We start from the raw sequence: 115,343 nt of genomic DNA on the forward strand, positions 1-115,343 counted from the left end.
TCAAGTACGAATAAATCATTATCCAACCTTTTAATTTTCAGTGATATTAATAAAATAAATAAGTACTAACAATTGTAAAACTAAACTTATTGTTTAATTTTCTCGAATTTATCTTCACTGTCTGGTTTATCATCAGGCGAGTCAATCGTATATATTGCCTTTTTACCCACTTTTAAATATCCTGTTTCTCCGCCTAAATTTGCTTTAGCTAAATTTTTATGGTCTTTATCATCTTTAATAGACCCTTCAAGTGACATACCGTCAATAGTGACTTTGAGTGATTCACCTTTAATCGTAATGATATCTCCATCACTATTTTGCCATTTTCCTTCAGCTTGTTTAGTAGGGCTACTAGAACATGCTACTAATAATATACTTAAAATTGAAATTAAAACTAAAAACTTTTTCACGTTGCACCATCCTCCTTAAATATTGACTTTATTTTATCAAACAAACAAAATGTTGTGTATAATACATTTTGTATAATTTATTTTAAATGAATTAATATAAAGTTAAATATTAAGCTATTTATAGATGTATTTAATATCTTTTTTTCGAATTAAAAAGAAAGATTTCAAAAAATAACTAATTAAATATCTTGAAAAGTTCATAATTAGAGCGTATTAGCAATTTTAATTATCTTCTTATTCTGATACAATATTTAAGGATAATAATTGATGTGACGGCATTTAAGAACGCTTTCATTAAATATTAACTATAAATAACGTTGAATTATATAGTTTTGGATATCAAATACATAATTGTTGTAATTCAATCGAAAAGGGGAGAATTGAATGTATAAATTTTTTCAGAACTTAGGTCGTTCATTAATGCTTCCTGTTGCTGTCTTACCTGCTGCAGCGATTATAGTAGGGATTGGTAACGCACTTAATGCATTACATGTTTTACCTCAAGTAGCTCTATTTTTTGTAGCAGTGGGTACAACTATTTTAGGGCAATTGGGAATACTATTTGCCATTGGTGTAGCAATTGGTATGGCTAAGAAAAATGATGGTGCCGTTGCACTTGCCGCAGCATTAGGTTTCTTTGTTGTTACACAAGTACTATCACCTAAAAATTTAGCACCTATTTTACATATGAAACAAAGTTCCATAGATTTATCATTTGAAAAAATGGATAATGCTAATGTTTTTGTAGGTATTATTATTGGTTTAATTGCAGCATATACCTATAATAAATTTAGTGACACTGAATTACCAGTTGCATTATCGTTCTTTAGTGGGAAACGTTTAGTTCCAATACTAACAGCCTTTTTCTGTACTTTCTTAGCAATTATATTATTATTTGTTTGGCCAGTTGTATATGGTGCAATCATGACATTTGGAACATGGATTGTAGGTATGGGGCCATTTGGAGCCTTTATATATGGTGTAGCGAATCGACTATTAATTCCAACTGGTCTACATCATGCATTAAACACTGTATTTTGGTTTGATACAATTGGCATTAATGATATCGGTAAATTCCAAACTGGTAAAGATGCTGTTCATGGTATAACAGGTCGATATCAAGCTGGTTTCTTCCCAATTATGATGTTTGGTATGCCAGCAGCGGCATTAGCGATGTATCATACTGCTAAAACTTCACAACAAAAGCAAGTTTATGGCTGGTTTTTAGGAAGTGCTATTGCTGCATTCTTCGTTGGTGTCACTGAACCTATTGAATTTGCGTTTATGTTTGTAGCACCTGTATTATATGTTATTCATGCTTTCTTAACAGGTCTATCACTATTTATTGCAGCACTTTTCCATTGGACAGCAGGATTCTCATTTAGCGCTGGTCTTATAGATTATCTATTATCATTAATTAATCCAGTATCTAATCATCCACTCATGTTACTAGTACAAGGTGTTGTATTCTTTATCTTATACTACGTCATCTTTAGATTTGTTATTCAAGTATTTAACTTAAATACTATTGGTCGTGGAGATAATGAATTAGCTGATCCAACAGACGAAGATGCTATTGAAAAAGAAAATGATAATGGTAAACCAACTAAAACAAGTAAATATACTAAGTCAGCTTCACAAATACTGGAAGGTTTAGGTGGTAGCCAAAATATTACTACCTTAACTAATTGCGCAACAAGACTAAGACTCGAACTTAAAGACAATTCAAACATTGATGAACAAAAAATCAAGAACGCTGGAGCTGTTGGTGTAACTAAAAGTGGTCAACATTCTACGCAAGTGATTATAGGTACACATGTTCAACAAGTAGCAGATGAAATTGAAAAACAAATGGAACAATAATATTAAAGTAGAGCAAATTCATTTTTGAATTTGCTCTATTTATTTTCACCATGTATATTATATAGTATCAGAATTTTCTGAAAGGGAGTAAGATAGATGAAGTCAGTTTTATTTGATGTTGATGGTGTATTTTTAAGTGAAGAAAGATGTTTTGATGTTTCGGCATTAACAGTATATGAATTGCTAATGGATAATAATTATTTAGGTTTGGATAATAACAATAATTTAAACCATCTTGATGATGACATAATTTCAAATGTAAGGTCTAACATCTTTGTGAATGATAAAGTATTGCATCAATTAAAATCATTAGGTCTTAATTCTAATTGGGATATGCTCTATATTGTATTTTGTCTACATTTTATTAAAATCTTAAAGCTACTGCCATTAGACAAGATTGAAAATGTATTACAAACAAAGTCTATAAAACCATCGCAATTACAATTAATAGGTCAGTCTATAACCAAAGATTATCAAATTGATTATAATTTACCACTTACTTTTTTAAATTCGGTTGATAGTGGGAAAGAGAATATTTTTGCATCTTTAAAGGAATTTGCTAAAAGTGAGCTTAGTGTGAGTAATGTATCACTATTTGAATTTAAAAGTTCATTATGGTATTTAACGCAATCTATATATCAAGAATGGTATTTAGGATCAACCCTATTCGAGACTGTTGAAGGTCAATTAGCATATAAAAGTGATAAGAATGGCTTTATACATCAAGAAATTGTCATTCGTCCAGTTGAAGAATTGCAAAGTTTGTTTAATGATTTGAAAAATGAAGGCTATCTTATTGCAATAGCAACAGGTCGACCTAGAACTGAAACGCTTGTGCCTTTTGAATCATTAGAATTGTTACCGTACTTCGACAATAATAATATTGTGACAGCAAGTGAAGTGATGAAGGCAGAGAATTTATATCCTAATTATAAGCCATTAGGTAAACCTAATCCTTTTAGTTATATTGCTACATTAAATGGTAATAAAGAAGAAGAATATTATAAATATGCTTCGGTACAGAATGATATTGTAAATAAAGAAGATGTTTTTATAGTAGGGGATTCTTTAGCAGATTTATTAAGTGCTAAGAAAATTGGTGCTACTTTTATAGGAACATTAACAGGATTAAAAGGTAAGCAAGCTAAATCAGAATTAGAGTCATATGAAGCGGATTATATTATTAATCATGTTGGTGAATTAAGACAAATTTTATTATAAAAATAAGCTACAGAATACATGAGTGATGTACTGGATACAACATTCATATATTTCTGTAGCTTTAATTATTTTAAGGTTTAAATCGTTAGCTTGGTACTTATAATTTTATTAAATGGTACGACTTGATTTAACTCTTCAATAATTTGTTGAGGTGCTTGTTGATCAATAGAGAGAATCATTAATGCCTGTCCACCTTCATCAGTTCTTCCTAAAGTCATTGACGCAATATTTATACCTTTAGAACCTAATAAGTTTCCAGTTTTACCTACAATACCAGGCTGGTCATTATGACATGTAACAATTTGATATTGATTAGGTTTAAAATCTAATGAGAAGTTATTAATTCTAACAATTCTAGGACCGAAACCGGCTAATACTGTACCACCGATTTTAATTGAATCTTTATCATTAGATAATGATAATTCAATATAATTACTGAAACCAGAATCATTTTTATTCTTTTCAATATTGTATGATACATCTTGTTTATTTAATAAAGCAAGGGCATTTATAATATTAACTTCATCTGCAAAATCTTCTTTTAATATATGAGTAACTATAGTTCTTGTAATTAGACTAGTATCTGCTTTTGCAACATCACCGTCATAAGTCATTGTAATTTTACTTGGTGCACCACTTAATAATTGTATTCCAAATTCTCCAAGTGTTGTAGCTAAAGATAAATAATCTTTAACGTTTTGATCTACGTTATTCAAATCCATCTTAGGTGCATTAACGGCATTTTTGACAGTACCATTTGTAAGAATATCTTTCATTTCATTAGAAACTGATATAGCTACTTTTTCTTGAGCTTCTACCGTTGAAGCTCCTAAATGAGGTGTCACTATAATATTATCGTGTTCAATTAGTGGTGAATCTGTAGGCGGTTCATGTTCAAAAACATCAATTGCTGCCCAAGAAATAAGTGACTGATCTAATGCATTTACAAGTGCTTGTTCATCAATAATACCGCCTCTTGCAACATTTATAATTTGTAAGTTTGGCTTAGCTTTTTTGAAAAATGCCTCTCCTACAATACCTTTCGTTTTAGGTGTAAGTGGCGTATGGACTGTGACAAAGTCGGCATTTTCAGCAATTTCGTCAACTGTTGCTAATTTAATGTCTAATGTTTTTGCTTTATCTTCGGTTAAATAAGGGTCAAAAGCTAAGATATTCATACCAAAACTTTGCGCACGTTTGGCTACACCTAAACCAATACGACCTGCACCAATAACACCTAATGTTTTGTTATATAATTCAGTACCACGAAAAGCTTTACGGTTCCATTCACCTGATTTTAAAGATTGATGCGCTTGAGGAATATTTCGAGCCATAGCTAAAATCATTGCGATTGAATGTTCGGTTGCAGATATTGTATTACCGTCTGGTGCATTGATTACTAAAATCCCTTTTAAAGTAGCTGAGTCGATGTCGATATTATCTACGCCCACGCCAGCTCTTGCAATTACTTTTAAGTTTGAAGCGGCTAGAATGATTTTATTCGTAACTTGTGTTTGACTGCGTACAATTAATCCTTCATATTCGGGAATAATATTGATTAAGTCATCTTCTGATAAATCGGTTTTTATATCAACTTCAAATTGTTCATCTTCCAATAAACTCTTTATACCCTCATTTGAAATAGGGTCGGACACTAAAATTTTATGACTCATGATGAATCACCTCCATGAATTTAGATATACCTGTTCCGATATAATTAGTTTTTCTTGCTTCAGTAAGGATTAGTTCTAAAGCTGATACGACGGATAATATATCAAATGGAGAAATCTTACCCATATGTCCTATTCTTAGGATTTTCCCTTTTAAATGTCCTTGTCCTCCGGCAATTGTAATATTAAATCGGGATTTAAGTTGGTTTTTAATTAATGATAGTTCATCTTTTGTATTAGGAATGAAAGCTGTGACAGTAGGGGAAGCTACATCATCATCATCAACTAATAATTTAAGGTTTAAGGCTGTTAAAGCAGCACGGAGAGCATCTCTTATAAGATAGTGTCTTTCAATAACATGGTTGAAGCCCTCATGTTTAACCAAATCAACATATGCATTAACGCCTCTAAATAGCGCAACATTAGGTGTAAAAGGCGTTGAGTGATTATTTGCTGAATCAATATATTTATTTAAATCAAGATAGAATCTAGGTGTAGTTACTTCGTTAAATCTTTGCTTTGCTCTATCATTATAAGCTACAAATGCCAATCCAGGAGGTAGCATAATAGCTTTCTGACTACCTGAAACTAAGACATCTATATTGTCTTTGACTAAATCTACTTCAACAGCTCCAATACAGCTAACGCCATCCACTACAAAAAAGATATCTTTATCATATGTTTTAAGTGATTTTCCTAGTTTATGGATAGGGTGTAAAACGCCAGTTGATGTTTCACAAAATTGAGAGAACACAGCTGTTATTTTTACATTTAGTGATTTGATATAGTCTATAAACTGGTCAACATTAACTGATTTTCCCCAAGTAACCTCAAAGACGTGCACATTGCTATAATACGTTTCAGCTATTTGTTTGAACCGATTACCAAATGCACCTGAAACTATAATGACAATATGATCGTCAGGGTTAGCGATATTTAACATACTTGCTTCAAGTACGCTTGTACCACTTGAAGTTAATATTAAAATATCGTTTTGTGCGCCAAATATCGGTTTTAAGCCGCTAAATGCTTCTTCAGCAATCGTCTCAAAATCGGGAGAACGATGACCTACCATAGGTAATTGAATTTGAGCCATAATTTCATCAGGTACAGGGGTTGGTCCAGGTGTAAGTAAAAGGGGTTGATAATAATGCATAAAATATTCCTCCAACTGTAAGATTTAATTATTTTAACAAATATTCTGAAAATTTAAAAGATAAAATTAAAAGCTACCAGTCCGATTATTATTAATCACAAAAGAACTGATAGCTAGAATGTATTATTTAATTGTTGGTTTAATATGTACAGCAACGTTATTGCGAATTGAGTTAGAGATCATACAGTTATTGTCAGCAATTTTTAACAATTTAGGTAATCGATTTTCAAGACTTTCTCTATTATGTGGTGCAACTTCGATTTCAGGATAATGCGTAATGGAATCCATTCTGAATTTAGCATTTTCAAATATAGCAGTGCCTATAGATGATTGTGTTATAGAAATATCATCGTAACCTGCTCTTTCAAGTGTAGCTGCTAATGAAATAATGTAACATGAAGAGGCAGCACTAACTAATAATTCGTCTGGATTCGTACCGACACCATTTCCGCCAAGTGTACTAGGTATAGATATTTGCTCATTAATAATATCTCCTGTAACGTTGCCAACTTCATTTCTACCACCATGCCATTTTGTTTGAACTTTAAAATCATGTTGAACCATTTAAATTGACCTCCTGTGTCATTATGGTAACTTAAGTTTAGAATATATCTAAACAAATTAAAAGAAAGGTGACTCTCATGACAATTGAACGACCAAACCAATCATTCAAGTTAATCGCGCATAGAGGATTACCTAAAGATTATCCAGAAAATACATTGATTGGGTATCAACATGCGTTAGATTTACCGATTGATATGTTAGAAATTGATTTGCATTATACTAAAGATAACAAACTAGTTGTAATTCATGATGATACAATTGATCGTACTTCTAATGGAAAGGGAAAAGTAAAAGATTATACACTAGATGAGTTAAGACAATTTGATTTCGGATCAAATCATGATGGTCAACCGAATCATGTACAGATTCCCACATTTGATGAAGTGCTACAATTACATTCAAATAGTTCTAAAACATTACTTATTGAAATTAAAAAGCCAAGTCAATACCCAGGTATTGAAACAATGATTGTAGACAAACTTAAAGAATATAAAGTTCCAACTAAAAAAGTGATTTTACAATCATTTGATTTTAATAGTGTGAAAAAACTTTCAGATATGAAAATAGAATATGAATTAGGAGTATTAATTAGTAAGAAAAAATATTGGTATAAGTTACCTAACTTTAAAGAAATCGCTCAAGTAGCCAATTATGTAAATCCTAACTTTAGTCTCGTAAATAAACATTTTATGGACAAAGCACATAGCGAATATTTAAAGGTTATGCCTTATACAGTTAATGAGACGAAAGATGCAAATCATCTTATCAACTTAAAAGTGGATGGCATTATAACAGATATACCAGATAAATTGTAAATAGAAGAGGAGAAACAAACGTAACGTTAGTTTCTCCTTTTTTAAAGATTAAAAGATATAAAAAAACACCCAATCTCCAAATGGAAATTGGGTGGAAAATATAAACCAATTATCTTGAGTAGTACTCAACGATTAATTGTTCATTGATTTCAGCTGGTAACTCGCTACGTTCAGGGAAACGAACGAAAGTTCCTTTTAAGTTGTCAGCATCAAAGTTTAAATATTCAGGTACGAAGTTGTTGATTTCAACAGACTCAGTAATGATATCTAATTTTTGTGATTTTTCACGAACGCTGATTTCTTGACCAGGTTTTAATGAATATGATGGGATGTCTACGCGACGGCCATCAACTTCAATGTGACCATGGTTAACTAATTGACGTGCTTGACGACGAGTACGTGCTAAACCTAATGAATAAACTACTGCGTCTAAACGACTTGCAAGTAAAATCATGAAGTTTTCACCGTGTACACCGTATTGTTTAGCAGCGATGTCAAAAGTGTTACGGAATTGACGTTCTGTCATTCCATATGAATAACGTAATTTTTGTTTTTCACGTAATTGTAAACCATATTCTGATAATTTTTTACGTTGGTTTGGACCATGTTGTCCTGGTGCGTAAGGACGTTTTTCTAATTCTTTACCTGTACCGCTTAATGAAATACCTAAGCGACGAGATTTTTTCCAGTTTGAACCTCTGAATCGAGCCATAATAAGACTCCTCCTTTTTCTTTTTTGTTGTTATGAATAAACAAAAAAGAGTGTTATATGCTTATTAAGATATGTTGTTTTATGTGTCTTCACCTTATAGCGACAGTTACACGACACGTCCACATTGGGAACAACATAGCGCTCAATAATATACAACTGCTATTTTCGTTAATTCACACAAATTTCATTGTACCAGTTTATATAGAAGAGTCAATACTTTTATACTAAATTAGTTATATTTGATTTTCTATAATCGAAACGATTTTTTCCAATCCTATTCTATCTTGATCATTAAATCTATTTTTTATTGGCGCATCAATATCTAAAACGCCTATAATTTTACCATCCTTATGAATTGGTACAACAATTTCTGAATTACTATTTGCATCACAAGCAATGTGACCTGGAAATTGATGGACATCTTTCACAACTTGTGTTTCATTAGTAGAGACTGCAGTTCCGCATACACCTTTTCCGATTTGAATGTGGACACAAGCAGGATGACCTTGAAAAGGACCTAAGATAAGTTCGTTTTCCTCTATTAAATAGAAGCCGACCCAATTAATTTTATCCATATTGTCATTAATAAGCGCAGAGGCATTACTTAATATAGCAATTAAATTAGTTTCATCTTCTATTAGACTAGAGAGCTGTTTTTGTAATAAGTCATAATTTGTATTTTTAATGTCTATCATAACCTGTCCCCTTAAATAATATTTTACAATAGTATAAGGTGTTTAAAATATTCTATCAATAAATACATTTTCTGATTTAATGAAACGATAAATTACGTTATAATAATGAATGATAACATAGGAGGAGAAGTACATATGGTGTTATATATCATTTTAGCAATAATTGTTATTATACTGATTGCTGTAGGTATAATGTTTTATTTGCGCTCGAACAAACGACAGCTCATTGAAAAGGCTGAAGAACGTAAAGTTGAAATTGAAACTCTACCTTTTGACCAAAACATTAAAAAATTATCAAGCTTAAACTTGAAAGGTGAAACTAAAACTAAATACGACGCAATGAAAAAAGACAACTTAGAAAATACTAATAATTACTTAGCTCCTGTTGAGGAAAAAATTCACAATGCTGAGGAGTTATTAGATAAGTTTAATTTTTCAGGTGCTCAAGCTGAAATCGATGATGCTCACGAATTAATGGATCAATATGAAGCTAGTTATAATAACCAAGTTTCACAAGTAGATGAGATTTTAGCACTACATAAAGATAATGAATCGTTATATGAAAAGTGCAAAGTTGATCATCGTGAAATGAAAAGGGATATTTTAGCTAATCGTCATCAATATGGTGAAGCTGCAAATCCATTGGAAACAGAAATTGAAAATTTTGAACCTAAATTATCTCAATATGAAGTATTAAAAGCTGATGGCAATTATGTGCAAGCACACAATCATATTTCAGCATTACATGAAGAGATGCAAAGTTTAAAAGAATATATGGAAGAAATTCCAGAATTAATCCGTGAAGCACAAAAAGAATTACCTGGTCAATTCCAAGACTTGAAATATGGTTGCAGAGATCTAAAAGTAGAAGGATACGATTTAGACCATGTCAAAGTTGATGGAACAGTTCAAAGCTTGAAAACAGAATTAAGTTTTGTTGAACCTATGATTAGTAGATTAGAATTAAACGAAGCAAATGATAAACTTGAATATATCAATGATAAATTAGATGAAATGTATGATTTAATTGAACATGAAGTTAAGGCTAAAAATGAAGTAGAAGAAACTAAAGATGTTATCACTGATGATTTATTTAAAGCCAAAGACATGAATTATACATTGAAAACAGAAATTGAATATGTTCGTGAAAATTATTATATTAATGAATCAGATGTTCAAAGCGTAAGACAATTTGAAAATGAAATTCAAAATCTTATCTCTGTATATGATGAAATTCTTAAAGAAATGTCTAAATCTGCAGTTCGCTATAGTGAAGTACAAGATAATTTACAATATCTAGAAGATCACGTGAGCGTTATTAATGAAAAACAAGATAAACTACAAAATCATTTAATTCAATTACGTGAAGATGAAGCAGAAGCTGAAGATAATTTAATTCGCGTACAATCTAAAAAAGAAGAAGTTTATCGCCGATTACTTGCTTCTAACTTGCCAAGTGTTCCGGAAAGATTCATTATTATGAAAAATGAAATAGATTATGAAGTTCGTGAAGTAGATGAACAATTTAGTGATAGACCAATACATGTAAAACAATTAAAAGACAAAGTTGCTAAAATTGTTATTCAGATGAACACATTTGAAGATGAAGCTAATGATGTATTAGTTAATGCAGTTTACGCTGAAAAACTAATCCAATACGGTAATAGATATCGTAAAGATTACCAAAGCATTGATAAAAGCTTAAACGAAGCGGAACGTTTATTTAAAAACAACCGTTACAAACGTTCAATCGAAATTTCAGAACAAGCACTTGAAAGTGTAGAACCAGGAATTACTAAGCATATTGAAGAACAAGTAATTAAAGAATAATTGATATTAATTAATAGAGACATGATTTCCATATAATTGGAAGTCATGTCTTTTATTTTTATAAAAAAATAGTATAATGCTTGAGTATGCTTATTTAGAATATTAAATGGTAAAATACCTCAATAATACATAATAATTATTAATATAAATAAACGAGATAAAACGCTATAAAAAATAGAAATGATTATCCTAAATGTTTAGATTAAACTTAAAAATTTTCAAGAAAGAGAAGTGTTATCAATGATTTATTTAGATAATGCAGCTACTACAAAAGTTGATTCAAGTGTAATGAATTCTTTTGTGAAAGTTAATGAATCACTTTATTTCAATCCCAATAGTCCTCATCAAGCAGGTCTTCAAGCTGAAAAACTATTACAACAAGCAAAAGAGCAAATCAATCAAGCACTTAAATTAAATCATTTATATGATATTATTTTCACAAGTGGTGCAACTGAATCGAACAATATGGCTTTGAAAGGTATAGCTTATCGTAAAAAAGATACTGCTAATGAAATTATCACGTCAGTATTAGAGCATCCTTCTGTATTAGAAGTTGTAAGATATTTAGCTGAAAAAGAAGGATTCATATTAAAATATGTCAATGTTAAACCTAATGGACAAATAGATATTGAACATTTCAAAGCATTGATGAATGATCGTGTAGGGCTTGTAACATGTATGTATGTGAATAATATTATGGGACAAATTCAACCTATTAAACAAATTGTAAACATATTAAAAAAATATCCGAAAGCTCATTTTCACGTTGATGCCGTACAAGCACTAGGAAAAATCCCGTTAAATATAGACGGAATTGATAGTTTAAGTTTAAGTGGGCACAAATTTAACGGACTTAAAGGGCAAGGTTTATTAATTACTAGAACAGCTCATAATCTCGAACCAATTATTCATGGCGGTGGACAAGAATTTGGTGTTCGTAGCGGCACAGTCAATTTACCGATGGCGGTATCAATGGTTAAAGCAATCAATCAAGCTGTTCAACAAACTGAACAATTAAACCAAACATTATCTTCTTATCAACAACAAATAAGAGAAATGGTTGAAACTTATCCTGGTGTGAAAATAAACTCTCCAGAAGATGCAGCGCCACAAATCATTAATATAGGTTTCCCTGGTGTAAAAGGCGAAGTATTAGTTAATGCATTTTCTAAACAAGATATAATGGTTTCTACTACGAGTGCATGTTCCTCTAAAAGAGGAAAACTGAATGAAGTATTATTAGCTATGGGAATACCGGAAAAACAAATCGAAGGCAGTATCCGATTATCAATGGGTCAAACTACCACACAAGCTGATATTGATACATTTAAAGAAAAATTTGAACTAATATATAAAGAAATCAAGGAGTTGTTGAAATAATGAAATACGACCATTTAATCGTAAGATATGGTGAGTTAACGCTTAAAGGTTCTAACCGTAAAAAGTTTGTTAACCAATTAAAAACCAATGTGACTAGAGCGTTAAAACCTCTAGAAGGATTTCATATCAAAGGTAAAAGAGACCGTATGTATATTGAATTATCAGATGAAGCTGATATTGATGAAATCATTGACCGTTTATCAAAAGTATATGGTATCAAATCAATCAGTCCAGTATTAAAAACAGAAAAAAATGATCAAGCAATTGCTGAAGTAGCTGTTCGTTTAGCACAATCATTTGAAAAAGGTTCTACATTTAAAATTGACGTCAAAAGATCTGATAAATCGTACCACAAAGACACTTATGAATTACAACGTGAAATTGGTGGCGAAGTATTAAAAAATGTTGAAGGTTTAACAGTAGATGTTAAACGTCCACAACATGAAATTCGAGTAGAAGTTCGATTAGATGCGATTTATTTATATGTAGATGTTATACAAGGATCAGGTGGTTTACCTGTAGGTACTGGTGGTAAGACGTTATTGATGCTATCAGGAGGTATAGATTCACCTGTTGCTGGTATGGAAGTTATGAAACGTGGCGTAACTATTGAAGCCATTCATTTCCATAGTCCACCATTCACAAGTGAAAAGGCTAAGGAAAAAGTCATTGAATTAACACGTATTTTATCAGAACGTGTGGGTCCAATTAAGTTGCATATTGTACCTTTTACTGAATTACAGAAGCAAATTAATAAATCAGTTCATCCAAGATATACAATGACATCTACAAGACGTTTGATGATGAGAGTGGCTGATCAATTAGTTCATAAAATTGGTGCGTTGGGTATTGTAAACGGTGAAAACTTAGGTCAAGTGGCTAGTCAAACATTAAATAGTATGTATGCCATAAACCATGTTACGTCAACACCGGTGTTACGACCATTGTTAACACTTGATAAAGAAGACATTGTTAAAAAAGCAAAAGACATTGGTACGTTTGAGGTGTCTATACAACCATATGAAGATTGTTGTACGATTTTCACACCTAAAAATCCTGTTACAGAACCTGATTTTGATAAAGTTGTAGAATATGAAAGTGTATTTAATTTCGATGATATGGTTGACGAAGCAGTTGAAAATATTGAAATGATAACTATAGATAAAAATTATAAATCTGAAAAAGATAAAACAACTGATGCTTTAATTGAAGATTTGTTTTAATAGATTAGCGTAAAGGGGTCATGTCATGGGATGGGATGTATACGTTATATTAATCATAGTTTTATTTGGCTTTTTAGCTGCATTTATTGATTCGGTTGTAGGCGGTGGAGGTTTAATTTCAACCCCTGCACTATTAGCAATAGGGCTACCACCTGCAGTTGCATTAGGTACAAATAAATTAGCTAGTTCTTTTGGAACACTAACGAGTACAATAAAATTCGTTAGGTCAGGCAATGTAGATTTAAAGATTGTAGCGAAATTATTTCCTTTTGTACTTGTGGCTTCAGTTGGCGGGGCATATTTAGCAACAATGCTTCCTGCACAATTGCTAAAACCATTAATCATAGTCGCTTTGTCATTGGTATTTATATATACGCTTGTTAAAAAGGACTGGGGATCAGTACGTACCTTTACTTCTTTTACACCTATAAAAGCAACTATGTTTGTTATTGCTTATCTCATCATTGGTTTTTATGATGGATTTATTGGTGGTGGCACAGGCTCTTTTATGTTATTTGTATTACTTATGTTTGGTTTTGATTTTTTAAGTGCTGCAGGTAATGCTAAAGTACTTAATTTTGCATCGAACATAGGTGCACTTATATTATTTATGTCATTAGGACAAGTAAATTATTTTTATGGAATGATTATGGCGATAAGTATGATAGTAGGTTCATATGTTGGAGCCCAATTTGCAATAAGTAAAAGCGTAGGTTACGTAAAAGTGTTATTTATAATCGTTACAGCAGTTTTAATTGTTAAAAATGCATATGATTATATTATACATCTGCTTACAAATTAAATAACTATAATAAAGCAAATCAAGGATGGTATTAATGCACATTGTATTAAAATATCTTTTGATTTGCTTTTTTATTTTCAATAAAATAAGTGGGGATAAGATATTCATGATTAACACACGTAATGACACGGATAAATTTTAAAAATATAAAAGTTTAAAATTGAATTTAGTCTTACTGTTATCGTATGATATAAATGTATGAAAATTATTTATAGGAGGTCATAACAATGACTGAAATTACTTTTAGTAACAATCCAGTAACATTATCAGGACAACAAGTGAATGTAGGTGATATTGCACCTGATTTTACAGTATTAGATAATGATTTAAATCAAAAATCATTAGATGACTATGCTAATAAGAAAAAATTAATTAGTGTTGTACCATCAATTGATACAGGTGTATGTGACCAACAAACTCGTAAATTCAACGAAGAAGCTTCACAAGAAGATGGTGTTGTATTAACAATTTCAGTTGACCTACCATTTGCACAAAAAAGATGGTGCGCTTCTAATGGTTTAGAAAATGTTGTTACATTAAGCGACCATAGAGACTTATCATTTGGTGAGAACTTTGGTGTAGTAATGGAAGGAATGAGATTATTAGCTCGTTCTGTATTCGTACTAGATCAAGATAATAAAGTGGTTTATAAAGAAATTGTGAGTGAAGGAACAAACTTCCCAGATTTTGATAAAGCTTTAGAAGCATATAAAAATTTATAAGAATTAAATTTTAGATACCGATTTGAATAGTAAGTGCCCATCTTTTTAAAAGTGATAAAATGATAAAATATTGATTTTCACTATCGAAATGATGGGCACTTTTTATAGAGAGGGAATTAAAATGACTGAAGAAAATACGATTATGGAAAAGTTATTCCAGCACTTAGATGAAAAAGCTAAAACTTTAAATCAAGAAAATGGGCAAAGTTTTATAGAAAATCTAGGTTTAGCTATGGAAGACGTTTATACAAGCCAACGAGAAATGTTGGAACAAGCAACATTGCAAGATCGAAGAAAAGCTTTCCAATTTGCATATTTAAGTTTAATGCAAGAGGAAAATATTCAAGCGAACCATCAAATCACACCAGATTCTATTGGACTTATTTTAGGATTCTTGGTACAACGATTTACGCAAAATAAAGAAGAGATGCATGTTGTCGATATTGCTAGTGGTGCTGGACATTTAAGTGCGGCTGTTAAAGAAGTATTAACCGATAAAACAATTATGCATCATCTTATAGAAGTGGATCCTGTATTATCAAGAGTTAGTGTGCATTTAGCAAATTATCTTGAAATCCCGTTTGATGTTTACCCACAAGACGCTATTATGCCATTACCACTAGAAGAAGCAGATATCATTATTGGTGACTTACCAATTGGGTATTATCCAGTTGACGAACGTAGTAAAGAAATGAAATTAGGTTTCGAAGAGGGACATAGTTACTCACACTATTTACTTATTGAACAAGCTGTAAATGCATTAAAAGGGGCAGGATATGCATTTTTAGTTGTTCCAAGTGAATTATTTTCAGGAGAACATGTGAAACAGTTAGAAAAATTCATTACTACAGAAACAGAGATGCAAGCATTTCTTAATTTACCATCAACATTATTTAAAAATGAGAAAGCTCGTAAATCTATATTGATTTTACAAAAGAAAGAAACTGGTGTTACAAAACCAGTTGAAGTATTTTTAGCTAATATACCTGATTTCAAAAATCCACAACAATTCCAAGGTTTTATGTCTGAATTAAATCAGTGGATGGACACAAATCATACAAAAAAATAATCTGTAACAGTATAGAATTCAAACTGTGTTAATGATAAAATAAACTATGAAAAATATAATTAAACAAACGATGGAGGACAAAATATTATGTCAAAATTAATTTTGGCGATTAATGCTGGTAGCTCTTCTTTGAAGTTCCAGCTTATTAGAATGCCTGAAGAAAAAACAGTTACCAAAGGCGTTGTTGAAAGAATTGGTATGAAAGATTCAATTTTTACAATCTTAGTTGAAGGGGAAAAACTAACCGAAGTCAAAGATATCAAAGACCATGAAGAAGCGGTAGATATTATGTTGGCGAAATTCAAAGAACATAATATTATTCAAGATATCTATGAAATTCAAGGAACAGGACATCGAGTTGTACACGGTGGCGAAACATTTCCTTCATCAGCTGTAGTAACTGACGAAGTTGAAGAACAAATTGAGGCATTGAGTGAGCTAGCACCATTGCATAACCCAGCTAACTTGATGGGTATTAGAGCATTTAGAAAGCTTTTACCAGAAATACCACATGTAGCGGTTTTCGATACATCATTCCACCAAACTATGCCTGAACAGGCTTATTTATATAGTTTACCTTATCGTTATTATGAAGATTACGGAATTCGTAAATATGGTTTCCATGGTACTAGTCATAAATATGTTTCACGTCGTGCAGCAGAAATCTTAGGTAAACCAATTGAAGATTTACGCATTATTTCATGTCATATTGGTAATGGTGCATCAGTTGCTGCGATAGATGGAGGAGAATCAATTGATACTTCAATGGGATTCACTCCATTAGCAGGAGTAACTATGGGTACACGTTCAGGTAACCTTGACCCAGCGTTAATTCCATATATTATGGAGAAAACTGGTAAAAATGCTGATGAAGTGTTAAATATTCTTAATAAAGAGTCTGGATTATTAGGATTAACAGGTACTTCAAGTGACTTACGTGATTTAACAGAAGAAGCTAAACATGGACGTCATAGATCACGTGTTGCATTAGATTTATTCGCTTCAAAAATCCATAAATATATCGGTTCTTATGCAGCAAGAATGCATGGCGTAGATGTAATTGTGTTTACTGCTGGTATAGGTGAAAACTCACATATCATTCGTGGTAAAGTGTTAGAAGGACTAGAGTTTATGGGCGTTTATTGGGATCCTAAGAAAAATGAAAATCTTCATGGTGAAGAAGGCGAAATCAATTACCCACATTCACCTGTTAAAGTACTCGTTGTACCAACAGATGAAGAAGTTATGATTTCAAGAGACGTAGTTAAATATGGTGGCTTATCTGTAGAAGAAGAATCATCAGAAAATGCTGAGTCAAAATAAAAAATTAAGTGTAACTAAAAATACCACTATCTAAAGTTAGATAGTGGTATTTTTTCTAACTAATGTTCTTTTTCAGCGTATTTAACTATAAAACAAATAAAAAACTCACCTTAATTAAAAGGTGAGTCTATATAACCTAAACTAATATTAATTAGAATATCTTTCACGTAATTGTGGAGTTGCAACTTGTGGTTGGAAGTCATTTGGAATTTCTTCTGTTCTTACAACTAAAACATCACAAGGTGCGTGTCTAACGATAGCTTCAGAAACAGAACCAACGATGAATCGTTCAACTGCATTAAGACCTGAAGTACCACTCATAATTAAGTCAGCACCAACTTCTGGTGCAATTTTTTTAGGGATAATCGCTTTAGGTGAACCAAATTCTAAACGCGTTTCAACGTTTGTAACACCAGCATTTGCTGCAACTTCTTTGTAACCTTTTAATAATTCTTCAGAGAAGTGTTTAGATTTTTCAGTAAATTGAGCATCATATACCTCATAAGAAGAATATGTTCTAGAGTCAATAACATTAACAATTGTAAGTTTTGCGTCGTTACGTTTAGCAACCCCAACTGCTTTGTTAAAGGCCCATTCTGCTTCGTGTGAACCGTCGACTGCGATTAAAATATTTTTGTAAGTAATCATAGTCAGTACCCCTTTCGTCTTTTCTTAATTTTATTTTAACATACTTTTCAGAATTTTTAACTCGAAAAATTAACAATTTTGTGTATTTTTGTAGGCGCTTTCATTTGAGTTTTAGTATTGTTTAGGGTTAATATGATAGTGGAGGTGTGAGGAATGAAAATAGGTATTCCTAAAGAGATAAAAAATAATGAAAACAGAGTGAGTCTATCACCAAGTGGTGTACATGCTTTGGTTGAACAAGGACACACTGTATTAGTTGAAACAAATGCTGGAATGGGCTCTTACTTTGAAGACATAGATTACAAAGAAGCAGGGGCTGACATCGTTTCAGAGGCTTCTCAAGTTTGGGATGTTGATATGGTTGTTAAAGTAAAAGAACCATTAGAAGAAGAATATCAATATTTCAAAGAAGGACTCATTTTATTCACTTATCTACACTTGGCTAATGAAGAAAAATTAACAAAAGCGCTTGTAGATAACAAAGTGATTGGTATTGCGTATGAAACAGTACAATTACCTGATCGCTCATTATCTTTATTAAGTCCAATGAGTGAAGTTGCTGGAAGAATGGCAACTCAAATTGGCGCTGAATTTTTACAAAAATTTAATGGTGGTATGGGAATTTTACTTGGTGGCGTACCAGGTGTTCCTAAAGGAAAAGTAACAATTATCGGTGGCGGTCAAGCTGGCACAAATGCTGCTAAAATAGCATTAGGTTTAGGTGCAGATGTCACTGTTTTAGATGTGAATCCTAAAAGATTACAAGAATTAGACGATCAATTTAATGGTAGAATTCATACTATTATGTCTAATCCTTTAAATATTGAAACATATGTTAAGGAAAGTGATTTAGTGATTGGTGCAGTATTAATTCCAGGAGCTAAAGCACCTAATCTTGTAACTGAAGATATGATTAAAGAAATGAAAAATGGTTCAGTGATCGTTGATATTGCAATCGACCAAGGCGGAATTTTTGAAACAACTGATAAAATCTCAACTCACGATGATCCGACTTATATTAAACATGGTGTTGTTCACTATGCTGTTGCCAATATGCCAGGGGCAGTACCTCGAACATCAACTTTAGCACTTAATAATGCAACATTACCGTTTGCTCAAACATTAGCTAATAAAGGCTATAAAGAAGCATTTAAATCAAATCATGCATTATCATTAGGTTTAAACACATATAAAGGTCATGTTACACATCAAGGTGTAGCAGAAGCGTTTGATATGCCTTATACTTCTGTAGAAGATGCATTAAAATCATAATTTATAATTAAATAAAAATGATATATAAATAATCCCTCAAATGGAGAATCATTTGAGGGATTATTATTGTTATTGTGAACAATAATTATTTTGTGTAATGCGTTAAAATTTCACAACCATTTTCAGTAACTAAAATATCATCTTCGATACGCACACCGGCTACACCCGGAACATAAATACCAGGTTCAATAGTAATCACCATACCCGCTTCTAAAATATTATCATTAGTACTAGAAACATCTTGATATTCATGTTCTTCAAGTCCTAAACCATGTCCAAGACGATGAGGGAAGTACTGTCCATAACCTGCATTATCAATAATATCTCTAGCGATTTTATCTATATCTTTTAATTTAACGCCTGGACGAATTGCAGCTATCGCAGATTCCTCTGCATCTAATACAATGTTGTATATATCTAAAGCTTCTTTAGAAGGTGTTCCAAATTGTACCGTTCTAGTCATATCACTACAATAATGCTCATAAATAACGCCTAAATCGAAAAGAACAAGTTCATTATTTTGCAGTTTACGATTACCAGGTACACCATGAGGAGATGCGGCATGATCACCAAATAAAACCATAGTATCGAAACTCATTTCATTTACGCCATATTTCTTAATTTCGTTTTCAATATGGTTAACGACTTCTCTTTCGCTAATGCCTTCTTTTAAATAAGCAACGCCTATTTCAATACATTTGTCCGCAAGATTAACAGCATGTTTTATTTTCTTAATTTCATCAATAGATTTAATATTTCTTAAATCTTTAATAACTTGATCTATATCGCCATAATGCTCTATTTGAAATGCATTCGTCAATTCACGTTGACGTTTTACTGTTAAATGTTCACTTTCTATAAGTATTTGTTTAAATGATTGTTGGTATAAATCAAACGGATTTTCTGTATCTAAATATCCTATAATTTTTCCTTCATAAGGTGACTGTTTAACTTCTTCAACTTCCATTTTAGGGCAAAATAAAACAGTTTCACCATTTGATTGAATTAACAGTGCAAATAATCTTTCATGTGGTTCACTACGGTAACCAGTAAAGTAATATATATTTAAGGGTGTAGTAATCCATGCAGCATCTACATTTTCTTTTTGTAAATAATTGACGATATCATTAATTTTTGACATGAAATTGACCTCCTATACAAGATTAAGTTAATTTTATTCCAAATAATCATATATTTCAAAGTTTCATATTATTAAATACCAAACGTGTTATAAAAATGGTGAGCTAGGGTATAATAAATACATAATTATTTAGGAGGGCTATAATAATGAAACTATCATTTCATGGTCAATCAACAATTTATTTTGAAGGCAACGGTAAGAAAGTAATCGTAGATCCATTTATATCAGGTAATGATAAATGTGATTTAGATGAACAAAGATTAGCAGTTGATTATATTATTTTAACGCATGGTCACGAAGATCATTTTGGCGATGTTGTAGAATTAGCTAATAGAAATCACGCTACAGTGATAGGTAGTGCAGAAATAGCTGGATATTTATCTACTTATTATGGTGTCGAAAATGTACGTGGAATGAACATTGGCGGTAAAGCTGAATTAGATTTCGGTAGCGTTAAATATGTTCAAGCATTCCATAGTTCTAGTTATACACATGAAAATGGTATTCCAGTATATCTTGGTATGCCAATGGGTATTGTTATTGAAGCAGAAGGTAAAAAAATTTATCATACTGGTGACACAGGATTATTCAGCGATATGGAATTAATAGCTAAACGTCATCCAGTTGATGTATGTTTCGTTCCAATCGGTGACAACTTTACTATGGGTATAGATGATGCAGCATATGCAGTTAATGAATTTATTAAACCAAGTATCTCAGTTCCTGTACACTACAATACTTTCCCATTAATTGAACAAGATCCTCAACAATTTAAAGACGCTGTAAATGTTGGTGAAGTTCAAATATTAGAACCTGGTCAAGAAGTTCAATTTTAATTATAGATATAAAAACATCCTTGGTATGAGTGCCAAGGATGTTTTATAGTATGACGTTATTAATTACGCATTTATATTGAAATAAATATTAGCTAATCAATACATGTTATTTAACGATAAGTACTGGGACAGTTGCACGTTTAGCAACTTTGTGACTTACGCTACCAAGTACAAATTTTTTCTTTTCTTCTGCTTTGCGGTTACTAACGACAACAATGTCATACTTACCACTGTTAGCATGTTTTACTAGTTCTTCTTTTGCATTACCACGTACAATGATTTGATCATAATCAATACCATAATCTTCTAAAATGTGACGTGTTTTTTCTAAACGTTTGCTACGTTCTTCAGTGATTTTATCCAAATGCACACCAGCTTTAATTGACGCTTGAGCATCTTGTTCATTGATGGCATTTAAAATAGTTACAACAGTATCATCACCTGCAAGTTTAGAAACAGCTTCTAAAGCTTTTTCATTTTTAATATGAGTATCTACACCTAATAATATATTTTTATACATAAGTCTATCCCTCCTTATCTCCATTCTAATAAAAATAGGGGAATATTTCCATTTAAATTAAAAGTAATTTTAATAAAATTATCTTTTCACAAAAGATGTTAATTTATAATAGAAGTTTTATAAATTCGAAAGTGCGCTTCAATGATTTTTTCTCGTTAAAAAGTTATAATAAGCATAACATTGTTCTAAGAAGAGGTAACGTTATGACTAAACATGAACAAATTTTAAAACACATTGAATCGCTAGCAATCGGTTCGAAAATCTCAGTAAGAAAAATAGCAAAAGATTTAACTGTTTCAGAGGGTACAGCTTATAGAGCTATTAAAGATGCGGGCCAACTTGGATTAGTAACAACAATAGATAGAGTTGGTACAGTTAGAATTGAAAAGCGAAATCGTGATGAAATTGATAATTTAACTTTTAATGAAATTGCTAATATTATTGAAGGTCAAATTATTGCAGGTAAAAACGGTATTAATAAAACAGTCTCAAATTTTGCAATTGGTGCTATGGAGTTAAAGGACATATTAAGATATATTGGCCCACAAACATTACTCATTATTGGAAACCGTGAACAAGTTCAGCTTGAAGTGATGAAAAGAGGAACAGCAATATTAATTACTGGCGGATTTTATCCAAGTAAAGAAGTGATAAAATATGCTGACGAACATGATTTACCTATTCTTTCTTCTAGCTACGATACATTTTTAGTTGCAAATATTATTAACCGTGCGATGTTTAATCAAAAAATTCGTAAAGAAATCTTAGTAGTTGAAGATATTGTTAAGCCTATTAATGAGCTTTCAGTTTTAATGAACTCTATGACTTTACAAGACTATAAACAAATTGCAAATGAAACAGGACATACACGTTTTCCAGTTGTGAATAATGATTATAAACTAGTTGGTATTGTCACTAGTAGAGAAATAATAAATATGAATGAAAATGATTTAATTGAAGACGTTATGACTAAAAATCCAATTAGTGTTAAGTTATCAAATACTGTGGCTAGTTGTGCACACTTATTAATTTGGGAAGGTATTGAACTCTTACCAGTTACAGATAATAATAAAAAAGCAGTTGGTGTTATAAATAGGCAAGATGTTTTAAAATCTATGCAATTATTAGGACGACAACCTCAAATTGGTGAGACGATTAACGATCAAATTGCGAAACATATTACAATTAACCATGACAGTATTCAGACGGATGTGTCGCCGCTATTAACTAATCATTATGGCACACTAAGTAAAGCCGTATTTGTCGGTATTATAGAAGAAACTTTACGTCATGAAATGAGAAAGTATAAAAAAGGCAATGTCATGATTGAAAGTTTGAATATTATTTATTTAAAAACTGTGCCAATTGAAACTGGTATCGATGTTGAGTACGAAATGCTAGATGTGGGAAGATATTTTGCTAAATTAGAAGTTACAATGTTTTGTCAAAATGAAAAAGTTGCTAATGCATCAGTCATTTGTCAAATGTTTGAAGGATATTAATCAATGATATAAAAGAGGGGTCAATATAAATGGAAATACTAATGAATGATATTATGAAAGAAATAGAATCAACAGACAAAGTTATCATACACAGACATGTGAGACCAGATCCAGACGCATACGGTTCTCAATTAGGTTTGAAATATTATTTAAAACTTAAATTTCCTGATAAAGAAATTTATGCAGTAGGTGAAGCAGAAGAGTCACTTAATTTTATTGGAACATTTGATCAAGTTGAAGATGAAACTTATCAAGATGCATTTGTAATTGTTTGTGATACAGCCAATGCGCCTCGTATTGATGATCAACGATATGCATTAGGTGCGAGAGTGTTAAAAATTGATCATCACCCTGCTGTTGATCAATATGGAGAAATTAATTTAGTAAATACTAATGCGTCTTCTACAAGTGAGATTATTTATGATATGATCCTGCACTTTAATGACGAAAGCATCATCAATGCGGACGTTGCACGTGTGCTTTATTTAGGTATTGTAGGGGATACAGGAAGATTCTTATTTAATAATACGACACAACACACAATGGAAATTGCTGGAAGACTAATTGGATTCCCATTTGATCATAATGCTGAGCTTAATAAAATGTCTGAAAAAGACCCTAGATTAATGCCATTCCAAGGTTATGTTTTACAAAACTTTGAGTTATTTGAAGATGGCTATTGTCAAGTGCGTATAACTAAAGATGTTTTAGAACAGTTTAATATTAAATCTAATGAAGCGTCACAGTTCGTCAATACCATTGCTGATATCCGTGGTCTTAAAATCTGGATGTTCGGTGTAGATGAAGGAGATCAAATTCGTTGTCGTCTACGTTCTAAAGGACAATTTGTCATAAATGATGTTGCCAGTGATTTTGGCGGTGGAGGCCATCCTAATGCTTCTGGCGTTTCTGTTTATAGTTGGGAAGAATTTGATTTGCTAGCCAAAGCTTTACGTCAAAAATTATAAGTACAATCACTTAAAGAAAGGAGTCATACAAACATGGTTGCATATTTAAATATTCATACGGCCTATGATTTATTAAACTCCAGTTTGAAAATTACAGACGCAGTTGAAAAGGCCAAAAGAGAAGGTGTAGATACACTTGCAATTACAGATACAAATGTTTTGTATGGCTATCCTAAGTTTTATGATGCTTGTATCGAAGCGGGTATTCATCCTGTATTTGGGATGACTGTATTATTAACTGATGGTTTATATCAAATAGAAACAGTATTATTAGCTCAAAATAATGATGGTTTAAAAGATTTATATCAATTATCTTCAGCGATAAAAATGAAAGAGAAAGTAGATATTTCAATTGATTGGTTAAAACGATACGAAGCAAATTTAATTATTATTTTTAAAAATGCAGAAGAACAACATCAACAATTAATTGAGTCTTTTGATTTTAAGCAACATGTTTACATAAATCAAAATTCAGTCCAAATAAACAATAGAGAGTGTGTATGGTTAAATACTGCACGTTATTTAAATAAAGAAGATGCAGATACAATAACTGCATTACAAGCAATTAAAGATAATAGTAAGCTTGATTTAGTAGGGGAACAGGAAGATTTTGACGAGCATTTTTACACTTCGGAAGAAATACATAATCTTGGTTTAGATACATCCATTTTTAGAAAAACTGATGAAATAGCTCAATTATGTACTGCAGAACTCAATTATCACCAATCACTACTACCGCAATTTGAAACACCTAATGGTGAAACTTCAAAAAAATATCTATGGATGAAGTTAGAAGAACAACTAAAAAATTGGAATCTTAATCATCCTCATTATATAGACAGATTAAAACACGAATATGCCATTATTACGAATATGGGATTTGAAGATTACTTCCTTATTGTAAGTGACTTAATTCATTATGCTAAAACACATAATGTAATGGTTGGACCTGGTCGTGGTTCATCTGCTGGTTCACTAGTAAGTTATTTATTAGGAATTACTACAATTGACCCAATAAAATTCAATTTACTTTTTGAAAGATTTTTAAATCCTGAACGTGTAACAATGCCTGATATTGATATTGACTTTGAAGATACAAGACGTGAAAAAGTTATTCAATACGTCCAAGAAAAATATGGTCAACTTCATGTTTCTGGAATAGTGACATTTGGACATTTATTAGCTAGAGCTGTGGCTAGAGATGTAGGCCGTATTATGGGATTTGATGAAATAACATTAAATGAAATTTCTAAACTCATTCCACATAAATTAGGGATAACTTTAGATGAAGCATATCAAAATGACGATTTTAAACAATTCGTTCATAGAAATTATCGACATGAACGTTGGTTTGATTTGTGTAAAAAATTAGAAGGACTCCCACGTCATACCTCAACTCATGCAGCAGGTATTATTATTAATGATCACGCACTTTATGAATATGCGCCATTGACATTAGGGGATACTGGATTGCTTACACAATGGACAATGACTGAGGCAGAACGTATTGGTCTATTGAAAATCGACTTTTTAGGACTTAGAAATCTATCAATTATACATCAAATTGTGAACCAAGTGAAAAAAGATTTGAACATTGATATAGATATTGAACAAATTCCATTTAATGATAATAAAGTGTTTGAATTATTATCCCAAGGTGATACGACAGGTATTTTCCAATTAGAATCTGATGGTGTTAGAAGTGTATTGAAAAAATTGAAGCCCGAACATTTCGAAGACATTGTTGCCGTCACATCATTATATAGACCTGGGCCGATGGAAGAGATCCCTACATACATTACACGCAGACATGATCCTTCTAAAGTTCAGTATCTACATGAAGATTTAGCACCCATTTTAAAAAATACTTATGGCGTAATCATTTATCAAGAACAAATAATGCAAATAGCAAGTAAGTTCGCAAACTTCAGTTATGGCGAAGCAGATATTTTAAGACGTGCTATGAGTAAGAAAAATAGAGCAGTGCTAGAAAGTGAAAGACAACACTTTGTTGACGGTGCGTTACAAAATGGGTATGACGAATATATGAGTAAACAAATATTCGATTTAATATTGAAATTTGCTGACTATGGTTTTCCAAGAGCACATGCCGTTAGTTACTCTAAAATTGCATATATTATGAGTTATCTAAAAGTTCATTATCCAAATTACTTTTACGCTAATATATTGAGTAATGTTATTGGTAGTGAGAAAAAAACGTCAGCAATGATTGATGAAGCGAAGCATCAAAATATTAAGATATTGCCTCCTAATATCAATGAAAGTCATTGGTTCTATAAAGCAACATCTGACGGAATTTATTTATCGTTAGGTGCTATTAAAGGTGTTGGATATCAAAGCGTTAAACTTATTGTTGACGAACGATATCAAAACGGTGAATTTAAAGATTTCTTTGATTTTGCCAGAAGATTACCTAAACGAGTCAAAACTAGGAAATTATTAGAGTCATTGATTTTAGTAGGTGCGTTTGACACATTTGGTAAAAACCGTGCTACGTTATTACAGTCCATTGACCAAGTTATTGATCAAGTTACTGATATTGAACAAGATGATATGTTATTTGATTTCTTCACGCCTAAACAAGATTATGAAGAAAAAGATGAATTACCAGACAAACTAATCAGCGAATATGAGAAAGAATATTTAGGTTTTTATATTTCGAAACATCCAGTAGAAAAAGAATTTAATAAAAAGCAATATTTAACTATTTACAGATTGAATAACGCTCAAAATTACCATCCTATATTAGTGCAATTTGATCAAATTAAGCGTATCAGAACAAAAAATGGGCAAAATATGGCTTTTGTGACATTAAATGATGGTCTACATTTGATGGATGGAGTTATCTTCCCAGATCAATTTAAAAAATATGAACTTGAGTTGTCAGAAGAACACATTTATGTCATACAAGGGAAATTTGATAAAAGAAATGGTAAGAATCAGCTTATTATTAATGACATATACAGTGAAGAAGCGTTTGAGACACATAAACTCACACATTCAAATCAAATTATCGTAAGACATATTGAACAAGCAAAAGGATTTGAACAATATATTGACCAAGAAAAGACAAAACAAACTATTGAAGTACAAGCATATGATGATGAATCTAAGCGAATGTCACGTATAGGATTTATTAATAAAAATTCTGAAAATATGAGGGAACTAATACAGTTATTCAAACCTAGTGATATCCGATTTATATAACTTTTAACTACTATTAAATTATGATATAGTAAACTGATGATTTATATTTTAATCATCAGTTTATTTTGTAATTGTTTTTTGTACTATTTGTTTGTAATTGTCATTATCTTATACATAAAATAATGATAAAATATGAATGATCAGCAGAAAAAATAATTATAAAAGTAACGAAGAAATGTTGATTCAAAGTTTAGCTAGTTGCTAAATTTTTGACATTTTTAAATACATTTTAAAAGTACATTGTTAATGCAATCTGTTTACAGTTAAAAATGATTGATAATTGTTTACTCAGTTAATTCTAAAAAAATAAATAGGGGTTGAATAGCATGTCTTTAAGAGATGAAGCATTAGAAATGCATAAAAAGAATCAAGGTAAATTAGAAGTAACACCTAATGTCAAAGTTACAAACAAAGATGAATTAAGTTTAGCTTATTCACCTGGTGTAGCCGAACCTTGTAAAGAAATACATGAAGATAAAAGAAAAGTTTATGACTATACTATAAAAGGTAATACAGTTGCTGTAGTAACAGATGGTACTGCTGTTTTAGGATTAGGGAATATCGGTCCGGAAGCAAGTATTCCAGTTATGGAAGGTAAAGCAGTATTATTCAAAAGTTTTGCTGGTGTTAATGGTGTTCCAATTGCGCTTAATACAACAGATACTGATGAGATTATTAATACTGTAAAATTACTTCAACCTAACTATGGAGGAATCAATTTAGAGGATATTTCAGCGCCGCGTTGTTTTGAAATTGAGGAAAGATTAAAAAAAGAAACTAATATTCCTGTTTTTCACGACGATCAACACGGTACAGCTATTGTAACTACAGCAGGCTTAATTAATGCCTTAAGAATTGTAGATAAAGATTTAGCCGACATTAAAGTTGTCCTCAACGGAGCTGGTGCAGCAGGTATTGCAATTGTAAAACTGTTATATTCATACGGTGTGAGAAATATGGTTATGTGTGATTCTAGAGGTGCCATATTTGAAGGCAGAAGTTATGGTATGAATGATACTAAAGAATATGTAGCTAAGTGGACTAATAAAGACAAAATAGAAGGCGAATTGAGTGAAGTTATTCAAGATGCAGATGTCTTCATTGGTGTTTCTATTGCAGATTTATTATCTAAAGAAATGGTAGAAAGTATGGCTAAAGATCCAATAATCTTTGCAATGGCTAACCCTAACCCAGAAATCAATCCTAATGATGCTAAAGAAGCTGGAGCTAAAGTAGTTGGAACAGGTCGCTCAGATTATCCTAACCAAATCAATAACGTATTAGCATTCCCTGGTATTTTTAGAGGTGCTTTAGATACTGAGGCAACACATATTAATGAAGAAATGAAAAAAGCTGCCGTAGAAGCTATTGCAGACTTAATTCAAAGTGATGAATTAGAGCCAAATTATTGTATTCCTGGTCCATTTGATAAACGTGTAGCGCCATCTGTAGCTAGAGAAGTTGCTAAAGCGGCTATGGAATCAGGTGTTGCTAGAATTGAAGTTGACCCACAAGATGTGTATGATAAAACAATGAAATTAACAGACTTAAAATAATTATAGTTGTAATGAGAGTGGGAGATTAATAAACATGTCATACTAAAAAAATAGTTGTATATGTTTTAAGAAAAATGTAAAACGGTATCGTTTTAACTAGGTTAAAGATGATAATATACCTAATCATATTCAAAAGTAGTTTTATATTTTTCTCTCTCACTTTTGTTATAATTTATTCATTTTATACATAACAATATAATCTACATGAAAAAATTAAGCCTAATAAGGGTCAAAGGTTTTTGGAGGTTTCCCTATGTTTAAAGATTTTTTTAATCGAACAAAGAAAAAGAAATATTTAACGGTTCAAGACTCAAAACAAAATGACGTACCAGCAGGAATCATGACTAAATGTCCAAAATGTAAAAAAATTATGTATACCAAAGAATTAGATGAAAACCTAAATGTATGCTTTAATTGTGACCATCATATTTCTTTATCTGCATATAAACGCATTGAAGCGATTTCTGATGAAGGTACATTTAATGAATTTGATAAAGGGATGACTTCTGCAAATCCATTAGATTTCCCTGGATACATTGAAAAAATTGAAAAAGATCAGAAAAAAACTGACTTAAATGAAGCTGTAGTAACAGGTACTGCCGAATTAGATGGTGTTAAGTATGGTGTGGCAGTTATGGATGCTCGTTTTAGAATGGGAAGTATGGGGTCAGTTGTTGGTGAGAAGATTTGTCGAATTATTGATTATTGCACAGAACAATGTTTACCATTTATTTTATTCTCTGCCAGTGGCGGTGCCCGTATGCAAGAGGGTATTATTTCTTTAATGCAAATGGGTAAAACAAGTGTTTCACTAAAGAAACATTCAGATGCAGGTTTACTTTATATTTCTTATATCACTAATCCTACTACAGGTGGTGTATCTGCTAGTTTTGCATCAGTTGGTGATATCAATCTAAGTGAACCAAAAGCACTAATAGGCTTTGCAGGACGTCGAGTAATTGAACAAACAATTAATGAAAAATTACCTGAAGATTTCCAAACAGCAGAATTTTTATTAGAGCATGGTCAACTAGATAAAGTGATACATCGAAAAGATATGAGAACTACACTTGCTAATATTTTAAATCTACATCAAGAGGTGAGAAGCTAATGCTTGATTTTGAAAAGCCACTTTTTGAAATAAGAAAGAAAATTGATTCATTAAAAGAATCTCAAGAAAAAAACGATGTTGATTTGCAAGAAGAAATCGATATGTTAGAAGCTTCTTTAGAACGCGAAACTAAAAAAGTGTATACAAATTTGAAACCGTGGGATAGAGTTCAAATTGCAAGATTGCAAGAAAGACCTACGTCATTAGATTATATACCAAAGATTTTTGATTCATTTATAGAATTACATGGCGATCGTAATTTTAGAGATGACCCAGCAATGATTGGTGGTATTGGTTATTTAAATGGTAAAGCTGTTACTGTAGTTGGACAGCAAAGAGGTAAAGATACCAAAGATAATATTTATCGTAATTTTGGTATGGCACATCCAGAAGGCTATCGAAAAGCATTACGCTTGATAAAACAAGCAGAAAAATTCAACAGACCTATTTTTACATTTATTGATACTAAAGGAGCGTATCCTGGTAAAGCAGCAGAAGAAAGAGGACAAAGTGAATCAATTGCTACCAATTTGATTGAGATGGCCTCACTCAAAGTGCCTGTCATTGCAATAGTCATCGGTGAAGGTGGTAGTGGTGGTGCGCTAGGTATCGGTATTGCTAATAGAGTATTAATGCTTGAAAATAGTACATACTCTGTTATATCTCCTGAAGGAGCTGCTGCATTATTATGGAAAGATAGCAATTTAGCCAAAATAGCTGCAGAAACAATGAAAATTACGGCGAATGATTTACACCAACTTAATGTTATAGATGACGTAATTAAAGAACCTTTAGGCGGTGCGCACAAAGAAGTTGAAGCACAAGCTCAAACTATTAAAAAGGCTTTTGTGGCACATTTAGATGAATTAGAAAAACTTAATAAAGATGAATTAGCAGAAGATCGTTTTAATAAATTTAGAAATATTGGATCTTATGTAGAATAAATATTAGATAGAGTGATAGTTAAAATGAAGACTATTGCTCTATTTTTATTATTGTTAATATAAAATTCATAATTAAAAACGTTTACATCTACATAAGTACTTTCTTTTGATGGAAGAAGTAAAAAATTTATGGTAATTTAGAGTTGAAGATAAAACTAGATATAGGAAGGTATGTCGTCATGAAGAAAATTGCAGTTTTGACTAGCGGTGGAGATTCACCGGGGATGAATGCTGCTGTTAGAGCAGTTGTACGTACAGCAATTTACAATAATATTGAAGTTTATGGTGTATATCATGGTTATCAAGGTTTAGTTGAAGACGATATTCATAAACTTGAATTAGGCTCAGTTGGAGATACAATTCAACGTGGTGGGACATTCTTATTCTCAGCAAGATGTCCAGAATTCAAAGAAGAAGATGTACGTAAAGTAGCAATCGAGAATCTACGTAAAAGAGAAATTGAAGGTTTAGTAGTAATCGGTGGAGACGGAAGTTACCGTGGTGCTCAACGCATTAGCGAAGAGTGTAAAGAAATACAAACAATCGGTATTCCTGGAACGATTGATAATGATATTAACGGTACTGACTTTACTATTGGATTTGATACTGCGCTTAATACAATTATTGATTCAGTCGATAAAATTAGAGATACAGCTTCAAGTCATGCTAGAACATTTATCGTTGAAGTAATGGGACGTGATTGTGGTGACTTAGCACTTTGGGCTGGCTTATCTGTTGGTGCAGAAACAATTGTTGTACCAGAAGTTAATACAGAAATTAAAGAAGTGGCTGAGAAGATTGAACAAGGAATTAAACGAGGTAAAAAACATTCAATCGTTATGGTTGCTGAAGGTTGTATGAGCGGACAAGAATGTGCTGAAGAATTAAGTAAATATATAAATATTGATACTAGAGTGTCAGTATTGGGTCACATTCAACGTGGCGGTAGCCCATCTGGTGCTGATCGTGTATTAGCATCACGATTAGGTGGACATGCGGTTGAATTATTAATGAGTGGTGAAACAGCTAAAGGTGTTGGTATTAAACATAACCAATTAACTGCGACACCATTTGATGAAATCTTTGGTCATTCTGATCATAAATTTGATAAACAAATTTACCAACTAGCTAAAGAGTTATCTATATAAATTTCAGGAGGATTATAAAATGAGAAAAACTAAAATTGTATGTACTATTGGACCAGCATCTGAATCAGAAGAAATGATTGAAAAATTAATTAACGCTGGTATGAACGTGGCACGTTTAAACTTTTCACATGGTAGTCATGAAGAACATAAAGGTAGAATTGATACAATTCGTAAAGTTGCTAAACGTTTAAATAAAACTGTAGCTATTCTTTTAGATACTAAAGGACCAGAAATTCGTACTCATAACATGAAAGATGGCGTTATCGAATTAGAAAAAGGTAAAGAAGTTATTGTAAGTATGAGTGAAGTAGAAGGTACACCTGAAAAGTTCTCTGTAACTTACGACAACTTAATTAATGATGTACAAGTAGGATCATACATTTTATTAGACGATGGTTTAGTAGAATTACAAGTTAAAGATATTGATCATGATAATGGTGAAGTAAAATGCGACATTTTAAACACTGGTGAACTAAAAAATAAAAAAGGTGTTAACTTACCAGGTGTTAAAGTAAATTTACCAGGTATCACTGATAAAGATGCTGATGATATTAGATTCGGTATTAAAGAAGATGTAGACTTTATCGCAGCAAGCTTTGTTCGTCGTCCAAGTGACGTATTAGATATCCGTGAAATCTTAGAACAAGAAAAAGCTAATATTACAATCTTTCCTAAAATTGAAAACCAAGAAGGTATTGACAATATTGAAGAAATTCTTGAAGTATCTGATGGTTTAATGGTTGCTCGTGGTGACATGGGTGTTGAAATTCCACCTGAAAAAGTACCTATGGTTCAAAAAGATTTAATTAGAAAATGTAACAAATTAGGTAAACCAGTTATTACTGCAACACAAATGTTAGATTCAATGCAACGTAACCCACGTGCAACACGTGCAGAAGCTAGTGACGTTGCAAATGCTATTTATGATGGTACAGACGCAGTAATGTTATCTGGTGAAACAGCTGCAGGTTTATATCCTGAAGAAGCAGTTAAAACTATGAGAAACATTGCAGTATCTGCAGAAGCAGCACAAGATTATAAAAAATTATTATCTGATAGAACTAAATTAGTTGAAACTTCACTAGTAAATGCTATTGGTATTTCAGTAGCTCATACAGCTCTAAACTTAAATGTTAAAGCAATTGTAGCTGCAACAGAAAGTGGTTCAACTGCACGTACTATTTCTAAATATCGTCCACATTCAGATATTATTGCTGTTACTCCTAGTGAAAAAACAGCTCGTCAATGTGCGATTGTATGGGGTGTTTATCCTGTAGTTAAAGAAGGACGTAAGAACACAGATGCATTATTAAATAATGCAGTAGCAACTGCTGTTGAAACAGAAAGAGTACAAAATGGTGACTTAATCATTATTACTGCAGGTGTTCCAACAGGTGAAAAAGGTACAACAAATATGATGAAAATCCATTTAGTTGGTGACGAAATTGCTAAAGGGCAAGGTGTTGGCCGTGGATCAGTTGTAGGTACTGCTATTGTTGCTGATTCAGCAAGTGATTTAAAAGATGTTGATTTAAGCGACAAAATCATCGTTACAAACTCTGTTGATGAAACATTAGTACCATATGTAGACCAAGCTATCGGTTTAATTACAGAAGAAAATGGTATTACATCACCTAGTGCAATCGTTGGTCTTGAAAAAGGTATTCCAACAGTTGTAGGTGTTGAAAATGCTACTAAAGAAATTAAAAATGATATGTTAGTTACTGTAGATGCTGCAAACGGTAAAGTATTCGAAGGTTATGCTAACGTACTATAATATATAAAATTATCGTCTAGATAATTGAAAATGCAAAAGGGATTGTAACAACTAAGTATTTTAACTTGGTAGTTACGATCCTTTTTAATATTTATAAGTAAATTAAAATAAAATAATTATACAAAAAAGTCAGTAAATGAATTTATAAAACTCATTTACTGACTCTTTTAAGTTTAAAACTCAACTCAATGATAAATTAATCATTCAGTTTTTGAGATTCTTTTTTATATCTCCAATACATGAAACCTAACAATATGAACCATAACGGCGTTAAGTAAATTGCACGTCTAGTAGTTTCATTAACAAATAATAACCCAAATACTAAGATGAAGAATATTAAAATCACATAGCCCATATATTTACCACCAGGTAATTTATATATAGACTCTTTATGTAATTTTGGATTCTTTCTACTGTAATTAATATAAGCGACAATAATTAATGCCCATACGATTAAGAATAATACAGTCGATAAAGTAGTAACATAAGTAAATACTAATGTTGCATCTGGGAAGATATAATTTAATAATGCTGCAATTAGTAATAATGCTGATGAGCCAATGATTGCTACGTGAGGCACACCATTTTTATTAGTTTTACTAAAAGCAGGTGGCGCTTGCTTTTTATCTGATAAACCAAATAACATTCTACTATTTGAGAATATACCACTATTACAAGATGACGCTGCTGCAGTTAATACTACAAAGTTGATTAATCCAGCTGCAAATGGAATACCAATTAAAGTAAATAACTTAACGAATGGACTGTTATCAGGATCAACCTTATCCCAAGGAATAATTGACATGATAACAGCTAGGGCACCTACATAAAATACTAGAATACGAATAGGTACACTATTTATTGCCTTAGGAATTGTTGATTCAGGATCTTTTGTTTCACCAGCAGTTACACCTATCATTTCTATACCAACGAAAGAGAATACTGCCATTTGGAATGACATAAAGAAGCCTGATGCACCTTTAGGGAATATTCCATGACTATATAAATTAGTTAAACTTGCATGACCAAACTGAGTTTTGTATGCAAATAAAATCATGACGGCACCTACAACAATTAAACCTAAAATAGTGACGATTTTAATGATAGAGAACCAAAATTCTAATTCTCCAAATAATTTAGCACTAAGCAAGTTAAATGACATTAGAACTAAAACGCAAAATAATGCGCTTATCCAATTGGGAACTGCAGGGAACCAAAAACTAACATATTTAGCTACAGCAGTTACTTCTGCCATACCTGTTATAATCCAACATAGCCAATAAGTCCAACCTGTAACAAATCCAGCAAATGGTCCAATGTATTTGTTAGTTACGTCTGCAAAAGATTTAAAATTAGTATTTTGAATTATAATTTCGCCTAACCCACGCATAAACATGAAAAGCATGAATCCAATAAAGATATACGTGAGTAATATTGAGGGACCCGTCATAGCAATCGTTTGTCCAGCACCCAGGAATAATCCTGTCCCAATAGCGCCACCGATGGCAATTAATTGCACATGACGATTGCTCAATTCTCTTTGTAGATTTTCAGCCATAAGACCTCTCCCTTACTTTTTATATAATTATATTATGCACTTATATTGGTTTTTATACAATTCATTTAATAAAAAAGTGTCGAAATACACTGCCTTATAATTAGAAATTTGTAATCATACACGATAACCAAATAAAAACTTTCTTATCTATTTAGAATCTCATACAAATTTATGTTTTGAAATACTGATATAAAGCCATTTCAAGAGCTATTCGACCATAGTGAAACCATTGGGCAATAGTAATTATTCATGATTTAAGAGATTTATTTGTTTCACAAAATCTTAATAATTAGCTATAATACTATTTGAAAGCCATTTCATAAAGAAATAGTAAAGGGGAAATTTATCATGGCAGAATTACAAAGAGGTTTGGAAGGGGTAATTGCAGCTGAAACTAAAATCAGTTCAATTATAGATAGCCAATTAACTTATGCAGGATATGATATTGATGATCTTGCTGAAAATGCCCAATTCGAAGAAATTATTTTTTTATTATGGAATTATAGACTTCCAAATAAAGAAGAACTACAAGAACTTAAGTCTAAATTATATGAGTATATGACTCTAAATCCAAGAGTATACAAACACTTTGAAGAATATGTAACTGATAAAGTACATCCAATGACAGCTTTACGTACTTCAGTTTCATACATTGCTCATTTTGATCCAGATGCTGAAGATGAATCTGATGATAAGAAATATGAAAGAGCTATTCGTATTCAAGCAAAAGTAGCTTCATTAGTAACTGCATTTTCACGAGTACGTGAAGGTAAAGAACCACTTAAACCAAATTCTGATTTAAGTTATGCAGCGAACTTCTTATATATGCTTAAAGGTGAACTACCTACAGATATCGAAGAAGAAGCATTTAATAAAGCATTAATCTTACATGCTGATCATGAGTTAAACGCATCTGCATTTACTGCTCGTTGTGCAGTATCTTCATTATCAGATATGTATTCTGGTATTGTTGCTGCTGTAGGTTCATTAAAAGGACCTTTACATGGTGGTGCTAATGAACGTGTAATGGCAATGTTACAAGAAGTAGGTTCTTTAGATAATGTAGACAAGTATTTAGATGAAAAATTTGCTAACAAAGAAAAAATTATGGGATTTGGTCACCGTGTATATAAAGAAGGAGATCCACGTGCCAAATATTTACGCGAAATGAGTAGAAAAATCACTGAAGAAACTGGTAAAAGTGAATTATATGAAATGTCATTAGCTATTGAAAAACGTATTAAAGAAGAAAAAGGATTAATTCCAAATGTTGACTTCTTTAGTGCTACTGTATATCACAGTATGGATATTCCACATGACTTATTCACACCAATTTTCGCAGTAAGTCGTACATCAGGCTGGATTGCGCATATCTTAGAACAATATAGAGATAATAGAATTATGCGTCCAAGAGCTAACTATATTGGTGAAACTGATCGCAAATATCTACCTATTGAAGAAAGATAATTAATCATTTATATTGTAAAATGAATTTTATTAAAATTACTTGGAGGTCAAATGTATGACAGCAGAAAAAATTACTAAAACTAACGACGGTTTAAATGTACCTAACGAACCAATTATTCCATTTATTATTGGTGACGGAATCGGACCAGATATTTGGAACGCAGCTAGCCGCGTGATTGACGCAGCAGTTGAAAAAGCTTATAACGGTGAAAAACGTATTGAGTGGAAAGAAGTACTAGCTGGACAAAAAGCATATGACAATACTGGAGAATGGTTACCTAAAGAAACTTTAGATACAATTAAAGAATATTTAATTGCTGTTAAAGGTCCTTTAACAACTCCAATCGGCGGAGGTATTCGTTCATTAAACGTTGCTTTAAGACAAGAGTTAGATTTATTTACATGTTTACGTCCTGTACGTTGGTTCCAAGGTGTACCATCACCAGTTAAACGTCCACAAGATGTTGATATGGTTATCTTCCGTGAAAATACAGAAGATATTTATGCTGGTATTGAATTTAAAGAAGGTACTCCAGAAGTTAAAAAAGTAATTGATTTCTTACAAGACGAAATGGGCGCAACAAATATTCGTTTCCCTGAAACTTCAGGTATTGGTATTAAACCAGTTTCAAAAGAAGGTACAGAAAGATTAGTAAGAGCGGCGATTCAATACGCTATCGATAATAATCGTAAAGCAGTAACTTTAGTTCATAAAGGTAATATCATGAAATTCACTGAAGGTTCATTCAAACAATGGGGTTATGATTTAGCTCATAACGAATTTGGTGATCAAGTATTTACTTGGCAACAATATGATGAAATTGTTGAAAAAGAAGGTAAAGACGCTGCTAATGAAGCACAATCAAAAGCGGAACAAGAAGGTAAAATTATTGTTAAAGATTCAATCGCTGATATCTTCTTACAACAAATTTTAACTCGTCCTTCAGAACATGAAGTAGTTGCTACAATGAACTTAAACGGTGACTATATTTCAGATGCATTAGCTGCACAAGTTGGTGGTATTGGTATCGCACCAGGCGCTAACATTAACTATGAAACTGGTCATGCTATTTTCGAAGCAACACATGGTACTGCTCCTAAATATGCTGGATTAAATAAAGTAAATCCATCATCTGAATTATTAAGTTCAGTATTAATGTTAGAACATTTAGGTTGGCAAGAAGCTGCTGATAAGATTACAGAATCTATCGAAGCAACAATTGCTTCTAAAATTGTTACTTATGACTTTGCACGTTTAATGGATGGTGCAAAAGAAGTTTCAACTTCAGAATTTGCTGATGAATTAATTAAAAACTTAAAATAATAAGATACAAGAAAAGACGGATTGGGAAACCAATTCGTCTTTTTATTAAGATTTTGTAAATTATTAGTTTTTAATATCATTTCTTATAAAAAAATGATAGCTTAATTAATGAAAAGACAATATTTTTCATATATTAGCTTAATAAAAGCTTTGTATTAATTTAATTGTTAAGTTTATGTAAATTTGATGTATAGGTATATTATTTCTATTTAAACATCAGTTATAATAAACATGTAATTTAAACGGGGAGGCACACCATGTCACAAAAAGTATTAGTCGTTGACGATGAACAATCAATCGTTACTTTACTCAAATATAATTTAGAAACAGCCGGATACATAGTAGAAGTAGCCTATGACGGTGAAGAAGCATTACAAAAAGTTGAATCATCTCAACCGGATTTAATTGTATTAGATGTTATGTTACCTAAAAAAGATGGTATTGAGGTTTGTAAAACGATTAGATCTGATAAAAATTTAGTACCTATTCTTATGCTAACAGCTAAAGATGATGAATTTGATAGAGTGTTAGGTTTAGAACTTGGTGCTGATGATTATATGACTAAACCTTTCTCACCAAGAGAGGTAGTGGCAAGAGTGAAGGCTATTTTAAGACGCTCTCAATTTGTAAATGAAATAGAACAGAGTGAAGGCGATGAGGAAGATATCATTATCGACTCTATTCGAATTAGACCAGAATTTTTTGAAGTTTATAAAGATGATGAATTATTAGAATTAACGCCTAAAGAATTTGAGTTATTACTTTATCTGATTGAACGACAAGGACGAGTGATCACTAGAGAGCATATGTTAAATTCTGTGTGGAATTATGAGTTTGCTGGCGATTCACGTATCGTTGATGTTCACATTAGTCATTTAAGAGACAAATTAGAAGAAAACCCTAAACAACCCAAATTAATTAAAACTGTACGTGGATTAGGATATAAATTGGAGCGTCCTAAAAGATAATGTTAAAGTTTTATCATCGCATATTACTTTTGATTAGTACTATCACAATCATTAGCTTTATAGGTTTGGGTGCTATTGTCCACAACATGATTTATCAAACATTAACACAAAGTCAGACTAAAGAACTTAAAAAAGAATCACGCAACTATATTAGTATGTATAATAATGGTAAACAGAATGAAATTAAAAATATTGCAAACAATCAAGAAAATTTAATAGTCATTAAGAAAAATGACAAAACTATTTTTACAACTGATAAAAATAGTTCATTAGATGGACGGATAGATAACGAAGCAAATCCTTCCAATTTGATTCATAAAAATACTAAATTAGGGTTAAAGTATACATTTAAAAGTCAAATTGGAGATAAAACAGTATACATAAGTGGTATTAATGATGAAATACTAGATTTACAAAAAGAAATGTGGAAGTATCTATCAATTGTAGGGATTATAGTATTAATCACTGAATATCTAGCAAGTAGAAGTATTCATCGTACATATATAAGACCTATTAATGAAGTAACCTATGCAACTTCTCTTTTAGCTGATGGTCATTATCATGTACGTGTACCAGAAAGTAACGTTAAAGAAACAAAAGCATTATTTGTTACAACAAATGAACTCGCAAGACGTTTACAAAAATTGAATAACAGACAAAAAATACAATCTAATAGACTGAAAACAACTTTAGAAAACATTCCTAGTTCTGTACTTATGATAGATAAACATGGAGATATAGTTGTAGCTAATTCAGCTTATTATGAAGTGTTTACTCCTGAACAAAGTGTTGAAAATAAAAGTTATATTGGTTTTATTAACGATCCAATTGAGAAATTAATACTAGAAAGTTTTAGAACAGAGAAAGTTATTTATGAACAAATTGAAGTAGATATCAATAACGTACATACAAAGTATTTTGATGTTTCTTGTGTACCGATACTCTCAAAATCTAAAAAGAAACTTCAAGGTATGGTAGTTGTATTACATGATATTACTAATATCCAAAAATTGGAGAATTTGCGTCGTGAATTTGTTGCTAATGTGTCACATGAACTTAAAACGCCTATCACTTCAATTAAAGGGTTTGCAGAAACGCTAATAGAAGGCGCTAAAAATGATGAAGAATCATTAAATATGTTCCTAAATATCATTTTAAAAGAATCAAATAGAATTGAGTCACTTGTGATGGATTTACTAGACTTATCACATATTGAGCAACAAACAGATATCGCAACCAGTTATTTAAATCTTTCTGAACTTGCTTATACAACAATTGAACATTTACAAAATCAAGCACAAAGTAAAAATATAGACATCATACCAGAAATAGAAAATGATGTTATTTTTAAAGCGAATGAAGATAAAATAGCTCAAGTTATAACTAATTTATTATCTAATGCAATTAACTATTCAACAAATGATAGTGAAGTAATTGTAAAGGTATATCGTCAAGGCAAGAAAGTAAATTTACAAATTCAAGATTTTGGTATAGGAATTACTCAGGAAGAACAAAAACATATTTTCGAAAGATTTTATAGAGTAGATAAAGCTCGAAGTAGAGATTCTGGAGGCACTGGTTTAGGTTTATCTATAACTAAACACATTGTCGAGGCACATAATGGTAGAATTAGTGTTGATAGTCAATTAAATAAAGGGTCTACATTTAAAGTATCTTTTATTGATGAAGATTAAATCAATTATAATGAAACATCCTAATGTGGGTTAACGCTCATATTAGGATGTTTTTTAATATGTAGAAATAGCAGAAACTGAATAACGGTACTTAATATTTATTGACAGTACCTTGTTTATGATAAAATATATTTAAATATGTGCTGGAGGTTTAGATAGTGAATAAATTAGTATTAATTGATGGTAATAGTTTAAGTTTTAGAGCATTCTATGCTTTGCCATTACTTTCAAATAAGGCAGGCATACATACAAATGCAGTATATGGCTTTGCAATGTTACTAGAGAAAATTCTAAAAGAAGAACAACCCAATCACTTTTTAGTGGCGTTTGACGCAGGAAAGACAACTTTCAGACATTCTAAATATAATGAATATAAAGGTGGAAGACAAAAAACGCCACCAGAACTAAGTGAGCAATTCCCATACATCCGTCAATTATTGGACGCTTACCATATTAAAAGATATGAGTTAGAAAATTATGAAGCCGATGATATTATAGGAACATTGAGCCGCGAAGCTGATGAAGCTGGCTTTGAAACGATAATTATTACCGGCGATCGAGATTTAACTCAACTTGCTACTGATCATGTAACTATTTACTATACAAAAAAAGGTGTTACAGATGTTGATCATTATACTCCAGAGTTTATTGCAGAAAAATATAATGGTTTAACACCTAACCAAATTATTGATATGAAAGGTTTAATGGGTGATACATCTGATAATATACCAGGCGTGGCAGGTGTTGGTGAAAAGACAGCGATTAAGCTACTTAATCAATTTAATACTGTAGAAGGTGTATACGATCATTTAGATGATGTATCAGGTAAAAAATTAAAAGAAAAGCTCGAAAATAGTAAAGAAGACGCTTTAATGAGTAAAGATTTAGCTACAATTAATATTGAAAGTCCAATTGAAGTTAAATTAGCAGATACTAAAATGGATTCTGAAGTAGATGAATCAGATAAAATTGAGCTCTTTAAAAAGCTAGAATTTAAGCAACTACTTGCAGATATTGGAGATGTAGAGGCTACTGAGGAACAGAAAGATAAGGAATTTGATATTGAACCAAATTTTGAACATGTTGATTTTTCAAATTTAGAAGAAGCAACCATTCATTTTGAATTAGAAAATAGTAACTACTTAAGAGATAATATCCTTAAGTTTGGTTTCCATACTGGAGATTTACATGTTGTTATTGATGCAAATGAAATTTCACAATATAAAAATTTAGTACAATGGTTGGAAAATCCTAATACAAAGAAAATAGTATACGATGCTAAGAAAACTTATGTTGTTGCTCATAGATTAAACATTGACATACAAAATATTGAATTTGACGTAATGCTAGCGAGTTATATTATAGATCCATCTAGAACAATTGACGATGTGAACTCAGTAGTTACACATTACGGTCAACATTATGTTCAAGATAATATAACGATTTATGGTAAAGGTAAAAAGCATCATGTTCCGGACAATGCTATTCTTAATAAGCATGTGGCATCGATTACAGAAGCTATTTTTGCCTCTAAAACTGAAATGGAAAGTCAGTTAAAAGAATACAACCAAGTATCTCTTTTAGCAGATATAGAATTACCTTTAGCCCGAATTTTAAGCCAAATGGAAGAAATAGGTATTTATACTGATGCAAAAGATTTACAACAAATGGAAAAAGAAATTCAAGAAAAATTAGATATACTAATTAAAAACATACATGAAGCTGCTGGAGAAGAGTTTAATATCAATTCACCAAAACAGTTAGGTGTAGTATTATTCGAGACACTTCAATTACCAGTAATTAAAAAAACTAAAACAGGCTATTCAACTGCAGTTGATGTTTTAGAACAATTACAAGGGCAACATCCAATAATCGATTATATTTTAGATTATCGCCAGTTATCTAAGTTACAATCGACTTATGTTGAAGGGTTACAAAAAGTAATCAGTGATGATAAACGTATTCATACACGTTTTAATCAAACATTAGCTCAAACTGGAAGATTATCTAGTATTGATCCTAATTTACAAAATATACCAGTCCGTCTGGAAGAAGGTAGAAAAATTAGAAAAGCATTCAAACCTACGTCATCTGATAGTGTTATTTTATCTGCCGACTATTCACAAATTGAATTAAGAGTGCTAGCTCATATTACTCAAGATGAAAGTATGAAAGAAGCATTTATAAATGGACATGATATTCATACAGCGACTGCTATGAAAGTGTTTGATGTAGAAGCGGACGAAGTAGACAGTCTGATGAGAAGACAAGCAAAAGCTGTTAATTTCGGAATCGTTTATGGTATTAGTGATTACGGATTGAGTCAAAGTTTAGGCATAACTCGTAAAAAAGCAAAAATCTTTATCGACGATTATTTAGATAGTTTTCCTGGTGTGAAACAATATATGTCAGATATTGTTAAGGATGCTAAAGCACAAGGCTATGTAGAGACATTATTACATCGCCGTAGATATATTCCAGATATTACAAGCCGTAACTTCAATTTGAGAAGCTTTGCTGAAAGAACTGCTATGAATACGCCAATCCAAGGTAGTGCTGCTGATATTATTAAACTTGCAATGGTTAAATTTGATGAAGAAGTACAGTCAACCAATTATCACGCAAAATTATTATTGCAAGTACACGATGAATTGATATTTGAAGTACCAAAAGAAGAAGTAGATTCATTTAGTCAATTTGTTGAAGATATTATGGAATCAGCACTTGATTTAGATGTGCCTTTAAAGGTAGATTCTAGTTATGGTGAAACTTGGTATGACGCAAAATAAAGGAAGGTATTAATATGCCAGAATTACCTGAGGTAGAACATGTTAAACGAGGTATTGAACCATACGCCATTAATACAATTATTGATAAAGTAAAATTCTCAGAAAGTGTTATTAATGGAAAAAAGAATGGTAGAGAAACCATAATCAAGGGAATCGAACTTGATAGTTTTAAACGTTTAACTGAAGGATATAAAATTATAAAAATCGACAGAAGAAGTAAATACATCGTCTTTTATATTCAACAAAATGATGAGAATCGTATTTTAATTAGTCATTTAGGTATGGCTGGTGGATTCTTCATTGTAAATGATTTAGAACAAATTACTGCACCTAATTATCGAAAACATTGGCAAGTGATATTTGAACTAAACAATGGCAAAAAATTAGTTTATTCAGATATAAGACGTTTTGGAGAGATAAGAAATGTTAGCAGTTTTGAGTCCTATCCATCATTTTTAAAAATAGCTCCAGAACCATTTGATGATGATGCATTACAACATTTTTTAGATTGTACAAATAAAAAAAGTTATATTAAAAAACCGATTAAACAGGTTATTCTAGATCATAAAGTCATTTCTGGTTGTGGAAATATTTATGCTTGTGAGGCTTTATTTAGAGCAGGTATAAAACCACATCGACTAACTCAAAGTTTAACTGACCAAGAAAAAGAAATGGTATTTTATCATGTTCGTTCAGTACTAAATGAGGGTATAAAATACGGTGGTACCAGCATTTCGGATTATCGACATGCTGATGGAAAAACAGGTGAAATGCAGCTACATCTTAATGTATACAAACAAAAATATTGCAAGGTATGTGGGCATCCAATCGAAACTGAAGTCATTGCATCAAGAAATAGTCACTATTGCCCGACTTGTCAGAAATAAAGGAAGCGTGAAAATATGTCAAAAGTAATAGGACTTACTGGTGGTATTGCATCAGGCAAATCTACTGTATCTGAATTATTAACTGCATTTGGATTTAAAGTGATTGATGCAGATACAGCTGCAAGAGAAGCAGTTGCTAAAGGTACAACAGGTTTAGAAAAGGTAAGAGAAACATTCGGAGAAGAAGCTATCGATGAAAATGGTGAAATGGATCGGAAGTATATGGGAGACTTAGTCTTTAATAATCCTGATCAACGATTAGTGCTAAATGAAATTGTACATCCGATTGTTAGAGAAATTATGGATGAAAAGAAACAACAATATATTGAAGAAGGCCATAATGTCATAATGGATATCCCGCTTCTATTTGAAAATGAATTACAAGATACTGTAGACGAAGTATGGCTTGTTTATACTTCTGAAAGTATTCAAATTGATCGTTTAATGGAGCGAAATGACTTAACCCAAGAAGAAGCAAAAGCACGTGTTTATAGTCAAATTTCTATAGATAAAAAAAGTAGAATGGCTGACCATGTCATTGATAATTTAGGAGATAAATTAGAATTAAAGCAAAATCTAGAGAAATTACTTAGCGAACAAGGTTTCATAGAAAAGTAAATTATCATTTTAAACTCAATGTCTTTTAAGGGCATTGAGTTTTTATTTTGATAATGTTTGCTTATTACATATGATTATAAAAATATTTTGTAAAGTTTAAGTAAACGCTTTCAAAATGATGTTATTATGTTATACTAATGCCATAAAGTATAACATATAAATAAATGATCAAGGGGTGCTTTAAATGGCTACAAATATTGCAATTAATGGAATGGGTAGAATTGGTAGAATGGTGTTAAGAATTGCTTTACAAAATGATAACTTAAATGTAAAGGCAATTAATGCTAGTTACCCACCTGAAACAATTGCACATCTTATCAATTATGATACAACACATGGTAAATATAATGAAAAAGTAGAAGCTATTGAGGATGGTATTAGATATAAGGACCAAGACATTAAATTAGTTTCAGATAGAAATCCTGAAAATTTACCATGGAAAGACTTAGATATAGATGTTGTCATCGAAGCGACTGGTAAATTTAATCATGGTGATAAAGCAATCGCACACATTAATGCAGGTGCTAAAAAAGTATTATTAACTGGACCTTCTAAAAGTGGACATGTACAAATGATAGTTAAAGGTGTCAACGACGATAAATTAGACGTAAATGAATTTGACATCTTTAGTAATGCATCTTGTACAACAAATTGTATCGGACCAGTTGCCAAAGTTTTAAATGATGAATTTGGTATAGTAAATGGTCTAATGACTACAGTTCACGCTATTACGAATGATCAAAAAAATATTGATAACCCACATAAAGATTTACGCAGAGCGCGTTCATGTAATGAAAGTATCATTCCGACTTCAACTGGTGCAGCAAAAGCATTAAAAGAAGTGCTACCTGAAGTTGAAGGTAAATTACATGGTATGGCTTTAAGAGTACCAACTAAAAACGTATCACTTGTGGATTTAGTTGTAGATTTAGAAAAAAATGTTACTGTTGATGAAGTAAATCAAGCTTTCAAAAATGCTAATCTAGATGGTGTGTTAGATGTAGAAACTGAACCACTTGTTTCAGTAGATTTCAATACTAATCCAAACTCTGCTGTTATTGATGCACAATCAACAATGGTTATGGGAGATAATAAAGTTAAAGTAATTGCTTGGTATGATAATGAATGGGGTTACTCAAATAGAGTTGTTGAAGTAGCTGAACAAATTGGTAAATTAATTGATTCACAAAGTGCAGTAGAAGCAGTTTAAAATTGGTAAAAATAAATATATTGAAGCTGTCAATCAAATCCAAACATAAGGATTAGGTTGGCAGTTTTAATTTTTTATAGAAAGCTTTAGAATAATAATTTAGATGTTTCTATTTTCATTAGACAAATTGTTAAATGAAGAGAAATTTAAGTATATTTGTTTTCATTTTTAAGTTAATATAGCCACTTTTTAAAAATAGGTTACACATTTTGAACCATTTATCTCAAATGCGCTTTCTTTTTTAACGTATGATTTTATAGTATAATTGAGAATAATTAAAATAGAAAAGGGTGACAATTATGAAATGCCCAAAATGTAATTCAACGCATTCTAGAGTAGTCGATTCTCGTCACGCAGACGACGCAAATGCAATTCGTCGAAGAAGAGAATGCGAAAATTGTGGTACAAGATTCACAACATTTGAACATATAGAGGTAAGTCCTTTAATTGTAGTAAAAAAAGACGGAACAAGAGAACAATTTTTAAGGGAAAAAATATTAAACGGTTTGGTTAGATCATGTGAAAAACGCCCTGTAAGATATCAACAACTTGAAGATATAACTAATAAAGTTGAATGGCAACTTAGAGATGAAGGTCACACAGAAATATCATCAAGAGAAATAGGGGAACATGTTATGAATTTACTTATGCATGTTGATCAAGTATCATATGTTCGATTTGCTTCAGTATATAAAGAATTTAAAGATATAGATCAATTATTAGCTTCAATGCAAGGGATTTTGAATGATAATAAACGGAGTGATTTATAAATGGGATTACAATCCTTTGAATTTGGATTAAGACCACAAGACAGTTTTGAAGTTATACAAAATTTCCATTTAAATTCACAACATCTAGAGATACTTAATCGTCTTTTTACACCGTTAATTGGACAACAAGCCATTGGTTTATATCATTTTATGCACCAATTTTCCAATGATAATGAACAAGCTTTAACTCACTATGTAATTATGAACGAATTAAAAGAAAATTTATTAGAATTTAGAAATCAAATGGATTTACTAGAAGCGATCGGATTAATGAAATCATTTGTTAAGCATGAAGAACAACAAACTCATTTTGTTTATCAACTTGTCCAACCTCCTTCTGCATATCAATTTTTTAATGATCCTATGTTATCAGTATTTCTTTACAGTGAGGTTGATAAAAAAAGATATCAAATTTTAAAAAAGCATTTTGAACAAAAAAATAAAGATTTATCAAATTATCAACAAACGACAAGAAAATTTACAGATGTATTTCATGTTCCTAATAAAATAATAGATGTCGATACTCAAAATATACCTCAATCAGGAGAATATGCTGGTATCGATTTATCGAATGAATCATTTGATTTTGAAATGTTAAAATCCATGTTGCATAATCATTTTATTTCAAGTGAAATAGTGACTAAAGATGCTAAAGCTTTAATCATGCAACTTGCAACACTTTATGGATTAACAGTAGATGCAATGAAACATATTATTTTAAATTCGATTACTAGTGCACAACAATTATCATTTGAAGAAATGCGTAAACAAGCTCGTTCATATTATTTAATAGAACATGATAATCAATTACCTAAATTAGAACTAAATCAGAATATTAAACAAAACAATACGGCAACACAAAATAAAGAAGATAAAGATCCTGAAAATGATACAGATGCTTGGTTAGATTTATTAGAACAAACAAGTCCTATTGATATGTTAGCTTCTTGGTCAGAATCTGAACCAACTTTGTCACAAAAAAATATGATTGAAGAATTAATTCATAGAGAGAAAATGAATTTTGGTGTGATTAATATCTTGCTACAATTCGTAATGCTTAAAGAAGATATGAAATTACCTAAATCGTATATTTTTGAGATTGCTTCTAATTGGAAGAAAAAAGGGATTACTACAGCCAAACAGGCTTATGAATATGCCTTGAAGGTAAACCAACCTAAACCAACATATGAATCAAAATCTAATTCCTATCAAGGATATAATAGAAAAAGTAAATTAGTCTCTAGAGAAAAAACACCTAAATGGTTAGAAGAAAGAGACAATCCAAATGCTGCAGAACATTCAAAAGATGAAACTGATGATCAATTTGAAAAAGATCGACAAGCATTTCTAGAACAATTAAATAAAGATTGGGAGGAGGATTAGATGGAAAGTTTTAAACAAATTGTTGGGTCAAATAAAGATTTCGGAAAAAGAATTGCAAAAATACGTCAACAAGTAGTTAATGATCCTGACGTTAAGACATTTTTAAATGAACATCAATCAGAGATAACAAATGCTATTATTGATGAGGATTTAAATGTTTTACAAGAATATAAAGATCAACAAAAACATTATGACGGTCATAGTTATAACGAATGCCCAAATTTTGTTAAAGGTCATGTACCAGAATTATATGTAGAAAATGAACGTATAAAAATTCGTTATTTACCTTGTCCTTGTAAAATTAAATATGATGAAGAACGTCTTAATTCTAAATTAATTACATCACATCATATGCAACGTGATACATTAAACGCTAAAATAAAAGACATTTATACGACTGGACGTAATCGATTAGACTTAGCAATGCAAGTTAATGATATTTGTAAAAAATTGATTAATAACGAAGATGTTAAAGGTTTATATTTATATGGTCCTTTTGGTACTGGAAAATCATTTATTCTAGGTGCTATAGCTAACCAACTTAAGGCTAAAAAAGTACCATCTACTATTGTCTATCTGCCAGAATATATTAGAACATTAAAAGGTGGTTTCAAAGATGGTAGTTATGAAAGAAAATTACAAAGAATACGTGAAGCTAATATTTTAATGTTAGACGATATCGGAGCAGAAGAAGTTACGCCATGGGTTAGAGATGAAGTGATAGGACCATTGTTACATTATAGAATGGTTCATGAATTACCTACATTTTTCACTTCAAACTTAAGTTATGAAGAATTAGAGCATCATTTATCAATGACACGTGAAGGCGCTGAAAAAACTAAGGCTGCTAGAATTATTGAAAGAATTAAAACATTATCAACACCATATTTCTTAAAGGGAGAAAACTTTAGAAACAATTGATATTTTTAAATAATATTGTATAATGGACTTAAATCTAAATCGTTGAAACTGTTGAAGATAAGATAATTTAATCACTATTACACAGAAAGCCATTACTTGATGAGAATATGGTTAATATATTAAATTATTACTACTTTAATGTATGGCATTTGTAATGAATGCTCGGCTCAAGACCGTTATCTTATGTAGAGAAGACGTTGAATGTAATCTTTTGGTTATATTTTGACGTTCAACTAGGGTGGTACCACGACGATCTCGTCCCTGTATTAGGGGCGGGATTTTTTTATTTTCTCACATTCGTTACAACTTGATATTTATTCAATAAGTCAACGATATGATTTTCATATTTTAGGAGGTTATAGTATGGATCAAATTAATATTCAATTCCCAGATGGCAATTCAAAAGCATTTGATAAAGGCACTACTACAGAAGATATAGCGCAATCAATAAGTCCTGGATTACGTAAAAAAGCAGTAGCAGGAAAATTTAATGGGCAAATGGTAGATTTAACACGTCCATTAGAAACAGATGGTGAGATTGAAATTGTAACACCAGGTAGCGAAGAAGCTTTAGAAGTTTTACGTCATTCAACTGCTCATTTAATGGCACAAGCTTTAAAAAGATTATATGGTGACGTTAAATTTGGCGTAGGTCCAGTTATTGAAGGTGGATTCTACTATGATTTTGATACTGAAGAAAAAATCTCATCTGACGATTTTGAAAAAATTGAAAAAACAATGAAACAAATAGTGGATGAAAATCATAAAATAGAACGTAAAGTTGTATCAAGAGATGAAGCTAAAGATTTCTTCAAAGACGATCCATACAAGTTAGAATTAATTGATGCGATTCCAGAGGATGAAAATGTAACATTATATTCTCAAGGCGAGTTTACTGATTTATGTAGAGGTGTACATGTACCTTCTACTTCAAAAATTAAAGAATTCAAATTACTTTCTACAGCTGGTGCATATTGGCGTGGCGATAGTAACAATAAAATGTTACAACGTATCTACGGTACAGCATTTTTCGATAAAAAAGATCTAAAAGCACATCTTCAAATGTTAGAAGAACGTCGCGAACGTGATCACCGTAAAATTGGTAAAGAATTAGACTTATTCGCAAATAATCAACTTGTAGGTGCGGGTTTACCATTATGGTTACCAAATGGTGCTACAATTCGCCGTGAAATCGAGAGATATATCGTTGATAAAGAAGTAAGTATGGGCTATGACCATGTTTATACACCAGTTATCGCTAACGTAGATTTATATAAAACATCAGGTCACTGGGATCATTATCAAGAGGATATGTTCCCAACAATGAAATTAGATGAGACAGAAGAAATGGTACTACGTCCTATGAACTGCCCACACCATATGATGGTTTATAATAACAAACCACATTCTTATCGTGAATTACCAATTCGTATCGCTGAATTAGGTACTATGCATAGATATGAAGCTAGTGGTGCAGTATCTGGATTACAACGTGTAAGAGGTATGACTTTAAATGACGCTCATATTTTTGTAAGACCTGACCAAATTAAAGAAGAATTTAAACGTGTTGTTAATTTAATTCAAGATGTATACAAAGATTTTGGATTTGAAGATTATACTTTCAGATTAAGTTATCGTGATCCAGAAGATAAAGAAAAATATTTCGATGATGACGAAATGTGGGTAAAAGCTGAAAAAATGATTAAAGAAGCTTCTGATGAGTTAGGACTTACTTATGAAGAAGCAATTGGCGAAGCGGCATTCTATGGTCCTAAATTAGACGTTCAAGTTAAAACAGCTATGGGTAAAGAAGAAACTTTATCAACTGCACAATTAGACTTCTTATTGCCAGAACGCTTTGAATTAACTTATATTGGCCAAGATGGAGAACAACATAGACCAGTGGTTATTCACCGTGGTGTTGTATCTACAATGGAAAGATTTGTAGCATTCTTAACAGAAGAAACAAAAGGGGCGTTCCCAACATGGTTAGCGCCTAAACAAGTAGAAATCATTCCAGTAAATGTTGATTTACATTATGATTATGCTAGATTAATTCAAGACGAATTAAAATCTCAAGGTGTACGTGTAGAAATCGATGACCGTAATGAAAAAATGGGATATAAAATTCGTGAAGCACAAATGCAAAAAATCCCTTACCAAATAGTAGTGGGAGATAAAGAAGTAGAAAATAAAGAAGTAAATGTGCGTCAATATGGTTCACAAGATCAAGAAACTTTAGAAAAAGATGAATTCATTTGGAATTTAGTTGATGAAATTCGTTTGAAAAAACATAGATAAACTTGAAATTAACAGTCAGTTCATGTATATTACAAGGTAGTTAAAATAAAAGTTGAGTTAGAGGTTGCAATATTAAATAGTAGCTTGTCAGAAGTTGTATGGAACGAATGTTGAACAAGTCAAAGGTAATATTGCCGAAACAAACGTTAACCATAATAGACGTTTGTTGGGACAGTTGTCGAAAGAAACTGTACTGTCACTTAATGTGATGTGCTACCTAATATAGATAAAAGCAAAGTGGTTGCATATCTTAAAGGTATGTAGCCACTTTTTTATTTGCAATGATAAAGTTAATTATTGAATGAAACTAACAATTTTAACGAAAGTCATGCATTTAGTTTTGCTTTGAAAAAGTAACATTGAAGCCTCTAAATACAAGGAAAGGATTCTTCTATGAGTAAAAATCAAAATCAGAATGAAGGCGTTCAACGAGGTTTAAAAGATCGACATCTTTCCATGATAGCAATAGGAGGGTGTATCGGTACTGGACTATTTATGACTTCTGGTGGTGCTATTCATAGTGCTGGTGCGTTAGGTGCACTATTAGCATACGCCATTATTGGTGCCATGGTCTTTTTCTTAATGACATCATTAGGAGAAATGGCAACATATTTACCAGTTTCTGGTTCATTTAGTACATATGCAACACGTTTTGTTGATCCATCATTAGGATTCGCATTAGGTTGGAATTACTGGTTTAACTGGGTTATTACAGTAGCTGCAGACGTTACAATTGCAGCACAAGTGATTCAATATTGGTCACCAATGCAAGGTGTACCAGCATGGATTTGGAGTTGTATATTCCTTGTTATTATCTTTGCATTGAATTCACTATCGGTTAGAGTATACGGAGAAAGCGAATACTGGTTTGCATTAATTAAAGTTGTAACTGTTATCATATTTATCATTATAGGTTTATTAACTATTGTCGGAATCATGGGCGGTAAATTTGTAGGCTTTGAAACATTTACAAAAGGCGAAGGCCCAATATTAGGTGGTAATTTAGGCGGTAGTTTATTATCAATTTTAGGTGTATTCTTAGTTGCAGGGTTCTCTTTCCAAGGTACTGAGTTAATAGGAATCACAGCAGGAGAATCTGAAAATCCAGAAAGAGCTGTACCTAAAGCAATTAAACAAGTGTTTTGGAGAATATTACTATTTTACATTCTAGCGATATTTATTATAGGTATGTTAATTCCTTATGATAGCAATGCATTAATGGGAGGAGATAGCAGCGTATCAACGTCTCCATTTACATTAGTATTCCAAAATGCAGGCTTAGCATTTGCAGCATCATTTATGAATGCTGTTATATTAACTTCCGTATTATCCGCAGGTAACTCAGGTATGTACGCTTCTACAAGAATGTTATATTCTATGAGTAAAGATAAATTAGCATATGCATCATTCTCAAAAACTAATAGAAATGGTGTACCTTATATTTCTCTAGCAATCACTGGAATAATTGTAATTATTATCTTTTTATTACAACATTTAAGTGGTGATGCTTATGACTATATTGTAGCTGCTAGTGGTATGACTGGCTTTATCGCGTGGGTAGGTATTGCAGTCAGTCATTATAGATTTAGACGCGCATTTGATAAACAAAATTATGATAAGTCTAAATTGAAATATAAAGCTAAATTATTCCCATTTGGTCCAATATTTGCTGGATTCTTATGTGTTATTGTTATTTTAGGTCAAGATGTTGATTTCATTAAGACTGGTGATTTTGATATCAATAGATTTATCATTACTTATATGGGTATCCCAGTATTTTTAGCATTCTTTATTTATCATAAAGTAAGATATAAAACTAAAAAAATTCCATTAGAAAAAGTGGATTTACGTCAAGATGTGTCTATGGAAGAAATAAGACATCATGATTAAATAAAAAAATAGTTGACGAATACATTAATAGTTGGTATGATTAGTAACGTTGAATACGAAACGAACCAAGTAGAAGCTCCCGCTTCTCACCTGTAGCGACGCTGTAAGCAGTTGGCAGGTTAATCATGTTACACAATTAATGTGTGAAGAAGAGCGGGTAGTGATACTCGCTCTTCTTTTTGCTTGGGACAATTTCGTAAAATACTGGGAGGTGTCAACCATAGCAAAAGATCAAACTCAAATTAATGAGAAAATTCGCGCGAAAGAACTTCGTTTAGTAGGTCAAGATGGTGAACAAATTGGTGTCAAATCAAAACAAGAAGCTTTAGAAATGGCTGAACGTGTTGATTTAGATTTAGTAATCGTAGCACCAAATGCTAAACCACCTGTTGCTAGAATTATGGATTACGGTAAATTCAAATTCGAACAACAGAAAAAAGAAAAAGAAATGAAGAAGAAACAAAAAACAATTAACGTTAAAGAAATTCGTTTAAGTCCAACAATTGAGGAACACGATTTCCAAACAAAATTGAAAAATGGACGTAAATTCCTTTCTAAAGGCGATAAATGTAAAGTTTCAATTCGTTTCAGAGGTCGTGCAATTACGCATAAAGAAATTGGTCAACGCCAATTAGAAAAATTTGCTGAAGAATGTAAAGACCTTGCTACTGTAGAACAGAAGCCTAAAATGGAAGGCCGTCAAATGTTCCTTATGTTAGCACCAATTAATGAAAAATAATTAAATTAATTTCTAGGAGGAAATGAATCATGCCTAAAATGAAAACTCACCGTGGAGCAGCAAAACGTGTTAAAAGAACTGGTTCAGGTCAATTAAAACGTTCAAGAGCTTTCACATCTCACTTATTCGCAAACAAAAACACTAAACAGAAACGTCAATTACGTAAAAGTAGATTAGTTTCTAAAAGTGATATGAAACGCGTAAAACAATTATTATCTTATAAAAAATAATGAAATTAACGATTATCGATTAATAACGTAGATAGAATCTAAGGAGGAATTTAATATGCCACGAGTAAAAGGTGGAACAGTAACAAGAGCACGTCGTAAAAAAACGATTAAATTAGCTAAAGGTTACTTCGGTTCAAAACATACATTATATAAAGTAGCTAAACAACAAGTCATGAAATCAGGTCAATATGCATTCCGTGACCGTCGTCAACGTAAACGTGATTTCCGTAAATTATGGATTACACGTATCAATGCAGCAGCTCGTAAACATGACATGAGCTATTCAAAATTAATGAACGGCTTGAAAAAAGCTGACATCGATATTAACCGTAAAATGTTATCTGAAATTGCTATTTCAGACGACAAAGCTTTCGGTGAATTAGTATCAAAAGCTAAAGACGCTTTAAAATAAATTAATCTTTGATAAGATAGGAAAACCTTTCTAATCTTTATCAAATTATAAAAGCTGAGACATTTTATGATGTCCCAGCTTTTATTTATATTTCTTCGACCAAATATTATATTTAACTATAATTTTATAAAACAATGAAAAGTTATAAATCGCGATTTGAAAATAATTTTGATAGAATGAATTCATAAAAGTAAGTATAAAGGAGAAAAGTATGTCTAAATTTGATGAGCAAATTATTGTAGTACCAAGAACAACTCTTTTTGATAATGAAACAAATGCGTTTAATGGCTTTCTATCGAAAAGTGATGTAAAAGGCGATAATATTTTTAATTCATTAAGTCATTATGAAGTTAAACGTAGAGGAGATATGGAAGAGAACCCAGACTATAAACAACTTATCTCATATTGTCTTTTAGAAAACCAAAATGGCGAAATCCTTGTTTATGAACGCCTATCTGGTGGAGGAGAAGAACGTTTACATGGACAATCATCTATAGGTGTAGGTGGACACATGAATGATGTTGTCGGAGCAGATTCAATCAATGAAGTATTACGAGTCAACGCTCAAAGAGAATTAGAAGAAGAAGTAGGTCTATCTACAGAAGATTCTCAAAATATGGAATATATTGGATTCATAAATGACGATAATAACGATGTTGGTAAAGTTCACATGGGTGTTGTTTTTAAAATCACTGTGAATTCTAACGATGTAGAAGCTAAAGAAACAGACACTTTAAGAATTAAATGGATTGAAAAAGGAAAAATTGAATCTTATGATGACTTTGAGACATGGAGTGCATTAATTCTTCAAGATTTATAATAATTGAGGTGCAAAATGAATGTCAGATATCATTCCGTTTCCATTATCAGAGGGAAAATTAAAAAAAGAAATCAAACAAGCTGAGTTAACGCAAAATTTTGATGAAATGTATAATCTATTTGAACAATATGAAAGTCAATTCGATTTAGATGAAAATTTGGCTATGACAAAATGCAACATGTTATATCAAATGAATGCATTTTTAGAATTGAGAGAAGAAGCAATCATCTTATTAAAAAAAGGTTTAAACAGATATGATGATTTAATGATTTATTACGTTAAAAGTTTAAATGGATTAGAACAATACTATGAAGCTGTTGAAGTCATAAATCAAATTATAGATGAAGTGCGTGATCATAAGACAAGAATGGAGTTATTTCCTTTAAAAGAATATGCACAAGCTCAGTTACAATCTAATAAACAACAACTTTCACAATCTTTAACTGAATTTAATCACTTAAGTACCAGAGAACAAACTCATATCTTACTTCAATTAATAGATAATGGACATTTTGACTTTAAAGAATCGATAAATTATTTATTAAACAATTATTCCTTTGAAAATAATATTATAAGTTTAATGATAGAGTATTTAAGATTCGCTCAATCAGAGGAGCCTATAAGAATTGATAAATACGGTTATACATCAGAAATTAAACCAAAAGATTTAAAAGGTCTTGAACATACAACTATGAAAACTCGAATTATACCTGAAGTGATTAATCAATTAGAAGACGGTGCTTTACATATTGTAGACGAGGCGAACCACATTATGAACAATCATTCTATATTATTATATCCTCTTAATATAGAAGAAATATTTACCATTGATGAATGGACAAAAGCATATGATGTTTATTTTAAAGGAATGATTGGTATAGAAAAGAATGTGGTGAAAGAAGAGGCATTAACTTTTATAAAACAATTAGAAAGTTGAATTCGAATTTAATTTCTTGCAAAAGAGAAATAAATCATTTAACGTGAAATTTAATTGAAATAAGTAGTAAATAATTTCACAAACGTTGCAATTTCAATGTTTGTGTACGTAATTGACCTATGCTATAATAGGGAAGTTGAAAAAATAAAATAGTTATTCATGGAGGTATTTATACATGACAGCAACTTGGGAAAAAAAGGAAGGTAACGAAGGATTATTAACAGTTACTGTTCCAGCAGAAAAAGTAGATAAAGCATTAGATCAAGCATTTAAAAAAGTAGTTAAACAAATTAATGTACCTGGATTCCGTAAAGGTAAAGTGCCTCGTCCAATTTTCGAACAACGTTTTGGCGTTGAAGCGTTATATCAAGACGCAGTAGACATCTTATTACCTGAAGCTTATGGTGAAGCAATTGATGAAACAGATATTAAACCTGTTGCTCAACCTGAAGTTAATGTAACTCAAATTGAAAAAGGTAAAGATTTCATTTTTGAAGCTACTGTAACTGTTGAACCAGAAGTTAAATTAGGTGACTACAAAGGTTTAGAAATTGAAAAACAAGAAACTGAATTAACTGATGAAGAATTAGAAGAATCAATTAACCATAGTTTAAGTCATATGGCTGAAATGGTTGTTAAAGAAGATGGCGCTGTTGAAAATGGCGACACTGTTAATATTGATTTCAGCGGATCAGTTGATGGTGAAGAATTTGAAGGTGGACAAGCTGAAGGTTACGACCTAGAAGTTGGTTCAGGTTCATTTATCCCAGGTTTCGAAGAGCAATTAGAAGGTATGAAAACTGGAGAAGAAAAAGATGTAGTAGTCACTTTCCCAGAAGAATACCATGCTGAAGAATTAGCTGGCAAAGAAGCTACGTTCAAAACAAAAGTAAATGAAATTAAATATAAAGAAGTACCTGAATTAGACGATGAAGTAGCTAATGAATTAGATTCTGAAGCAAATTCAGTTGATGAATACAAAGAAAATTTACGTAAACGTTTAGCTGAACAAAAAGCAACAGAAGCTGAAAACACTGAAAAAGAAGAAGCTATTAACAAAGCAACTGAAAATGCTACTATCGACATTCCTCAAGCAATGATCGATACAGAATTAGATCGTATGGTTCAAGAATTTGGCCAAAGAATTCAACAACAAGGTCTAGACTTACAAACTTACTTCCAAATTTCAGGTCAAAATGAATCTCAATTAAGAGAACAAATGAAAGACGATGCAGAACAACGTGTTAAAACAAACTTAACATTAACTGCAATTGCTGATGCTGAAAATATCGAAGTTACTGACGAAGATATCGATAAAGAATTAGAAAAAATGAGCGAACAATTTAATATCTCTGTAGAAGATATTAAAAACACATTAGGTAATACTGATATCGTGAAAAACGATGTTCGTATTCAAAAAGTAATTGACTTATTAAAAGATAATGCAAAATTAGTTGAAGGTAGTAAAGAAGACTAATTTATAGATATCCTCTACAGCAACAAACATTTAATATTATTATTCTTATATTAATAATTGGAAGGTTTAATAAGATAATCTATCTTGTGGGGTGGGGCCATGAGTTCAATCTATAACAGTTTGAATTCAGTCCCACTCTTTCCTATTTTTTAAGCAAATAAATTGAATGTTATTATGTTGCATTATAGAATGCTATCTAGTATAGTCTTTATGGAATAGGGGTGTAGAAAAGAATGTTCAAATTCAATGAAGATGAAGAAAATTTAAAATGCTCTTTCTGCGGTAAAGATCAAGATCAAGTTAAGAAATTAGTTGCAGGAAGTGGCGTGTATATTTGTAATGAGTGTATTGAACTATGCTCAGAAATCGTTGAAGAAGAATTAGCACAAAATTCTTCAGAAGAATTAACAGAATTACCAACTCCTAAAGAGATTATGGACCATTTAAATGAATATGTAATCGGTCAAGAAAAGGCTAAAAAAGCTTTATCTGTAGCTGTATATAATCACTATAAACGTATTCAACAACTAGGCCCTAATGAAGATGATGTTGAATTACAAAAAAGTAATATCGCATTAATCGGACCAACAGGTAGTGGTAAAACATTATTAGCACAAACATTAGCTAAAACATTAAATGTTCCATTTGCAATTGCAGATGCTACTAGTTTAACTGAAGCTGGCTATGTTGGTGACGACGTTGAAAATATCTTATTACGCTTAATTCAAGCAGCAGACTTTGATATAGACAAAGCTGAAAAAGGTATTATATACGTTGATGAAATTGACAAAATTGCAAGAAAATCTGAAAACACATCAATTACACGAGATGTTTCCGGTGAAGGTGTTCAACAAGCACTATTAAAAATCTTAGAAGGTACGACTGCTAGTGTACCTCCTCAAGGTGGACGTAAGCATCCGAACCAAGAATTGATTCAAATTGATACTACAAATATCTTATTCATCCTTGGTGGTGCATTTGATGGTATCGATGAAGTAATTAAACGTCGTTTAGGTGAAAAAGTAATTGGATTTGCTAGTAATGAAGCAGACAAATATGATGAAGAAGCATTACTAGAACAAATTAGACCAGAAGATTTACAGTCTTATGGTTTAATTCCAGAATTTATCGGTCGTGTTCCAATTGTAGCTAACTTAGAAACGCTAGATGTAGATGCACTTAAAAATATATTAACTCAACCTAAAAATGCATTAGTTAAACAATATACTAAAATGCTTGAATTAGATAACGTTGAATTAGTATTTAGCGATGAATCTTTATCTGCTATTAGTGAAAAAGCTATTGCACGTAAAACAGGGGCACGTGGTCTTCGTTCAATAATTGAAGAAGCACTAATTGATATTATGTACGATGTACCATCATCAGAAGATGTTACTAAAGTCGTCATTACCGAAAAAACAATCAATGATGAAGTTGAACCTGAATTATATGATTCAGAAGGTAATCTAATTAATGATAGTAAAACATCAGCATAAATAACGTTTAAATAGAGTCACATGTTTGTGGCTCTATTTTTTTGTTTAGAAAATGAGTGATTTACTTCTATTTGAAAATGTAGGATGACATTAATATAGGAGTAATGGTAAAGTGTTAATGTGAGAAATAAGTAAAGAGAGGATCACCAATGAAAATTAATCCTAATAATATAGATTTAATTATAAGTGCTGTCAAAGAAGAACAGTACCCAGAAACAGAAGTACCAGAAGTTGCATTAAGCGGACGTTCAAATGTGGGGAAATCATCATTTATTAATAGTATGATAGGTCGTAAAAACATGGCAAGAACTTCACAACAACCTGGTAAAACTCAAACATTAAATTTCTTTAATATCGATGACCAGCTTGTGTTTGTAGATGTGCCCGGTTACGGATATGCGAAAGTAAGTAAAGTACAACGTGAAAAATTCGGCAAAATGATTGAAGAATATTTAACAACACGTCAAAAATTACAACTCGTTATCCAACTTGTTGATTTGAGACATAATCCAACTGAAGATGACGTGCTCATGTATAATTATTTAAAACACTTTGATATACCGACGCTAATTATATGTACTAAAGAAGATAAAATTCCTAAAGGGAAAGTACAAAAGCATTTAATTAATATTAAACATAAATTAGATTTAGAAGATGGCGATACGATTGTAAGTTATTCTTCTGTCAAAAATAATAAACAACAACAAATTTGGGATCTTATCGAGTCTTATTTATAATTACTTTAAATATTCACATAAACATTTCTATATATACAATATTTTTATGAGATTTAAAGAAATTAGTAACAATTTTGACAAAAAATTGAATGTAGATTAGAATCTTTCTAATTTATTTGAGCAATCGACTTAATAAAAGATTCAAATGTGTTATACTTGTGTTATTGTAAGTATATGGAGGGCGTTATAAATGCATTTTATAGCAATAAGCATTAATCATCGAACTGCTGATGTAGCACTAAGAGAGCAGGTTGCTTTTAGAGATGATGCCTTACGATTAGCCCATGAAGATTTATATGAAACTAAATCCATCTTAGAAGATGTTATTTTATCTACATGCAATCGTACTGAAGTATACGCCGTTGTTGATCAAATCCATACAGGTCGTTATTACGTCCAAAGATTTTTAGCACGTAAATTTGGATTTGAAGTAGATGATATTAAAGATATGTCAGAAGTTAAAGTGGGGGACGAAGCAGTAGAACATCTATTGCGAGTTACTTCTGGATTAGATTCTATTGTACTTGGTGAAACACAAATTCTTGGTCAAATGCGAGATGCATTTTTCTTAGCTCAAGAAACAGGTACAACAGGAACAATTTTTAATCATTTATTTAAACAGGCAATTACTTTTGCTAAAAAAGCGCATAGTGAAACTGATATTGCAGATAATGCTGTTAGTGTTTCATATGCAGCTGTTGAATTAGCTAAAAAGGTATTCGGAAAACTAAAACATAAACAAGCTGTCATTGTTGGTGCAGGGGAAATGAGTGAACTATCACTCTTAAATCTTTTAGGATCAGGAATTACAGATATAACTATTGTTAATAGAACTTTGAGTAAAGCTAAAACTTTAGCTGAAAAACATCAAGTTAACTATCAATCTTTAGATGAATTACCAACTTTATTACAACATGCTGATATTGTTATCAGTTCTACAAGCTCAGAATCATATATCATTACCAACGATATGATTGAATCTATTGCTAATCATCGTAAATTAGATTCTTTATTACTCGTTGATATTGCAGTTCCACGAGACATAGAACCAGGTATTGATGCCATTAACAATATTTTCAACTACGACGTAGATGATTTAAAAGGACTCGTAGATGCGAACTTAAGAGAACGTCAGTTAGCTGCACAAACTATTGTTGAGCAAATACCTAGTGAGATTGAAACTCATAATGATTGGGTAAATATGTTAGGTGTGGTACCAGTTATTAGAGCATTACGTGAAAAAGCAATGAATATTCAATCTGAGACTATGGATAGTATTGATAGAAAGTTACCTGATTTATCAGAAAGAGAAAGAAAAATCATTTCTAAACATACGAAAAGTATTATTAACCAAATGTTAAAAGATCCTATTAAGCAGGCTAAAGAATTAAGTAGTGATAAGAAAAGTAACGAAAAATTAGAGCTCTTTCAAAGCATTTTTGACATAGAAGCTGAAAATCCTTATGAACAAGCAAGACAGCACAAAGAAAGTAAGGCTAAAGAAATTTCGGCTCGTCGAATTTTTAGTTTTGAATAAGCATATTAATATGGTGATGATATGCAAGAAAACCTGTTTATTAGATTTCATGAAATAATATTAATTATATATTTGATAAGCATTGTTTGCTATTTTCTAGATTTTGTACGTAAAAGTCATAAGATTAGAGTATTTGGCATGTATACATTAGGGATTGTTTGGGTTTTACAAACAATCTCTTTATCTGTTTTTATTATACAAACAAAACATGTGCCATTAGGTTCTTTATTCGACGTATTTTTCTCGTTGACGTGGATTATTATTTCAATATCACTGATTTTGAATTTAATAAAAACATTAAATTTTTCTGTTTTCTTTTTAAATTTAATTGGTTTTATCCTTATGGCAATGATTACGTTTGAACCTAACAGATATCATAGCCAAGTTCAGCAAATTGCAGTAATCAATGAATTATTACTTGTTCATATAGGTTTAGCTATATTGAGTTATGCCTTTTTTGCACTAGCATTTGTAAATTGTTTACTTTATATCATTCAATATCGTAATTTAAAAGAAAAGAATTTTGATCAAAAATACTTTAGAATCGGAAGTGTAGCCACACTTGAATCTATTGTATTTTTTACAACTTTAACAGGTTGGATTATACTCATAATTAGTATTATTTTAGGCGCTCAATGGGGTGTTTTCTCTGTAGGAGAACGAATCTTTATTGATCCTAAAGTTATCTTTTCAACTATCATTACAATATTGTATGGTATTTATTTAATATTTAGAGTGAGAAAAGTTTTCATTCAAAGATATCTTATATACTTTAATATTATTTTATTCTGTTTATGCATGATTAATTTGTTTTTTACTACTCATTTCTCATAATTAATAGTAGTTAAAATTAATAGCATTGAAATATATAATAAGATTGAGTGATTGTTTAGGAGGCAGCAAAATGCGTAAGTTAGTGGTTGGATCTCGAAGAAGTAAACTAGCCTTAACACAAAGTCAACAATTTATAGATAAGTTGAAACAAGTACGACCTGACTTAGATATAGAAATTAAAGAAATAGTAACTAAAGGTGACCGTATTGTTGATAAACAGTTATCTAAAGTTGGTGGCAAAGGTTTATTTGTTAAAGAAATCCAAAACGAATTATTCAATAAAGAAATAGATATGGCTATACATTCTTTAAAAGACGTTCCAAGTATTATTCCAGAAGGACTGACATTAGGATGTATTCCTGATAGAGAAATTCCATTTGATGCATATATTTCTAAAGATCATACTCCTCTAAGAGAGTTGCCAGAAGGAAGCATCGTTGGAACAAGTTCGTTAAGAAGAGGTGCTCAAATTTTAGCCAAATATCCACATTTAGAAATAAAATGGATTAGAGGTAATATTGATACACGTCTAAAAAAATTAGAAACCGAAGATTATGATGCAATTATACTTGCCGCTGCTGGATTAAAACGTATGGGTTGGTCAGATGATATAGTGACAACTTATTTAGATAAAGATATTTTACTTCCAGCCATTGGTCAAGGTGCATTAGGTATTGAATGTAGAAGCGATGATGCTGAATTGTTAGAGCTTTTAAAAGAAGTTCATAACGAAGATGTAGAAAAATGTGTGACTGCTGAAAGAACATTTTTAGCTGGGATGGATGGTAGTTGCCAAGTTCCTATCGGTGGCTATGCTACGATTAATGGCAGTAAAGAAATAGAATTCACAGGATTAATCATGACACCTGATGGTACTGAACGATATGAACATACTGCTATAGGTACTTCTCCAGTAGAACTTGGTAGAGAAGTTAGTCGTGTTTTAAAAGAACAAGGTGCTTATGAAATTATTAGGAAATTAAATGAAGAACAATAATCTTCGAGGTGACACTTAAAAATGAGACCAGTTGTAGTTATGACACAAACAAGTAAATTTCAAAGTGATTTGGTTGAGATTATTCATAAACCATTTATAGAAATACAATCACTTTATTTTGATGAAAACTTGTTAAAAAATAACTATGACTGGCTTATTTTTTCGTCTAAAAATGCAGTCAAATATTTTTTAAAATATATGAATTTGGTAAATTATCAAAAGGTAGCTGCAATAGGTAAAAAAACTGCTGAATATTGTCAATCATTAGATATATCAGTAGATTTCATTCCAATTGATTATTCACAAGAAGGATTTATAAATCAATTCTCAGAACACAATCAAAAGATACTTTTACCTTCAAGTAAACAAGCTAGACCGTATTTATATGATGAGTTATCAAAAACAAATGATGTAGTTAAAATTGATTTGTATGAACCTATACCTAATTATCAAAATATCAAAGAAGTGAAATCTCTAATCAATAATCACAAAATTGATGCTTTAACATTTTCAAGTTCGTCTTCAGTGCGTTATTATTTTAATGAAGACCCGATACCTAAGTTTGATCATTACTTTGCAATTGGTAAGCAAACGGCTGAAACACTTCATTCTTTTAATCAAACAGTAAAGATTGCAAATAAACAAACATTAGCGTCGATAATAGATAAAATATTAGAAAGTAGGGACAAAAATGAAATTTGATAGACATAGAAGATTACGTTCTTCTCGAACAATGCGAGATATGGTGCGAGAAACACATGTTAGAAAAGAAGATTTAATTTATCCTATATTTGTAGTTGAAAAAGATGACGTGAAAAGTGAAATTAAATCACTACCAGGTATATATCAAATAAGCTTGAATTTATTACACGAAGAAATAAAAGAAGCTTATGATTTAGGTATTAGAGCAATTATGTTCTTCGGTGTACCTAATGAAAAAGATGATGTTGGTTCTGGTGCATATGATCATAATGGTGTTATTCAAGAAGCAACTAGAATAGCTAAAAAAATGTACAGTGATTTATTAATCGTTGCAGACACATGTTTATGTGAATATACAGACCATGGCCATTGTGGCGTCATTGATGATCATACTCATGATGTTGATAATGATAAATCATTACCTTTATTAGTTAAAACAGCTATTTCTCAAGTAGAAGCAGGTGCAGACATCATAGCACCAAGTAATATGATGGATGGCTTTGTAGCAGAAATTAGACAAGGATTAGATGATGCAGGATATCAAAATGTACCAATTATGAGTTATGGTATTAAATATGCATCAAGTTTCTTCGGTCCGTTTAGAGATGCAGCTGATTCTGCTCCTTCATTTGGAGACCGTAAGACATATCAAATGGATCCTGCCAATCGTTTAGAAGCACTTAGAGAATTAGAAAGTGATTTAAAAGAAGGTTGTGACATGATGATTGTTAAACCAGCTTTAAGTTACTTAGATATTGTTCGCGATGTTAGAAATAATACTAATATTCCTGTTGTTGCATATAATGTAAGTGGGGAATATAGTATGACAAAAGCAGCTGCTTTAAATGGTTGGATTGATGAAGAAAAAGTAGTTATGGAACAAATGGTTTCAATGAAACGTGCTGGTGCAGATATGATTATTACTTACTTTGCTAAAGATATTTGCCAGTATTTAGATAAATAACCAAATGATTAATAAAGAGGAGGCAAATACAATGGGATATGAAAAATCAATTAAAGCAATGGAAGTTGCTGAAGACTTAATGCCAGGTGGTGTTAATAGCCCGGTTCGTGCTTTTAAATCAGTAGATACACCAGCTATTTTTATGGATCATGCAGAAGGTTCAAAAATATACGATATAGATGGTAATGAATATATTGACTATGTACTTAGTTGGGGACCACTTATTTTAGGTCATAAAAATAAACAAGTTATTGAAAATCTTCACAAAGCTGTAGATAATGGTACGAGCTTCGGTGCTTCAACATTACAAGAAAATAAATTAGCGCAATTAGTAATTGATCGAGTTCCATCAATTGAAAAAGTTAGAATGGTATCATCAGGAACTGAAGCAACATTAGATACGTTAAGATTAGCACGTGGTTATACAGGACGTAATAAAATAGTTAAATTTGAAGGGTGCTATCATGGTCATAGTGATTCATTATTAATTAAAGCAGGGTCAGGCGTTGCTACATTAGGTTTACCAGATTCACCTGGTGTACCAGAAGGTATCGCTAAAAATACTATCACAGTTCCTTATAATGATCTTGAATCTTTACGTCTTGCTTTTGAAAAATATGGTGATGACATTGCGGGTATCATCGTTGAACCAGTAGCAGGTAATATGGGTGTTGTTCCTCCAGTTGAAGGATTTTTACAAGGTCTAAGAGATATAACTAATGAATATGGTTCTCTGTTGATATTTGATGAAGTTATGACTGGTTTTAGAGTAGGTTATAATTGTGCTCAAGGATATTTTGGTGTAACACCTGATTTAACATGTTTAGGTAAAGTTATTGGTGGAGGTTTACCAGTAGGCGCATTTGGTGGTAAAAAAGAAATAATGGATCAAATAGCTCCTGTAGGAAATATTTATCAAGCGGGTACTTTATCAGGTAATCCTTTAGCAATGACAAGTGGCTACGAAACTTTAAGTCAATTAAGACCAGAATCATATGATTATTTCAATGAATTAGGTGACTTACTTGAAAAAGGACTAAAAGAAGTGTTTGCAAAACATAATGTTCCAATTACTGTTAACCGCGCAGGTTCAATGATTGGATACTTCCTAAATGAAGGTCCAGTTACAAACTTCGAACAAGCAAATAAAAGTGACTTAAAATTATTTAGTGAGATGTATAGAGAAATGGCAAAAGAAGGCGTATTCTTACCACCATCTCAATTTGAAGGTACATTTTTATCAACTGCACATACTAAAGAAGATATTGAAAAAACAATTCAAGCCTTTGATAACTCATTAAGTCGAATTGTAAAATAACTAACTATTTAAACATAGAAATTGAAGTTTTGAATTATTTTAAAAGAGCCATACTTTTTGCTAAGCAAATGAGTATGGCTCGTTTAATATATAGCTAGTATTGGTATAATAAAATAACGTAATTATAATAAATCCTGATACTTTAATAAAGGTAGTGTGTGAATGAAAACAATATATATAAATAACCTGATAATATTGGTATTATCTGTGTTGATAAGTTTGCTTCTAAAAGTATCACATATCTTATTGCCATTTATGTTCGGTCCTATCATAGCCGCCATTTTATGTATTAAAGTATTTAAATTAGATATAAAATGGCCATTTTGGTTAAGCCAAATCGGATTGATTTGTTTAGGTGTACAAATTGGTTCTACTTTTACTAGAACTGTAATAAAAGATATTCAAGCAAGCTGGTTTTCAATTGTAATAGTGTCAGTATTATTATTAGTATTAGCATTATTAATTGCTTATTTCTTTAAAAAAATAGCTAAAGTTAATACTGAAACGGCTATATTGAGTGTGATTCCAGGAGCATTGAGCCAAATGTTAGTCATGGCTGAAGAAGATAAAAAAGCGAACATACTAGTAGTGAGTTTAACGCAAACATCACGTATTATATTTGTAGTCATCTTAGTCCCATTAATTTCATATTTCTTTAAAAACGATCAAAGTAGTGAAGGACATATAGTTAAAGCGCAACCGCTAACTCATGTACTAAATTTTTGGCAAGTTTGTATATTAATTGTCTCCATTATTTTAGTATATTGGCTAATGACAAAAATTAATTTTCCTACAAAACAGTTATTAGCACCAATTGTTGTATTAATTATATGGAATATATCTACTGATATTACTTTTGCATTAGACAACTGGTTGCTCGCTTCTGCACAAGTAATCTATATGATTAGAATAGGCTTACAAATTGCAAGACTACTTTCAGATTTAAAAGGAAGAATTGCGGTTGCTATTGCATTTCAAAATATAATGCTCATTATAGCTGCATTTATAATGGTATGTGTATTACATCTATTCACGCATGATTCTATTAATGAATTATTCCTAGGGGCTGCTCCAGGAGGTATGAGTCAGATAGTATTGGTTGCTATCGAAACTGGTGCAGATGTAGCTATGATTTCAAGTTATCATATATTTAGAATCTTTTTTATATTATTTTTAATAGCGCCTTTAATCAATTATTTCCTAAAATATAGAGCTAGACAGCAATAAATTATAATAAGCGCATATAAATGGTGTGATTGTATACCAATTATATGCGCTTATATATTATATCTAATTAATGCTTAGGTTTTTGAGGACAGTCTTTTAAATGTGCATCATATAGACCTGCAGCTTCTAAAAATGAAAATACTGTGACTGGACCTAGAAATTTAAATCCGTATTTCTTTAAATCTTTAGAAAGTTGAGTTGCACGTTCATCAACGGTAATTCGATCTTCAGGAACTTCATATCCCAAATCTATAGGTTTACCATCAACATATGACCATAAATAGTCACTAAAGCTACCATAATCTTGTTCAATTTTTAAATAACCTTTAGCTTGGCCAATAATAGCTTCTATTTTTTTACGGTTATGAATAATATTAGGAAAATCCATTAATCTATCGACATCATCTTCAGTCATTGATGCAACTTTTTCAGGTTCAAATTGATAAAAAGCTTCCTCATACGATGCTTTCTTTTTTAATATAGTAAGCCAGGACAGTCCAGCATGTTGAGATTCTAAGGCTAATAATTTAAATAAATCTTTGCTATCATACATGGGGTGTCCCCATACTTGATCATGATATTCAATATAAATAGGATCTTTAGTACCAAAGGCACAAGGGTTCATAAAATTCCTCCTAATAGATTGACTTATGTGAATTTCCATTATACTATAATTAAGTAAATGAATATAATGTTTGGGAAGAGTAGGTTTTAATTACTTATTAGAGAGTGTATGGTTGGTGAAAATACATAGATAATTGTTACTGAAGGTAGCCCACTAAGTTCTTTTGCTGAATAGATGTATCGATAGTAGGCAAAAGCGTGTTTGAGCGTTAATCAATTCTAGAGTGCTCGAAAGTATAGGATAAGATAAAATCTTAATCTAAAATACTTTCTTGAATATAGGTGGTACCACGGAACATCCGTCCTATGATAATAGGAAGGGTGTTCTTTTTTATTTTTTGAGGAGGAAACAACAATATGGAAATGAAACCAAAATATAATCCACGCGAAGTAGAAGCGGGAAGATATGATGAATGGGTGAAAAATGGTTACTTTAAACCATCAGAAGATACAAATAAAGAAACTTACACAATAGTAATTCCACCACCTAATGTGACCGGTAAATTACATTTAGGTCATGCTTGGGATACTACATTACAAGATATTATTACACGTATGAAACGTATGCAAGGATATGACACGTTATATTTACCAGGTATGGACCATGCCGGAATTGCTACTCAAGCTAAAGTTGAAGCTAAACTTAATGAACAAGGTATTTCTCGTCATGATATCGGTCGTGAGAAATTTTTAGAACAAGCTTGGGATTGGAAAGAAGAATACGCTTCATTTATTCGCCAACAATGGTCTAAATTAGGACTTGGACTTGATTATAGTAGAGAACGTTTTACTTTAGATGATGGCTTAAGTAAAGCTGTTAAAAAAGTATTCGTAGATCTTTATAATAAAGGTATTATCTATAGAGGAGAACGTATTATTAACTGGGATCCTCAAGCGCGTACTGCATTATCTGATATTGAAGTTATCCATGAAGATGTTCAAGGTGCGTTTTATCATTTTAAATATCCATATGCAGACGGCGATGGATATATTGAAATTGCAACGACTCGACCAGAAACAATGTTAGGTGATACAGCGATTGTTGTTAACCCTAATGATGAAAGATATAAAGATGTTATAGGGAAAAAAGTTATATTACCAATTGTGGGAAGAGAACTACCTATTTTAGCAGATGAATATGTCGATATTGAATTTGGTTCTGGTGCAATGAAAGTAACACCTGCACATGATCCTAATGACTTCGAAATTGGTCAACGTCATGATTTAGAAAACATCATCGTTATGGATGAAAAAGGTCATATGAATGATAAAGCTGGAAAATATGAAGGACTTGAAAGATTCGAATGTCGTAAACAACTAGTTGAAGATTTAAAAGAGCAAGATTTAGTTATTAAAATTGAAGAGCACGAACATTCAGTAGGACATTCTGAAAGATCTGGTGCTGTAGTCGAACCATATTTATCAACACAATGGTTTGTAAAAATGAAGCCATTAGCACAACGTGCGTTAGATAATCAAAAAACTGATGATCGTATCGATTTTTATCCTCCTAGATTTGAAAATACTTTTAATCGTTGGATGGAAGAAATTCGTGATTGGACTATTTCAAGACAATTATGGTGGGGCCACCAAATTCCTGCTTGGTATCATAAAGAAACAGGTGAAATTTTTGTAGGTGAAAGTGCGCCAGAAGATATTGAGAACTGGACTCAAGATGAAGATGTTTTAGATACATGGTTCTCAAGTGCGCTATGGCCGTTTTCAACTTTAGGTTGGCCAGATACTGATGCTGATGATTTTAAACGTTATTTCCCTACCAATGCGCTTGTAACTGGTTATGATATTATTTTCTTCTGGATAGCTCGTATGATTTTCCAAGGTCTTGAATTCACAGATCGTAGACCTTTTAATGATGTTCTATTACATGGTTTAGTTAGAGCAGAAGATGGACGCAAAATGAGTAAGTCTCTTGGTAATGGTGTAGACCCAATGGATGTTATCGATGAATATGGGGCAGACAGTTTAAGATACTTCCTAGCTACTGGTTCAGCACCAGGACAAGATTTGCGTTATTCAACAGAAAAAGTTGAATCTGTATGGAATTTTATTAATAAAATTTGGAATGCAGCACGATTTAGTTTAATGAATATTGGGGAAGAATTTAATGTTGAAGATATCGATTTATCTGGTAACTTATCTTTAGCAGATAAATGGATTTTAACTAGATTAAATGAAACGATTGCGACAGTGACTGATTTAAGTGATAAATATGAATTCGGTGAAGTAGGTCGTGCGTTATATAACTTCATTTGGGATGAGTTCTGTGATTGGTATATTGAAATGAGTAAAATACCAATGAATGGTGAAGATGAAGAACAAAAACAAATAACACGTTCTGTACTAAGTTATGTATTAGATCGTATTATGAGAATGTTGCATCCATTTATGCCATTTGTTACTGAAAAAATTTGGCAAAGCTTGCCTCATGAAGGAGAAACAATTGTTAATGCAGCATGGCCTACAGTAAACCAAGAATTAATGTTTGATGATAGTAAACAAACGATGCAACAACTAGTTGAGATTATTAAATCAGTAAGACAATCACGAGTTGAAGTTAATACACCTTTATCTAAAGCGATACCAATTATGATTCAAGCTAAAGATGAAAATATTAAATCAACACTTACTGAAAATGCTGATTACATTGAACGATTCTGTCATCCTAGTGAATTAAATATAGATGTGAATATCGAAATTCCTGAAAAAGCTATGACTTCTGTAGTATTAGCAGGCAAAGTCATTTTACCTTTAGAAGGATTAATTGATATGGATAAAGAAATTGCTCGTTTAGAAAAAGAATTAGATAAATTGCAAAGTGAACTTGACCGAGTAGATAAGAAATTAGCCAACGAAAACTTTGTAAATAAAGCACCCGAAAAAATTATTAATGAAGAAAAAGAAAAGCAAAAGCATTATAAAGAAAAATATGATGGTGTTAAAGCAAGAATTGAACAATTAAAATCATAGGAGTATGTGTCATGAATTACCTTGAAAGCCTTTATTGGATACATGAAAGAACGAAGTTTGGCATCAAACCAGGCGTGAAACGTATGGAATGGATGTTAGAAAAACTAAATAATCCTCAAGATAATATAAAAGGAATACATGTTGGTGGTACGAATGGCAAAGGTTCAACTGTGGCTTATTTAAGATCAGCATTGGTTGAGAATAATTATGAAGTAGGGACTTTTACTTCTCCTTATATCGAAACATTTAATGAGCGTATAAGTTTAAATGGCCAACCAATTACAAATGACGAGATTGTTGAACTTGTCTCTCGTGTAAAACCTGTAAGTGAAACTTTAGAACTAGAAACTGAGCTTGGTAATGCAACAGAATTTGAAATTATTACAACGATGATGTTTTTATATTTTGGAGAAATACACCCTGTTGATTTTGTTATTATCGAAGCGGGCTTAGGTATAAAAAATGATTCAACGAATGTATTTAATCCAATTATTTCTATTTTAACGAGTATAGGTTTAGATCATACTGATATTTTAGGAAATAGTTATTTAGATATAGCTAAAGATAAAGGTGATATCATTAAACCTAATACACCGATAATATATTCTGTGAAAAACGAAGATGCTTTGAAATATATTCGTGACTATGCAGTTGAACAAAATGCAACACCTATTGAACTGGATAGAGACATTGTTGTAGTTTCTCAAGACGATGAATTTACTTATAGATATAAAGATTATGAATTAGAAACTATCATTTTAAATATGCTAGGTGATCATCAGAAAGAAAATGCTGCATTAGCAATAACTGCACTAATTGAATTAAATGAAGCAGGCATTATTGAATTAGACTTTAACAAAATGATAGATGGCATCGAAAATGTAAACTGGGTAGGCAGAATTGAACAAGTTAAAGATCAACCTTTAATGATTATTGATGGTGCCCATAATAATGAAAGTGTAGAAGCATTAATTGATACTATTAAATATTATTATGGCAGAGATCAAATTGATATATTATTTTCAGCAATTAAAGGTAAACCTATTAGTGACATGTTAGATAAATTGGAAGAAATTGCTTCTAAATTTTACGTGACTGATTTTAATTTTCCTAAAGCTTTAGCAAAAGAAGAAATCATCGAGAATAAAAACATTGAAAATGTTGAATTAGTTGATGATTATACGAAGTTTATTGAAAATTATAATGGACATGGTCTCGTCATTACTGGTAGTTTATATTTTATAAGTGAAGTTAAAGCTAGATTAAATTTTGAATAAATAAGTAAGTTGCAGTATTATCCTTATATTTTAAGAGGCTTTATTAAACTGTCGATACAAATTAAAAATTGTATCGACAGTTTTTTGTATATTAATTTTATAGAGGTTGTTTATGTATTATATAACTATTAAATAATATTTACTTATTTTATTGTTGTGATATAATGTATTTGAAAGGGGTGCTTAATGTTAGTTTATGCTTTTTTCTCTTCGATACTATTTAGTTTTTTATATCAGTTTTCGACGATAGATAAAGTACAATTACAATATTTAATATCAAGATCAACATGTGATTATTGCAAAACAACTATTAAATATATTGATTTAATTCCAATTTTTAGTTTTCTCATACTTAGAGGTACTTCAAGGTGCTGCCATAAACGTTTGAAATATAATTATATAATTGGTGAGATCCTAGCACTGCTTCCCATACCATTGATTTATTACAATGTAATCCATACTAATCCCCAAATATATTTAACAATCTATCTATTTTTATTAATTATGTCTCTCAATGATATAGATTATTTCTCTATTAATATTCATTTTTTGATTACGTTCTTACTTATATTGTTCTTCACAAATCACACTTTTCCACATTCATTCTTTTTAACTTTTATCATTAGTCATATTTGCTATTTTATTATCCATCAATATATTGGATATGGTGACATTCTTCTCTTTAATATACTCTCTTTATTTTTACCTATTGAATATATATTTTACATTGTACTTTTCACTTTCATAATTGGAGGATTCATTTCAATCTTCATTAAAATCTTCTTGAATCCCAATATCACTCGCATTCCGCTTATTCCATTTATATTTTTATCATTTATTTTTGTATCTAGTTACTTTCCACTATTGAATGATTTTTTAGGAGGAATATTTATATGAAAATCAAAGAAATGGCAACATCAGAGAAACCTAGAGAACGTTTACTTACTTATGGTACTGACACTCTATCAAATTCTGAATTGTTAGCTATATTAATTAATACTGGTAGAAAAGGGTTTTCAAGTATTGATATAGCAAATGAATTATTAAGTCATACATCGTCACTTAAAGATTTAAAAAAACTTTCTATTAAAGACTTAATTAAAGTGAAGGGGATAGGTTATTATAAAGCGATTACTTTGAAAGCAGCATTTGAATTAGGTGAAAGAATGAATCGTTTATCTCATCATGAATCCGTAAAAATAACTTGTCCAAGTGATGTAGCAGATTTAATGATGTCTAAATTAAAGGATTTAGAACAGGAACATTTTTATGTTTTATTGTTAAATTCAAAAAACGTGGTTATTAAGCAAAAATGTGTTTTTATAGGAACTTTGAACAGTTCTATCATACATCCTAGAGAAATATTTAATGTTGCAATTAAAGAATCGTGCAATGCTATGATAGTTGTTCATAATCATCCGTCAGGTGATGTGACACCTTCAGAAGAAGATATTAATACTACGTTTAGATTAAGGGAATGTGGTGTGATTTTAGGAATACATTTATTAGACCATATTATTATTGGTGATAACCAGTTCACAAGTTTAGTAGAGTTAGGGTATTTTGAAGAAGAATAAACTGTTTCTAGAATTAATTTTTAATGAATAGTATAATAAGAGAAAAGATAAGCCAGGAGGTCATTTAAATGACTATATTTCTTATAATTGGTGTATTGATTCCAATTATATTTATTATGCGATTAAATGCTAAAAACCAAGCTATGAATTTGAAATTATTTTTACACACAATTGGTTATTCTGTAGTCGGAATAGTAATTACAACAACTATCGGAACAATGGTAACGAAATCCCACAATTCCATTTTACTTGTCATTATTGGATCTATTATAGTTGGTGTAATTTGGGGAGTATTACTTGCATTAAGTTATATTTTCTTTAATTTTTTATCAAATACGTTTAAAAAATAACTTAAAAAAATAAGCTATGAAGATTGAACATCACAATAAAACTGTTCATTTTCATAGCTTTTATATTATTGAATATAAGCGATTAAATTATCATAATTATCCATAAGCCATACAATACCTTGATAAACAAGATACAAACATAAAATGATAATACCAGCTGATATTAAAAATCTTAATATTGATACACCTACTCTAAAGAGTAAGATAACAAGTAATACAATCAGTATGATTGATAATAAACTCATAAAGGAAACCTCCTAACAGCATGAAACTCATATTTATATCATAATAAATTTTAATAAATAAGACATCAGTCTATAGATATATCTATGATACAACCCTAGCCCTATATATTTTTACGTTGTGATTATATATAATAGTTTAAATGGAAAGGGAGGATATATAATGAGATTCATATTTAGCATAATAAAAAACATTATAGCAGTCATTGCCATTTTAATCATTATTTATATCGCATTAAAGTATGCGCCATTTTTAAGAGATCAAGAATGGAACCCTATAAGTAATCCTCCAAATCAAACAGAAAGAAATATGGATAACCCTGTTAATAATTCTAAACAACCACAACATGGTAAGCGTTATTCACTCGAAGATAATGATATTATTAAAAACGTACCGACAAGTCAAATAAAGAATGTATTTAATATGATAGATAAAAAAGAATTTATGTCAGTATCAGGTATAGGTAGAATGGGCTACAATGATGAATATTTAGCAGGCCAAAGAGGAGACGAATTTATTATATATAAATTTGGATCTGATTCTATCAGAGTTTATAATAATGAATTTGAAATGCAACAAGATTTACATGAATTAGGTCAAAATATTGAATTGAAAAATAATCAAGCTTATTAACATTAATTGTAGTGTATGTTTGAAATCATGCTCCAAATGAGTTAGCCTTTATATATAGAGTAATAAAAAGGTTGGTGTGGACAATGGTCGAAAAATCTAAAGAACAACGTGCCAACGAACAAACTAAAGCTCAAAATCTATTTGCTCGTTGGAGAAAAGAAGAAACATTATATAGTGAAGATGAGAAAAAAGAACGTAAAGAACAAGAAAAACAAGCAAAACAACAAAAAAATAATGAGTAATTAATTAGAAATAATTTGCTTTTAAGCTGCTGACTTTAATTAAGTTAGTAGCTTTTTTATTATTTTTAACTAATAATTGGCTTGAAATATTATGTATAGAAGAAAAATGAGTTACATACCGTTTTATATACAAACTAATCAATGTTAACAAACATTAAAAAGACTAAAGCTAGAGCAAAACGCATCTTGAGAGATTTATTTTATTTTTTTAATCTTACGCATTAATAAAATTACTTTTTAATGAGAGTTAGTGCTTTATTTCATTTCAGCAGTAATATAGAATAGTAAAGAAGAATAAATTTTTAAAGTATTATAAGAGGTGTTATGGGTGCTTAAATTTTTCAAAAATAACAAACTCATTGTTGTTTTATGTGCAATAATTGTTTTTATTGCATTAATTGGTTTGTCTATTCGCTCTCAATCTCAATCACCTCCCGAGCAATATGTAGGGGATTCTGTATCTTTCGGGCAACGACTGATAAGTTATCCTGTGAATTTTGTTACTGGAGCTATTGGTAATTTTTTTAATCAGGGTGAATCAAAGGAAACGAAGAATAAAATTAAACAATTAGAAGCCAAAAATCAACAATTAGAGGCTGAAAATAAGAAGTTTAAAAAAGAACTAGATATGAAAGATATATCTAAATATGATCCGATATCTACAACAGTTATTTCTAGAAATCCGGATCAATGGATGAATACGATTGTAATTGATAAAGGATCAAAAGCTGGAATTAAAAATAACATGGCAGTTATGACTTCAGAAGGACTTGTTGGTAGAACAACTAAAGTTAACCAATTTTCTTCACAAGTAGATTTAATATCAACAAATACACGTGCTGGTAAACTATCTGTGAATATTCAACATAAATCTAAAAATGTATTTGGATTAATCGATCACTATGATGCAAAAAACGAAGAGCTAGTTATTAGTGATATCAATAATAAAGATAGTATCTCTAAGGGAGATAAAGTAGTCACTAGTGGTTTAGCCGATCAACTTCCAAGCAGTTTATACATAGGAGAAGTTACAAGTGTTGAAAATGACCAATATGGTTTAGCAAAAGAAGTAAGAGTGAAAACAGGTGCAGATTTATCTGATTTAAATCATGTATATGTTGCAAAACGTGATGCTTCAACAATTCCCGATGACGAAAGCGGGGATAACTAATGCGGGGAATTTATTATTTCTTAATTGGGATTATTTTATTCTATATAGATACAGTGATAGGAATAGTAATCCCAATACATTTCGGTAAAATTGACGTGATATTTGTGCCACACTTAACTTTAATGTATTTATTAATTTTAACGATATACCGAGGTTTTGGTGTAGCTGTTATACTTGCGATATTCTTCGGCCTTATTACTGACTTGTATTTAGGAAGCATTTACGGATTGTATATGTTTGGTTACATTTTAGCAGTAGTAATTATGGATAGACTCTTTAAAATATTTTACAGAGACACAGTGATGTTGTTCATTGTAATTCTATTAAGTACTATATTTTTAGAAATTTATGTTGCCATTATTTATGGTGTAATAGGGTTTATCCAATTTAACCTATTGGAGTTCTTATTATTAAGATTACTACCAACATTCATTCTTAATTTAATATTGTTAATTATTTTGTATCCTATTATGTTAAAGTTTATGAGAAAAATTCAAAACAAGATTGACAGTAGAATATAACTAATGGTAAGATGCAGTAGTTGAGTAGTTTCAAGCTACATACAACCGCTCAAATATAGGTTTAAGTACAAATTGATTTGAAGTGAATTGAACGCTTTACTCAAGTTAAAAGTCATTAGAAAGAAAGCGATTGACAATCGAGGCGTTGAAATAAGTGAGAGATGAGTTTATTTAGATAAATGATTCGAATCACGAATGAAACAACGAAGAGTGCGAACGCTTTACTTAATGACAATGTCACCTATTTATGGCGTGACTTATAATATAGGAGGTGCAAAGTATGTTTGCTATTATTGAAACAGGTGGAAAACAAATCAAAGTAGAAGAAGGACAAGAAATTTACGTTGAAAAATTAGACGTAAACGAAGGTGATTCTTTCACATTTGATAAAGTATTATTTGTAGGTGGAGATTCAGTTAAAGTTGGTGCGCCAACTGTTGAAGGTGCTACTGTTACAGCTACTGTTAATAAAAACGGTCGCGGTAAAAAAATCACTGTATTCACTTACAAACGTCGTAAAGACTCTAAACGTAAAAAAGGCCATCGTCAACCATATACTAAATTAACTATCGATAAAATTAACGCGTAATTATGATTACTGTTGATATTACAGTTAATGATGAAGGCAAAGTAACAGATGTCGTTATGGATGGCCATGCTGATCATGGTGAATATGGTCATGACATCGTCTGTGCTGGAGCTTCAGCAGTATTATTTGGTAGTGTTAATGCTATTATGGGATTGACTACTGAAAAGCCAGATATCGATTATGACGATGATGGTGGTCATTTTCATATAAGAAGTGTTGATACAGATAACGATGAAGCACAATTAATTCTTAAAGCAATGCTTGTATCTTTACAAACAATTGAAGAAGAATATAATGAAAATATCAGATTAAATTATAAGTGAGGTGTATCCCGATGTTAAAATTAAACTTACAGTTCTTCGCATCTAAAAAAGGGGTAAGTTCTACAAAAAACGGACGTGACTCTGAATCAAAACGTTTAGGTGCTAAACGTGCTGACGGTCAATACGTTACAGGTGGTTCAATTCTTTATCGCCAACGTGGTACTAAAATTTACCCTGGTGAAAATGTAGGTCGTGGTGGCGATGATACATTATTCGCTAAAATCGACGGCGTTGTTAAATTTGAACGCAAAGGTCGCGACAAAAAACAAGTTTCTGTATATACAGTAGCTGAATAATTTTGTCTAGATAACACCAGAAGTGAAGACTTCTGGTGTTTTATTTTGTTTAAAAAGTCAATTTTTGGTAGAACTAAAATTTTTCTACAAATACACTTAATGATATAATTAAAAAGATAATGAAAACTAATTTAAGTAAAAGAGGTGAGATATATGTTTGTCGATCAGGTCAAAATATCTCTTAAAGCAGGAGATGGCGGTAATGGTATTACTGCATATAGAAGAGAAAAATACGTACCATTTGGTGGACCAGCAGGTGGAGACGGCGGCAAAGGTGCTTCAGTAATATTTGAAGTAGATGAAGGTTTAAGAACTTTATTAGACTTTAGATATCAAACACACTTTAAAGCAAAAAAAGGTGATAATGGTCAAAGCAGTAATATGCACGGTAGAAATGCTGAAGATTTGGTTTTAAAAGTACCACCTGGCACTATTGTTAAAAGCATAGAAACTGAAGAAGTACTTGCAGACCTTGTAGAAGATGGTCAAAGAGCAATTGTAGCTAAAGGTGGTCGTGGTGGTCGTGGGAATTCGCGATTTGCTACACCTAGAAACCCAGCACCAGACTTCAGTGAAAAAGGTGAACCTGGTGAAGAAATTGATGTAACTTTAGAACTGAAGTTACTAGCAGACGTTGGTCTAGTCGGTTTCCCTAGTGTAGGAAAATCAACATTGCTATCAATTGTATCTAAAGCTAAACCTAAAATTGGCGCGTATCATTTTACAACAATTAAACCTAATTTAGGTGTTGTATCAACACCAGATAACAGAAGTTTCGTTATGGCAGATTTACCTGGTTTAATAGAAGGTGCGTCAGACGGAGTTGGATTAGGTCATCAATTTTTACGTCATGTTGAACGAACTAAAGTTATCGTTCATATGATTGATATGAGTGGTTCGGAAGGCAGAGATCCTGTTGAGGACTATCATGTGATAAACAAAGAATTAGTTGCATATAAACAACGTTTAGAAGATAGACCACAAATTATTGTTGCTAATAAAATGGATATGCCAGATGCTGAAGATAATTTAGAGTTATTTAAAGAAGAAGTAGGTACTGAACACACGATTATCCCACTTTCAGCTGTTTCTAGAAATAACATCGATCAATTACTTTATACAATTGCTGATCAATTAGATAAAGTGAAAGATATTGATTTCTCAGTTGAAGAAGATGACAATGTCGGTGTTAACAGAGTTGTATATAAACATACTCCTTCTCAAGATACATTCACTATTACTAGAGATGATGATGGTGCTTATGTTGTTAGTGGCAATGCTATTGAAAGAACATTCAAGATGACAGACTTTAATAGTGATCCAGCCGTACGTAGATTTGCTAGACAAATGCGTTCTATGGGTATTGATGATGCACTTAGAGCAAGAGGTTGTAGTAATGGAGATATTGTAAGAATTCTTGGTGGAGAATTTGAATTTATAGAATAGGAGTGCGAAAGATGGACAATAAAGAATATAAGAAATTTTATCTTATTCGCGAAGACGTTTTACCAGAATCAGTAATTAAAACGCTGAAAATTAAAGATGCTTTGAAAAATAATTCTGAGTTGTCCATCTATGATGCTGTAAAACAATACGGTTTATCAAGAAGTGCTTTCTATAAGTATAGAGAAACTATATTTCCAGTTGATGAAAAATTATTAGATCATCGAGAATTTACATTAATTTTATATGTTAATGATATTGTTGGAATGTTGGCTCAAGTATTAAATACAATTTCTCAATTAGAATTATCAGTACTTACAATTCACCAAAGTGTACCTATGGAAGATAAAGCGACGATTACTCTATCATTAAATGCGTCTTCATCTGAACTTATGATTGATGATGTAATAAAAGCATTAAGAGAAATCGAACATGTTTCCAAAGTTGAATTGATAAGCATGAGTATGTAAATAAGGAAGTGCTAAAATGTACGCGTATATTAAAGGGCAGTTAACACAGTTGTTCCCAACACATGTTGTTGTTGATGTAAACGGAGTAGGTTATGAGATTCAGACACCTAATTCATACCGTTTTCAAAAATATTTAGATAATGAAGTTCAAATATATACGTCATTAATTGTTAGAGAAGACGCTCAATTACTTTATGGTTTCATTAATGAAGAAGAGAAAGATATGTTCTTAAGTTTAATTAAGGTGACTGGTATTGGTCCTAAGTCAGCATTAGCTATACTTGCTACTAGTACGCCTAATGAAGTAAAACAAGCAATTGAAAACGAAAATGATACGTATTTAACTAAGTTTCCAGGCATTGGTAAAAAAACTGCTCGACAAATCGTGTTAGATTTAAAAGGTAAAGTTCAAATCACTGAAGAAAATAGTGAAACATTATTGAACATTACTTCTAACTCTACAGATAATGAACCTATGATTAAGGAAGCAATGTTGGCTTTAGAAGCATTAGGTTACTCAAAACGTGAATTATCTAAAGTAGAAAAGGTTTTAAAACAATCTAATATCAATTCTGTTGATGAAGCAGTTAAAATCGGTCTACAAACGTTGGTTTCTTAATTACCTAATTTAACAAATGAAAGGGGGAAATGATATGGATGAAAGAATGGTCGATCAATCTGTACATAGTGAAGAATCTGACTTCGAATTATCTTTACGACCTACGAAATTAAAACAATATATTGGTCAATCTTCTATCAAAAGTAATTTAGAGGTATTTATAAAAGCAGCTAAATTAAGAGAAGAACCTTTAGATCATGTTCTATTATATGGTCCCCCAGGATTAGGTAAAACTACGTTATCTAATATTATTGCTAATGAAATGGAAGTTAATATTAGAACGGTTCCTGGACCTTCTTTAGAACGTCCAGGGGATCTGGCTGCTATTCTTTCTGGTTTACAACCAGGAGATGTACTTTTTATAGACGAAATACATCGTTTAAGTAGTGTAGTTGAAGAAGTATTGTATCCGGCCATGGAAGATTTTTTCCTAGATATTATTATAGGAAAAGGTGATGAAGCACGTAGTATACGTATCGATTTACCGCCGTTTACACTCGTAGGTGCGACTACAAGAGCAGGTAGTTTAACAGGTCCGCTAAGAGATCGATTTGGAGTACATTTAAGATTAGAATACTATAATGAAGCAGATTTGAAGGAAATCATTATAAGAACAGCTGAGGTACTAGGAACAGACATTGATAATGAAAGTGCCATTGAATTAGCTAAGCGTTCTAGAGGTACACCTCGTGTAGCAAACCGTTTATTAAAAAGAGTAAGAGATTTCCAACAAGTTAATGAAGATGATCAAATATATATTGAAACTACAAAACGCGCATTAAAATTATTACAAGTAGATGATTATGGCTTAGATTATATTGATCATAAGATGATGAACTGTATTTTAAATCAATATAAAGGTGGACCAGTGGGCTTAGATACGATTGCTGTCTCTATTGGAGAAGAACGTATTACTATAGAAGATGTATATGAACCTTTCTTAATTCAAAAAGGATTTTTAGAACGTACACCACGCGGTAGAAAAGCAACACCTTTAGCGCATGAACATTTTAGTCATAATAATGAAATGAGGGAGTAAGTTGAATATTGAAGATTTCGACTATGATTTACCTGAATCTCTAATTGCGCAAACACCTTTAAAAAATAGAGACCAAAGTAGATTATTAGTTTTAGATAGAAATACAGGTGACATGGAACATCTTCACTTCAGAGATATAATCAATTATTTTGAACCGGGAGATACGTTAGTATTAAACGATACTAGAGTAATGCCAGCTAGACTTTTTGGTTTGAAAGAAGAAACAGGTGCCAAAGTTGAAATGCTTATGTTAACGCAAATTGAAGGCAATGATTGGGAAGTTCTATTAAAACCAGCTAAGCGTATCAAAGTTGGTAATAAACTTAACTTTGGAGAAGGCAAAATTATAGCTGAGTGTATTGAAGAGTTAGAACAAGGTGGCAGAATTATGCGCTTGCATTATGATGGCATTTTACAAGAACGATTGGATGAACTAGGTGAGATGCCTTTACCACCTTATATTAAGGAACGCTTAGATGATCCAAACAGATATCAAACTGTTTATGCTAAAGAAAGCGGTTCTGCTGCAGCGCCAACTGCCGGGTTACACTTTACTGATAGTTTATTAGAAGCTATCAAAGAAAAAGGTGTGAATATAGCATTTATCACTTTGCATGTTGGACTTGGAACATTTAGACCAGTTAGTGTAGATAATATCGATGATCACGAAATGCATAGTGAATATTATCAAATGACACAGCAAACTGCAGATTTATTAAATGAGACAAAAGCAAAAGGTCATCGAATCATTTCTGTTGGAACGACTTCAACCAGAACACTAGAAACAATACGTAGAGATCACTCTGAATTTGTAGAAAAAAGTGGTTGGACAGATATCTTTATCTATCCTGGATTTGAATACAAAGCTATAGATGGTCTGATCACTAACTTCCATTTACCAAAATCAACGCTAGTCATGTTAGTGTCAGCGTTTAGTAGTAGACAGTACATTTTGAATGCATACAAAAAAGCAGTAGAAATGGAATATAGATTCTTTAGTTTTGGAGATGCAATGTTAATTATATAAAAGAATGTGAGGATATATTTTATGCCTGCAGTAACATATGAACATATTAAAACTTGTAAACAATCAGGTGCAAGATTAGGTATTGTACATACGCCACATGGCTCATTTGAAACACCTATGTTTATGCCAGTTGGTACTAAAGCTACCGTTAAAACTATGAGTCCAGAAGAATTGCGTCAAATAGAGGCTCAGATTATTTTAGGAAATACGTATCATTTGTGGTTGCAACCTGGAAATGATATCATCAAACACGCTGGGGGGCTCCATAAATTCATGAATTGGAATGGTCCTATTTTAACTGATTCTGGAGGATTCCAAGTTTTTAGTTTAAGTAATTTACGTAAAATTTCAGAAGAAGGCGTTGAATTTAGACATCATACAAATGGTTCTAAATTATTTTTAAGTCCTGAAAAATCAATGCAAATTCAAAATGATTTAGGTTCAGACATCATGATGGCGTTTGATGAATGTCCACCTATGCCTTCTGAATATGAATATGTAAAAAATTCTATTGAAAGAACTACACGTTGGGCAGAAAGATGTTTAAAAGCACATGCTCGTCCTGAAGAACAATCACTTTTTGGAATTATCCAAGGTGGTGAATATAAGGATTTACGTGAACAAAGCGCTAAAGAGCTTGTCGAATTAGATTTTCCTGGATATGCAATTGGTGGCCTTTCAGTAGGAGAACCTAAGCCAGTTATGTACGAGATGGTTGAACATACAGAACAATTCATGCCTAAAGATAAACCTAGATATTTAATGGGTGTGGGATCACCAGACGCATTGATTGAATGTAGTATTCGTGGAATGGATATGTTTGACTGCGTACTACCAACTCGTATAGCTAGAAATGGTACATGTATGACTTCAAATGGACGTTTAGTTATTAAGAATGCTAAATTTGCAGATGATTTAAGACCATTAGATGAAAATTGTGATTGTTATACATGTAAAAATTATTCTAGAGCATATATAAGACACTTAATCAAAGCAGAAGAAACCTTTGGTATACGTCTTACTACTATTCATAATTTACATTTTCTGCTAAAATTAATGGAAGATATTAGACAAGCCATTCGAGAAGATAGACTTTTAGATTTTAAAGCAGAATTCTTCGAACAGTATGGATTAAATGTAGATAACCCTAAAAACTTTTAAAGAGGAGAATGTAACATGCAATTTACATCATTGATATTACCGATCTTATTATTGGCTCTAATGTATTTCTTCTTAATTAGACCACAACAAAAACGTGCTAAAGAGCATCGTGAAATGATCAGTCGTGTTGAAGCTGGCCAAAGAATTACTACAATCGGTGGAATTAAAGGTACAGTTAAAGCAGTTGACGAAACAACAGTAGTCGTAACAGTAAATGGACACGGTACTGAAATGACTTTTGAAAAACCAGCTATTAAACAAGTTGATCCTTCATAAAGTAAAATAAAAAATGTTAGTTTAATTGTTATTAATTATAAATACTGATGCTATCAATTTAGGTAGTATCGGTATTTTTATTTTTATCCAAAATTATATATATTTTAATTCATTAAGCGAATTTTATAGTGAACTAAATAGCTTACTTTCTTTAAGTTTACAAATCAATTCCTAATAAGAAAGTATCCAATAATTTCGCTCTAAAGTGTAGTATGTTAATATGAATAGGTCGTAAAAAGTTAATCTTTTGATTCCGACTTGCAAATATTAGGATTTTTCGAGTATTCTAGTATCATAAGTAAATAATGAGGTGTTCATGTGAAGAAAAGTAGTAGACTGATTGCATTCTTACTACTGGTAGTCCTTCTGTTCGCAGGTATGGGTCTTACATACAAGAATGTAATTAAGAATGTTAACTTAGGCCTTGATTTACAAGGTGGCTTCGAGGTACTTTATCAAGTTGATCCATTACATAAGGGTGATAAAATTGATAAAAATGCGTTGCAATCAACAGCGCAAACCCTAGAAAACCGTGTTAACGTATTAGGTGTTTCTGAACCTAAAATCCAAGTTGAAGATCCTAATAGGATAAGAGTACAACTTGCAGGGGTTAAAGATCAGAAAGAAGCAAGAAAGATTTTATCATCTCAAGCTAATTTAACGATTCGTGATGCAGATGATAAAGTTAAATTAAGCGGTGCAGATATTAAACAAGGGTCTGCTAAGCAAGAATTTAAACAAAATACAAATGACCCAACAGTTACTTTTAAAGTCAAAGATAAAAACAAATTTAAAAAAGTAACTGAAGAAATATCTAAAAAGCAAAATAATGTGATGGTTGTTTGGTTAGACTTCAAAAAAGGCGATAGCTATAAAAAAGAAGCTAACAAAAAAGATCCTAAATTCGTATCAGCTGCAAATGTTGATCAACCAATTAATTCCGACAGTGTAGAAATTTCTGGTGGATTCCATGGTCAAGAAGGCGTTAAAAAGGCTAAGCAAATTTCAGAGCTATTAAATGCCGGATCTTTACCAGTTGATCTTAAAGAAATTTATTCTAACTCAGTAGGAGCAGAATTTGGTCAAGACGCTTTAGATAAAACAATCTTTGCTTCAGTAGTTGGGGTAGCACTAATTTACCTATTTATGTTAGGTTTCTATAGATTACCAGGTTTAGTGGCAATTATTGCATTAACAACATATATTTATCTAACTCTAGTAGCATTTAACTTTATATCAGGTGTCCTTACATTACCTGGTCTAGCAGCGTTAGTATTAGGTGTCGGAATGGCAGTAGATGCTAATATCATCATGTACGAGCGGATTAAAGATGAGTTGAGAATAGGTAGGACGCTTAAACAAGCATATTCCAAAGCAAATAAAAGTTCATTCTTAACTATCTTCGATTCAAACTTAACAACTGTAATTGCCGCAGCAGTCTTATTCTTCTTCGGTGAAAGCTCAGTTAAAGGTTTCGCGACAATGCTGTTACTTGGTATATTGATGATCTTCGTAACTGCAGTATTCTTATCTAGATTACTATTATCATTACTTGTTTATTCAAATCTATTTAAGAAAAAATTCTGGTTATTCGGTGTTAAGAAACAAGATAGACATGATATTAGTGAAGGTAAAGATGTGCATGATTTAAAAACTTCATTTGAAAAATGGAATTTTGTTAAATTAGCTAAACCACTCATTAGTTTAAGTATTTTAATCGTTGTTGTAGGTTTGGTTATTCTGTACATTTTCAAATTGAACTTAGGAATTGATTTCTCTGCAGGTACGCGTGTTGATTTACAATCAAAAGAACCGCTAACACAATCGAAAGTTGAAAAAGTAGTGAAAGAAGTTGGATTAGAAGCAGACCAAATTCAAATTAATGGATCTGGTAGTAAAAATGCGACAATTCAGTTCAAACAAGATTTATCTCAAGCAAAAGATAATCAGTTAAGTGACAAGATGAAATCTGAATTTGGTGATACACCACAAATCAATACAGTTTCACCACTGATTGGACAAGAATTAGCCAAAAATGCAATGCTTGCATTAGTTTATGCTGCATTAGGTATTATTATCTATGTGTCACTGCGATTTGAATGGAGAATGGGATTATCTTCTGTTTTAGCATTATTACATGACGTATTTATCATAGTTGCTGTATTTAGTTTATTACGTTTAGAAGTTGACTTAACGTTTATCGCAGCAATTTTAACGATAGTTGGTTATTCAATTAACGATACAATTGTTACGTTTGACCGTGTACGTGAAAACCTTCATAAAATTAAGGTCATCACTACATCAGAACAAATCGATGATATTGTTAATAGATCAATTAGACAAACAATGACACGTTCAATTAATACCGTATTAACAGTAGTCGTTGTTGTTGTGGCAATCCTTTTATTAGGAGCACCAACAATATTTAATTTCTCATTAGCATTATTAATTGGATTAATTTCAGGTGTATTCTCATCTGTATTCATTGCTGTTCCTCTATGGGGAATTATGAAAAAACGTCAATTGAAAAAATCATCTAATCATAAACTAGTTGTTTATAAAGAGAAAAAATCAAATGATGAAAAAATAGTAGTATAATTAACTAAAGGTTGAGCATAAATGTTGGATATAATCTGCAATAGATTTTCCCAACAAAGGCTCAACCTTTTTATTTTCTTCAATTTTAGATATAATGACATTTGGAAATGAGGAAGGTTACTTATGATTAAATCTAAATATAATTGGAATTTAAATAACCCAACTGAATATATAACTGATGATATTGTTAAACGATTAAAACTATCACCTATTATTAAGAAAATTTTAGAAAGTAAACATATTGTTGACGAAGAAGGCATTCAACAAACACTAAATGGTGTGGAAATAGATCATGAAACCTCTCTTTTAAGTGATATCGACAAAACAGTTGAACGAATTAATCAAGCCATCGATAAAAATGAACGCATTCTTGTGTATGGAGATTATGATGCTGATGGCGTTACTTCTACAACAATATTAGTACATACACTTCAAAAGTTAGGAGCTCAAGTAGGATGGTATATTCCAAACCGTTTTACAGAAGGATATGGACCTAATGAAATGGCCTTCCAAAATGCCTATGATGAAGGCGTATCACTAATTATTACAGTGGATAATGGTATACAAGGTCATAATGAAATTAAAATGGTACAAGATTTAGGTGTAGATGTGATTGTGACCGATCATCATGAAATAGGTCGTACCTTACCTGAAGCATATGCTATCGTACACCCAATGCATCCAGAATTTGATTATCCATTTAAATATTTATGTGGTGCAGGAGTAGCATACAAACTAGCACAAACATTGTTAGATAATGTACCAAATTATTTTAAAGCGTACGCTGCGATTGGAACAATTGCGGATTTAGTATCTTTAACAGATGAGAATCGTTCGATTGTTCAAAATGGATTGCGAGTGATGAATGAAAGTTGTCCTATAGCAATAAAAGCGTTATTGAATCAAGCAAGTTTCAATGATGAAATTTCAGAAGAAACAATAGGGTTTATTATTGGTCCAAGATTAAACGCAGTAGGAAGATTGGAGGATGCATCTTTAGCTGCTGAGCTATTGATGTCAGATAGTCCAGAAGAAGCGGAATTCTTGGCAGAACAAGTAGAGCATTTTAATCAAGAACGTAAAGATATTGTCGTTTCTATAACAGAAGAAGCACTTGCAATGGCAGAAGACTATGTTAAGCAAGGTCACCAATTTCTATTGTTAGCTAAAGAAGATTGGCACGAAGGTGTATTAGGTATCGTTGCTTCTAAAATTGTAGAGACATATAGTTTGCCAACGTTAATATTAAATATTGATTATGAACAAAATCATGCTAAAGGGTCAGCAAGATCAATTGAACAAGTATCAATGTTCGAAATATTAAGTGCGCACCAAGATTTAATTAGCAAGTTTGGTGGCCATCATATGGCTGCAGGAATGACGATGGACATTGATAATATAGATGAGTTACGCACTGGCTTAAATGATTGGATGGCGCGTTTAAGTGAAACAACATCGCTAGAGCCAAGTAAGAATGTTGATGTATTACTAGATGAATCTGATATTACAATTAAAAATATTAGAGATATTCAAAAATTAAGACCTTTTGGTACGGATTTCACTTCTCCGTTATTTGAAATAAGAGATATTGCTATTAAATCTCTTAAAGCAATAGGAAAAGAACAGAATCACTTAAAAATGACATTAGGTGAATCAAATTTAGTTTCATTGTTTTGGCAAAATGGCGCATATGCATCTCAATTAGAAATAGGTCAACCTGTAAATTTAATTGGTAATCTTCAAATTAATGAGTGGAACGGTAATCAAACACCTCAATTTATGGTTCAAGATATTGCTATGGATACATTGCAAATATTAGACTACCGAAGTAAAAGTAAAAATACAGATTTCTTAAATAATGATGAAACTACTGCTTTTATGATTCAATCAAAAGCCCAAAAATTAAATGAAAATGAATTTTATTATGGTGAAACTGTACCTGATCATTTTGATAAAATGGTATTAAGAGATTTACCCATGACGCTTGATGAGCTAAAACTTACTTTACAACAAACACAAATCTCTCAGGTTTATATCGTATTCCAACATAAAGCTTCAATTTATTTTGAAGGTATGCCTAGCAAAGAATTATTTAAAAAATGTTATAAAGCTTTAATTAATAAAAAAGAAATGAATTTAGCAACTGAAGGTATGATGTTATGCGAATTTCTCAATATTAAAGCAAATATACTAAAATTTATGTTAAAAGTATTTTTAGAATTAGGATTTATTAACGAAGATGATGGTATAATAACGATTGCGACTCAACCTAGTAAACAGGACATAGAATCAAGTCAGATGTATCAAAGTAGGTTGTCTAGAATAGAAGTTGAAAAATTATTATTATACGATGATTTTACGCATTTAAATCAATGGATAAAATCACATTTGGGAGATAATTATTAGGAGGAAATTTTAAAATGGATTTAAAACAATATGTATCTGAAGTTCCAGATTGGCCGAAACCGGGAGTTAGTTTTAAAGATATTACAACAATTATGGATAATGGTAAAGCTTATGGTTATGCCACAGACCAAATTGTAGAGTATGCAAGAGAAAAAGACGTGGACGTAGTAGTTGGACCAGAGGCTCGCGGATTTATTATTGGTTGTCCTGTAGCATATTCTATGAGTATTGGATTTGCACCAGTTCGTAAAGAAGGAAAGTTACCTCGCGAAGTTATCAAATATGAGTATAACTTAGAATATGGAACAAATGTCTTAACAATGCATAAAGATGCTATTAGACCAGGACAAAGAGTATTAATCACTGACGATTTATTAGCCACTGGTGGTACTATCGAAGCTGCTATTAAACTTGTTGAAAAATTAGGCGGCATCGTAGTTGGCATTGCATTCATTATAGAATTAAAATATTTAAACGGTATTGAAAAAATTAAAGATTATGATGTAATGAGTTTAATTTCTTACGATGAATAGTATTAATTTAAAACTTGTAAACTAAAGAATATAAGCTAGTTCTCACACTTATTAACATATTATCGTTAATAATATGATATATGAGAACTAGTTTTTTGCATTTAAGGAATTAACGGACCAGTCAAATGTATTTATATAAACAGTGAAGATAAAATTAAGGTAGGGTTGCTTTACAATATAATTGAGATTCATTTATTTATTCAAAAAATTGTAGTATCATATAGCTAATATTATATTTTAATTCATGATAGATAGCTTATCAGTGCCTCTAAATTTTGATAAAATGAAAACAATTCAAAGTTGTTGAGTCACATGGCTATTTTGTTTTCTTTTTAAATTTAAGCCATTAGTTACATTTAATGATTATTTATTATATAAAGTCATTTTAATGTTTTTTAGATAAGCCTTTACTAAATGAGTTAGTTAAAAATTAATTTGCATAAATTCTTATCATCATTTTTAATTTTAGGGCATAATACATAACAATCGATAATAAAGTTCAGAGATAGAAATATAATCAATAAGTGGGGTGTCTATATTGAATAACGAGTATCCTTATAGTGCTGACGAAGTGCTTTACAAGGCAAAGTCCTATTTAAGTGAAAGTGAATATCAATATGTTTTAAAAAGTTATCATATTGCTTATGAAGCACATCAAGGGCAATTCAGAAAAAATGGCCTGCCATATATCATGCATCCTATACAAGTAGCGGGAATTCTTACTGAAATGAGATTAGACGGACCCACGATAGTTGCAGGTTTCTTACATGATGTCATTGAAGATACGCCGTATACATTTGATGACGTCAAAAATATGTTTAATGAAGAAGTTGCAAGAATTGTAGACGGTGTTACAAAATTAAAAAAAGTAAAATATCGTTCTAAGGAAGAACAACAAGCAGAAAATCACCGTAAATTGTTTATAGCCATTGCCAAAGATGTGCGTGTTATTCTAGTTAAATTAGCAGATAGATTACATAATATGAGAACGCTTAAAGCAATGCCTAGAGAAAAACAAATTAGAATTTCTAAAGAAACCCTAGAAATTTATGCCCCATTAGCTCATAGACTAGGTATTAATACAATTAAATGGGAATTAGAAGATACTGCCTTAAGATACATTGATAGCGTGCAATATTTCCGCATCGTTAATTTAATGAAGAAAAAACGTAGTGTACGTGAAGCATATATTGAAAATGCTATTGGTCAAATTCAAGGTGAAATGGATAAAATGAGTATTGTTGGTGAAATCAACGGTCGACCAAAGCATATATATAGCATTTATAGAAAAATGATGAAACAGAAAAAGCAATTCGATCAAATATTTGATCTACTTGCTGTACGAATCATTGTTAATACTATTAATGATTGTTATGCAATTTTAGGTCTTGTACATACGTTATGGAAACCTATGCCAGGACGTTTTAAAGATTATATAGCAATGCCTAAACAAAATATGTACCAATCATTACATACAACTGTAGTTGGTCCTAATGGCGATCCGCTAGAAATACAAATTCGTACTTACGAAATGCATGAAATTGCTGAACATGGTGTAGCAGCACATTGGGCATACAAAGAAGGTAAAACTGTAAATGAGAAAACACAGGATTTCCAAAATAAATTAAATTGGTTAAAAGACTTAGCTGAAACAGACCATACGTCATCTGACGCACAAGAATTTATGGAATCTTTAAAATACGATTTACAAAGTGATAAAGTCTATGCATTTACACCTGCAAGTGATGTTATAGAATTGCCATATGGTGCGGTACCAATTGATTTTGCATATGCGATTCATAGTGAAGTAGGAAATAAAATGATTGGTGCTAAAGTAAATGGAAAAATCGTACCAATTGATTATATTCTTCAAACTGGTGATATCATTGAAATTAGAACCAGTAAACATTCTTATGGACCAAGTAGAGACTGGCTAAAAATTGTTAAATCATCAAGCGCTAAGAGTAAAATTAAAAGTTTCTTTAAAAAGCAAGACCGTTCTTCAAATATTGAAAAGGGCAAATTCATGGTTGAAGCGGAAATTAAAGAACAAGGATTTAGAGTTGATGATATTCTTACTGAAAAAAATATAGAAGTAGTAAATGAAAAATATCATTTTGCAAATGAAGATGACTTGTATGCTGCAGTTGGTTTTGGTGGTGTAACTGCAGTTCAAATTGTTAATAAATTGACTGAACGTCAAAGAATATTAGATAAACAAAAAGCACTAAACGAAGCACAAGAGGTAACTAAATCTGTACCAATAAAAGAAGATATTATCACTGATAGTGGTGTTTATGTTGAAGGACTAGAAAATGTTCTAATTAAACTATCAAAATGTTGTAATCCTATACCAGGTGATGATATTGTAGGTTATATCACCAAAGGTCACGGTATTAAAGTGCATAGAACAGATTGTCCTAATATAAAAAATGAAACAGAAAGATTAATTTCGGTTGAATGGGTTAAATCAAAAGATTCGACCCAACGTTATCAAGTTGATCTTGAAGTTACTGCATATGATCGTAATGGTCTATTAAATGAAGTGTTACAAGCAGTCAATTCAACTGCAGGTAGTTTAATAAAGGTTTCTGGCCGTTCCGATATTGATAAAAATGCAGTTATTAATATTAGTGTCATGGTTAAAAATGTAAATGATGTTTACCGTGTAGTTGAAAAGATTAAACAGTTAGGTGATGTATATACTGTTACAAGAGTATGGAACTAGAACTTAAGAGGTGCAAAGAAAAATGAGAGTAGTTGTACAAAGAGTTTCAGAAGCTTCTGTATCAAATGACAACATTCACAATTCTATTAAAAAGGGTTATTGCTTATTAGTAGGTGTTGGTAAATCATCAACAGAAGCTGATGTGCAAGCAGTTGCCAAGAAGATTGCGAATGCTAGATTATTTGAAGATGAAAATGACAAACTGAATTTTAATATTCAACAAATTGAAGGAGAAATATTATCTATTTCACAATTCACTTTATATGCTGATGTGAAAAAAGGTAATCGACCTGGCTTTTCAAATTCTAAATCACCTGATGAAGCAAATGAATTATATGAATCGTTCAATGAGGCATTAAGATCATATGGATTAAATGTGAAAACAGGTGAATTTGGAACACATATGAATGTAGAAATTCATAATGATGGTCCTGTTACAATCATTTATGAGAGTCAGGATGGCAAAGTAATATGAACAACTTGAGTAAATGGTTAACTAAAAGTTGGCAAAATAATCGCCTTACATTTATTGTTGTCATTTGTTTTGTGTTGTTTCTAATATTATTATTTATGTTCTTAAATTATAATGATGAAGATAATGGCACAATATCTATTACTGAAAGCGCAGAGTTGAGAACAGGACCAAATGCTGCTTATCCTGTTATCTATAAAATTGAAAAAGGCGATACCTTTGAAAAGATAGGTAAATCTGGGAAATGGATTGAAGTGAAGAATAAAGCTGGAGACAAAAAAGGTTGGGTTGCTGGTTGGCATACTAACTTAAATATCCATGCCGATAATTCTAAAAAATCTAATCCATTAAAAGGGAAAACGATTGTACTTGACCCTGGTCACGGTGGACGTGATCAGGGAGCTTCAAGTAATACTTCCTCAAAAAGTTTAGAAAAAGTATATACATTAAAAACTGCAAAAGAGTTAAAAGCATTACTTGAAAAAGAAGGTGCTCATGTAAAAATGACACGTTCTGATGATACATATGTGTCTTTGGATGATAGGAATATCAAAGGAGACGCTTTTATAAGCATACATAATGACTCGCTAGATTCCCCAAACGCTAACGGTGTAACTGTATATTGGTTACAAGATAACCAAGAATCACTAGCCCAAACACTTAGTAGTAGCATCCAAAAGAAATCCCTCCTTACAAATAAAGAAGCAAGGCAACAAAACTATCAAGTATTAAGACAAACGAATATTCCTGCAGTATTGTTAGAATTAGGTTATATTAGCAATCCAACAGATGAAGTTATGGTTAGAGATAAGTTACATAGACAAATTGTTGAAGAAGCAGTTGTTGACGGTCTAAAACAATATTTCTCATCATAGAACTTGCAAATCATTAGAAAACTCGTTATCATAATAATTGAATTATAAATAATAAACCAATTGTATTCTTGAAAGAATAAACAAAAGAGGTAGTATATAAATATATACGTAGAAATGTAACCCATAAGGCTGAAAGGTTACACTGAGTAGTTTATGACTTTGAACACAAGAAGAGGTGCTTTATTCCAAAGTAAAGCCGGGTAACGTACGTTAAACGTTTTGAGTGGATTTGAGACAATTATGTCTAAATCAATTAGGGTGGCAACACGGATATTCGTCCCTTGTGTAGTATTAAATACTATGCAAGGGCTTTTTTATTTAATTTTTTAAATTTATAACGAAATAAACGTGCTCAGTATTAGTAAAGGAGATAAAATATGATTAAAATTCCAAGAGGAACACAAGATATATTACCAGAAGATTCAATCAAATGGCGTTATATTGAGAACAAACTTGATCAATTAATGGAACTATACAACTATCAAGAAATTAGAACGCCTATTTTTGAAAGCACTGAACTTTTTGCTAGAGGTGTGGGAGATTCTACTGACGTCGTTCAAAAAGAAATGTACACATTTAAAGATAAAGGTGACCGTAGCATTACATTAAGACCTGAAGGGACAGCTGGTGTAGTTCGTTCTTATATTGAACATAAAATGCAAGGTAACCCAAATCAACCTGTGAAGTTATATTATAATGGTCCAATGTTCCGATATGAACGTAAACAAAAAGGTCGTTATCGTCAATTTAACCAATTTGGTGTTGAGGCAATTGGTTCAGAAAATCCAAGTATTGATGCTGAAGTATTAGCGATGGTTATGCATATATATGAATCTTTTGGTTTAAAACATTTGAAGTTAGCGATTAATAGTATTGGTGATAGTGATTCTCGTAAAGAATATAACGAAGCGTTAGTAAAACATTTCGAACCAGTTATCGGTGACTTTTGTCAAGATTGTCAATCACGATTACACTCTAATCCAATGAGAATATTGGATTGTAAAGTTGATAGAGACAAAGAGGCAGTTAAAAATGCTCCACGTATTACTGATTTTTTAAACGAGGATTCTAAAGCATATTATGAGCAAGTAAAAAAACATTTAGATGATTTAGGTATTCCTTACGTAGAAGATCCTAATTTAGTACGTGGATTAGATTATTATACTCATACAGCATTTGAATTGATGATGGATAACCCTAATTATGACGGTGCAATTACAACGCTTTGTGGTGGCGGACGTTATAATGGTCTTCTTGAATTATTAGGTGGACCAAGTCAAACAGGTATTGGCTTTGCATTAAGTATTGAAAGATTACTTCTAGCATTGGAAGAAGAAGGCATTGAACTAGATTTTGAAAATGAATTTGATTTATTTGTAGTAACTATGGGAGAAGCTGCAGATCGATATGCAGTTAAGTTACTTAATCAGCTACGTAAAAATGGTGTTAAAGCAGATAAAGATTATATGAACAGAAAAATTAAAGGACAAATGAAACAAGCTGACCGATTAAATGCGAAATATACTATTGTAATTGGTGATCAAGAATTAGAAAACAATCAAATTGATATTAAAAATATGGAAACCGGTGAATCTGAATCAATACAATTAGATCAAATTGTTGATTATTTTCATAAATAGAAAGGGAGTTTTAAAATGAGTAAGCGAACAACATATTGTGGATTAGTTACAGAGAACTTATTAAACGAAAAAGTAACTTTAAAGGGATGGGTTCATAACAGACGTGACTTAGGTGGATTAATTTTTATTGATTTAAGAGATAGAGAAGGTATAGTACAAATTGTGTTTAATCCAGACTTTTCTCAAGAAGCATTAAATATTGCAGAAACTGTTAGATCAGAATATATCGTAGAAGTACAAGGTGTAGTTACTAAACGTGATGCTGAAACAGTAAACCCTAAAATAAAAACAGGTCAAGTGGAAGTGCAGGTTGAAAATATTGAAATTATCAATAAATCTGAAACACCACCATTTTCAATTAATGAAGAAAATACAAATGTAGATGAAAATATAAGATTAAAATATAGATATTTAGATTTACGTCGACAAGAACTAGCACAAACTTTTAAAATGAGACATCAAACAACACGTTCAATTCGTCAATACCTAGATGAAAGTGGATTCTATGATATTGAAACACCAGTTTTAACAAAATCAACGCCAGAAGGTGCAAGAGACTATTTAGTACCTTCTCGTGTACATGATGGTGAATTTTATGCATTACCACAATCACCACAGCTATTTAAACAATTATTAATGATTAGTGGTTTTGACAAATATTATCAAATCGTAAAATGTTTCCGTGATGAAGATTTACGTGCTGACCGTCAACCTGAGTTCACTCAAGTCGATATAGAAATGAGTTTTGTTGATCAAGAAGATGTTATGGCTATGGGTGAAGAAATGTTACGTAAAGTCGTAAAAGATGTTAAAGGTATTGATGTTGAAGGCCCATTCCCACGCATGACTTATGAAGAAGCGATGAATCGTTATGGATCAGATAAACCTGATACACGTTTTGATATGGAATTAATTAATGTTTCACAATTAGGTCATGAAATGGACTTTAAAGTATTTAAAGATACAGTTGAAAACAATGGAGAAATAAAATCTATTGTAGCTAAAGGTGCTGCAGAACAATATACTCGTAAAGATATGGATGCATTAACAGAGTTTGTTAACATATACGGTGCTAAAGGATTAGCTTGGGTTAAAGTAACGGAAGAAGGTTTAACAGGACCTATTGCACGTTTCTTTGAAGACAAAGATGCTGAATTATTAAAATCACTTACTGATGCAGAAGCTGGAGACCTAGTTATGTTTGTAGCTGACAAACCTGAAGTGGTAGCACAAAGTTTAGGTGCATTACGTATTAAACTTGCAAAAGAATTAGGCTTGATTGATGAAACGAAATTAAACTTCTTATGGGTAACTGATTGGCCATTATTAGAATATGATGATGAAAGCAAACGTTATGTAGCAGCGCATCATCCATTCACATCACCTAAGAAAGAAGATATTGATAAATTAGATTCTGAACCTGAAAATGCCCAAGCTAATGCATATGATATTGTATTAAATGGATATGAATTAGGCGGAGGTTCTATTAGAATTCACAACGGTGAATTACAAGAAAAAATGTTTGAAGTATTAGGATTTACCAAAGAACAAGCGCAAGAACAATTTGGTTTCTTACTTGATGCATTCAAATATGGTGCACCACCACATGGCGGTATTGCGTTAGGTTTAGATAGATTAGTTATGCTATTAACTAATAGAACTAATCTTAGAGATACAATTGCTTTCCCTAAAACAGCGTCAGCTACTTGTTTATTAACAGATGCTCCGGGAGAAGTGTCAGATAAACAATTAGAAGAATTATCACTACGTATTAGACATTAATTGATAAACTATTAAGATTTATCATTTATCGTTTATGTCTAATTATTGACTTAACAAAAATGATTAAAAAAATACGAAGTTGATTAATTCCTTTATCATGAGATTTGTGGTAATATAATGACATAAGATAGTCATCTGTGATGTTCGTAAGTTTGCTTTTTATTTGGGCCTAACACTCTTTGATCAGGGAGCCCAATAGGTTTTCATGCAGCGCACACGCCTCATTTGGAGGACTTGCAAAACATGAAACAGGGCACCCACCTGTATAAAACAGGCCGAATGATCAAGCTATTTATAACTACGGCATCTACGGACTCTATCGGTACGCAAGACTTAGGTCTTGCGTATTTTTATTTTTAAATTAAAATAATATATACATAACATAAAAGTAGATTGTTTAGTTAAAGGAGATTAAAATGAAACATCAATTTTCTAGAAATGAATTAGCTGTAGGACAAGAAGGACTTGAATTATTAAAAAGTAAAACAGTAGCCGTATTAGGCGTTGGTGGAGTAGGGTCTTTCGCTGCTGAAGCATTAGCCAGAACAAATATTGGTCATATCATTTTAATTGATAAAGATGATGTTGATATTACAAATGTCAATCGTCAAATTCATGCACTTACATCTACAATTGGACAAAGTAAAGTAACACTTATGGAAGAACGAATTAAGCAAATTAATCCAGACTGTAAGGTAACTTCACTACATATGTTCTACACTGAAGAAACTTATGAAGAGATTTTTAATAATTATGATATAGATTACTTTATTGATGCGAGTGATACAATTATTTATAAAGTACATTTAATGAAAGAGTGCCTTGAAAGAGGTATCGACATGATTTCCAGCATGGGTGCGGCTAATAAAATTGATCCAACTCGTTTCCAAATAGCAGATATTTCTAAGACACATACTGATCCAATGGCAAAGGTAATTAGAAATAGATTAAAACGACTTGGGATTCGTAGTGGAATTAAAGTCGTCTTTTCAGATGAAAGTCCGATAGTTATACGTGAAGATGTAAAAGAAACAGTTGGCGATAAAAATGCAATTAATAGAAAAGGGCAAATGCCACCATCATCAAATGCATATGTACCTAGTGTCGTTGGGTTAATATGTTCAAGCTACGTTATTAACGATATTTTAAAAGATATTCCATTGAGACGTATTAAAGATAAAGGACAATACTAATAATCGTATTAGGTATAAAATAAAAAGATAGCTCATTCATACGTAATTAATACGTTGAAGAAGAGCTATCTTTTTTGTTTATTTTGACTGATTCAATAAATTTTCATAAATGGCTTTAAATTGTTGTTCGCTTTTAGAGGTAGTTTTAGGTTCATAATAAATTCGATTTTTAAGTATATCAGGTAAATACTGTTGTACAACATGACCGTTTTCATAATTGTGCGGATATTTGTATCCAGTTGCACGTCCTAATTCTTTTGCACCAGCATAATGACCATCTTTTAAGTAATCGGGGATTTGACCTACTTTACCTTGTCTAATATCACTTAATGCTTTATCAATTGCAGATATACCTGAGTTAGATTTAGGTGATAAACATAATTCAATCACAGCTTGGCTTAATGGTATTCTTGCTTCAGGAAAACCTAAACGTTCAGCTGATTGAATTGCAGCTAATGTTCGGTGACCCGCATTAGGTGAAGCAAGTCCTACATCTTCATAACTTATAACTAAAAGTCGTCTTACAATTGTTGGTAAATCACCAGCTTCAATAAGACGTGCTAGATAATGTAATGCCGCATTGACATCACTACCCCGAATAGATTTTTGAAATGCACTCATAACATCATAGTGCATATCGCCATCTTTATCACTTACAAATGCACCTTTTTGTAAACAATCTTTAGCATCTTGCAAAGTTATATGACGTGATCCGTCTTTTTCAGAAGCACTTAAAACCGCTAATTCTAATGCATTTAATGCACTTCTAACATCGCCTTGACTCTGAGTTGAAAAGTATGTCATTGCATCCTCATCTACAATAGGAGAATAAGACTTAAGGCCTCTCTCTTTATCTTCTAACGCTCTATTCAAAGCGATATGAACATCATCATCGTTCAATGGATAAAGTTCAAAAATTTGAGCTCTAGAACGTATTGCTGGATTGATGGCATGATATGGATTTGAAGTTGTAGCACCAATCAAGACAATTTTCCCATTTTCTAAATGAGGTAATAGAAAATCTTGTTTTGCTTTATCTAAACGATGGATTTCATCTAATAACAAAATCACTTGTCCAGACATTTTTGCTTCATCAACAACCATTTGCATATCTTTTTTAGTGTTTGTTACAGCATTTAATTGTCTAAATTTATATTGAGTACTACCGGCAATAGCTTTAGCAATACTTGTTTTTCCTATTCCAGGAGGACCATAAAAAATCATTGAAGAAAGTCGTTTAGTATCAACCATCCTTCTTATGATACCTGTTGGTCCAACTAAATGTTGTTGTGATATAATTTCATCTATATTAGTAGGTCTCATCCTAGACGCTAAAGGTTCAGTATTCACATTTGTCACACCTTTCTAATATAATCTTAACGTAAAAAATGGTAAAATGGGAATAAATAATTCGAATTAAGTGAGGTTATACAATGAAAATATCAACAAAAGGGAGATATGGTTTAACTTTAATGATTTCTCTTGCTAAAAGAGAAGGACAAGGGTGTGTATCATTAAAAACCATTGCGGAAGAAAATAATTTAAGTGATTTATATTTAGAACAACTTGTGGGACCCTTAAGAAATGCTGGATTAATTCGAAGCGTTCGTGGTGCTAAAGGTGGTTATCAATTAAGACTACCATCAGAAGAAATTACAGCTGGTGATATAATCAGATTGCTAGAAGGGCCTATTACTTTTGTGGAAAGTATTGAATCAGAACCACCAGCACAAAAACAATTATGGATCAGAATGAGAGATGCAGTTCGTGACGTATTAGATAATACAACACTTCAATACCTAGCGGAATACAAAGAAACCGACCAAAACCTCGACGGTTATATGTTTTATATATAGGGACCCAGCAGAGAGAAACTGACGTGTCAGTTTCAACAAGCAAAGCCAGCTGGGCAAGGGACCCTTCACAAAGAAATTGGTAAAACCAATTTCAACGAGCAAAGCAAGAAGGGCAAGGGACCCACCAAAGAATTTTTCAAAAACATACATGAAACAGTGATTACCTATACTCTATAATCCGAATGTTACTTATAAGAAACAAAATGTATAATCTGAGTTTCTTATATAATAAGTCTTATCTTTCGAACCAAAATCTAAAAAAATATAAATTTTTTGGTTTTATATGTTTAGTTCTATAAACAAGTGGTATTTATGGAATATACATCACATAAGTTGTTGAATTAATTAAATTAACAACATATAAGATGTATTTAAGTTAAAATTAAACTTTTAACAAAATACAAATTTGTTCAAAATCGAAAGGAGCTTTTATTTATGGGATTCATGGATAAAGCAAAAGACGCAGCAGAAAAATTCAAAAACAGTGATAATGAGCAAGTAAACAAAGCGAAAGACACTATTAACGAGTATACTGATACTGGTAAAGGTGACAAAGATAAAAAAGAAGACAAAGACGATAAATAATCGTTTAAAATATTTTTTAGAGATAGCATTCAATGCTATCTCTTTTTTTATAGAAAAAAGGAGTAAGGCAAATCTAAAATGCCTTACTCCTTATGAATTTATATTACATTGCATCAATAATATGTTTGAATTTTTGATATGAATCATATTGTTTTTGTTGATCGTAAATATAACTTACACCCATAATTTCATCAATATCTCCATAGTAATCAATGAAATCTTTAAGTTTTTGTTTAACTGTGCTTTCAGACCCAATTAAAGAGGATTTAATTCTTTGTTTGGCCATTTCTAATTCTCTTGGTGTTAAAATTTGATCTAATTCATTTGTTGGTGGTTGAACAGGTTGCATTTTACCTCTCGTAATACTAACCATAACCTGAGCCATTGAAGTAGCTAGATACTCAGCTTCTTCATCAGTATCACCTATAATTACGTTTAATCCTATAATGACATAAGGTTCACTTAATACATCAGATGGTTCAAACAATTCTTTATAAATTTCAATAGCTTCTTTCATCTGTTGTGGTGCAAAATGACCTGCAAATACATAAGGTAATCCTCTTCTAGCTGCAACATGTGCAGAATCAGTAGATGATCCAAGTATATAAAGAGGGACATTTTTATTAACTGCTGGATAAGCACGTACATATGCTTGTTGATTTGCTGGACCAAAATATGTTTGTAATTGATCGACTTCTTCTGGAAATTGATATACGCCATTATGTTGGTCTCGACGTAGCGCACTTGCTGTCATCATATCAGTACCCGGCGCTCTACCTAAACCTAAATCAACTCGATTTGGAAATAAAGTAGCCATCGTACCAAATTGTTCTGCGACTATGAGTGGTGCATGGTTAGGTAACATAATGCCACCAGAACCAACTTTTATAGATTGAGTATGCTCTAAAGTATGTTGGATTAATAATGCTGTGGCAGAACTTACTAAATTTGGTGCGTTATGATGTTCTGCTATCCAATAGCGTTCATAACCAAAATCTTCCAATTGTTGTGCCAATGAAATCATATCATTTAAAGCTTCTCTATCTTCTTGTCCTTCTCTGATAGGGACAAGGTTTAATGCGGAAACCTTTAAGTTATTCAAATTGATCATGCCTCCATAGTAAAAATAGTATATGAAGTATAACAATGTTTATTTGATTAAAATAATAAACTGCTCATATGTATTTTAGTCTCTTGATTTTGATTGAAAAATAGAATATTAATGATTCATAAATATCATGGGTAGTATACGTAATAATAATTTCAACTAATTATGGATAATGTTAAAATTAAAGTAACTATTAATCAAACAGATAGGTAGAAAAATAGTTTTCTAGGTGCTATTATAGGAACATTGATAATTTTGTGAGGAGTGTCAAAACATGGAAGTATATGCAGATTATGCTGCAACAACCCCAGTTAAACCTGAAGTAGTAGATTCTATGATGAACATATATCAAACTCATTATGGGAATCCATCTTCTATTCATTCAATTGGTAGAGATGCCCGTAAATATTTAGATGAGTCTCGCCGAACAGTAGCACAATGTTTAGGTGCAAAAGCTAACGAAGTGATTTTTACTAGTGGTGCAACGGAATCTAATAATACTGCAATAAAAGGGCTAGTAAAAGCTAATGAGCACATTGGTAATCATTTAATTACAACAAAAATTGAGCATCACTCCGTACTAAATGTATTTGAACAATTAGAACGAGAAGGATATGACGTAACATATTTAGACGTTGATGATACTGGTGCAATAGATTTAGATCAATTAGAAGAAGTGATTACAGATAAGACAATTCTAGTGTCTATCATGTTTGTTAACAACGAAGTAGGTACTGTTCAACAAATGTATGATATAGAAGATATTGTTACAGCTACAAATGCATTATTCCATGTAGATGCAGTTCAAGCAATCGGTCATTTAGATATTAATTTTGACGATTTTAAATTTGATACAATGAGTGTCACTGGTCATAAATTTGGTGGACCTAAAGGTGTTGGTGCGCTATTAGTTAGAGAGAATACTCCGATACAGTATAGTCAACTTGGAGGAGAACAAGAAACTAAACGTCGTGCTGGTACAGAAAACTTAGCGCAAATTGTCGGCTTTGCAAAAGCAATTGAACTTGCTGAACAACATAGAGATGAAAATAATATTCATTTAATGAATTTAAAAGAATTATTTTTAGTTAGCTTACAAGAACGTGCTATTCCATTTGAACTTAATGGTTCAATGGTAGATACAACAGGTCATATTATAAATTTATATTTTCCATTTATTGATGTTGAAACAATGTTAACTTTATTAGACTTAAGTCAGATTTATGTATCATCTGGCTCAGCTTGTACAGCAGGTTCAACTACTCCGTCACATGTATTAGCTGCAATGTACGAAGATGAAGAACGTGCTAAACATTCTGTAAGATTTAGCTTTAACGAAATTACTACCGAACAAGAAGTCAAATATATAGTTGCAGAAATTCATAAAATATACCATAAATTTAAGGAGGAATAGTAGTGACAAATAAAGATAATCGCGTAGTCGTTGGTATGTCTGGTGGCGTAGATAGTTCAGTAACAGCATCTCTGTTAAAAGAACAAGGCTATGATGTTATAGGTATTTTCATGAAAAATTGGGACGATACCGATGAAAATGGTGTATGTACTGCAACAGAAGATTATAATGATGTCATTGAAGTTTGTAACCAAATTGGCATTCCATATTATGCAGTTAACTTTGAACAAGAGTATTGGGATAAAGTGTTCACCTACTTTTTAGATGAATATAAAAAAGGGCGTACACCAAATCCTGACGTTATGTGTAATAAAGAAATTAAATTCAAAGCCTTTCTAGAACATGCACTGAAATTAGGTGCAGATTATGTAGCAACAGGTCATTATGCAAGAATAAGAAGACATGACGATGGACATGTTGAAATGTTAAGAGGCGTTGATAATAATAAAGATCAAACTTATTTCTTAAATCAACTTTCACAGCAACAGCTTTCAAAAGTAATGTTCCCAATAGGTGATATTGAGAAAAAACGTGTGCGTGAAATTGCTGAAGAACAAAACTTAGCAACAGCTAAAAAGAAAGATTCTACAGGAATTTGTTTTATAGGTGAAAGAAACTTCAAAACATTCTTATCACAATATTTGCCAGCTCAATCAGGTGATATGGTGACATTAGATGGTAAAAAAATGGGTACACATAGTGGATTAATGTACTACACTATCGGTCAACGACATGGTTTGGGTATCGGTGGAGACGGTGATCCTTGGTTTGTAGTCGGTAAAAATTTAGAAGATAATGTCCTTTATGTAGAGCAAGGATTCCATCATGAGGCATTATACAGTGACTATTTAATTGCTTCAGATGTTTCATTTGTTAATGAAAATGAAATTGATTTAGAACAAGGATTTTACTGTACTGCTAAATTTAGATACCGTCAAAAAGATACAAAAGTATTTGTACAACGTGAAAATGACGAAGCTATTAGAGTAACTTTCAATGAACCAGTTAGAGCTATCACACCTGGTCAAGCGGTTGTATTTTATAATGAAGAGGTTTGTCTTGGTGGTGCAACAATTGATGATGTGTATAAAACATCAGGTCAATTAAGTTATGTTGTGTAAAAAATCAGCCATTAATTCATAGAAATGTTTCTTTGAATTAATGGCTTTTTAATATGAATGATTGTGGTAGTATCCAACCATTGGAGAACATGACAAATTCATTTTAAATAAAAATACATAAAGTGGTAAAATATGATTAAAATAAAAGTTTGAACTTGAAATGAAATCATATAATACCTATATCATTATTTAAGAATTAAGGAGATGTAATTTTAAATATGATAGATCAAAAAACGATATATCAATTTATCAAAGAAGGCCAATTAGAAGAAGCTTTAAAAGCTTTGTTTGATAATATAGAAGAAGATCCATCAATTACTGAAAATTATATTAATGCTGGTATTGTATTGGCAGATGTTGGTGAAATTGAGAAATCTGAGCGATTTTTTCAAAAAGCAATAACGATTGATTCAGAAAATGGAGCAATATATTATAATTTAGGAAACTTATATTACAATCAAGGTAGATATAATGAAGCGATAAAGTTATACCAACAAGCTATGAAATATGATGTGGAACCTGTAGATTGTAACTATATGATTGGAATGGCTTTTAATCAATTAAATGCGCATAAAGAAGCATTACCATTTTTAATGACAGCAGCTGAAAAAGATCAACAACATGATATAGAAGTACAGTTTCAATATGGTTTAGTATTGTGTCAGCTAGAAATGTTTGATGCTGCAATAACACAATTAAACTATGTGTTGTCATTGGATTCATCACATGTAGATGCGATTTACAATCTTGGACTGGCTGCTTACATGAAGAATGAAGATATAAATGAAGCGATAGCATATTTTAAGCAAGCAGTTGAGATTGATCCAGAACATTTACTAAGTCAACATGCTTTAAAAACATTTTCAACTATGCAAGAAGAGGAGGAGTAATATGACTGACCCTACACTATTTGATTATTCAATGATAAAAGGCACTGTAGAAGCGATTTTGTTTCAAAATAGTGATAATTACTATACAGTTTTAAAAGTGGATACCATTGAGACAAACGAATCATTTGATACAATGCCAACAGTGGTAGGGTTTCTTCCTAATGTTGTTGAAGGTGATGTATATACATTTAAAGGACAAACTGTTGAGCATCCAAGATATGGTAAACAATTAAAAGCCGAAACATTTGAAAAAGAATTACCACAAACTAAAGATGCAATCATCAGTTATTTATCAAGTGATTTATTTAAAGGAATAGGTAAAAAAACAGCACAAAACATCGTAAATACTTTAGGAGAAAATGCGATTAATGATATTTTAAACGACGCTAGTGTTCTCGAAAAAGTACCTAGCTTGCCTAAGAAAAAACAAAAGCAAATTGCAGAACAAATTGCTTCTAATCAAGAATCTGAAAAAGTCATGATTAGATTACATGATTTAGGTTTTGGTCCAAAATTAGCTAGTTCTATTTATCAATATTACGGTGCAGAAACGTTAAGTGTATTAGATAAAAATCCATATCAACTTGTCTATGATATTAAAGGTATTGGCTTTAGTAAAGCTGATCAATTAGCACAAAAAATAGGAATTAAATTTGATGACCCTGAACGTTTAAAAGCAGGTTTATTATTTACGTTAGAGGAAGAATGTATTAAACAAGGACATACTTATATACCTAATGATCAAATTATTGCAGCAACTTTTAATGTTTTAACACAAAATAATAATAATGATGATAACCAAATTAATCATGAGCATTTACAAACAATGTTATTACAATTGAATGAAGAAAAAAGATTAATTGTAGATAAAGAAAAAATATCGATTCCAAGTCTTTACTATTCAGAATTAAAAAGTGTTCAAAACTTATATAGAATTAAAACTCATACTACAAAATTAAAAGAAATAGAACAATCTGATTTACAATTACATATAGGTGATATCGAAACAAATAATGAAGTGAGCTATGCTGCTTCACAAAAAGATGCATTACAAACGGCTATAAATTCTAAAATTATGTTACTAACTGGTGGACCGGGAACAGGGAAGACAACAGTTATAAAAGGAATAGTGGAATTATATGCAGAGGTGCACGGAATATCTTTAGACTACGATGACTATCAAGAAGATGATTATCCAGTTGTACTAGCAGCACCAACAGGTAGAGCTTCAAAAAGATTACAAGAATCTACTGGATTAGAAGCCATGACGATTCATAGATTGATTGGATGGAATCAAGATACCCAACCTGAAGATATTTTGGAAAATGAAATTAATGCGCGTTTGATTATAATTGATGAAATGTCAATGGTTGATACTTGGCTATTCCATCAATTTTTAAGTGCAGTGCCATTAGATGCTCAAATTATTCTTGTAGGAGATGAAGACCAACTTCCTTCTGTTGGACCTGGACAAGTCTTTAAAGATTTAATAGACTCAAATACGATTCCAAGGGTTAATTTAACTGAGGTATATAGACAACAAGATGGATCTAGTATTATAGAATTGGCACATCGCATGAAGTTAGGACAACCAATTGATATTACACAACGATTCCATGACAGAAGTTTTATTAATTGTGGTACAGAACAAATACCTAATGTAGTTGAGAAAGTCGTAAACAGTGCGGTAAATAAAGGATATGACATGAGTGATATTCAAGTACTAGCACCAATGTATAAAGGTAATGCAGGTATTAAAAGGTTAAATCAAATATTACAATCTATTCTAAATCCAAAAGAAAAAGATACTAGAGAAATCGAATTTGGCGATGTTGTCTTTAGAAAAGGAGATAAAGTTCTACAATTAGTTAATCGTCCTAATGATAATATCTTTAACGGGGACATTGGCGTAATTCTTGGTATTTTCTGGGCAAAAGAAAATGCTTTAAATAAGGATGTACTAGTCGTAGACTTTGAAGGAAATGAAATTACTTTTACAAGACAGGATATGCTCGAATTAACCCATGCATACTGTACATCTATCCATAAATCTCAAGGTTCAGAATTTCCAATCGTGATTATGCCTATAGTTAAACAATATTTTAGAATGCTACAAAGACCTATTTTATATACTGGTTTAACAAGAGCGAAACAATCATTAGTATTACTAGGGGATCCCCAAGCGTTTGATATCGGTCTTAACACAAACGGTCAGAAAAGATTAACGCAATTATTTACTTTATTAAAACAATACTTTACTGAAGAAAAATCCTATGATTTATCTTTAACTGAAGAGAATAATGAGTCAAATGATTCACAAGGTATACATTATGAAGATGATGTTTCAGATGAAAATGATGAAAATGATTCAGACAAGGCTATGACTATAGAATTAACTGAAGAAACAATATATCAAATTGATCCTATGATTAATATGGGAGAAACTTCACCGTATGATTTCGCTAATCGTTGACATTTGAAAACAATAAAATTAAAATAAACTTAAGTTCGCATAAAGACGAGTAAACAATTTTGAATTTTAAGAGATGTGCTGGTTGGTGGAAAGCACAATTAAAATTGTTGAACGCTACTTTGTGTCAATTTAAATATGTGACTAAAGTGATAAGTAAAGGTTAGCATGGAATAATTGATTAAAATTCATATTCTAATAAATGCAGTATTAATCCTAACCGTAATAACTTATAACTAGGGTGGTACCGCGACAACGTTCGTCCCTTTTGTGGATGAACGTTTTTTGTTTACCTTATAACACTAGTGTCCAATATAAACTTAATAAAAATGTGTATGAACTAAATATAGGGAGTGTACGTGGATGAAAAATTTAAAAGCAAGCGAAATTAGACAAAAATATTTAGACTTCTTTGTTGAAAAAGGTCATATGGTTGAACCATCTGCACCATTAGTACCTATCGATGATGATAGTTTACTTTGGATTAACTCTGGAGTTGCAACTTTAAAAAAATATTTCGATGGTCGAGAAACACCTAAGAAACCAAGAATTGTTAACTCACAAAAGGCTATTCGTACGAATGATATTGAAAATGTAGGTTTCACAGCAAGACACCATACTTTCTTTGAAATGCTAGGTAATTTCTCAATTGGTGACTATTTTAAGAAAGAAGCTATAGAATTTGCATGGGAATTTTTAACAAGCGATAAATGGATGGGTATGGAGCCAGAAAAATTATACGTCACAATACATCCAGAAGATACAGAAGCTTATAAAATTTGGAACGAACAAATTGGCTTAGAAGAAAGTCGAATTATTCGTATAGAAGGTAACTTTTGGGATATTGGTGAAGGACCTTCTGGACCTAATACTGAAATTTTCTATGATCGCGGTAATGATTTTGGCCAAGATGATCCAGAAGAGGAAATGTATCCAGGTGGAGAAAACGAACGCTATTTAGAAGTGTGGAATTTAGTGTTTAGTGAATTTAATCATAATAAAGATCATACTTATACACCACTTCCAAATAAAAATATTGATACCGGCATGGGATTAGAACGTATGACTTCTATCTCACAAAATGTACGTACAAATTATGAAACAGATTTATTTATGCCAATAATTAATGAAGTCGAAGAAGTGTCAGGTAAAAAATACCTTCAAAAAGATGAGCAAGATGTAGCGTTTAAAGTTATAGCTGACCATATTAGAACTATTTCATTTGCAATTGCTGATGGTGCTTTACCAGCAAATGAAGGACGTGGCTATGTATTACGTAGATTATTGCGTAGAGCAGTAAGATTTAGCCAAACATTAGATATCAATGAGCCATTTATGTATAAATTAGTTGATATTGTTGCGGATATCATGGAACCTTATTATCCAAATGTCAAAGATAAAAGTGATTTTATTAAACGCGTTATCAAATCAGAAGAAGAAAGATTCCATGAAACACTTGAAGAAGGTCTTTCAATTTTAAATGGATTTATTAGTAAAGCCAAAGAAACTAATAATGAAATTAATGGTAAAGATGCTTTTAAATTATATGATACGTATGGCTTCCCAATTGAACTTACTGAAGAGTTAGCAATTCAAGAAGGTTTAACTGTTGATATGGCTACATTTGAAGCAGAAATGCAACAACAACGCGATAGAGCACGTCAAGCTCGCCAAAATTCACAATCTATGCAAGTTCAAAGTGAAGTATTAAAAAATATTACTACTGAAAGTCACTTTGTTGGTTATGATACTACAGATTATCAAACAGAATTGATTCACCTTATTGAAAATGGAGAAGAAGTTGAAAAAGCAGATGCTGGTGAAACAATTTACTTCATGTTAAAAGACACACCATTTTATGCAGTGAGTGGTGGACAAGTAGCTGATAATGGTACTGTTAGTAATGAGCATTTTGAAATTTTAGTGACTGAAGTTACTAAGGCACCTAATGGTCAAAATTTACACAAAGGTGAAATTCAATTTGGTCAAGTAACAAAAGGTGCACAAGTTGATGCTAGTGTGAACAAAGATGAACGTCGTTCTATCCAAAAAAACCATAGTGCCACACACTTATTGCACGCTGCTTTAAAAGAAGTTTTAGGTGACCATGTTAACCAAGCAGGTTCATTAGTAGCACCAGACCGTTTAAGATTCGACTTCTCTCATTTTGGACAAATGACTCAAGATGAAATTGATCAGGTTGAAAGACGTGTCAATGAAGAAATCTGGAGAGGTATTTCTGTTCATATTCAAGAAATGGGAATTAATGAAGCTAAAGAAATGGGTGCAATGGCACTGTTTGGTGAAAAATATGGTGATATTGTAAGAGTCGTTAATATGGCACCATTTTCAATAGAATTATGTGGTGGTATTCACGTAGACAATACTGCTGAAATTGGTTTATTCAAAATTGTTAGTGAATCTGGTACTGGTGCAGGTGTTAGACGTATCGAAGCATTAACAGGAAAATCAGCGTTCTTATATTTAGAACATATCCAAACTCAATTCAATATTATTAAAGATCAAGTTAAAGTGAAAACAGATGATCAAGTTGTAGACAAAATTACTCAATTACAAGAAGAAGAAAAGAACTTATTAAAACGTTTAGAACAACGTGATAAAGAAATTACAAATCTTAAAATGGGTAATATCGAAGATCAAGTAGAAACAATAAATGGTTTTAAAGTATTGGCAACAGAAGTTGAAGTACCTAATGCTAAAGCAATTCGCTCAACTATGGATGACTTTAAATCAAAATTACAAGACACTATTATCGTCTTAGCAAGTAATGTAGATGGTAAAGTTTCTATTATAGCTACAGTTCCTAAAACTCATACAGATCAAATTAAAGCAGGTGACATCATTAAAAATATGGCACCAATCGTTGGTGGTAAAGGTGGTGGCCGTCCAGATATGGCTCAAGGTGGCGGTACTCAACCTGAAAATATCACAGAATCATTACGCTTTATTAAAGATTACATTAAAAATATGTAATTTTAGTTACAGTTCGTGTAGAATAAAATGGAATCAATTTATGAATTGAAGGAGTGACGAAATGGAAAACTTTGATAAAACAATGAAATTTAAATATGAAGATATTCCAGAAGAAGATGTCAAATCAGTATTAGAGAATGTCCACCGAACACTAGAAGAACGCGGATACAATGCAGTAAATCAAATCGTAGGATATTTATTATCAGGTGATCCTGCTTATATTCCACGTCAAAATGAAGCTAGAAATCAAATTCGTCACATTGATAGAGATGTGATTATGGAAGAACTCGTATCTAATTATTTAGCTGAGTCTAAAGAATAGTATCAATGTTAAAGCATAAAATACTTGGTTTAGACGTAGGTAGTAAAACAGTAGGAATAGCGATTAGTGATTTAATGGGTTGGACTGCTCAAGGTTTAGACACACTCCATATCGATGAACAAAATAATGAATTAGGCATCGAACAATTAGTTGAAATCATCAAGAAAAATGATGTCGGTACAGTTGTAATCGGTTTGCCCAAAAACATGAACAATTCTATTGGATTTCGTGGAGAGGCTTCGTTACAATACAAAGAGAAACTTCAAGAAGCATTACCATCTATTGAGATTGTCATGTGGGATGAAAGACTTAGCACGATGGCAGCTGAAAAGTCATTACTAGAAGCAGATGTTTCAAGACAAAAAAGAAAAAAAGTAATAGATAAAATGGCAGCCGTATTTATATTACAAGGCTACCTAGACTCTATTTAATAAAAGGAGAAATAAAATGACTGAACATAATCACGATGCAGAATTAAAAATTAACAATGAAGAAGAATTATTGACATTATATGATGAAGATGGAAATGAAGTTCTTTATCGTAAAATGCTTGAATTCTATCATCCTGAATTCAAAAAAGAATATGTAGTACTTGCTGAAGAAGGCGCACAATCTGATGAAGACGACATGATTGAATTAGTACCAATGATAAATGAACCTGATGAATCAGGTGACGGTGGTAAATTAGTCCCAATCGAAACAGATGAAGAATGGGATATGATTGAAGAAGTAGTTAATACTGAAATTGATGAATAATCTTAGAATAAATATTTAAATTTTACTCCTTATGTAACGATATCTATTGAATATCTGACATAAGGAGTTTTTCTATATATGATTTGTTCAAAGTTTGTTTACATACATGCTTATCATTTAGATTTATACTTATATTCACAAAGAATTTATGGTAAAATATTTGGAGTTAAATATTTTATATATCGTTATGTAACATAACGTTTAAAATACTTGTACGTAGTTACAATCAGTCAAAGCCATTGGTTATTTTACTAATCAATATTGTGACTGATTTATTTTATTGCCTTTTTAAATTGTAGTTATTTTACACAAAGGAAGTCGTTGTATAATGGATAATAATGAAAGTTATATTCTCAATTTACATAAAACTAATGATAATGACATTGAACTTTTAAGAGAATATGCAAATACAAATCAAGTGCCGATCGTGGATCGTAATACACTAGAAATAATCAAACAAATTATACGTATTCATCAAACTAAACGGATTTTAGAAATTGGTACGGCTATAGGATACAGTTCAATGCAATTTGCTTCAGTGTCTAATGATATACATGTAACTACAATGGAAAGAGACCCAGAAATGATAGACCAAGCGAAACATAATATCACTTCTAATCAATTTACTAATCAAATTGAGTTAATTGAAGGTGATGCATTAGAACAATTTGATAAAGTTAAATCTCAAACGTTTGACATGTTATTTATTGATGCTGCGAAAGCACAATCGAAGAAATTTTTTGAACTATATACGCCTTTACTTAAAAAGGGTGGCATTGTTGTGACAGATAACGTTTTATATCATGGTTTTGTCTCAAATATCGATATAGTTCGTTCACGTAACGTACGTCAAATGGTTAAAAAAGTACAACAATTTAATGAATGGTTAATGCAAAATGAACAATATACAACTAACTTTTTAAATATGGACGATGGTTTAGCAATATCTATTAAAGGAGAATGACTATGACAGAATTACTAGTTACTCCTAAGTCAATAACACATATGGAAACACTAATAGAAATAGGTGCAGATGCATTTGTTATTGGTGAGCAAAAATTTGGTTTACGACTTCCAGGAGAATTTAATCGAGAAGACATGGAAAAAGCAGTAACATTAGCCCATGAGAATGATAAGAAAGTGTATGCTGCAGTTAATGGTTTGTTTCATAATTATCATTTAGCAGCAGTAGAAGATTATATTCAATTTTTACATCAAATTGGTGTGGATAGAATTATTTTTGGTGACCCAGCTGTTGTGATGTATGTTAAACAACAAAATAATCCTATTCCATTACATTGGGATGCAGAAACACTTGTTACTAACTATTTTCAGTGTAACTATTGGGGACAAAAAGGTGCTACAAGAGCAGTATTAGCGAGAGAATTAAGTCTGGAAGAAATTATAAATATAAAAGAACATGCTGACGTGGAAATAGAAGTTCAAGTTCATGGCATGACATGTATGTTTCAATCTAAAAGAATGTTATTAGGCAACTATTATACATTCCAAGATAGACAAATGAAAATTCAACGTAATGAAAATCAAAATGATTTATTATTATATGATGAAGAACGCGAAAATAAATATCCTGTTTTTGAAGATTATAATGGTACACATATTATGTCACCAAATGATATGTGCCTTATAGAAGAATTAGAACCGTTTTTTGAAGCAGGTATCGATTCATTTAAAATTGACGGCATATTACAGACAGAAGAATATATCAATGTTGTTACACAACAATACAGAGAAGCAATAGATTTATATAATGAAGATCCTGAAACTTATGAAGATGAAAAATTTATGCTTGTAGATCCTATCGAAGACATTCAACCAGAACATCGACCATTTGATGAAGGTTTCTTATTTAAGCATACGGTATATTAGGAGGCTGAATCATGAAGACATTAGAAGAAGTTAAACAAACTTCAAATACTAAAATGAAGAAGCCAGAATTACTTGCTCCAGCTGGTAACTTAGAAAAGTTAAAAATTGCTGTACATTATGGCGCAGATGCAGTTTTTTTAGGCGGACAAGAATATGGTTTAAGATCAAATGCTGATAACTTCACAATGGAAGAAATTGCTGAAGGTGTTGAGTTTGCAAACCGTTATGGTGCAAAAATTTATGTTACGACTAATATTATTGCGCATGACGATAATATGGAAGGGTTAGACGATTATCTTATTAATCTTGAAGCGACAGGTGCAACAGGTATTATTGTTGCTGACCCCCTTATTATTGAAACTTGCAAAAAGGTAGCACCAAAATTAGAAATTCATTTATCCACACAACAATCTTTATCTAATTATAAAGCAGTTGAATTTTGGAAAGAAGAAGGATTAGATCGTGTAGTTCTAGCTCGAGAAACAGGAGCTATGGAAATGAAAGAAATGAAAGAAAAAGTTGATATTG

General features: G+C 31.5%; 103 protein-coding genes, 1 other RNA gene, 1 riboswitch and 2 other annotated features (1 of these 107 cut by a window edge). Of the genes, 90 read left to right on the forward strand and 14 right to left on the reverse strand.

Going from position 1 to position 115,343, the window contains the following annotated elements; genetic code table 11:
- Positions 1 to 86 precede the first annotated feature (86 nt).
- On the reverse strand, positions 87 to 410 hold the full coding sequence (locus tag LFT63_RS00680) for a hypothetical protein (RefSeq protein ID WP_017638245.1): 324 nt from the start codon (positions 408 to 410) through the stop codon (positions 87 to 89).
- A gap of 384 nt (positions 411 to 794) precedes the next feature.
- Between LFT63_RS00680 and nagE the strand changes: the two genes are divergently transcribed.
- Together nagE and LFT63_RS00690 are read left to right on the forward strand one after the other, a co-directional pair.
- Entirely contained in the window at positions 795 to 2,273 is a 1,479-nt protein-coding gene (gene nagE / locus LFT63_RS00685; RefSeq protein ID WP_046466810.1) for an N-acetylglucosamine-specific PTS transporter subunit IIBC, read from the forward strand.
- A 96-nt stretch (positions 2,274 to 2,369) separates the two neighbouring features.
- Positions 2,370 to 3,494, forward strand: coding sequence for an HAD family hydrolase (locus LFT63_RS00690; protein ID WP_029055656.1), 1,125 nt, complete (start codon positions 2,370 to 2,372; stop codon positions 3,492 to 3,494).
- 77 nt (positions 3,495 to 3,571) lie between these two features.
- Here LFT63_RS00690 and serA read toward each other — a convergent pair whose 3' ends face one another.
- From serA to LFT63_RS00705, 3 genes are all read right to left on the reverse strand, one after another.
- The gene (serA, locus tag LFT63_RS00695) at positions 3,572 to 5,167 is read right to left on the reverse strand and encodes a phosphoglycerate dehydrogenase (RefSeq protein WP_218047232.1); all 1,596 of its coding nucleotides are present in this window, start codon (positions 5,165 to 5,167) and stop codon (positions 3,572 to 3,574) included.
- Complete coding sequence (locus LFT63_RS00700) at positions 5,157 to 6,320, reverse strand: pyridoxal-phosphate-dependent aminotransferase family protein (RefSeq protein ID WP_029055658.1); 1,164 nt, start codon at positions 6,318 to 6,320, stop codon at positions 5,157 to 5,159. The genes serA and LFT63_RS00700 overlap by 11 nt, the downstream gene beginning before the upstream one ends.
- Before the next feature lie 123 nt (positions 6,321 to 6,443).
- The gene (locus tag LFT63_RS00705) at positions 6,444 to 6,884 is read right to left on the reverse strand and encodes an OsmC family protein (RefSeq protein WP_029055659.1); all 441 of its coding nucleotides are present in this window, start codon (positions 6,882 to 6,884) and stop codon (positions 6,444 to 6,446) included.
- Positions 6,885 to 6,961: 77 nt separating this feature from the next.
- Here LFT63_RS00705 and LFT63_RS00710 point away from each other — a divergent pair, with 77 nt between their 5' ends.
- Positions 6,962 to 7,699, forward strand: a complete 738-nt coding sequence (locus LFT63_RS00710; protein ID WP_029055660.1) for a glycerophosphodiester phosphodiesterase — start codon at positions 6,962 to 6,964, stop codon at positions 7,697 to 7,699.
- A 109-nt stretch (positions 7,700 to 7,808) separates the two neighbouring features.
- Here the strand turns inward: LFT63_RS00710 and rpsD are convergent, their stop codons facing one another.
- Positions 7,809 to 8,411 carry a 30S ribosomal protein S4 gene (rpsD, locus tag LFT63_RS00715; protein WP_340767757.1) on the reverse strand — a complete coding sequence of 201 codons (603 nt, stop codon included), beginning with the start codon at positions 8,409 to 8,411 and terminating at the stop codon, positions 7,809 to 7,811.
- A gap of 233 nt (positions 8,412 to 8,644) precedes the next feature.
- Positions 8,645 to 9,106, reverse strand: coding sequence for a GAF domain-containing protein (locus tag LFT63_RS00720; protein WP_029055661.1), 462 nt, complete (start codon positions 9,104 to 9,106; stop codon positions 8,645 to 8,647).
- A gap of 135 nt (positions 9,107 to 9,241) precedes the next feature.
- On the opposite strand from LFT63_RS00720, the gene ezrA reads away from it, so the two are divergent.
- From ezrA to LFT63_RS00755, 7 genes are all read left to right on the forward strand, one after another.
- The gene (gene ezrA / locus LFT63_RS00725; protein WP_017638236.1) at positions 9,242 to 10,936 is read left to right on the forward strand and encodes a septation ring formation regulator EzrA; all 1,695 of its coding nucleotides are present in this window, start codon (positions 9,242 to 9,244) and stop codon (positions 10,934 to 10,936) included.
- Between the two features lie 240 nt (positions 10,937 to 11,176).
- Complete coding sequence (locus LFT63_RS00730; protein WP_340767758.1) at positions 11,177 to 12,316, forward strand: cysteine desulfurase family protein; 1,140 nt, start codon at positions 11,177 to 11,179, stop codon at positions 12,314 to 12,316.
- Complete coding sequence (thiI, locus tag LFT63_RS00735) at positions 12,316 to 13,539, forward strand: tRNA uracil 4-sulfurtransferase ThiI (protein WP_070453969.1); 1,224 nt, start codon at positions 12,316 to 12,318, stop codon at positions 13,537 to 13,539. Before LFT63_RS00730 ends, thiI begins: the two co-directional genes overlap by 1 nt.
- Before the next feature lie 25 nt (positions 13,540 to 13,564).
- On the forward strand, positions 13,565 to 14,341 hold the full coding sequence (locus LFT63_RS00740) for a sulfite exporter TauE/SafE family protein (protein ID WP_340767759.1): 777 nt from the start codon (positions 13,565 to 13,567) through the stop codon (positions 14,339 to 14,341).
- A 227-nt stretch (positions 14,342 to 14,568) separates the two neighbouring features.
- Entirely contained in the window at positions 14,569 to 15,063 is a 495-nt protein-coding gene (gene tpx / locus LFT63_RS00745) for a thiol peroxidase (protein ID WP_029055664.1), read from the forward strand.
- A 121-nt stretch (positions 15,064 to 15,184) separates the two neighbouring features.
- Positions 15,185 to 16,132 (forward strand): class I SAM-dependent methyltransferase, encoded by a 948-nt coding sequence (locus tag LFT63_RS00750; RefSeq protein ID WP_108000589.1) that lies wholly within the window; start codon positions 15,185 to 15,187, stop codon positions 16,130 to 16,132.
- A gap of 87 nt (positions 16,133 to 16,219) precedes the next feature.
- Entirely contained in the window at positions 16,220 to 17,455 is a 1,236-nt protein-coding gene (locus LFT63_RS00755; RefSeq protein WP_017638230.1) for an acetate kinase, read from the forward strand.
- Positions 17,456 to 17,602: 147 nt separating this feature from the next.
- On the opposite strand, the gene LFT63_RS00760 is transcribed toward LFT63_RS00755, so the two are convergent.
- Positions 17,603 to 18,103 (reverse strand): universal stress protein, encoded by a 501-nt coding sequence (locus LFT63_RS00760; protein ID WP_017638229.1) that lies wholly within the window; start codon positions 18,101 to 18,103, stop codon positions 17,603 to 17,605.
- Positions 18,104 to 18,256: 153 nt separating this feature from the next.
- Between LFT63_RS00760 and ald the strand changes: the two genes are divergently transcribed.
- Entirely contained in the window at positions 18,257 to 19,375 is a 1,119-nt protein-coding gene (gene ald / locus LFT63_RS00765) for an alanine dehydrogenase (protein WP_340767761.1), read from the forward strand.
- 85 nt (positions 19,376 to 19,460) lie between these two features.
- Here ald and LFT63_RS00770 read toward each other — a convergent pair whose 3' ends face one another.
- Positions 19,461 to 20,516, reverse strand: coding sequence for a M24 family metallopeptidase (locus LFT63_RS00770; RefSeq protein ID WP_029055667.1), 1,056 nt, complete (start codon positions 20,514 to 20,516; stop codon positions 19,461 to 19,463).
- A 146-nt stretch (positions 20,517 to 20,662) separates the two neighbouring features.
- Between LFT63_RS00770 and LFT63_RS00775 the strand changes: the two genes are divergently transcribed.
- Positions 20,663 to 21,352, forward strand: a complete 690-nt coding sequence (locus LFT63_RS00775) for a metal-dependent hydrolase (RefSeq protein ID WP_340767762.1) — start codon at positions 20,663 to 20,665, stop codon at positions 21,350 to 21,352.
- Positions 21,353 to 21,458: 106 nt separating this feature from the next.
- Here LFT63_RS00775 and LFT63_RS00780 read toward each other — a convergent pair whose 3' ends face one another.
- Positions 21,459 to 21,872, reverse strand: a complete 414-nt coding sequence (locus tag LFT63_RS00780) for a universal stress protein (RefSeq protein WP_017638225.1) — start codon at positions 21,870 to 21,872, stop codon at positions 21,459 to 21,461.
- Between the two features lie 203 nt (positions 21,873 to 22,075).
- On the opposite strand from LFT63_RS00780, the gene LFT63_RS00785 reads away from it, so the two are divergent.
- From LFT63_RS00785 to pyk, 8 genes are all read left to right on the forward strand, one after another.
- Positions 22,076 to 23,374 (forward strand): DRTGG domain-containing protein, encoded by a 1,299-nt coding sequence (locus LFT63_RS00785; protein ID WP_340767763.1) that lies wholly within the window; start codon positions 22,076 to 22,078, stop codon positions 23,372 to 23,374.
- A 29-nt stretch (positions 23,375 to 23,403) separates the two neighbouring features.
- Entirely contained in the window at positions 23,404 to 24,342 is a 939-nt protein-coding gene (locus tag LFT63_RS00790; RefSeq protein WP_340767764.1) for a DHH family phosphoesterase, read from the forward strand.
- A gap of 33 nt (positions 24,343 to 24,375) precedes the next feature.
- The gene (locus LFT63_RS00795) at positions 24,376 to 27,570 is read left to right on the forward strand and encodes a DNA polymerase III subunit alpha (protein WP_029055669.1); all 3,195 of its coding nucleotides are present in this window, start codon (positions 24,376 to 24,378) and stop codon (positions 27,568 to 27,570) included.
- 326 nt (positions 27,571 to 27,896) lie between these two features.
- Complete coding sequence (locus LFT63_RS00800; protein ID WP_029055670.1) at positions 27,897 to 29,126, forward strand: NAD(P)-dependent malic enzyme; 1,230 nt, start codon at positions 27,897 to 27,899, stop codon at positions 29,124 to 29,126.
- A 253-nt stretch (positions 29,127 to 29,379) separates the two neighbouring features.
- Complete coding sequence (gene accD / locus LFT63_RS00805) at positions 29,380 to 30,237, forward strand: acetyl-CoA carboxylase, carboxyltransferase subunit beta (RefSeq protein WP_017638220.1); 858 nt, start codon at positions 29,380 to 29,382, stop codon at positions 30,235 to 30,237.
- Positions 30,237 to 31,181, forward strand: coding sequence for an acetyl-CoA carboxylase carboxyltransferase subunit alpha (locus LFT63_RS00810; protein WP_340767765.1), 945 nt, complete (start codon positions 30,237 to 30,239; stop codon positions 31,179 to 31,181). Before accD ends, LFT63_RS00810 begins: the two co-directional genes overlap by 1 nt.
- 179 nt (positions 31,182 to 31,360) lie before the next feature.
- Entirely contained in the window at positions 31,361 to 32,329 is a 969-nt protein-coding gene (gene pfkA, locus LFT63_RS00815; RefSeq protein WP_017638218.1) for a 6-phosphofructokinase, read from the forward strand.
- 19 nt (positions 32,330 to 32,348) lie between these two features.
- A complete protein-coding gene (gene pyk / locus LFT63_RS00820) occupies positions 32,349 to 34,106 on the forward strand; it encodes a pyruvate kinase (RefSeq protein WP_017638217.1) in 1,758 nt (585 codons plus the stop codon).
- Between the two features lie 196 nt (positions 34,107 to 34,302).
- On the opposite strand, the gene LFT63_RS00825 is transcribed toward pyk, so the two are convergent.
- Entirely contained in the window at positions 34,303 to 35,664 is a 1,362-nt protein-coding gene (locus LFT63_RS00825) for an amino acid permease (RefSeq protein WP_017638216.1), read from the reverse strand.
- A gap of 348 nt (positions 35,665 to 36,012) precedes the next feature.
- Here LFT63_RS00825 and LFT63_RS00830 point away from each other — a divergent pair, with 348 nt between their 5' ends.
- The 28 genes from LFT63_RS00830 to LFT63_RS00965 all read left to right on the forward strand — a co-directional run bounded on the left by LFT63_RS00830 (position 36,013) and on the right by LFT63_RS00965 (position 68,313).
- Positions 36,013 to 37,131, forward strand: a complete 1,119-nt coding sequence (locus tag LFT63_RS00830; protein WP_017638215.1) for a citrate synthase — start codon at positions 36,013 to 36,015, stop codon at positions 37,129 to 37,131.
- 55 nt (positions 37,132 to 37,186) lie between these two features.
- Positions 37,187 to 38,455 (forward strand): NADP-dependent isocitrate dehydrogenase, encoded by a 1,269-nt coding sequence (icd, locus tag LFT63_RS00835; protein ID WP_017638214.1) that lies wholly within the window; start codon positions 37,187 to 37,189, stop codon positions 38,453 to 38,455.
- Between the two features lie 257 nt (positions 38,456 to 38,712).
- Complete coding sequence (locus tag LFT63_RS00840) at positions 38,713 to 39,423, forward strand: response regulator transcription factor (RefSeq protein WP_017638213.1); 711 nt, start codon at positions 38,713 to 38,715, stop codon at positions 39,421 to 39,423.
- Positions 39,423 to 41,117 (forward strand): two-component system histidine kinase PnpS, encoded by a 1,695-nt coding sequence (pnpS, locus tag LFT63_RS00845; RefSeq protein ID WP_029055674.1) that lies wholly within the window; start codon positions 39,423 to 39,425, stop codon positions 41,115 to 41,117. Before LFT63_RS00840 ends, pnpS begins: the two co-directional genes overlap by 1 nt.
- A gap of 158 nt (positions 41,118 to 41,275) precedes the next feature.
- Positions 41,276 to 43,906: a DNA polymerase I gene (gene polA / locus LFT63_RS00850; RefSeq protein ID WP_340767766.1), complete on the forward strand. Its 2,631-nt coding sequence runs from the start codon at positions 41,276 to 41,278 to the stop codon at positions 43,904 to 43,906.
- Between the two features lie 14 nt (positions 43,907 to 43,920).
- Positions 43,921 to 44,793: a bifunctional DNA-formamidopyrimidine glycosylase/DNA-(apurinic or apyrimidinic site) lyase gene (mutM, locus tag LFT63_RS00855; RefSeq protein WP_208970230.1), complete on the forward strand. Its 873-nt coding sequence runs from the start codon at positions 43,921 to 43,923 to the stop codon at positions 44,791 to 44,793.
- 15 nt (positions 44,794 to 44,808) lie between these two features.
- Positions 44,809 to 45,411 carry a dephospho-CoA kinase gene (coaE, locus tag LFT63_RS00860; protein ID WP_017638209.1) on the forward strand — a complete coding sequence of 201 codons (603 nt, stop codon included), beginning with the start codon at positions 44,809 to 44,811 and terminating at the stop codon, positions 45,409 to 45,411.
- 184 nt (positions 45,412 to 45,595) lie between these two features.
- Complete coding sequence (gap, locus tag LFT63_RS00865; RefSeq protein ID WP_340767768.1) at positions 45,596 to 46,621, forward strand: type I glyceraldehyde-3-phosphate dehydrogenase; 1,026 nt, start codon at positions 45,596 to 45,598, stop codon at positions 46,619 to 46,621.
- Positions 46,622 to 46,920: 299 nt separating this feature from the next.
- Positions 46,921 to 47,391 (forward strand): transcriptional regulator NrdR, encoded by a 471-nt coding sequence (gene nrdR, locus LFT63_RS00870; protein WP_017638207.1) that lies wholly within the window; start codon positions 46,921 to 46,923, stop codon positions 47,389 to 47,391.
- Positions 47,392 to 48,774 (forward strand): replication initiation and membrane attachment family protein, encoded by a 1,383-nt coding sequence (locus tag LFT63_RS00875; protein WP_340767769.1) that lies wholly within the window; start codon positions 47,392 to 47,394, stop codon positions 48,772 to 48,774. It abuts the gene before it with no gap.
- On the forward strand, positions 48,775 to 49,695 hold the full coding sequence (gene dnaI, locus LFT63_RS00880) for a primosomal protein DnaI (RefSeq protein ID WP_340767770.1): 921 nt from the start codon (positions 48,775 to 48,777) through the stop codon (positions 49,693 to 49,695).
- A 363-nt stretch (positions 49,696 to 50,058) separates the two neighbouring features.
- Positions 50,059 to 51,996, forward strand: coding sequence for a threonine--tRNA ligase (gene thrS / locus LFT63_RS00885; RefSeq protein WP_017638204.1), 1,938 nt, complete (start codon positions 50,059 to 50,061; stop codon positions 51,994 to 51,996).
- Positions 51,997 to 52,046: 50 nt separating this feature from the next.
- Positions 52,047 to 52,220: riboswitch (Lysine riboswitch) on the forward strand.
- A 169-nt stretch (positions 52,221 to 52,389) separates the two neighbouring features.
- Complete coding sequence (locus tag LFT63_RS00890; protein WP_107999895.1) at positions 52,390 to 53,886, forward strand: amino acid permease; 1,497 nt, start codon at positions 52,390 to 52,392, stop codon at positions 53,884 to 53,886.
- 61 nt (positions 53,887 to 53,947) lie between these two features.
- Positions 53,948 to 54,071: a sequence feature (ribosomal protein L20 leader region), on the forward strand.
- Positions 54,072 to 54,097: 26 nt separating this feature from the next.
- Complete coding sequence (gene infC, locus LFT63_RS00895) at positions 54,098 to 54,625, forward strand: translation initiation factor IF-3 (RefSeq protein WP_026083528.1); 528 nt, start codon at positions 54,098 to 54,100, stop codon at positions 54,623 to 54,625.
- A gap of 29 nt (positions 54,626 to 54,654) precedes the next feature.
- A complete protein-coding gene (gene rpmI, locus LFT63_RS00900) occupies positions 54,655 to 54,855 on the forward strand; it encodes a 50S ribosomal protein L35 (protein WP_002451769.1) in 201 nt (66 codons plus the stop codon).
- A 55-nt stretch (positions 54,856 to 54,910) separates the two neighbouring features.
- A complete protein-coding gene (rplT, locus tag LFT63_RS00905; protein WP_017638201.1) occupies positions 54,911 to 55,267 on the forward strand; it encodes a 50S ribosomal protein L20 in 357 nt (118 codons plus the stop codon).
- Positions 55,268 to 55,478: 211 nt separating this feature from the next.
- Entirely contained in the window at positions 55,479 to 56,087 is a 609-nt protein-coding gene (locus LFT63_RS00910; RefSeq protein ID WP_017638200.1) for an NUDIX domain-containing protein, read from the forward strand.
- Positions 56,088 to 56,106: 19 nt separating this feature from the next.
- Positions 56,107 to 57,024, forward strand: a complete 918-nt coding sequence (locus LFT63_RS00915; protein ID WP_340767771.1) for a hypothetical protein — start codon at positions 56,107 to 56,109, stop codon at positions 57,022 to 57,024.
- Between the two features lie 175 nt (positions 57,025 to 57,199).
- Positions 57,200 to 58,501 (forward strand): trigger factor, encoded by a 1,302-nt coding sequence (tig, locus tag LFT63_RS00920; protein ID WP_029055679.1) that lies wholly within the window; start codon positions 57,200 to 57,202, stop codon positions 58,499 to 58,501.
- A 233-nt stretch (positions 58,502 to 58,734) separates the two neighbouring features.
- Entirely contained in the window at positions 58,735 to 59,997 is a 1,263-nt protein-coding gene (clpX, locus tag LFT63_RS00925) for an ATP-dependent Clp protease ATP-binding subunit ClpX (RefSeq protein WP_017638198.1), read from the forward strand.
- Between the two features lie 149 nt (positions 59,998 to 60,146).
- Entirely contained in the window at positions 60,147 to 60,734 is a 588-nt protein-coding gene (gene yihA, locus LFT63_RS00930; RefSeq protein ID WP_017638197.1) for a ribosome biogenesis GTP-binding protein YihA/YsxC, read from the forward strand.
- Between the two features lie 190 nt (positions 60,735 to 60,924).
- Positions 60,925 to 62,271, forward strand: coding sequence for a glutamyl-tRNA reductase (gene hemA, locus LFT63_RS00935; RefSeq protein ID WP_017638196.1), 1,347 nt, complete (start codon positions 60,925 to 60,927; stop codon positions 62,269 to 62,271).
- Positions 62,272 to 62,292: 21 nt separating this feature from the next.
- A complete protein-coding gene (locus tag LFT63_RS00940) occupies positions 62,293 to 63,105 on the forward strand; it encodes a cytochrome c biogenesis protein (RefSeq protein ID WP_340767772.1) in 813 nt (270 codons plus the stop codon).
- 70 nt (positions 63,106 to 63,175) lie between these two features.
- A complete protein-coding gene (gene hemC, locus LFT63_RS00945) occupies positions 63,176 to 64,102 on the forward strand; it encodes a hydroxymethylbilane synthase (protein WP_029055680.1) in 927 nt (308 codons plus the stop codon).
- 21 nt (positions 64,103 to 64,123) lie between these two features.
- A complete protein-coding gene (locus tag LFT63_RS00950; protein ID WP_029055681.1) occupies positions 64,124 to 64,804 on the forward strand; it encodes a uroporphyrinogen-III synthase in 681 nt (226 codons plus the stop codon).
- Complete coding sequence (hemB, locus tag LFT63_RS00955; RefSeq protein WP_070453943.1) at positions 64,794 to 65,768, forward strand: porphobilinogen synthase; 975 nt, start codon at positions 64,794 to 64,796, stop codon at positions 65,766 to 65,768. The genes LFT63_RS00950 and hemB overlap by 11 nt, the downstream gene beginning before the upstream one ends.
- Before the next feature lie 31 nt (positions 65,769 to 65,799).
- Positions 65,800 to 67,086 carry a glutamate-1-semialdehyde 2,1-aminomutase gene (gene hemL, locus LFT63_RS00960; RefSeq protein ID WP_029055683.1) on the forward strand — a complete coding sequence of 429 codons (1,287 nt, stop codon included), beginning with the start codon at positions 65,800 to 65,802 and terminating at the stop codon, positions 67,084 to 67,086.
- Between the two features lie 162 nt (positions 67,087 to 67,248).
- Positions 67,249 to 68,313 (forward strand): AbrB family transcriptional regulator, encoded by a 1,065-nt coding sequence (locus LFT63_RS00965; protein WP_029055684.1) that lies wholly within the window; start codon positions 67,249 to 67,251, stop codon positions 68,311 to 68,313.
- 67 nt (positions 68,314 to 68,380) lie between these two features.
- On the opposite strand, the gene LFT63_RS00970 is transcribed toward LFT63_RS00965, so the two are convergent.
- Positions 68,381 to 68,938: a DNA-3-methyladenine glycosylase I gene (locus LFT63_RS00970; RefSeq protein WP_340767774.1), complete on the reverse strand. Its 558-nt coding sequence runs from the start codon at positions 68,936 to 68,938 to the stop codon at positions 68,381 to 68,383.
- Between the two features lie 57 nt (positions 68,939 to 68,995).
- Positions 68,996 to 69,247, forward strand: a binding site (T-box leader).
- A gap of 47 nt (positions 69,248 to 69,294) precedes the next feature.
- Here LFT63_RS00970 and LFT63_RS00975 point away from each other — a divergent pair.
- The 5 genes from LFT63_RS00975 (at position 69,295) to LFT63_RS00995 (ending at position 75,129) form a co-directional block, all read left to right on the forward strand.
- Complete coding sequence (locus LFT63_RS00975; protein ID WP_340767775.1) at positions 69,295 to 71,925, forward strand: valine--tRNA ligase; 2,631 nt, start codon at positions 69,295 to 69,297, stop codon at positions 71,923 to 71,925.
- 11 nt (positions 71,926 to 71,936) lie between these two features.
- Complete coding sequence (locus tag LFT63_RS00980; protein ID WP_340767777.1) at positions 71,937 to 73,202, forward strand: bifunctional folylpolyglutamate synthase/dihydrofolate synthase; 1,266 nt, start codon at positions 71,937 to 71,939, stop codon at positions 73,200 to 73,202.
- Positions 73,203 to 73,388: 186 nt separating this feature from the next.
- Positions 73,389 to 74,099 (forward strand): prepilin peptidase, encoded by a 711-nt coding sequence (locus LFT63_RS00985; RefSeq protein WP_081772608.1) that lies wholly within the window; start codon positions 73,389 to 73,391, stop codon positions 74,097 to 74,099.
- Entirely contained in the window at positions 74,096 to 74,779 is a 684-nt protein-coding gene (gene radC, locus LFT63_RS00990) for a RadC family protein (RefSeq protein WP_017637600.1), read from the forward strand. Before LFT63_RS00985 ends, radC begins: the two co-directional genes overlap by 4 nt.
- A gap of 68 nt (positions 74,780 to 74,847) precedes the next feature.
- Positions 74,848 to 75,129 carry a hypothetical protein gene (locus tag LFT63_RS00995; RefSeq protein WP_070453924.1) on the forward strand — a complete coding sequence of 94 codons (282 nt, stop codon included), beginning with the start codon at positions 74,848 to 74,850 and terminating at the stop codon, positions 75,127 to 75,129.
- Positions 75,130 to 75,194: 65 nt separating this feature from the next.
- Here LFT63_RS00995 and LFT63_RS01000 read toward each other — a convergent pair whose 3' ends face one another.
- The gene (locus LFT63_RS01000; protein ID WP_029055694.1) at positions 75,195 to 75,374 is read right to left on the reverse strand and encodes a hypothetical protein; all 180 of its coding nucleotides are present in this window, start codon (positions 75,372 to 75,374) and stop codon (positions 75,195 to 75,197) included.
- Positions 75,375 to 75,534: 160 nt separating this feature from the next.
- On the opposite strand from LFT63_RS01000, the gene LFT63_RS01005 reads away from it, so the two are divergent.
- The 24 genes from LFT63_RS01005 (at position 75,535) to LFT63_RS01120 (ending at position 99,409) form a co-directional block, all read left to right on the forward strand.
- Positions 75,535 to 76,005: a DUF4930 family protein gene (locus LFT63_RS01005; RefSeq protein WP_017637049.1), complete on the forward strand. Its 471-nt coding sequence runs from the start codon at positions 75,535 to 75,537 to the stop codon at positions 76,003 to 76,005.
- A gap of 83 nt (positions 76,006 to 76,088) precedes the next feature.
- A complete protein-coding gene (locus LFT63_RS01010; RefSeq protein ID WP_017637050.1) occupies positions 76,089 to 76,247 on the forward strand; it encodes a hypothetical protein in 159 nt (52 codons plus the stop codon).
- 328 nt (positions 76,248 to 76,575) lie between these two features.
- Positions 76,576 to 77,418: a rod shape-determining protein MreC gene (gene mreC / locus LFT63_RS01015; RefSeq protein ID WP_029055695.1), complete on the forward strand. Its 843-nt coding sequence runs from the start codon at positions 76,576 to 76,578 to the stop codon at positions 77,416 to 77,418.
- The gene (gene mreD, locus LFT63_RS01020; RefSeq protein ID WP_017637052.1) at positions 77,418 to 77,939 is read left to right on the forward strand and encodes a rod shape-determining protein MreD; all 522 of its coding nucleotides are present in this window, start codon (positions 77,418 to 77,420) and stop codon (positions 77,937 to 77,939) included. Before mreC ends, mreD begins: the two co-directional genes overlap by 1 nt.
- Before the next feature lie 280 nt (positions 77,940 to 78,219).
- Positions 78,220 to 78,528 carry a 50S ribosomal protein L21 gene (gene rplU / locus LFT63_RS01025; RefSeq protein WP_002451794.1) on the forward strand — a complete coding sequence of 103 codons (309 nt, stop codon included), beginning with the start codon at positions 78,220 to 78,222 and terminating at the stop codon, positions 78,526 to 78,528.
- A gap of 2 nt (positions 78,529 to 78,530) precedes the next feature.
- Positions 78,531 to 78,851 (forward strand): ribosomal-processing cysteine protease Prp, encoded by a 321-nt coding sequence (locus LFT63_RS01030; RefSeq protein ID WP_029055696.1) that lies wholly within the window; start codon positions 78,531 to 78,533, stop codon positions 78,849 to 78,851.
- Between the two features lie 11 nt (positions 78,852 to 78,862).
- Positions 78,863 to 79,147 (forward strand): 50S ribosomal protein L27, encoded by a 285-nt coding sequence (gene rpmA / locus LFT63_RS01035; RefSeq protein ID WP_017637055.1) that lies wholly within the window; start codon positions 78,863 to 78,865, stop codon positions 79,145 to 79,147.
- Between the two features lie 153 nt (positions 79,148 to 79,300).
- Positions 79,301 to 80,593 (forward strand): GTPase ObgE, encoded by a 1,293-nt coding sequence (gene obgE, locus LFT63_RS01040; protein ID WP_340767779.1) that lies wholly within the window; start codon positions 79,301 to 79,303, stop codon positions 80,591 to 80,593.
- A gap of 11 nt (positions 80,594 to 80,604) precedes the next feature.
- Positions 80,605 to 81,060 carry an ACT domain-containing protein gene (locus tag LFT63_RS01045; RefSeq protein WP_017637057.1) on the forward strand — a complete coding sequence of 152 codons (456 nt, stop codon included), beginning with the start codon at positions 80,605 to 80,607 and terminating at the stop codon, positions 81,058 to 81,060.
- A 16-nt stretch (positions 81,061 to 81,076) separates the two neighbouring features.
- Positions 81,077 to 81,679, forward strand: a complete 603-nt coding sequence (gene ruvA, locus LFT63_RS01050; RefSeq protein WP_017637058.1) for a Holliday junction branch migration protein RuvA — start codon at positions 81,077 to 81,079, stop codon at positions 81,677 to 81,679.
- A gap of 34 nt (positions 81,680 to 81,713) precedes the next feature.
- A complete protein-coding gene (gene ruvB / locus LFT63_RS01055; protein WP_340767780.1) occupies positions 81,714 to 82,718 on the forward strand; it encodes a Holliday junction branch migration DNA helicase RuvB in 1,005 nt (334 codons plus the stop codon).
- A gap of 1 nt (position 82,719) precedes the next feature.
- Positions 82,720 to 83,745: a tRNA preQ1(34) S-adenosylmethionine ribosyltransferase-isomerase QueA gene (queA, locus tag LFT63_RS01060; protein WP_340767781.1), complete on the forward strand. Its 1,026-nt coding sequence runs from the start codon at positions 82,720 to 82,722 to the stop codon at positions 83,743 to 83,745.
- Between the two features lie 21 nt (positions 83,746 to 83,766).
- Positions 83,767 to 84,906, forward strand: coding sequence for a tRNA guanosine(34) transglycosylase Tgt (gene tgt, locus LFT63_RS01065; protein WP_017637061.1), 1,140 nt, complete (start codon positions 83,767 to 83,769; stop codon positions 84,904 to 84,906).
- A gap of 15 nt (positions 84,907 to 84,921) precedes the next feature.
- Entirely contained in the window at positions 84,922 to 85,182 is a 261-nt protein-coding gene (gene yajC, locus LFT63_RS01070; protein WP_017637062.1) for a preprotein translocase subunit YajC, read from the forward strand.
- A 318-nt stretch (positions 85,183 to 85,500) separates the two neighbouring features.
- Positions 85,501 to 87,780: a protein translocase subunit SecDF gene (secDF, locus tag LFT63_RS01075; RefSeq protein WP_108017096.1), complete on the forward strand. Its 2,280-nt coding sequence runs from the start codon at positions 85,501 to 85,503 to the stop codon at positions 87,778 to 87,780.
- 123 nt (positions 87,781 to 87,903) lie between these two features.
- Positions 87,904 to 90,186 carry a single-stranded-DNA-specific exonuclease RecJ gene (gene recJ / locus LFT63_RS01080; protein WP_126567938.1) on the forward strand — a complete coding sequence of 761 codons (2,283 nt, stop codon included), beginning with the start codon at positions 87,904 to 87,906 and terminating at the stop codon, positions 90,184 to 90,186.
- A 14-nt stretch (positions 90,187 to 90,200) separates the two neighbouring features.
- Positions 90,201 to 90,719, forward strand: a complete 519-nt coding sequence (locus tag LFT63_RS01085; RefSeq protein ID WP_340767782.1) for an adenine phosphoribosyltransferase — start codon at positions 90,201 to 90,203, stop codon at positions 90,717 to 90,719.
- Positions 90,720 to 91,257: 538 nt separating this feature from the next.
- Positions 91,258 to 93,447, forward strand: a complete 2,190-nt coding sequence (locus tag LFT63_RS01090) for a RelA/SpoT family protein (protein ID WP_340767783.1) — start codon at positions 91,258 to 91,260, stop codon at positions 93,445 to 93,447.
- Positions 93,448 to 93,469: 22 nt separating this feature from the next.
- Positions 93,470 to 93,922, forward strand: coding sequence for a D-aminoacyl-tRNA deacylase (gene dtd, locus LFT63_RS01095; protein WP_017637067.1), 453 nt, complete (start codon positions 93,470 to 93,472; stop codon positions 93,920 to 93,922).
- Positions 93,919 to 94,794 (forward strand): N-acetylmuramoyl-L-alanine amidase, encoded by an 876-nt coding sequence (locus LFT63_RS01100; RefSeq protein WP_017637068.1) that lies wholly within the window; start codon positions 93,919 to 93,921, stop codon positions 94,792 to 94,794. Before dtd ends, LFT63_RS01100 begins: the two co-directional genes overlap by 4 nt.
- A 377-nt stretch (positions 94,795 to 95,171) precedes the next feature.
- Positions 95,172 to 96,434: a histidine--tRNA ligase gene (gene hisS, locus LFT63_RS01105; RefSeq protein ID WP_340767784.1), complete on the forward strand. Its 1,263-nt coding sequence runs from the start codon at positions 95,172 to 95,174 to the stop codon at positions 96,432 to 96,434.
- Positions 96,435 to 96,449: 15 nt separating this feature from the next.
- Positions 96,450 to 98,216 (forward strand): aspartate--tRNA ligase, encoded by a 1,767-nt coding sequence (gene aspS, locus LFT63_RS01110; RefSeq protein WP_017637070.1) that lies wholly within the window; start codon positions 96,450 to 96,452, stop codon positions 98,214 to 98,216.
- 129 nt (positions 98,217 to 98,345) lie between these two features.
- A non-coding RNA gene (gene ssrS / locus LFT63_RS01115) (6S RNA) lies at positions 98,346 to 98,536 on the forward strand.
- Positions 98,537 to 98,632: 96 nt separating this feature from the next.
- A complete protein-coding gene (locus LFT63_RS01120) occupies positions 98,633 to 99,409 on the forward strand; it encodes a tRNA threonylcarbamoyladenosine dehydratase (RefSeq protein ID WP_017637071.1) in 777 nt (258 codons plus the stop codon).
- 78 nt (positions 99,410 to 99,487) lie between these two features.
- On the opposite strand, the gene LFT63_RS01125 is transcribed toward LFT63_RS01120, so the two are convergent.
- Positions 99,488 to 100,759 carry a replication-associated recombination protein A gene (locus LFT63_RS01125; protein ID WP_017637072.1) on the reverse strand — a complete coding sequence of 424 codons (1,272 nt, stop codon included), beginning with the start codon at positions 100,757 to 100,759 and terminating at the stop codon, positions 99,488 to 99,490.
- 83 nt (positions 100,760 to 100,842) lie between these two features.
- Between LFT63_RS01125 and cymR the strand changes: the two genes are divergently transcribed.
- Together cymR and LFT63_RS01135 are read left to right on the forward strand one after the other, a co-directional pair.
- Positions 100,843 to 101,265: a cysteine metabolism transcriptional regulator CymR gene (gene cymR, locus LFT63_RS01130; protein WP_017637073.1), complete on the forward strand. Its 423-nt coding sequence runs from the start codon at positions 100,843 to 100,845 to the stop codon at positions 101,263 to 101,265.
- A gap of 435 nt (positions 101,266 to 101,700) precedes the next feature.
- A complete protein-coding gene (locus tag LFT63_RS01135; RefSeq protein ID WP_002451815.1) occupies positions 101,701 to 101,850 on the forward strand; it encodes an SAS049 family protein in 150 nt (49 codons plus the stop codon).
- 103 nt (positions 101,851 to 101,953) lie between these two features.
- Here LFT63_RS01135 and LFT63_RS01140 read toward each other — a convergent pair whose 3' ends face one another.
- Positions 101,954 to 102,961: an LLM class flavin-dependent oxidoreductase gene (locus LFT63_RS01140; protein ID WP_177244143.1), complete on the reverse strand. Its 1,008-nt coding sequence runs from the start codon at positions 102,959 to 102,961 to the stop codon at positions 101,954 to 101,956.
- A 271-nt stretch (positions 102,962 to 103,232) separates the two neighbouring features.
- Between LFT63_RS01140 and LFT63_RS01145 the strand changes: the two genes are divergently transcribed.
- The 11 genes from LFT63_RS01145 to LFT63_RS01195 form a co-directional block, all read left to right on the forward strand.
- Complete coding sequence (locus LFT63_RS01145; RefSeq protein WP_340767785.1) at positions 103,233 to 104,372, forward strand: cysteine desulfurase family protein; 1,140 nt, start codon at positions 103,233 to 103,235, stop codon at positions 104,370 to 104,372.
- 2 nt (positions 104,373 to 104,374) lie between these two features.
- Positions 104,375 to 105,493 (forward strand): tRNA 2-thiouridine(34) synthase MnmA, encoded by a 1,119-nt coding sequence (gene mnmA / locus LFT63_RS01150; protein WP_340767786.1) that lies wholly within the window; start codon positions 104,375 to 104,377, stop codon positions 105,491 to 105,493.
- A gap of 218 nt (positions 105,494 to 105,711) precedes the next feature.
- Positions 105,712 to 106,383 (forward strand): tetratricopeptide repeat protein, encoded by a 672-nt coding sequence (locus LFT63_RS01155; RefSeq protein ID WP_029055708.1) that lies wholly within the window; start codon positions 105,712 to 105,714, stop codon positions 106,381 to 106,383.
- A gap of 1 nt (position 106,384) precedes the next feature.
- On the forward strand, positions 106,385 to 108,856 hold the full coding sequence (gene recD2, locus LFT63_RS01160) for an SF1B family DNA helicase RecD2 (protein WP_340767787.1): 2,472 nt from the start codon (positions 106,385 to 106,387) through the stop codon (positions 108,854 to 108,856).
- A gap of 360 nt (positions 108,857 to 109,216) precedes the next feature.
- On the forward strand, positions 109,217 to 111,847 hold the full coding sequence (gene alaS, locus LFT63_RS01165) for an alanine--tRNA ligase (RefSeq protein WP_017637079.1): 2,631 nt from the start codon (positions 109,217 to 109,219) through the stop codon (positions 111,845 to 111,847).
- A gap of 61 nt (positions 111,848 to 111,908) precedes the next feature.
- On the forward strand, positions 111,909 to 112,169 hold the full coding sequence (locus tag LFT63_RS01170; protein WP_017637080.1) for an IreB family regulatory phosphoprotein: 261 nt from the start codon (positions 111,909 to 111,911) through the stop codon (positions 112,167 to 112,169).
- A 5-nt stretch (positions 112,170 to 112,174) separates the two neighbouring features.
- Positions 112,175 to 112,600, forward strand: coding sequence for a Holliday junction resolvase RuvX (gene ruvX / locus LFT63_RS01175; RefSeq protein ID WP_046466759.1), 426 nt, complete (start codon positions 112,175 to 112,177; stop codon positions 112,598 to 112,600).
- 16 nt (positions 112,601 to 112,616) lie between these two features.
- The gene (locus tag LFT63_RS01180; RefSeq protein ID WP_017637082.1) at positions 112,617 to 112,925 is read left to right on the forward strand and encodes a DUF1292 domain-containing protein; all 309 of its coding nucleotides are present in this window, start codon (positions 112,617 to 112,619) and stop codon (positions 112,923 to 112,925) included.
- 328 nt (positions 112,926 to 113,253) lie between these two features.
- Positions 113,254 to 113,889 carry an O-methyltransferase gene (locus tag LFT63_RS01185; RefSeq protein ID WP_340767788.1) on the forward strand — a complete coding sequence of 212 codons (636 nt, stop codon included), beginning with the start codon at positions 113,254 to 113,256 and terminating at the stop codon, positions 113,887 to 113,889.
- Between the two features lie 2 nt (positions 113,890 to 113,891).
- Positions 113,892 to 114,815, forward strand: a complete 924-nt coding sequence (locus tag LFT63_RS01190; protein ID WP_029055713.1) for a peptidase U32 family protein — start codon at positions 113,892 to 113,894, stop codon at positions 114,813 to 114,815.
- Between the two features lie 11 nt (positions 114,816 to 114,826).
- A protein-coding gene (locus tag LFT63_RS01195; protein WP_017637085.1) for a peptidase U32 family protein crosses the window boundary here: on the forward strand, positions 114,827 to 115,343 show its start. It continues 752 nt past the right edge of the window; the window shows 517 of its 1,269 coding nt (coding positions 1-517); it begins with the start codon at positions 114,827 to 114,829; its stop codon lies beyond the right edge, outside the window.

Source organism: Staphylococcus sp. FSL H8-0121 (assembly GCF_038008425.1).
In the GTDB taxonomy this organism is placed as follows: domain Bacteria; phylum Bacillota; class Bacilli; order Staphylococcales; family Staphylococcaceae; genus Staphylococcus; species Staphylococcus pasteuri.

Coding starts and splice junctions, on each gene's coding strand:
- ruvX (WP_046466759.1), top strand. CDS start 112,175: ATGTTAAAGCATAAAATACTTGGTTTAGACGTAGGTAGTAAAACAGTA.
- LFT63_RS00790 (WP_340767764.1), top strand. CDS start 23,404: ATGGAAATACTAATGAATGATATTATGAAAGAAATAGAATCAACAGAC.
- LFT63_RS01100 (WP_017637068.1), top strand. CDS start 93,919: ATGAACAACTTGAGTAAATGGTTAACTAAAAGTTGGCAAAATAATCGC.
- LFT63_RS00750 (WP_108000589.1), top strand. CDS start 15,185: ATGACTGAAGAAAATACGATTATGGAAAAGTTATTCCAGCACTTAGAT.
- LFT63_RS00795 (WP_029055669.1), top strand. CDS start 24,376: ATGGTTGCATATTTAAATATTCATACGGCCTATGATTTATTAAACTCC.
- LFT63_RS00910 (WP_017638200.1), top strand. CDS start 55,479: ATGTCTAAATTTGATGAGCAAATTATTGTAGTACCAAGAACAACTCTT.
- clpX (WP_017638198.1), top strand. CDS start 58,735: ATGTTCAAATTCAATGAAGATGAAGAAAATTTAAAATGCTCTTTCTGC.
- LFT63_RS01155 (WP_029055708.1), top strand. CDS start 105,712: ATGATAGATCAAAAAACGATATATCAATTTATCAAAGAAGGCCAATTA.
- LFT63_RS01140 (WP_177244143.1), bottom strand. CDS start 102,961: ATGATCAATTTGAATAACTTAAAGGTTTCCGCATTAAACCTTGTCCCT.
- LFT63_RS00800 (WP_029055670.1), top strand. CDS start 27,897: ATGTCTTTAAGAGATGAAGCATTAGAAATGCATAAAAAGAATCAAGGT.
- LFT63_RS00965 (WP_029055684.1), top strand. CDS start 67,249: ATGAAAACAATATATATAAATAACCTGATAATATTGGTATTATCTGTG.
- pnpS (WP_029055674.1), top strand. CDS start 39,423: ATGTTAAAGTTTTATCATCGCATATTACTTTTGATTAGTACTATCACA.
- ruvA (WP_017637058.1), top strand. CDS start 81,077: ATGTACGCGTATATTAAAGGGCAGTTAACACAGTTGTTCCCAACACAT.
- aspS (WP_017637070.1), top strand. CDS start 96,450: ATGAGTAAGCGAACAACATATTGTGGATTAGTTACAGAGAACTTATTA.
- LFT63_RS01185 (WP_340767788.1), top strand. CDS start 113,254: ATGGATAATAATGAAAGTTATATTCTCAATTTACATAAAACTAATGAT.
- LFT63_RS00970 (WP_340767774.1), bottom strand. CDS start 68,938: ATGAACCCTTGTGCCTTTGGTACTAAAGATCCTATTTATATTGAATAT.
- LFT63_RS00940 (WP_340767772.1), top strand. CDS start 62,293: ATGCAAGAAAACCTGTTTATTAGATTTCATGAAATAATATTAATTATA.
- thrS (WP_017638204.1), top strand. CDS start 50,059: ATGGATCAAATTAATATTCAATTCCCAGATGGCAATTCAAAAGCATTT.
- LFT63_RS00720 (WP_029055661.1), bottom strand. CDS start 9,106: ATGATAGACATTAAAAATACAAATTATGACTTATTACAAAAACAGCTC.
- nagE (WP_046466810.1), top strand. CDS start 795: ATGTATAAATTTTTTCAGAACTTAGGTCGTTCATTAATGCTTCCTGTT.
- cymR (WP_017637073.1), top strand. CDS start 100,843: ATGAAAATATCAACAAAAGGGAGATATGGTTTAACTTTAATGATTTCT.
- accD (WP_017638220.1), top strand. CDS start 29,380: ATGTTTAAAGATTTTTTTAATCGAACAAAGAAAAAGAAATATTTAACG.
- rpmA (WP_017637055.1), top strand. CDS start 78,863: ATGTTAAAATTAAACTTACAGTTCTTCGCATCTAAAAAAGGGGTAAGT.
- LFT63_RS01005 (WP_017637049.1), top strand. CDS start 75,535: ATGAGATTCATATTTAGCATAATAAAAAACATTATAGCAGTCATTGCC.
- LFT63_RS00840 (WP_017638213.1), top strand. CDS start 38,713: ATGTCACAAAAAGTATTAGTCGTTGACGATGAACAATCAATCGTTACT.
- recD2 (WP_340767787.1), top strand. CDS start 106,385: ATGACTGACCCTACACTATTTGATTATTCAATGATAAAAGGCACTGTA.
- LFT63_RS01000 (WP_029055694.1), bottom strand. CDS start 75,374: ATGAGTTTATTATCAATCATACTGATTGTATTACTTGTTATCTTACTC.
- dnaI (WP_340767770.1), top strand. CDS start 48,775: ATGGAAAGTTTTAAACAAATTGTTGGGTCAAATAAAGATTTCGGAAAA.
- LFT63_RS00755 (WP_017638230.1), top strand. CDS start 16,220: ATGTCAAAATTAATTTTGGCGATTAATGCTGGTAGCTCTTCTTTGAAG.
- LFT63_RS01120 (WP_017637071.1), top strand. CDS start 98,633: ATGAAACATCAATTTTCTAGAAATGAATTAGCTGTAGGACAAGAAGGA.
- LFT63_RS00705 (WP_029055659.1), bottom strand. CDS start 6,884: ATGGTTCAACATGATTTTAAAGTTCAAACAAAATGGCATGGTGGTAGA.
- tgt (WP_017637061.1), top strand. CDS start 83,767: ATGCCTGCAGTAACATATGAACATATTAAAACTTGTAAACAATCAGGT.
- LFT63_RS01085 (WP_340767782.1), top strand. CDS start 90,201: ATGGATTTAAAACAATATGTATCTGAAGTTCCAGATTGGCCGAAACCG.
- LFT63_RS00825 (WP_017638216.1), bottom strand. CDS start 35,664: ATGGCTGAAAATCTACAAAGAGAATTGAGCAATCGTCATGTGCAATTA.
- yihA (WP_017638197.1), top strand. CDS start 60,147: ATGAAAATTAATCCTAATAATATAGATTTAATTATAAGTGCTGTCAAA.
- hemL (WP_029055683.1), top strand. CDS start 65,800: ATGGGATATGAAAAATCAATTAAAGCAATGGAAGTTGCTGAAGACTTA.
- LFT63_RS00950 (WP_029055681.1), top strand. CDS start 64,124: ATGAGACCAGTTGTAGTTATGACACAAACAAGTAAATTTCAAAGTGAT.
- hemA (WP_017638196.1), top strand. CDS start 60,925: ATGCATTTTATAGCAATAAGCATTAATCATCGAACTGCTGATGTAGCA.
- LFT63_RS00875 (WP_340767769.1), top strand. CDS start 47,392: ATGGGATTACAATCCTTTGAATTTGGATTAAGACCACAAGACAGTTTT.
- LFT63_RS00985 (WP_081772608.1), top strand. CDS start 73,389: ATGTTAGTTTATGCTTTTTTCTCTTCGATACTATTTAGTTTTTTATAT.
- rplT (WP_017638201.1), top strand. CDS start 54,911: ATGCCACGAGTAAAAGGTGGAACAGTAACAAGAGCACGTCGTAAAAAA.
- LFT63_RS00810 (WP_340767765.1), top strand. CDS start 30,237: ATGCTTGATTTTGAAAAGCCACTTTTTGAAATAAGAAAGAAAATTGAT.
- LFT63_RS00690 (WP_029055656.1), top strand. CDS start 2,370: ATGAAGTCAGTTTTATTTGATGTTGATGGTGTATTTTTAAGTGAAGAA.
- hemB (WP_070453943.1), top strand. CDS start 64,794: ATGAAATTTGATAGACATAGAAGATTACGTTCTTCTCGAACAATGCGA.
- LFT63_RS00730 (WP_340767758.1), top strand. CDS start 11,177: ATGATTTATTTAGATAATGCAGCTACTACAAAAGTTGATTCAAGTGTA.
- LFT63_RS00760 (WP_017638229.1), bottom strand. CDS start 18,103: ATGATTACTTACAAAAATATTTTAATCGCAGTCGACGGTTCACACGAA.
- LFT63_RS01145 (WP_340767785.1), top strand. CDS start 103,233: ATGGAAGTATATGCAGATTATGCTGCAACAACCCCAGTTAAACCTGAA.
- rpsD (WP_340767757.1), bottom strand. CDS start 8,411: ATGGCTCGATTCAGAGGTTCAAACTGGAAAAAATCTCGTCGCTTAGGT.
- LFT63_RS00780 (WP_017638225.1), bottom strand. CDS start 21,872: ATGTATAAAAATATATTATTAGGTGTAGATACTCATATTAAAAATGAA.
- LFT63_RS00775 (WP_340767762.1), top strand. CDS start 20,663: ATGAAACTATCATTTCATGGTCAATCAACAATTTATTTTGAAGGCAAC.
- coaE (WP_017638209.1), top strand. CDS start 44,809: ATGTCAAAAGTAATAGGACTTACTGGTGGTATTGCATCAGGCAAATCT.
- LFT63_RS01010 (WP_017637050.1), top strand. CDS start 76,089: ATGGTCGAAAAATCTAAAGAACAACGTGCCAACGAACAAACTAAAGCT.
- ezrA (WP_017638236.1), top strand. CDS start 9,242: ATGGTGTTATATATCATTTTAGCAATAATTGTTATTATACTGATTGCT.
- LFT63_RS01180 (WP_017637082.1), top strand. CDS start 112,617: ATGACTGAACATAATCACGATGCAGAATTAAAAATTAACAATGAAGAA.
- ruvB (WP_340767780.1), top strand. CDS start 81,714: ATGGATGAAAGAATGGTCGATCAATCTGTACATAGTGAAGAATCTGAC.
- pfkA (WP_017638218.1), top strand. CDS start 31,361: ATGAAGAAAATTGCAGTTTTGACTAGCGGTGGAGATTCACCGGGGATG.
- tpx (WP_029055664.1), top strand. CDS start 14,569: ATGACTGAAATTACTTTTAGTAACAATCCAGTAACATTATCAGGACAA.
- LFT63_RS01135 (WP_002451815.1), top strand. CDS start 101,701: ATGGGATTCATGGATAAAGCAAAAGACGCAGCAGAAAAATTCAAAAAC.
- hisS (WP_340767784.1), top strand. CDS start 95,172: ATGATTAAAATTCCAAGAGGAACACAAGATATATTACCAGAAGATTCA.
- LFT63_RS00980 (WP_340767777.1), top strand. CDS start 71,937: ATGAATTACCTTGAAAGCCTTTATTGGATACATGAAAGAACGAAGTTT.
- LFT63_RS00995 (WP_070453924.1), top strand. CDS start 74,848: ATGACTATATTTCTTATAATTGGTGTATTGATTCCAATTATATTTATT.
- nrdR (WP_017638207.1), top strand. CDS start 46,921: ATGAAATGCCCAAAATGTAATTCAACGCATTCTAGAGTAGTCGATTCT.
- LFT63_RS01030 (WP_029055696.1), top strand. CDS start 78,531: ATGATTACTGTTGATATTACAGTTAATGATGAAGGCAAAGTAACAGAT.
- pyk (WP_017638217.1), top strand. CDS start 32,349: ATGAGAAAAACTAAAATTGTATGTACTATTGGACCAGCATCTGAATCA.
- LFT63_RS00770 (WP_029055667.1), bottom strand. CDS start 20,516: ATGTCAAAAATTAATGATATCGTCAATTATTTACAAAAAGAAAATGTA.
- LFT63_RS00740 (WP_340767759.1), top strand. CDS start 13,565: ATGGGATGGGATGTATACGTTATATTAATCATAGTTTTATTTGGCTTT.
- recJ (WP_126567938.1), top strand. CDS start 87,904: ATGATTAAATCTAAATATAATTGGAATTTAAATAACCCAACTGAATAT.
- tig (WP_029055679.1), top strand. CDS start 57,200: ATGACAGCAACTTGGGAAAAAAAGGAAGGTAACGAAGGATTATTAACA.
- icd (WP_017638214.1), top strand. CDS start 37,187: ATGACAGCAGAAAAAATTACTAAAACTAACGACGGTTTAAATGTACCT.
- rplU (WP_002451794.1), top strand. CDS start 78,220: ATGTTTGCTATTATTGAAACAGGTGGAAAACAAATCAAAGTAGAAGAA.
- LFT63_RS01170 (WP_017637080.1), top strand. CDS start 111,909: ATGGAAAACTTTGATAAAACAATGAAATTTAAATATGAAGATATTCCA.
- LFT63_RS01190 (WP_029055713.1), top strand. CDS start 113,892: ATGACAGAATTACTAGTTACTCCTAAGTCAATAACACATATGGAAACA.
- gap (WP_340767768.1), top strand. CDS start 45,596: ATGGCTACAAATATTGCAATTAATGGAATGGGTAGAATTGGTAGAATG.
- LFT63_RS00830 (WP_017638215.1), top strand. CDS start 36,013: ATGGCAGAATTACAAAGAGGTTTGGAAGGGGTAATTGCAGCTGAAACT.
- mreD (WP_017637052.1), top strand. CDS start 77,418: ATGCGGGGAATTTATTATTTCTTAATTGGGATTATTTTATTCTATATA.
- rpmI (WP_002451769.1), top strand. CDS start 54,655: ATGCCTAAAATGAAAACTCACCGTGGAGCAGCAAAACGTGTTAAAAGA.
- obgE (WP_340767779.1), top strand. CDS start 79,301: ATGTTTGTCGATCAGGTCAAAATATCTCTTAAAGCAGGAGATGGCGGT.
- LFT63_RS00975 (WP_340767775.1), top strand. CDS start 69,295: ATGGAAATGAAACCAAAATATAATCCACGCGAAGTAGAAGCGGGAAGA.
- serA (WP_218047232.1), bottom strand. CDS start 5,167: ATGAGTCATAAAATTTTAGTGTCCGACCCTATTTCAAATGAGGGTATA.
- LFT63_RS00710 (WP_029055660.1), top strand. CDS start 6,962: ATGACAATTGAACGACCAAACCAATCATTCAAGTTAATCGCGCATAGA.
- radC (WP_017637600.1), top strand. CDS start 74,096: ATGAAAATCAAAGAAATGGCAACATCAGAGAAACCTAGAGAACGTTTA.
- thiI (WP_070453969.1), top strand. CDS start 12,316: ATGAAATACGACCATTTAATCGTAAGATATGGTGAGTTAACGCTTAAA.
- LFT63_RS01045 (WP_017637057.1), top strand. CDS start 80,605: ATGGACAATAAAGAATATAAGAAATTTTATCTTATTCGCGAAGACGTT.
- mutM (WP_208970230.1), top strand. CDS start 43,921: ATGCCAGAATTACCTGAGGTAGAACATGTTAAACGAGGTATTGAACCA.
- ald (WP_340767761.1), top strand. CDS start 18,257: ATGAAAATAGGTATTCCTAAAGAGATAAAAAATAATGAAAACAGAGTG.
- alaS (WP_017637079.1), top strand. CDS start 109,217: ATGAAAAATTTAAAAGCAAGCGAAATTAGACAAAAATATTTAGACTTC.
- LFT63_RS00890 (WP_107999895.1), top strand. CDS start 52,390: ATGAGTAAAAATCAAAATCAGAATGAAGGCGTTCAACGAGGTTTAAAA.
- LFT63_RS00785 (WP_340767763.1), top strand. CDS start 22,076: ATGACTAAACATGAACAAATTTTAAAACACATTGAATCGCTAGCAATC.
- yajC (WP_017637062.1), top strand. CDS start 84,922: ATGCAATTTACATCATTGATATTACCGATCTTATTATTGGCTCTAATG.
- hemC (WP_029055680.1), top strand. CDS start 63,176: ATGCGTAAGTTAGTGGTTGGATCTCGAAGAAGTAAACTAGCCTTAACA.
- LFT63_RS00700 (WP_029055658.1), bottom strand. CDS start 6,320: ATGCATTATTATCAACCCCTTTTACTTACACCTGGACCAACCCCTGTA.
- LFT63_RS00915 (WP_340767771.1), top strand. CDS start 56,107: ATGTCAGATATCATTCCGTTTCCATTATCAGAGGGAAAATTAAAAAAA.
- dtd (WP_017637067.1), top strand. CDS start 93,470: ATGAGAGTAGTTGTACAAAGAGTTTCAGAAGCTTCTGTATCAAATGAC.